Origin of the sequence: Mesorhizobium sp. M0019, from assembly GCF_040323975.1 — a bacterium.
In the GTDB taxonomy this organism is placed as follows: domain Bacteria; phylum Pseudomonadota; class Alphaproteobacteria; order Rhizobiales; family Rhizobiaceae; genus Mesorhizobium.
On sequence record NZ_JAMYVK010000008.1, the window covers coordinates 1 to 114029 of the forward strand.

108 protein-coding genes, 2 tRNA genes and 1 pseudogene (1 of these 111 running past the window's edge) are annotated in these 114029 nt (G+C 63.4%); 59 read left to right on the forward strand and 52 right to left on the reverse strand.

The window, feature by feature from the left end; translation table 11 throughout:
* Positions 1-225 precede the first annotated feature (225 nt).
* Positions 226-1119, reverse strand: coding sequence for a LysR family transcriptional regulator (locus NKK47_RS08265; protein WP_352576064.1), 894 nt, complete (start codon positions 1117-1119; stop codon positions 226-228).
* Positions 1120-1270: 151 nt separating this feature from the next.
* Here NKK47_RS08265 and NKK47_RS08270 point away from each other — a divergent pair.
* The 7 genes and pseudogenes from NKK47_RS08270 to NKK47_RS08300 all read left to right on the forward strand — a co-directional run bounded on the left by NKK47_RS08270 (position 1271) and on the right by NKK47_RS08300 (position 7008).
* Positions 1271-2459: pseudogene (locus tag NKK47_RS08270) on the forward strand (MFS transporter).
* Positions 2456-2938, forward strand: coding sequence for a cyclophilin-like fold protein (locus NKK47_RS08275; protein ID WP_502897339.1), 483 nt, complete (start codon positions 2456-2458; stop codon positions 2936-2938). Before NKK47_RS08270 ends, NKK47_RS08275 begins: the two are co-directional and overlap by 4 nt.
* A gap of 12 nt (positions 2939-2950) precedes the next feature.
* Positions 2951-3346 (forward strand): (R)-mandelonitrile lyase, encoded by a 396-nt coding sequence (locus NKK47_RS08280; RefSeq protein WP_352576066.1) that lies wholly within the window; start codon positions 2951-2953, stop codon positions 3344-3346.
* 26 nt (positions 3347-3372) lie between these two features.
* Positions 3373-4389 (forward strand): zinc-dependent alcohol dehydrogenase family protein, encoded by a 1017-nt coding sequence (locus NKK47_RS08285; protein WP_352576068.1) that lies wholly within the window; start codon positions 3373-3375, stop codon positions 4387-4389.
* A gap of 58 nt (positions 4390-4447) precedes the next feature.
* Positions 4448-4882, forward strand: coding sequence for a lipocalin-like domain-containing protein (locus NKK47_RS08290; RefSeq protein WP_352576070.1), 435 nt, complete (start codon positions 4448-4450; stop codon positions 4880-4882).
* A 40-nt stretch (positions 4883-4922) separates the two neighbouring features.
* Positions 4923-6104, forward strand: a complete 1182-nt coding sequence (locus NKK47_RS08295; RefSeq protein WP_352576072.1) for an arabinose transporter — start codon at positions 4923-4925, stop codon at positions 6102-6104.
* A 340-nt stretch (positions 6105-6444) separates the two neighbouring features.
* A complete protein-coding gene (locus NKK47_RS08300; protein WP_352576074.1) occupies positions 6445-7008 on the forward strand; it encodes a GNAT family N-acetyltransferase in 564 nt (187 codons plus the stop codon).
* 90 nt (positions 7009-7098) lie between these two features.
* Here NKK47_RS08300 and NKK47_RS08305 read toward each other — a convergent pair whose 3' ends face one another.
* Both NKK47_RS08305 and NKK47_RS08310 read right to left on the reverse strand, forming a co-directional pair.
* Entirely contained in the window at positions 7099-7497 is a 399-nt protein-coding gene (locus NKK47_RS08305) for a GFA family protein (protein ID WP_352576075.1), read from the reverse strand.
* 238 nt (positions 7498-7735) lie between these two features.
* Positions 7736-8188 carry an Lrp/AsnC family transcriptional regulator gene (locus NKK47_RS08310; protein ID WP_352576077.1) on the reverse strand — a complete coding sequence of 151 codons (453 nt, stop codon included), beginning with the start codon at positions 8186-8188 and terminating at the stop codon, positions 7736-7738.
* A 118-nt stretch (positions 8189-8306) separates the two neighbouring features.
* Between NKK47_RS08310 and NKK47_RS08315 the strand changes: the two genes are divergently transcribed.
* The gene (locus NKK47_RS08315; protein WP_352576243.1) at positions 8307-9317 is read left to right on the forward strand and encodes a nucleoside recognition domain-containing protein; all 1011 of its coding nucleotides are present in this window, start codon (positions 8307-8309) and stop codon (positions 9315-9317) included.
* A 57-nt stretch (positions 9318-9374) separates the two neighbouring features.
* Here the strand turns inward: NKK47_RS08315 and NKK47_RS08320 are convergent, their stop codons facing one another.
* Positions 9375-11108, reverse strand: a complete 1734-nt coding sequence (locus NKK47_RS08320) for a chloride channel protein (RefSeq protein WP_502904982.1) — start codon at positions 11106-11108, stop codon at positions 9375-9377.
* 318 nt (positions 11109-11426) lie between these two features.
* Here NKK47_RS08320 and NKK47_RS08325 point away from each other — a divergent pair, with 318 nt between their 5' ends.
* Positions 11427-11711, forward strand: a complete 285-nt coding sequence (locus tag NKK47_RS08325; RefSeq protein WP_352524570.1) for an SCP2 sterol-binding domain-containing protein — start codon at positions 11427-11429, stop codon at positions 11709-11711.
* A 54-nt stretch (positions 11712-11765) separates the two neighbouring features.
* On the opposite strand, the gene NKK47_RS08330 is transcribed toward NKK47_RS08325, so the two are convergent.
* Both NKK47_RS08330 and odc2 read right to left on the reverse strand, forming a co-directional pair.
* Positions 11766-12308 (reverse strand): GNAT family N-acetyltransferase, encoded by a 543-nt coding sequence (locus NKK47_RS08330; RefSeq protein WP_352576245.1) that lies wholly within the window; start codon positions 12306-12308, stop codon positions 11766-11768.
* A gap of 284 nt (positions 12309-12592) precedes the next feature.
* Complete coding sequence (odc2, locus tag NKK47_RS08335) at positions 12593-13726, reverse strand: ornithine/lysine decarboxylase (protein WP_352576081.1); 1134 nt, start codon at positions 13724-13726, stop codon at positions 12593-12595.
* A 563-nt stretch (positions 13727-14289) separates the two neighbouring features.
* On the opposite strand from odc2, the gene NKK47_RS08340 reads away from it, so the two are divergent.
* The 4 genes from NKK47_RS08340 to NKK47_RS08355 all read left to right on the forward strand — a co-directional run bounded on the left by NKK47_RS08340 (position 14290) and on the right by NKK47_RS08355 (position 18296).
* Positions 14290-15489, forward strand: coding sequence for an amidase (locus NKK47_RS08340; RefSeq protein WP_352568113.1), 1200 nt, complete (start codon positions 14290-14292; stop codon positions 15487-15489).
* A 1-nt stretch (position 15490) separates the two neighbouring features.
* The gene (locus NKK47_RS08345) at positions 15491-16390 is read left to right on the forward strand and encodes a LysR family transcriptional regulator (protein ID WP_352576083.1); all 900 of its coding nucleotides are present in this window, start codon (positions 15491-15493) and stop codon (positions 16388-16390) included.
* Positions 16391-16476: 86 nt separating this feature from the next.
* Complete coding sequence (locus NKK47_RS08350; RefSeq protein WP_352576085.1) at positions 16477-17145, forward strand: DUF1007 family protein; 669 nt, start codon at positions 16477-16479, stop codon at positions 17143-17145.
* Positions 17142-18296: a nickel/cobalt transporter gene (locus NKK47_RS08355; protein WP_352576247.1), complete on the forward strand. Its 1155-nt coding sequence runs from the start codon at positions 17142-17144 to the stop codon at positions 18294-18296. Before NKK47_RS08350 ends, NKK47_RS08355 begins: the two co-directional genes overlap by 4 nt.
* 25 nt (positions 18297-18321) lie before the next feature.
* Here NKK47_RS08355 and denD read toward each other — a convergent pair whose 3' ends face one another.
* From denD to NKK47_RS08375, 4 genes are all read right to left on the reverse strand, one after another.
* Positions 18322-19299: a D-erythronate dehydrogenase gene (denD, locus tag NKK47_RS08360; RefSeq protein ID WP_352576087.1), complete on the reverse strand. Its 978-nt coding sequence runs from the start codon at positions 19297-19299 to the stop codon at positions 18322-18324.
* 1 nt (position 19300) lies between these two features.
* Positions 19301-19507 carry a hypothetical protein gene (locus NKK47_RS08365; RefSeq protein ID WP_352448198.1) on the reverse strand — a complete coding sequence of 69 codons (207 nt, stop codon included), beginning with the start codon at positions 19505-19507 and terminating at the stop codon, positions 19301-19303.
* A 62-nt stretch (positions 19508-19569) separates the two neighbouring features.
* On the reverse strand, positions 19570-20553 hold the full coding sequence (locus NKK47_RS08370; RefSeq protein WP_352568118.1) for a cation diffusion facilitator family transporter: 984 nt from the start codon (positions 20551-20553) through the stop codon (positions 19570-19572).
* Positions 20554-20667: 114 nt separating this feature from the next.
* Complete coding sequence (locus NKK47_RS08375) at positions 20668-21354, reverse strand: GNAT family N-acetyltransferase (protein WP_352568119.1); 687 nt, start codon at positions 21352-21354, stop codon at positions 20668-20670.
* An 83-nt stretch (positions 21355-21437) separates the two neighbouring features.
* Between NKK47_RS08375 and NKK47_RS08380 the strand changes: the two genes are divergently transcribed.
* Positions 21438-22622, forward strand: coding sequence for a pyridoxal phosphate-dependent aminotransferase (locus NKK47_RS08380; RefSeq protein WP_352568120.1), 1185 nt, complete (start codon positions 21438-21440; stop codon positions 22620-22622).
* A 22-nt stretch (positions 22623-22644) separates the two neighbouring features.
* Positions 22645-23025: a YciI family protein gene (locus NKK47_RS08385; protein ID WP_352568121.1), complete on the forward strand. Its 381-nt coding sequence runs from the start codon at positions 22645-22647 to the stop codon at positions 23023-23025.
* 22 nt (positions 23026-23047) lie between these two features.
* Here the strand turns inward: NKK47_RS08385 and NKK47_RS08390 are convergent, their stop codons facing one another.
* Complete coding sequence (locus NKK47_RS08390) at positions 23048-23803, reverse strand: SDR family oxidoreductase (RefSeq protein ID WP_352576089.1); 756 nt, start codon at positions 23801-23803, stop codon at positions 23048-23050.
* Positions 23804-24026: 223 nt separating this feature from the next.
* Entirely contained in the window at positions 24027-24773 is a 747-nt protein-coding gene (locus tag NKK47_RS08395; RefSeq protein WP_352576091.1) for a tellurite resistance TerB family protein, read from the reverse strand.
* Between the two features lie 277 nt (positions 24774-25050).
* On the opposite strand from NKK47_RS08395, the gene NKK47_RS08400 reads away from it, so the two are divergent.
* On the forward strand, positions 25051-25410 hold the full coding sequence (locus NKK47_RS08400; protein WP_352539344.1) for a YybH family protein: 360 nt from the start codon (positions 25051-25053) through the stop codon (positions 25408-25410).
* 22 nt (positions 25411-25432) lie between these two features.
* Here the strand turns inward: NKK47_RS08400 and trhO are convergent, their stop codons facing one another.
* On the reverse strand, positions 25433-26353 hold the full coding sequence (gene trhO / locus NKK47_RS08405; RefSeq protein WP_352576093.1) for an oxygen-dependent tRNA uridine(34) hydroxylase TrhO: 921 nt from the start codon (positions 26351-26353) through the stop codon (positions 25433-25435).
* A 168-nt stretch (positions 26354-26521) separates the two neighbouring features.
* Between trhO and NKK47_RS08410 the strand changes: the two genes are divergently transcribed.
* On the forward strand, positions 26522-27160 hold the full coding sequence (locus tag NKK47_RS08410; RefSeq protein ID WP_352576095.1) for a 2-dehydro-3-deoxy-phosphogluconate aldolase: 639 nt from the start codon (positions 26522-26524) through the stop codon (positions 27158-27160).
* Between the two features lie 53 nt (positions 27161-27213).
* On the opposite strand, the gene NKK47_RS08415 is transcribed toward NKK47_RS08410, so the two are convergent.
* The 3 genes from NKK47_RS08415 to NKK47_RS08425 form a co-directional block, all read right to left on the reverse strand.
* Positions 27214-27287 (reverse strand) — tRNA-Gln (locus NKK47_RS08415).
* 84 nt (positions 27288-27371) lie between these two features.
* A complete protein-coding gene (gene mepK / locus NKK47_RS08420) occupies positions 27372-29240 on the reverse strand; it encodes a peptidoglycan L,D-endopeptidase MepK (RefSeq protein ID WP_352576097.1) in 1869 nt (622 codons plus the stop codon).
* Between the two features lie 359 nt (positions 29241-29599).
* On the reverse strand, positions 29600-31177 hold the full coding sequence (locus NKK47_RS08425) for a sigma-54-dependent transcriptional regulator (protein WP_352576099.1): 1578 nt from the start codon (positions 31175-31177) through the stop codon (positions 29600-29602).
* Between the two features lie 152 nt (positions 31178-31329).
* On the opposite strand from NKK47_RS08425, the gene NKK47_RS08430 reads away from it, so the two are divergent.
* The 6 genes from NKK47_RS08430 (at position 31330) to NKK47_RS08455 (ending at position 37526) form a co-directional block, all read left to right on the forward strand.
* The gene (locus NKK47_RS08430; RefSeq protein WP_352576101.1) at positions 31330-33165 is read left to right on the forward strand and encodes a M3 family oligoendopeptidase; all 1836 of its coding nucleotides are present in this window, start codon (positions 31330-31332) and stop codon (positions 33163-33165) included.
* A 391-nt stretch (positions 33166-33556) separates the two neighbouring features.
* Positions 33557-34366, forward strand: a complete 810-nt coding sequence (locus tag NKK47_RS08435; RefSeq protein WP_352576103.1) for a helix-hairpin-helix domain-containing protein — start codon at positions 33557-33559, stop codon at positions 34364-34366.
* Positions 34367-34523: 157 nt separating this feature from the next.
* Complete coding sequence (locus NKK47_RS08440; RefSeq protein ID WP_352576105.1) at positions 34524-35675, forward strand: aminodeoxychorismate synthase component I; 1152 nt, start codon at positions 34524-34526, stop codon at positions 35673-35675.
* On the forward strand, positions 35624-36286 hold the full coding sequence (locus tag NKK47_RS08445) for an aminotransferase class IV family protein (protein ID WP_352576107.1): 663 nt from the start codon (positions 35624-35626) through the stop codon (positions 36284-36286). Before NKK47_RS08440 ends, NKK47_RS08445 begins: the two co-directional genes overlap by 52 nt.
* Before the next feature lie 17 nt (positions 36287-36303).
* Positions 36304-36591 carry a YciI family protein gene (locus NKK47_RS08450; RefSeq protein ID WP_023675400.1) on the forward strand — a complete coding sequence of 96 codons (288 nt, stop codon included), beginning with the start codon at positions 36304-36306 and terminating at the stop codon, positions 36589-36591.
* Positions 36588-37526: a heme-dependent oxidative N-demethylase family protein gene (locus NKK47_RS08455; protein WP_352576109.1), complete on the forward strand. Its 939-nt coding sequence runs from the start codon at positions 36588-36590 to the stop codon at positions 37524-37526. The genes NKK47_RS08450 and NKK47_RS08455 overlap by 4 nt, the downstream gene beginning before the upstream one ends.
* Here NKK47_RS08455 and NKK47_RS08460 read toward each other — a convergent pair.
* Entirely contained in the window at positions 37523-37966 is a 444-nt protein-coding gene (locus tag NKK47_RS08460; RefSeq protein WP_031194347.1) for a DUF6640 family protein, read from the reverse strand. The genes NKK47_RS08455 and NKK47_RS08460 overlap by 4 nt on opposite strands.
* Positions 37967-37981: 15 nt before the next feature.
* On the reverse strand, positions 37982-38311 hold the full coding sequence (locus NKK47_RS08465) for a MoaF-related domain-containing protein (RefSeq protein ID WP_352576111.1): 330 nt from the start codon (positions 38309-38311) through the stop codon (positions 37982-37984).
* Between the two features lie 189 nt (positions 38312-38500).
* Here NKK47_RS08465 and NKK47_RS08470 point away from each other — a divergent pair, with 189 nt between their 5' ends.
* From NKK47_RS08470 to NKK47_RS08505, 8 genes are all read left to right on the forward strand, one after another.
* Positions 38501-39550, forward strand: a complete 1050-nt coding sequence (locus NKK47_RS08470) for a LacI family DNA-binding transcriptional regulator (RefSeq protein ID WP_352576113.1) — start codon at positions 38501-38503, stop codon at positions 39548-39550.
* A 158-nt stretch (positions 39551-39708) separates the two neighbouring features.
* Positions 39709-40947 carry a hypothetical protein gene (locus tag NKK47_RS08475; protein ID WP_352576115.1) on the forward strand — a complete coding sequence of 413 codons (1239 nt, stop codon included), beginning with the start codon at positions 39709-39711 and terminating at the stop codon, positions 40945-40947.
* A gap of 122 nt (positions 40948-41069) precedes the next feature.
* Positions 41070-42515, forward strand: a complete 1446-nt coding sequence (locus NKK47_RS08480; RefSeq protein ID WP_352576117.1) for a homospermidine synthase — start codon at positions 41070-41072, stop codon at positions 42513-42515.
* A gap of 186 nt (positions 42516-42701) precedes the next feature.
* The gene (gene omp10 / locus NKK47_RS08485; RefSeq protein WP_023720183.1) at positions 42702-43076 is read left to right on the forward strand and encodes an outer membrane lipoprotein Omp10; all 375 of its coding nucleotides are present in this window, start codon (positions 42702-42704) and stop codon (positions 43074-43076) included.
* A 188-nt stretch (positions 43077-43264) separates the two neighbouring features.
* A complete protein-coding gene (locus tag NKK47_RS08490; RefSeq protein WP_352576119.1) occupies positions 43265-45292 on the forward strand; it encodes a 5'-nucleotidase C-terminal domain-containing protein in 2028 nt (675 codons plus the stop codon).
* Positions 45293-45442: 150 nt separating this feature from the next.
* Positions 45443-46507 (forward strand): ferrochelatase, encoded by a 1065-nt coding sequence (gene hemH / locus NKK47_RS08495; protein ID WP_352576121.1) that lies wholly within the window; start codon positions 45443-45445, stop codon positions 46505-46507.
* 131 nt (positions 46508-46638) lie between these two features.
* Positions 46639-47589 carry an SPFH domain-containing protein gene (locus NKK47_RS08500; protein WP_352568140.1) on the forward strand — a complete coding sequence of 317 codons (951 nt, stop codon included), beginning with the start codon at positions 46639-46641 and terminating at the stop codon, positions 47587-47589.
* Positions 47590-47599: 10 nt separating this feature from the next.
* Complete coding sequence (locus tag NKK47_RS08505; protein WP_023675390.1) at positions 47600-48064, forward strand: NfeD family protein; 465 nt, start codon at positions 47600-47602, stop codon at positions 48062-48064.
* A 7-nt stretch (positions 48065-48071) separates the two neighbouring features.
* Here the strand turns inward: NKK47_RS08505 and NKK47_RS08510 are convergent, their stop codons facing one another.
* Entirely contained in the window at positions 48072-49073 is a 1002-nt protein-coding gene (locus NKK47_RS08510) for a KpsF/GutQ family sugar-phosphate isomerase (protein ID WP_023675389.1), read from the reverse strand.
* A 177-nt stretch (positions 49074-49250) separates the two neighbouring features.
* Between NKK47_RS08510 and NKK47_RS08515 the strand changes: the two genes are divergently transcribed.
* The gene (locus tag NKK47_RS08515; RefSeq protein ID WP_502896702.1) at positions 49251-50990 is read left to right on the forward strand and encodes an outer membrane beta-barrel protein; all 1740 of its coding nucleotides are present in this window, start codon (positions 49251-49253) and stop codon (positions 50988-50990) included.
* A gap of 132 nt (positions 50991-51122) precedes the next feature.
* On the opposite strand, the gene galU is transcribed toward NKK47_RS08515, so the two are convergent.
* Positions 51123-52028: a UTP--glucose-1-phosphate uridylyltransferase GalU gene (gene galU / locus NKK47_RS08520; RefSeq protein ID WP_023675387.1), complete on the reverse strand. Its 906-nt coding sequence runs from the start codon at positions 52026-52028 to the stop codon at positions 51123-51125.
* Positions 52029-52235: 207 nt separating this feature from the next.
* Here galU and NKK47_RS08525 point away from each other — a divergent pair, with 207 nt between their 5' ends.
* Positions 52236-53462 (forward strand): lytic murein transglycosylase, encoded by a 1227-nt coding sequence (locus tag NKK47_RS08525; protein ID WP_352576123.1) that lies wholly within the window; start codon positions 52236-52238, stop codon positions 53460-53462.
* A 26-nt stretch (positions 53463-53488) separates the two neighbouring features.
* A complete protein-coding gene (locus NKK47_RS08530; RefSeq protein ID WP_352576125.1) occupies positions 53489-54736 on the forward strand; it encodes an SGNH/GDSL hydrolase family protein in 1248 nt (415 codons plus the stop codon).
* A 22-nt stretch (positions 54737-54758) separates the two neighbouring features.
* Here NKK47_RS08530 and NKK47_RS08535 read toward each other — a convergent pair whose 3' ends face one another.
* The gene (locus NKK47_RS08535) at positions 54759-56213 is read right to left on the reverse strand and encodes a glutamate synthase subunit beta (protein ID WP_352576127.1); all 1455 of its coding nucleotides are present in this window, start codon (positions 56211-56213) and stop codon (positions 54759-54761) included.
* Between the two features lie 143 nt (positions 56214-56356).
* Entirely contained in the window at positions 56357-61087 is a 4731-nt protein-coding gene (gene gltB, locus NKK47_RS08540) for a glutamate synthase large subunit (RefSeq protein ID WP_352576129.1), read from the reverse strand.
* 475 nt (positions 61088-61562) lie between these two features.
* On the opposite strand from gltB, the gene NKK47_RS08545 reads away from it, so the two are divergent.
* Positions 61563-62615: a threonine aldolase family protein gene (locus NKK47_RS08545; protein WP_352576130.1), complete on the forward strand. Its 1053-nt coding sequence runs from the start codon at positions 61563-61565 to the stop codon at positions 62613-62615.
* 90 nt (positions 62616-62705) lie between these two features.
* Here NKK47_RS08545 and NKK47_RS08550 read toward each other — a convergent pair whose 3' ends face one another.
* Positions 62706-63170 carry an Hsp20 family protein gene (locus tag NKK47_RS08550; protein ID WP_023675381.1) on the reverse strand — a complete coding sequence of 155 codons (465 nt, stop codon included), beginning with the start codon at positions 63168-63170 and terminating at the stop codon, positions 62706-62708.
* A gap of 473 nt (positions 63171-63643) precedes the next feature.
* On the opposite strand from NKK47_RS08550, the gene NKK47_RS08555 reads away from it, so the two are divergent.
* Complete coding sequence (locus tag NKK47_RS08555) at positions 63644-64615, forward strand: alpha/beta fold hydrolase (RefSeq protein WP_352576132.1); 972 nt, start codon at positions 63644-63646, stop codon at positions 64613-64615.
* A gap of 20 nt (positions 64616-64635) precedes the next feature.
* Here NKK47_RS08555 and NKK47_RS08560 read toward each other — a convergent pair whose 3' ends face one another.
* From NKK47_RS08560 to NKK47_RS08570, 3 genes are all read right to left on the reverse strand, one after another.
* Complete coding sequence (locus NKK47_RS08560; RefSeq protein ID WP_352576134.1) at positions 64636-65145, reverse strand: DUF1579 domain-containing protein; 510 nt, start codon at positions 65143-65145, stop codon at positions 64636-64638.
* 101 nt (positions 65146-65246) lie between these two features.
* Complete coding sequence (gene hisN, locus NKK47_RS08565) at positions 65247-66020, reverse strand: histidinol-phosphatase (protein ID WP_352576136.1); 774 nt, start codon at positions 66018-66020, stop codon at positions 65247-65249.
* A gap of 328 nt (positions 66021-66348) precedes the next feature.
* On the reverse strand, positions 66349-67290 hold the full coding sequence (locus tag NKK47_RS08570) for an N-formylglutamate amidohydrolase (RefSeq protein ID WP_352488728.1): 942 nt from the start codon (positions 67288-67290) through the stop codon (positions 66349-66351).
* Positions 67291-67443: 153 nt separating this feature from the next.
* Between NKK47_RS08570 and cpdR the strand changes: the two genes are divergently transcribed.
* Together cpdR and NKK47_RS08580 are read left to right on the forward strand one after the other, a co-directional pair.
* A complete protein-coding gene (gene cpdR, locus NKK47_RS08575) occupies positions 67444-67806 on the forward strand; it encodes a cell cycle two-component system response regulator CpdR (protein WP_006199474.1) in 363 nt (120 codons plus the stop codon).
* A gap of 104 nt (positions 67807-67910) precedes the next feature.
* Positions 67911-67985 (forward strand) — tRNA-Val (locus NKK47_RS08580).
* Between the two features lie 66 nt (positions 67986-68051).
* Here the strand turns inward: NKK47_RS08580 and fcl are convergent.
* On the reverse strand, positions 68052-69014 hold the full coding sequence (fcl, locus tag NKK47_RS08585) for a GDP-L-fucose synthase (protein ID WP_352568153.1): 963 nt from the start codon (positions 69012-69014) through the stop codon (positions 68052-68054).
* Positions 69015-69177: 163 nt separating this feature from the next.
* A complete protein-coding gene (locus NKK47_RS08590) occupies positions 69178-70332 on the reverse strand; it encodes a dihydrodipicolinate synthase family protein (RefSeq protein ID WP_352568154.1) in 1155 nt (384 codons plus the stop codon).
* Positions 70333-70573: 241 nt separating this feature from the next.
* Here NKK47_RS08590 and NKK47_RS08595 point away from each other — a divergent pair, with 241 nt between their 5' ends.
* The 13 genes from NKK47_RS08595 to NKK47_RS08655 all read left to right on the forward strand — a co-directional run bounded on the left by NKK47_RS08595 (position 70574) and on the right by NKK47_RS08655 (position 85255).
* The gene (locus NKK47_RS08595) at positions 70574-71629 is read left to right on the forward strand and encodes a LacI family DNA-binding transcriptional regulator (RefSeq protein ID WP_352454053.1); all 1056 of its coding nucleotides are present in this window, start codon (positions 70574-70576) and stop codon (positions 71627-71629) included.
* Positions 71626-72642, forward strand: a complete 1017-nt coding sequence (locus tag NKK47_RS08600; protein WP_352568156.1) for a Gfo/Idh/MocA family protein — start codon at positions 71626-71628, stop codon at positions 72640-72642. The genes NKK47_RS08595 and NKK47_RS08600 overlap by 4 nt, the downstream gene beginning before the upstream one ends.
* Positions 72639-74240, forward strand: a complete 1602-nt coding sequence (locus NKK47_RS08605) for an acyl CoA:acetate/3-ketoacid CoA transferase (RefSeq protein WP_352576138.1) — start codon at positions 72639-72641, stop codon at positions 74238-74240. Before NKK47_RS08600 ends, NKK47_RS08605 begins: the two co-directional genes overlap by 4 nt.
* Positions 74233-75009, forward strand: a complete 777-nt coding sequence (locus tag NKK47_RS08610; RefSeq protein WP_352568158.1) for an enoyl-CoA hydratase/isomerase family protein — start codon at positions 74233-74235, stop codon at positions 75007-75009. Before NKK47_RS08605 ends, NKK47_RS08610 begins: the two co-directional genes overlap by 8 nt.
* Positions 75010-75024: 15 nt before the next feature.
* The gene (locus NKK47_RS08615; RefSeq protein ID WP_352576140.1) at positions 75025-76536 is read left to right on the forward strand and encodes an aldehyde dehydrogenase family protein; all 1512 of its coding nucleotides are present in this window, start codon (positions 75025-75027) and stop codon (positions 76534-76536) included.
* A 59-nt stretch (positions 76537-76595) separates the two neighbouring features.
* Positions 76596-77849 carry an ABC transporter substrate-binding protein gene (locus NKK47_RS08620; RefSeq protein WP_031194023.1) on the forward strand — a complete coding sequence of 418 codons (1254 nt, stop codon included), beginning with the start codon at positions 76596-76598 and terminating at the stop codon, positions 77847-77849.
* A gap of 144 nt (positions 77850-77993) precedes the next feature.
* Positions 77994-78953, forward strand: coding sequence for a carbohydrate ABC transporter permease (locus tag NKK47_RS08625; protein ID WP_352576142.1), 960 nt, complete (start codon positions 77994-77996; stop codon positions 78951-78953).
* Positions 78950-79894 carry a carbohydrate ABC transporter permease gene (locus tag NKK47_RS08630; RefSeq protein ID WP_023675367.1) on the forward strand — a complete coding sequence of 315 codons (945 nt, stop codon included), beginning with the start codon at positions 78950-78952 and terminating at the stop codon, positions 79892-79894. Before NKK47_RS08625 ends, NKK47_RS08630 begins: the two co-directional genes overlap by 4 nt.
* Before the next feature lie 4 nt (positions 79895-79898).
* Entirely contained in the window at positions 79899-81014 is a 1116-nt protein-coding gene (locus NKK47_RS08635) for an ABC transporter ATP-binding protein (protein WP_352576144.1), read from the forward strand.
* A 5-nt stretch (positions 81015-81019) separates the two neighbouring features.
* Entirely contained in the window at positions 81020-82534 is a 1515-nt protein-coding gene (locus NKK47_RS08640) for a GMC oxidoreductase (RefSeq protein ID WP_352576146.1), read from the forward strand.
* Positions 82531-83292, forward strand: a complete 762-nt coding sequence (locus NKK47_RS08645; RefSeq protein ID WP_352576148.1) for a 3-ketoacyl-ACP reductase — start codon at positions 82531-82533, stop codon at positions 83290-83292. Before NKK47_RS08640 ends, NKK47_RS08645 begins: the two co-directional genes overlap by 4 nt.
* 12 nt (positions 83293-83304) lie before the next feature.
* Positions 83305-84933: a GMC family oxidoreductase gene (locus tag NKK47_RS08650; protein ID WP_352576150.1), complete on the forward strand. Its 1629-nt coding sequence runs from the start codon at positions 83305-83307 to the stop codon at positions 84931-84933.
* Between the two features lie 10 nt (positions 84934-84943).
* Complete coding sequence (locus NKK47_RS08655; RefSeq protein WP_352576152.1) at positions 84944-85255, forward strand: Dabb family protein; 312 nt, start codon at positions 84944-84946, stop codon at positions 85253-85255.
* On the opposite strand, the gene NKK47_RS08660 is transcribed toward NKK47_RS08655, so the two are convergent.
* From NKK47_RS08660 to NKK47_RS08730, 15 genes are all read right to left on the reverse strand, one after another.
* Positions 85256-86101 carry an EamA family transporter gene (locus tag NKK47_RS08660; RefSeq protein WP_352576154.1) on the reverse strand — a complete coding sequence of 282 codons (846 nt, stop codon included), beginning with the start codon at positions 86099-86101 and terminating at the stop codon, positions 85256-85258.
* A gap of 7 nt (positions 86102-86108) precedes the next feature.
* The gene (locus tag NKK47_RS08665; protein WP_352576156.1) at positions 86109-87023 is read right to left on the reverse strand and encodes an endonuclease/exonuclease/phosphatase family protein; all 915 of its coding nucleotides are present in this window, start codon (positions 87021-87023) and stop codon (positions 86109-86111) included.
* A gap of 89 nt (positions 87024-87112) precedes the next feature.
* Entirely contained in the window at positions 87113-88663 is a 1551-nt protein-coding gene (locus NKK47_RS08670) for a cation:proton antiporter (protein WP_352576158.1), read from the reverse strand.
* Between the two features lie 103 nt (positions 88664-88766).
* Positions 88767-89831 (reverse strand): ABC transporter ATP-binding protein, encoded by a 1065-nt coding sequence (locus NKK47_RS08675; protein ID WP_352576160.1) that lies wholly within the window; start codon positions 89829-89831, stop codon positions 88767-88769.
* A 16-nt stretch (positions 89832-89847) separates the two neighbouring features.
* Complete coding sequence (locus NKK47_RS08680; protein ID WP_352568166.1) at positions 89848-90639, reverse strand: ABC transporter permease; 792 nt, start codon at positions 90637-90639, stop codon at positions 89848-89850.
* The gene (locus NKK47_RS08685; RefSeq protein ID WP_023675356.1) at positions 90636-91550 is read right to left on the reverse strand and encodes an ABC transporter permease; all 915 of its coding nucleotides are present in this window, start codon (positions 91548-91550) and stop codon (positions 90636-90638) included. Before NKK47_RS08685 ends, NKK47_RS08680 begins: the two co-directional genes overlap by 4 nt.
* A gap of 64 nt (positions 91551-91614) precedes the next feature.
* Positions 91615-92721 carry an ABC transporter substrate-binding protein gene (locus NKK47_RS08690; RefSeq protein WP_352576162.1) on the reverse strand — a complete coding sequence of 369 codons (1107 nt, stop codon included), beginning with the start codon at positions 92719-92721 and terminating at the stop codon, positions 91615-91617.
* Between the two features lie 242 nt (positions 92722-92963).
* The gene (locus NKK47_RS08695) at positions 92964-94136 is read right to left on the reverse strand and encodes an iron-containing alcohol dehydrogenase (RefSeq protein ID WP_352576164.1); all 1173 of its coding nucleotides are present in this window, start codon (positions 94134-94136) and stop codon (positions 92964-92966) included.
* A gap of 35 nt (positions 94137-94171) precedes the next feature.
* Entirely contained in the window at positions 94172-94666 is a 495-nt protein-coding gene (locus NKK47_RS08700) for a DUF2569 domain-containing protein (protein WP_352576166.1), read from the reverse strand.
* Positions 94667-94708: 42 nt separating this feature from the next.
* Positions 94709-96145, reverse strand: coding sequence for an aldehyde dehydrogenase family protein (locus NKK47_RS08705; protein WP_352576168.1), 1437 nt, complete (start codon positions 96143-96145; stop codon positions 94709-94711).
* Positions 96108-96533: a type II toxin-antitoxin system VapC family toxin gene (locus tag NKK47_RS08710; RefSeq protein WP_352506370.1), complete on the reverse strand. Its 426-nt coding sequence runs from the start codon at positions 96531-96533 to the stop codon at positions 96108-96110. Before NKK47_RS08710 ends, NKK47_RS08705 begins: the two co-directional genes overlap by 38 nt.
* Positions 96517-96915, reverse strand: coding sequence for a helix-turn-helix domain-containing protein (locus tag NKK47_RS08715; RefSeq protein ID WP_352576170.1), 399 nt, complete (start codon positions 96913-96915; stop codon positions 96517-96519). Before NKK47_RS08715 ends, NKK47_RS08710 begins: the two co-directional genes overlap by 17 nt.
* Before the next feature lie 111 nt (positions 96916-97026).
* The gene (locus NKK47_RS08720; RefSeq protein ID WP_352568172.1) at positions 97027-98397 is read right to left on the reverse strand and encodes a glutamine synthetase family protein; all 1371 of its coding nucleotides are present in this window, start codon (positions 98395-98397) and stop codon (positions 97027-97029) included.
* A 100-nt stretch (positions 98398-98497) separates the two neighbouring features.
* Entirely contained in the window at positions 98498-100060 is a 1563-nt protein-coding gene (locus NKK47_RS08725; RefSeq protein WP_352568173.1) for an amino acid permease, read from the reverse strand.
* Between the two features lie 22 nt (positions 100061-100082).
* Positions 100083-100907 (reverse strand): N-formylglutamate amidohydrolase, encoded by an 825-nt coding sequence (locus NKK47_RS08730; RefSeq protein WP_352448256.1) that lies wholly within the window; start codon positions 100905-100907, stop codon positions 100083-100085.
* Between the two features lie 146 nt (positions 100908-101053).
* Between NKK47_RS08730 and NKK47_RS08735 the strand changes: the two genes are divergently transcribed.
* The 3 genes from NKK47_RS08735 (at position 101054) to NKK47_RS08745 (ending at position 103736) form a co-directional block, all read left to right on the forward strand.
* Complete coding sequence (locus NKK47_RS08735) at positions 101054-101881, forward strand: MurR/RpiR family transcriptional regulator (RefSeq protein WP_352576172.1); 828 nt, start codon at positions 101054-101056, stop codon at positions 101879-101881.
* 505 nt (positions 101882-102386) lie between these two features.
* On the forward strand, positions 102387-103202 hold the full coding sequence (locus tag NKK47_RS08740; RefSeq protein ID WP_352576174.1) for an SDR family oxidoreductase: 816 nt from the start codon (positions 102387-102389) through the stop codon (positions 103200-103202).
* Between the two features lie 39 nt (positions 103203-103241).
* Entirely contained in the window at positions 103242-103736 is a 495-nt protein-coding gene (locus NKK47_RS08745) for a MaoC family dehydratase (protein WP_031211357.1), read from the forward strand.
* 41 nt (positions 103737-103777) lie between these two features.
* Here the strand turns inward: NKK47_RS08745 and NKK47_RS08750 are convergent, their stop codons facing one another.
* Positions 103778-104167 (reverse strand): hypothetical protein, encoded by a 390-nt coding sequence (locus tag NKK47_RS08750; RefSeq protein ID WP_352576176.1) that lies wholly within the window; start codon positions 104165-104167, stop codon positions 103778-103780.
* A 99-nt stretch (positions 104168-104266) separates the two neighbouring features.
* Complete coding sequence (locus tag NKK47_RS08755; protein WP_352576178.1) at positions 104267-104398, reverse strand: hypothetical protein; 132 nt, start codon at positions 104396-104398, stop codon at positions 104267-104269.
* Between the two features lie 83 nt (positions 104399-104481).
* On the opposite strand from NKK47_RS08755, the gene NKK47_RS08760 reads away from it, so the two are divergent.
* Together NKK47_RS08760 and NKK47_RS08765 are read left to right on the forward strand one after the other, a co-directional pair.
* Positions 104482-105123, forward strand: coding sequence for a TetR/AcrR family transcriptional regulator (locus NKK47_RS08760; RefSeq protein WP_023675343.1), 642 nt, complete (start codon positions 104482-104484; stop codon positions 105121-105123).
* Positions 105124-105313: 190 nt separating this feature from the next.
* A complete protein-coding gene (locus NKK47_RS08765) occupies positions 105314-105553 on the forward strand; it encodes a DUF680 domain-containing protein (protein ID WP_352448260.1) in 240 nt (79 codons plus the stop codon).
* A 103-nt stretch (positions 105554-105656) separates the two neighbouring features.
* Here NKK47_RS08765 and NKK47_RS08770 read toward each other — a convergent pair whose 3' ends face one another.
* The 6 genes from NKK47_RS08770 to NKK47_RS08795 are packed head-to-tail and all read right to left on the reverse strand — an operon-like array spanning position 105657 to position 111473.
* Positions 105657-105881 carry a hypothetical protein gene (locus NKK47_RS08770; protein WP_023675341.1) on the reverse strand — a complete coding sequence of 75 codons (225 nt, stop codon included), beginning with the start codon at positions 105879-105881 and terminating at the stop codon, positions 105657-105659.
* Between the two features lie 53 nt (positions 105882-105934).
* Positions 105935-106513 carry a sarcosine oxidase subunit gamma gene (locus tag NKK47_RS08775; RefSeq protein WP_352576180.1) on the reverse strand — a complete coding sequence of 193 codons (579 nt, stop codon included), beginning with the start codon at positions 106511-106513 and terminating at the stop codon, positions 105935-105937.
* Positions 106506-109496 carry a sarcosine oxidase subunit alpha gene (locus NKK47_RS08780; RefSeq protein WP_352576182.1) on the reverse strand — a complete coding sequence of 997 codons (2991 nt, stop codon included), beginning with the start codon at positions 109494-109496 and terminating at the stop codon, positions 106506-106508. The genes NKK47_RS08775 and NKK47_RS08780 overlap by 8 nt, the downstream gene beginning before the upstream one ends.
* Positions 109493-109789, reverse strand: a complete 297-nt coding sequence (locus tag NKK47_RS08785; RefSeq protein WP_292519105.1) for a sarcosine oxidase subunit delta — start codon at positions 109787-109789, stop codon at positions 109493-109495. The genes NKK47_RS08780 and NKK47_RS08785 overlap by 4 nt, the downstream gene beginning before the upstream one ends.
* An 8-nt stretch (positions 109790-109797) precedes the next feature.
* Entirely contained in the window at positions 109798-110220 is a 423-nt protein-coding gene (locus tag NKK47_RS08790) for a hypothetical protein (RefSeq protein WP_023675337.1), read from the reverse strand.
* A complete protein-coding gene (locus NKK47_RS08795; RefSeq protein WP_352568178.1) occupies positions 110220-111473 on the reverse strand; it encodes a sarcosine oxidase subunit beta in 1254 nt (417 codons plus the stop codon). The genes NKK47_RS08790 and NKK47_RS08795 overlap by 1 nt, the downstream gene beginning before the upstream one ends.
* 200 nt (positions 111474-111673) lie before the next feature.
* On the opposite strand from NKK47_RS08795, the gene NKK47_RS08800 reads away from it, so the two are divergent.
* Complete coding sequence (locus NKK47_RS08800; RefSeq protein WP_352576184.1) at positions 111674-112048, forward strand: YrdB family protein; 375 nt, start codon at positions 111674-111676, stop codon at positions 112046-112048.
* Positions 112049-112096: 48 nt separating this feature from the next.
* Here NKK47_RS08800 and NKK47_RS08805 read toward each other — a convergent pair whose 3' ends face one another.
* Entirely contained in the window at positions 112097-112837 is a 741-nt protein-coding gene (locus NKK47_RS08805) for a hypothetical protein (protein ID WP_352576186.1), read from the reverse strand.
* 197 nt (positions 112838-113034) lie between these two features.
* On the opposite strand from NKK47_RS08805, the gene NKK47_RS08810 reads away from it, so the two are divergent.
* Complete coding sequence (locus NKK47_RS08810; RefSeq protein WP_352576188.1) at positions 113035-113793, forward strand: SDR family oxidoreductase; 759 nt, start codon at positions 113035-113037, stop codon at positions 113791-113793.
* Between the two features lie 109 nt (positions 113794-113902).
* Positions 113903-114029: the 5' end (the start) of an SET domain-containing protein gene (locus NKK47_RS08815; RefSeq protein ID WP_352454023.1), read on the forward strand. It continues 260 nt past the right edge of the window; only the first 127 of its 387 coding nucleotides appear in the window; its start codon is at positions 113903-113905; the stop codon falls past the right edge of the window.

Consider the following 114029-nt stretch of genomic DNA (forward strand, 5'->3'; position numbering starts at 1 on the left):
AATCCCCATAGGCAATCGCCTGCGGCCCGCGGGTTCCTGCATCAGAGACTTTCGTACGCCTGACGGCACCCGAAACCCTTCAGCAATCACAGACATAGAGGCGAGCGAGCTACACGTCTGCTTTGAGGCGAAAGCAGCCGCCCGCAGCGTAGAAGTCAAATGGCTTGGGTCAGAACCTACCATTTCCCAATGTCAGCTTCATGATCCATAGGCGCAGTCTTGGGGTCAGATGCGATGGCGGAGCGCCTCAACGATTACCGCCATCGCAGGCGAGAGCTGTCGCCTGCTCGGGTAGTAGAGGTGATAGCCCGCAAATGGCGGACTCCAGTCGTCAAGCACGAGCCTAAGGCATCCCTTGGCGATATGGTGGCTGACGAGGTTTTCCGGGACATAGGCGATCCCGAAACCGCTTATCGCAGCCTCGATCATGGGAATGGACGAATTGAAGGTGAGTTGGCCTTCCACCCGCACACGAAGGTCGCGGCCATCCCTGGCGAATTCCCAGGCATATAATCCGCCGAACGTCGCCTGCCGCATATTAATGCAGTCATGATCGACCAGATCCTGCGGTGCGGTCGGAACCGGATGGCGGGAAAAGTACTCCGGCGAAGCCACGGCCACGAGCCTCCAATCCGGCCCGATGCGCACTGCGATCATATCCCTGTCGATGCTCTCACCAAGCCGCACGCCTGCGTCGAAGCGCTCCTCCACAATGTTCTTCATGCCGTTGTCGCTGTAGAGTTCGACGCACACGTCAGGATAGTCGCTGAGCAAGGGCTGCAACTTCGGCCAGACGGTCGTCTGGAGCGCATGGTCGGACAGCGTGATGCGGACCGTTCCGGAGGGCTTGTCGCGAAAGGCCACCAGACTTGCAAGGTCCGCTTCGATTTCCTCGAAGCGGGGAACAAGAGATTGGAAAAGTCGCTCGCCGGCCTCGGTCGGAGCGACGCTCCGCGTCGTACGCGTCAGCAGGCGGACGCCAAGACGAGCTTCAAGCTCCTTGATTGTCGAGCTCAGAGTCGACTGCGAGGTTCCGAGCTTGGCCGCCGCCTTGGTGAAGCTGCGCTCCCGGGTGACCGCCACGAACCAGAGCAGATCCTTCATCCCATCGCGCTGCATAGGGCACCTCCCGTCTAACATTTATATCATAAGCAGATAAGTCCATGCGAATTACTCAGTCTAATAGAATGGGTTCCTCTGCAATATCTTCCAGCATGGTGACGGGGATGGGCGGCTGATCCACCCCCGTCGCCTTGCAAGGATGCCAATTATGGAAACGACCTACGACACAAGGCTTGTCGAAGACCGCGCCGCATGGGGCGCGGTGCTGTCGATGGCGCTGTGTGTTTCCGTGCTCATCGCGTCGGAATTCATGCCGGTCAGCCTGCTGTCGCCGCTCGCGGCCGATCTCGGCATCACCGCGGGCCGCGTGGGACAGGCGATCTCGATTTCGGGCGCTTTCGCCGTCGTGACCAGCCTGCTGGTCACCGGCCTCACGCGCCGGATCGACCGCCGACTGGTCGTGACCGGCCACCCTTCTCCTGATCGTGTCCGGGCTCGCTGTCACCTTCGCGCCGAACTACGCGTTCCTCATGGTCGGCCGGGCGCTGCTCGGCATCGCGATCGGCGGGTTCTGGTCGATGTCGACCGCGATCGTCATGCGCCTCGTGCCGCAAGACATGGTTCCGAAGGGTCTCGCCATGCTAAACGCTGGCAATGCCATTGCGGCCACCATCGCCGCGCCGCTGGGCAGTTTTCTTGGCGCCTATGTCGGCTGGCGCGGCGCTTTCTTCCTCGTCGTGCCGCTTGGGCTCCTGGCGCTGGTCTGGCAGTGGACAAGCCTGCCGGCGCTGCCCCCGCGCCGGAGGAAGCGTCCAGGCAATCCGCTGGCGCTCCTCGGCCGTCTTCCTGTCGCCACCGGCATGGCGTCGATCATGATGCTGTTCATGGGCCAGTTCGCGCTCTTCACCTATCTGCGGCCCTTCCTCGAGAGCGTCACTCAGCTCGACATCGCTGCTCTCTCGGCGATCCTGCTGGCGATGGGGCTGGCCGGGGTGCTCGGCACCCTCTGCATAGGCCGGCTTTTGCGCACGCGCCTGTTTAGCATCCTCATCGTCATCCCGCTGGTCATGGCCGCGTTGGCCGTAGCGCTCATCGCCTTCGGTACGCTGCCGATTCCTACAGCGCCGCTGCTCGTTGCCTGGGGCTTCTTCGGCACGGCCGCGCCCGTTGGCTGGGGCACGTGGCTCTGCCGCACGTTGCCGGACGACGCGGAGGCCGGCGGCGGGTTGCAGGTAGCCGTCATCCAGCTCGCCATTACAGGCGGCGCCGCGATCGGCGGCACGCTCTTCGATACGGTCGGCTGGTGGGGAGCGTTCACTTTCGGCGCGGTGCTGCTCTGTGGATCGGCGCTCGCCGCCTTTGCAGCATCGCATTTGGCCCGGAGGTCGCAGCCATGACGGCAGCCATGACGATCGACCGTCCGGACCTCAGCCGCCGCGCGTTGCTCGGCGGCGCGCTCGCGGCAACGGTCCTGCCGCGGGCCGCCCGCAGCCAGCAGGGCAGCAACCCAGGCAGCCAGGAGCCCACCGACATGAGGATCAAGATGATTTTCAATGGCCGGACCATGACCGCCACGCTCTACGACAATCCGTCGGCGCGCGACTTCTTCACCATGCTGCCGCTCGATCTCACCATCGACGACTACGCGCATAACGAGAAGATTGCCTATCTGCCGCGCAAGCTGACGGAGGAGGGCAGCGGCCCCTTCGGCAACGAGCGGCCATACGACCTTTGCTACTTCATGCCCTGGGGCAATCTGGCCATGTTCTACGCCGACTACCGCCATCCCGGGCTGATCAGGCTCGGCCGCTTCGACGCGGGCGAAGAGGCCCTACACGTAAGCGGCAAGTTCCCGCTTCGCATCGAACGCATCTGACAGGAGATCACCATGGATATTCTTCGCGCAGGCACCAGGCCGTCTGGCGAGGGGCCTTCCGACTGGTTCACCGGCACGGTCCGCATCGATCCGCTGTTCAACCCGTTCGACGCCGCGCGCGTGCAGGGCGCGCAGGTGACGTTCGAGCCGGGCGCCCGCACCGCCTGGCACACGCATCCGCTTGGACAGACGTTGATCGTCGTCTCCGGCCTCGGCCTCGTTCAGAGCGAGGGCGGGCCGGTCGAGGAGATCCGTCTCGGTGACGTTGTCTGGTTCGCACCCGGCGAGAAGCATTGGCACGGTGCCTCACCCGAGACGGCCATGATCCACATTGCCCTCCAGGAGGTCAAAGACGGCAAGGTGGTGGACTGGCTGGAACACGTCAGCGACGCCGACTACGGCGCCTGACATCGATTGAACGAAAGGAAAGCAAAATGCTCGCAACCGTTCTTCATAAGCCCGGCGACATCCGCTGCGAGGAAGTCGAAGACCCAAGGATCCTTCGCCCGACGGATGCTATCATCAAGCTCTCGGCGAGCTGCATCTGCGGCTCGGACCTGTGGCCCTATCGCGGGCTGCAGCCGGTCAACGGCCCGATGCATATGGGCCACGAATATTGTGGCATCGTCGTCGAGGTCGGCGCAGAGGTGGGCACGGTCCGTCCCGGCCAGTTCGTCGTCGGCTCGTTCTGCCTCTCCGACAATACCTGCCCGCATTGCCGCTTCGGCTTCCAGTCGTCCTGTGTGCAGCGCGAGTTCATGTCGGGCGCGCAGGCGCCTTACGCCCGCGTGCCGTTGGCGGATGGCACACTGGTCGCCACCGCCGAGGTGCCGCCGGCCGAACTCATCCCTGACCTGCTGGCTGTGTCCGATGTGCTCGGCACCGGCTGGTATGCGGCCGACGCAGCCGAGGTCCGAGAAGGATCGACGGTGGTGGTGGTCGGCGACGGTGCGGTCGGCCTGATGGGCGTCCTCGCGGCCAAGGAGATGGGCGCTGAGCGCATCATCGCCATGAGCCGGCACGCCAGCCGCCAAAAACTCGCCCGCGAATTCGGCGCGACCGACATCGTCGCTGAGCGCGGCGAGGAAGGTGTGGCCCGGATCAAAGGGCTCACTAAGGACGTCGGCGCGGACTCGGTGCTGGAATGCGTTGGCACGGCGGAATCCTTCGACCAGGCGCTGGCCTGCTCTCGCCCCGGCGGCACCATCGGCTATGTCGGCGTGCCGCATGGCGTGAGCTTCGATGGCCAGAATCTCTTCTTCGGCCAGAAGCGCATGCTGGGCGGCCCCGCGCCGGTGCGCCGCTTCCTGCCCGACCTCATGGACCGTGTGCTCAAGGGCAGGATCAAGCCCGGCAAGGTCTTCGACCTCAAGCTGCCGTTGGCCGAGGTCGCTGAAGGCTACCGCGCCATGGACGAGCGGCGCGCCATCAAGGTCATGCTTTCGGTGTAAGCGAAGATTGGGCGGACGGCCTGTCCGCACCCACAAACCAGAAAAAGGACAACGACATATGACGATGAGATTGAAGATCGCTGCCCTTGCGCTTGCGCTTTCGGTCGCCACGCCGGCTTTCTCCCAAGAGTCCCCGATCATCGGCGCATGGCGCATGAGGTCGCTCGAGGCCGGTGCCGAGGGAAACCTCAAGCCCGTGCCATATTCCGGCCAGGTCATCTTCACCGAGGCCGGCACCCTCTCGGTGCAGGCCCAGAACCCCGACGCTAAGGCGCCGGACACGCCTTACACGGCGAATGGCTACGAAGCCTATTACGGGCCGGTCGCCATCAACGACCAGGACAAGACCTTCGTCATCACGATCGAGTCCTCCCTGGTCCGCAACCTTGTCGGGAAGAGCATGAAACGCAAATTCGAAGTCTCGGACAACAAACTGGTCCTGACGCCGGACAATCCGGCCGAAGGCTGGCGCGTGACCTACGAACGTTACTGATCGGAACAGCCCGGCTGTCAACGTGTTATCGGTGGCCACAATGGCGCGGACTTCTGACCGAAATGGCGCGATGGCGGAACTGGTGCCAATCATGGCGGCTGTCTTCGCCGGCTTCCTCCTGATCGGCTTGGCGCTACCCGTCCTGCCGCTGCATCTTCACCAGCAGCTCGGCTTCGGCCCCTTCGCAGTCGGGCTGGTGACGGGCAGCCAGTTCGTTGCCTCGATGCTGTCGCGCATTGGAGCCGGAAATTATGCCGATGGGCGCGGCGGCAAGCGGGCCGTCGTCGTCGGCCTCATTGCCGCTGCCCTGGCGGGGTTCATTTACCTCGGCTCGCTGGCATTGCTCGACCGGCCGGTAGCGTCCGCATCGGCGCTCTTCGCCGGCCGGGCGGTACTGGGCGCGTCTGAGAGCTTCATCATCACAGGCGGCGTCGCCTGGGGCCTCTCCCTTGCGGGCGGACAGAACTCCGGAAAGGTCATAGCCTGGGTGGGCACGGCGATGTTCGCAGCACTCGCGCTAGGCGCGCCGATCGGATCTGCGCTTTACGCGGCGAGCGGCTTCGCCGCGATCGCACTCGCGACGGTCGGCCTGCCGCTTGCGACGCTGCTTGCCATCCTGCCTATGCGTGGCACCAGCCTCGCCGCGAGCGCCGCGCGACAGTCATGGACGAGCGTGGCGCAAGCGGTCTGGCTTCCCGGCGTCGGAGCTGCTTTCAGCAGCCTTGGCTATGGCGCAATCCTGTCCTTTGGCGCGCTGCTCTTTGCCGAACGCGGCTGGCAGCCGGTCTGGCTTCCCTTCACCACTTATGCCGCGTCGCTGATCGCGGCAAGGCTGTGCTTCGGCCACCTGCCTGACAGGTTAAGGGGCGCGCGCGTCGCCGTGATCTTCGTGGCGGTCGAGGCGGCAGGGCTGATGCTGATCTGGCTTGCGCCCGGGCCCGTTCTCGCCGCCATCGGAGCGGGCCTGACTGGCCTCGGCTACTCGCTGGTCTATCCCGGTTTCGGTGCCGAGGCCGTAAGCCATCTTCCACCACGCAGCCGCGGCCTGGCCATGGGACTCTACACCGTCTTCCTCGACGTGGCGCTCGGCTTCGGCAGTCCGGCGCTCGGCTTGGTCGCTGGGTCGGCCGGGCTGCAATTCGTCTTCTTCGCCGTCGCGACGGCGACGCTTCCGGCGTTGGGCATCGCTCTGCTGCTGGGTCGCCGTAACGCTCCACTATAGAGCCGGATAGTCTGGGCTCGAGATGTCGCGCAACTACGATCGCTCCCGCTTCGCCAGAAGCTGAGGCATCAGCCGAACCTGCTTTTGGTGGCGATAGAGGGCGATCAGGTCGTCGGATCGATCATGGCCGGGTATGACGGCCATCGAGGGTGGATATCGCGCATCGTCGTCGCGGCTCGACGGCTAAGGTCCATTGGAATCTTGCTGCCGGTCATTATTGTGGCAGGCGAACCTCTCCGGGTGAATCGCGCTGCGGGATGCGGCCGACGGCCGAAGCCGGGCGAAGTCCAGCCAGCCGGAGGGAGCCCTACATACAATTACTGGAGCAGTGAGGACATGCATGCAGATCGCATCCAAGCCACGCGTCCGCCTGGCAAGCCATCAGGAACTGGATGGAATTGGGTTGCTCGTCTCAGAGGCTTTCGCATCGTTACGGCCCGTTCTGGCACCGCACATCTTCGAGCCCTACGTCAAGGATGCGCGGGATGTCGCGGGGCGATGGGCGAAAGCCAGCGTCGCGGTGCTCGAAGCCGAGGGACGCCTCGTCGGGACGGTCACCTACTATGCCGATGCCGTCTTTGACGGCATGGGCTGGCCGCCCGGGCTGGCAGGCCTCAGGACTCTCGCGGTTGTTCCCTCGGCACAGGGCCGCGGATATGGCCGCGCGCTCTGCGAATGGTGCGTCATGCAAGCGCGTCTGCAGGGCTCAGGCGGCCTTGCGCTTCACACTGCCTCGTCCATGACGTCTGCATACAAGTTGTATGAAAGCCTTGGCTTCGAGAGACGCCCCGCCCACGACCTTTTCGCATCCGACATTATTGGCTTTGATCCAGCACTCGGCGATCAGCAGATCATCGCCTACCTGCTGCCGCTCAAGCAGGTCGAGAGCAGCCGCGATCGATAATGTTCGACCGCCGTTTGAACGGACGGAGGCATCATCTCGCTTCCGGATGCTGTCCGCAGCTTCCACCGTTTGTCTCGATGCGAGCAGATCCTAGTCTTTCGTATAGTCAAGCCCAAAACGAGTCGGCAGGTTGTCGGCGAGTTTCAACCAAGGGAGCTTCTCCTCAAAAGCGACATGCAGCGTAGGTGCAAATTTTTCTGGCTCCTCCATCGCTGCCGCAAAAAAATGCATGACATCAGACATGTTTTTTGAGCGGAAGGACAGCGGCGTACCACAGTGATCGCAAAATGTTCTTTCCACACCGGGAGAAGAGTTGAATACCTTCGGTAGCTTGCCCAGCCATCGCCATTGGCCGTTCAAGACGCCAATATAAGGGGTCATCGGCGCAGAACATTGCCGCCGACAACTTTCACAATGACAGACCACGCAGGCCTGTGCCGGGCCATCGACTTCAAAGGCAATAGCGCCACATAAGCAATGACCACGCATGCAAATACTCCTCGAGTCAACAAGGACAGCTTCAAGCCTGGGCGTGAGGAAAGGCGCCACGAAATGCGCCGAGCTGGCGCCCAATTCCGACATTCGGCGCTGGCGATTGTCCTCGCGTGCGCGAGGCGTTGCCTCCAAGCTGCCTTCACTACCCCCTTTCGGCATATAGAAATGTTCGTAGAGTTTCTCCGCCGGGCCGCTGAATTCACGGCCCAGCAGGTCTATCGCAACCCGAACACTACAGTGGAATTGCGGTCACTTCCTTGGCCGTTCGGATCACGAACATCGTGTGGTATCGCGCGACGTTGCTTCGGTCTCGGAACAGTCGCTCGCACAGCGCATCGAACTCTTCCATATCCGTCAGGCGGAGCATGAGGACGGCATCGGTTTCGCCGCTCACACTGTAGGCCTGAGTGACGGCCGGTTCCTGAGCGGCCAACTCGAGAAAGTCCCGCATAAACTGCTCGCCATGACGCTCCAGTTCGACGGCGACGATCGCCTTCAAGCCCCGGCCAGCCTTTGCCGGTGCGAGAAGCGCGACAACGCGGTTGATGACACCGCTCTTCTTCAGTCGTCGTATGCGGCGCAGGCAGCTCGAAGGGGAAAGCCCGACTAACCCCGCCAGTTTGGCGTTAGTTCGCGAGGCATCATCCTGGAGCAGGTTGAGAAGCCTTCTGTCGATCTTGTCCATGTCGGTCGCGCTCATCGTCGGTGCGTTGCAATTTTATTGCACGGAATCGCAAACTTTGACCACAAATGCGAAGCGTCTCACGCTACTCAGATGGCTCCAGGGATGATGGAGCAGCATGATGGCAATTTGCGCCGCCTTCTATCGCAAGACATTGGAGACGCTTGAAATCTATTGGGAACTGGTTCGCGTCATCGTTCCGGTTGCGATTGCCACGCGGCTGCTGCAGGACCTTGGCGTCATCCAGGCGATTTCTCCGTTCTTCTCCCCGCTCATGTTGCAGGTGGGGTTGCCACCTGAACTCGCCTTTGCCTGGCTGACGGGATTGCTGGTCGGGATCTGGGGCGCGCTTGTGATCGTATTCACCTTGGTTCCGGTTTCGGCGCTCAGCACTGCCGACATGACGGTTCTTTCGGCTCTCTTGCTGTTTGCACATGCCATTCCGATCGAGCAACGGATCATTCAGAGGGCTGGGCCGAGCTTCCTGGTCACCGCGGCGCTTCGTATTGGCGGGGGTTTGGTCTTTGCTGTCCTTCTGCATCAGATATTCGCCGTGACCGGATGGCTGTCAGGACCGGTGAAGCCGGCGTGGATGCCGACGAATGAAAGCACCGACTGGGGCGGCTTTCTCCTGGGTACGCTCAAAACCCTGGGCATCATGCTCGTTGTTCTGCTTGCGCTGAGCTGGGTGATCGAGCTTCTCAAGATGTCGGGCATTTTGGAGTGGATGAACAGAGGGCTTGCACCGCTCTTTCGGCTCGCCGGCATCGAAAAGCAGACGGTACCTTTCGCCGCTGTTGGCCTGTTTCTCGGGATTTCCTATGGCGCAGGACTGCTGATCCGCGAGGCGCGCACGCCTAGCGCGGAGCCGCGTCAGATATTCCTTGCCTGCGTGTTCATGGGTTTTGCCCACAGCCTCATTGAGGATACGTTGGTCGTTGTCACACTTGGCGCTGATGTTACCAGCGTGCTTCTCGGTCGCCTAGCGTTTGCCGTGCTCGCGACCGCCGTGATCGCAAAACTAATCAAGGCGGTTCCCGACGCTCTTTTCTTCAAGACACTCTTCCACAAGGAAGAAGACAGTCCGCGCAATCAGATTTCGGAGCCGGCGATTAGCGGGCCGTTGACGTGAGCCCTCCTTACGCAGCAGCCGACATGTTTGTCGCATCGCTATCGCGAAAGGACGCGGCTACCCCTCGCCCGACAGATCGCGCCGCGCCTTGTCGAGTTCTTCGGCATAGCGCCGCATCAGGTGGCCTTCGGTCAGCAGACCGACCACCTTGCGATCGGTGAAATCCTCGACCACCGCCAATTCCTCGGCGCCGGCGCGCTGGAAGGTCTCGGCCGCCGATTGCACGTTCATGCTCGGCACCAGCACCGCATCCCTGAATTTGGCGAAGGACAGCACCGGCATCTCGTCATCCGACAAATGGCTGTGCAATTCGGCGACGATCAGCACGCCGACATAATGCAGGTCGGCGTCAACCGCGATGACGCGCTGCGAGGCACCGAGCGGCACCTGCTTGCGGAATTCCGCAAGCGTCGTCGAGGCGTCGATGGTGCGGACATCCTTTCGCATCATCGAGCCGACAGTCAGGCTCCGCATCCAGCCGACATCATGCGCGCTGCGGATCGTTTCGCCGCGCAGGTGAAAGCGCCATGTCGAGAAGGAATAGCCGAACGTTTCGCGCACCAGGATCGCCGCCATGAGCGAGGCAGCCAGCACCACGCCGGTCAGCGTCAGGTCGCGGGTCGATTCCAGCGCCAGGAAGGTCATCGTCAACGGGCCGCCGACGACGCCGACGGCGAGCGAGGTCATGCCGACGACGGCGGCGACGGCAGGGTCGATGCCGGTCGCCGGCGAGACGAATGCCATCGCGCCGGCAAACATCTTGCCGAGCAGCGCGCCGAGAAACAGCGAGGCAAAGAACAAGCCGCCGCGGAAGCCGGAGCCGAGCGAGATCGCCGAGGCCGCCAGCTTCAGCACGAAGACGCTGGCCACCACGGCCAGCCCGTAATTCATCGCGAATTCGCGGTGCACCGCGCCATGGCCGCTGGACAGGACTTGCGGCGTGACCAGCCCCAGCAGCCCGACCATCACGCCGCCGATGGCGGGGCGCAGCGAGGCGTCGATCGACAGCCGGGCAAAGAGGCGCTCGATCAGGCTCACCAGATGCATGATGGCGATGGAAGCACCGCCGCCCAGAAGCCCGAGCAGCATGAACGGCAAATACTGGCTGACGGTGAGCTGCGGCAGACCGGCGAGCTCCAGCGGAAACGGCACGCCGCCGAACACCTCTGCGGTCAGCGAGGCCGAGATCGCGGCGGCCATTACCGGCGCGACATTGGTGACCGAGTAGATGCCGATGACCAGCTCGAAACCGTAGAAGGCGCCGGTCAGCGGCGCGTCGAAGGCGGCGGCGATCGCGCCGGCGGCACCGCAGCCGACCAGGATGCGGACATCGTTGCGGCGCAGCCTGAACAAGCGCGCCAGCCGCGACGCCAGGCCCGAACCCACCTGCGTATAGCCGGCCTCGAGCCCGACCGAAGCGCCGAAGCCGCTCGAGATCATCGTCTGCCCGGCGATGATGAAGGTGTCGGTCAGCGACATGTGGCCGCCGTACAGCGCGTTGGCTTCGATCGGATCGACCGGCGTGCGGAACTTCCGCTTTCTCAGCCAGATCACCGTCAGCCCGAGCAGGATGCCGCCGATCGCCGGTATCAGCGCCTGCTCCGGCCTTTGCAGCGAAAACATCGCCGAAAGCCGACCGCCGGGCTGAACGCCGAACATAAGCCCATGCAGGACCTGCACCAGTCCGCTCATGCCGGTGACCAGCGCACCCGCCATCACCCCGACCAGGGCAGCCAGAATGACGACGGCAATACCGCGCGCCTCGAGCAGCGGGATCGATCTGATCAGCACCGCGCGCAACCGGCGGGCATAGACTTGCGGTTCGTTTCTGGGCGGTTCGTTTCTGGAAAGCACCGGGGTGGCTCGCCGATATTCGTGGGTGCCTGATACCCTCGGCAACATCGCATGGCAACATGCAGGCCGCCGAGGTGTCATGCCCGCGTGATGCTGCGGCGATAAAGCCCATCCTCAGCTCGGGGAACCGCGTTGACGTAAACGTCAACCCAAAGCTATATGCGCCAGCGACCGTGGCTGTAAAACCAGCCATGCGACTTCGGCCAGGTGGACGCGCCAAGGCGCGACAAACGCAACGAGACGAGGAGAACCGCCATGAGCGTTCAGGAGATTGCCGACAAGATCAGGTCGCGCGTGGCGAGTGCCGGGTTCGATCGCTCGGTGAAATTCGACACCGGCAGCGACGGCGTCATCGTCATCGACGGCGCCGATGTCTCGACCACCGATGCGCCGGCCGATTGCACCATAAAGCTGTCGCTCGACGATCTGGACTCGCTGATATCAGGCGACCTCAACCCGACCATGGCCTTCATGTCCGGCAAGATAAAGGTCGAAGGCGACATGAGCGTCGCCATGGCGCTCAGCCAGTTGATCGGCTGATCGCTTGAGGTGAAACAAGCCGCCGCACGATGGCGGGCGGCTTGCTTCGAACCATCAGGCAGCGAGCGGCAGCCGCTGCGCCTTCAGCTTGCGCCCGGCCGCCTTCAGCGTGCCTTGCGCGCCGTCGAGCGCGCCGACAACCAGTTCCCGCGCCAGCAGGCGGTGCCGCTCGTAAGGCCCCGGCATGGCCAGCGAGCCGGTCTTTGCGGCCGAAAACCCGAAGCGCTCGTAATAGGGCGCGTCGCCGACCAGCAGGATCGCCGCATGGCCAAGCCGCTCGGCCTCAGTGACCGCATGGCGCATCAGCGCCGAGCCGATGCCGGCATTTTTCAGCGCCGGGTCGACCGCAAGCGGGCCGAGCAGCAGCGCTGCCGTGCCGCCCTCGCCCAGGACCACGTCCCACAGCCGCACCGTGCCGGCAACAGTGCCCGACGCATCGCGCGCGACAAAGGCCAGGCCCTCCGCAGGCCGGCGGCCGCGCCGCAGCTTTTCCGACGACTTCTTCCGGCGCTTCGGCCCCATCGCGCGATCGAGCAAAGCCTCGCGCGCCGGGACGTCGGCGGCGGTTTCTGCAGTGATGACAAAGGCGCCAGCAATCTCCCCCCTCGAGGGGGAGACGGCCGCGAAGCGGCCAGAGGGGGTCGGTTCGGCTGCTGCGACCTCTCTTGGACCGTGGGAGGCCGGCGCTTCACGCGCGGCGACCCCCTCTGTCGCCTTTGGCGACATCTCCCCCTCAAGGGGGGAGATTCCTGCGGCGCCTTCAACAACGAAATCTACAATGTCCATTTCCGCGATCCTTCACGAGCGGATTGTTCCACAGGCGAGCCCGGGCGGGCGACAGGCGCCCATCTCCGGATGATCTGATCGGTTCTTTCGAACCGTCAGATCACGTAGGATCGGAGAGGCTCGAAGCCGTTGAAGGCGACCGAGGCGTAGGTCGTCGTGTAGGCGCCGGTGCCCTCGATCAGCACCTCGTCGCCGATGGTCAGCGACAGGGGCAGCGGGTACGGCGTCTTTTCATACATCACGTCGGCCGAATCGCAGGTCGGGCCGGCGAGCACGCAAGGCGCGGTCTCGCTGCCGTCATGCGCGGTGACGATCGGATAGCGGATCGCCTCGTCCATCGTCTCGGCAAGACCGCCGAACTTGCCGATGTCGAGGAACACCCAGCGCACATTGTCGTTGTCGGCTTTCTTCGAGATCAGCACGACTTCCGACTTGATGACGCCGGCATTGCCGACCATGCCGCGGCCCGGCTCGATGATCGTCTCGGGGATCGCGTTGCCGAAATGCTTCCTGAGCGCCGAGAAGATCGCCTGGCCGTAGGCCTGCGCCACCGGCACATCCCTGAGATAGCGGGTCGGGAAGCCGCCGCCCATATTGACCATCTTCAGCACGATGCCTTCGTCGGCCAGCGTCGCGAACACCTTCTTGGCGTCGGCCAGCGCGCGGTCCCAGGCGGTCAGGTCGGTCTGCTGCGAGCCGACATGGAACGACACGCCATAAGCGTCGAGCCCGAGCGCCTTGGCATGGCGCAGCACGTCGACCGCCATCGCCGGCACACAGCCGAACTTGCGCGACAGCGGCCATTCGGCGCCCTCGCCGTCTGTCAGGACGCGGCAGAACACGCGGGCGCCGGGAGCGACGCGGGCGATCTTCTCGACTTCCTCGACGCAGTCCACCGCAAACAGCTTGATGCCGAGCTGGTAGGCGCGCTGGATGTCACGCTCCTTCTTGATGGTGTTGCCGAAGGAGATGCGGTCCGCCGGCGCACCGGCGTCCATCGCCATCTCGACTTCGGCAACGGAAGCGGTGTCGAAGGACGAGCCCATCGCAGCAAGCAGGCGCAGGATTTCCGGCGCCGGATTTGCTTTCACCGCATAGTAGATCTTGGAATCGGGAAGCGCCTTCTCGAAGGCGCGGAAATTGTCGCGCACGACATCGAGGTCGACGACGAGGCACGGGCCGTTCGGACGTCGGGTGGCGAGAAAGTCAAGGATGCGCTGGGTAGCCATCGGGGTCTCTCCATCAGCGCCTTTCGGCGCGCACAAAGGCTTGCGGACGCGGGCTCTCGGCCTCGCGAACACGCGGTGGACAAAGGCGGGACGGAAATCCATGGAACCAGCCGGTGGAGACCCCGGAACCATGAAGCGCCGTCTCGCGGCGGTGAACCTTGGCCTTGCCCGGCCTCGGTTCGCTTTGTCTGCCTTGGCTTGGATGGGAGACCCGTCCGCACTGCCGGCAATGAAGGTGTGCCTCTTCAGTAACCCCGGTCTTTGGACGACCGGCAGAACACCAGAAAGGCCCGCACCGTCGTTGCTTCAAGGTGTCCTCGGTTGGCGGTTGGCCGCTAAACCGACTGGAGGGGTTGGCTCCAGTTACCTTACCGATTACCCTCACCATTCGAGGATCGGCGGACACCCACAGGCACGTGCGACTTTGGGCAAGCGCGATATAAGATCGAAAGATTTCACAATCAATAAAAATCGTATGGCAGATTGTAAAATTTGTGGCATCGAACAATGCTGCGGCAACCAGAAGAAAAATGCTGCGGCAAGCACATCCGGATATCGAACGCATGACAGGCACTCGCGGCCCGCTGAACGCTTTTCTCGACCTTGATCAAACCCCTGTAGCCAATGCGAAATCCGGCCCGCTTGCCGGCTTGCGGCTTGCCGTAAAGGACATCTTCGACGTCGCCGGCTACCGCACCGGCTGCGGCAATCCACAGAAATACCGGGACGCTTCACCGGCCATGGCGACCGCGCCGGCCGTCCAGGCGCTGCTTGATTCGGGCGCCCGCTTCGTCGGCAAGACGCAGACCGACGAACTCGCGTTTTCCCTGCTCGGGCTGAACGCGCATTTCCCGTCGCCCGTCAACCCGGCAGCACCCGACCGCGTCACCGGCGGCTCGTCCTCCGGTTCTGCCGCGGCAGTCGCCGGCGGGCTGGCCGACATTGCCACCGGATCGGACACCGGCGGCTCGATCCGAGCGCCGGCAAGCTTCTGCGGCCTGATCGGCCTCAGGACGACGCATGGCCGCATCCCGCTCGACGGCGCCATGCCGCTGGCGCCTTCGCTGGACACGTTCGGCTGGTTCGCAAGCGACATCGTCATCTACGAAAAGGTCGGCACGGTGCTGCTCGGCGACGATCCGCATTCCCACGAACTGAGACGCCCCGTCACTCTCGCTGCGCTGGACGGCCTCGTGCTCGGCCCGCACGAGGCCGACGAATATCGCGCCATGCTCCGCAGTGTCGCTTCGGTGCTGGGCGCACCGCGCAGCGTCGGGCCGCTGTCTCATTCGACCGACGATCTCTATTGGTGCTTCCGCAAGCTGCAAGGCTATGAAGCCTGGCAAAGTCACGGCGCCTGGATCGCCGGCGGCGACCGCATGCTGGGACCCGGTGTCAAGGAGCGTTTCGAGCACGGCGCGACCGTCGACGCGGCAACCGCGCAACGTGAAACGGAACGTCGCGTTTCGTTTCGCCTCGAACTGGCCGGCCTGCTTGGCGACGACGGCGTTCTTGTGCTTCCGACCGCTCCTGGTGCCGCGCCGCTCAAGGCCGCGTCATTCGACGATTTGCAGACCTATCGCGAGCGGGCGCTGAGACTGCTCTGCCTTTCCGGCCTGTCCGGTTTTCCGCAAATCACGCTGCCGCTCGGCAAGGTCGACGGGGCGCCGTTCGGTCTTTCGCTGCTCGGCCCGAAGAACCGCGACCGGCAGCTGATTGCGCTGGCCGCCCGCATCCTTTCGGCCCACCAAGGAGGCGCATGACATGGATACGCTGACCCGCATGCGCGCCTTCATCGACGTGGTCGAGGCCGAAGGATTTTCGGCGGCGGCGCGCAAGATCGGCCGCTCGAAGGCGCTATTGTCGAAATATGTGCGCGAATTGGAGGACGAGCTCGGCGCGCTGCTGCTCAACCGCACCACCAGGCAGTTTTCCCTGACCGAGGCCGGCCACACCTATTATCGGCGCGCCTCGGAGATCGTGCGCGAGGTCGACAGCCTTGCCGATGCGGTGCGCGAATCCTCCGGCGACGTGCGCGGCAGGATCAAGCTGTCGGCGCCGCGTACTTTCGCCGACGCGCCGATCGGCCAATCGCTGATCGACTTCGCCAAGCAGCATCCCGACATCGTCCTCGACATTCATCTCGACGACCGTTTCGTCGATCTGGTCGAGGAGGGCTTCGATCTGGCGGTGCGCATTTCGCGGCTGGAAAGTTCCTCGTTGATCGCCAGGCGCCTGGCGCCATTTTCGGTACGGCTTTGCGCGTCTCCCGAACTGATCGCCAAGCACGGCATGCCGGTCAGGGCGCAAGACCTTGCCCGCGTGCCCTGCATCATCGACACCAATGGGCGCTGGCTTACCAATTGGCCGTTCAAGGGCGACGGTGCCGATACGGTGAGTGTTTCGGTCTCTGGCCCGATCGAGGTCAACAGCCCGATGGCGGCAAGGGCGGCCGCCGTGGCTGGATTGGGATTTTCCATCCTGCCGGATTTCATCGCCGCGCCCGACATCGAAAGCGGCAAGCTGGTGACTGCGCTGGATGACCGCATACTGCCCGGCGGCGGCATCTTCGCCGTCTATCCGCACCGGCGCTATCTGCCTGCAAAAGTTCGGGTCTTTGTCGATTTCCTGGTGCAGTGGTTCAAGGCGCTGGACAACGCATGAGCTTTCAGCCGCCCTGCGGTCCCATTTTCGCCCCCTTTCTGGTAACTGTCGGCAATTCACCGAAGCCGATTGAATCGCGACCGAGAATGCACCTGAAACAGCAAGCCATCATGCTGGCCTCGGCCTTGACCGCGACGTTTGCGGCCGTCGGGCCGGCTGAGGTGCATCCCCACGTCTTCGCCGAAGCCCGCCTCGAAGTGGTCCTCGGCCCGGATCACCAAACCGTGAAGGCATTGCGCCATCTCTGGCGCTTCGACGATCTGTTTTCGAGCACGGTTATGATGGAGTTCGACAAGAATTCCGACCTGAAACTCGATGACAAGGAGTTGAAGGATGTTGCCGACACCGTCCATGCCTCGCTTGCCGAGTTCAATTACTTCCAGCTCGTCACTGTCGACGGCAAGGACGTGGCAATGACCCCGCCGCCGCATTTGATGGCCAATTTCGACAATGATCAGTTGATCATCCTGTTTGAATCTGAACCGAAGGTGCCGATCAAACTGAGCGGCAAGATAGATATCGGCGTCTACGACCCGACCTTCTACACCGCGATCGATTTCACCGAGGATGCTAATCTGCAGGTCGATGGGTTGCCGCCGACCTGCACCAGCAAGGTTGTCCGCCCAAACCCGGACGAGGCGATCGCCGAGAACCAGAAGACCCTGACCGATGCCTTCTTCAATGATCCGACGGGCACCGACATGAGCAAGATCTTCGCCACCAAGCTCGAACTGACCTGTCAGCCGGAAGGATAGATCCAGTGACCAAACCGTCCCTGCGTTTGGCCATCGGCCTTCTGGCCGTCGCCTTTGTGATGACGCACTTCCTCGGCTCCGCCCACGCCCAGAGTTCGCTCGGCATCGGCACCAATGACGGCATGGCTCCAACCGCCACCGGCCCGTTCGCCCACATCCTGATGTGGATCAATCTGCGCCAGCAGGAATTCTATCATGCGCTTGCCGGCGCGATGAAGGCGATGCGCCAGGACGGTAGCAAGTTGTGGCTGCTCATCGGCCTGTCCTTTGCCTATGGCATTTTCCACGCCGCCGGCCCCGGTCACGGCAAGGCGGTGATCTCTTCCTACATGGTGGCCAATGAAGTGGCGCTCCGGCGCGGCATCATGCTGTCCTTCGTCTCGGCCCTGCTGCAGGCGCTTACCGCGATCGTGGTGATGCTGGTCGCCTATTTCTTGCTGCGCGGCACTGCTGTCTCGATGACAGACGCCGCATGGTTCCTCGAAATCATGAGCTATGTCTTCGTCACTCTGTTCGGCGCCTGGCTGCTGTGGCGCAAGGCCGGCCCGGCCATGCTTCGCCTGTTCGGCGCAAATCCCGGCTACAGCCTCTCGGCCGCCCATGCCGGCCATTCACATGCCGGCCATGCGCATTCCGCGCATGCCCATGCGGCACATTCCCACGCGCTTCATGCACATGACGATCACGACCATGCGCATGACCATCATGACCACGGCGCACACGACCACGCCCATGCTGCGCACGATCACCACAGCCATGCGGCGGGCGAGGTCTGCGAGACCTGCGGACACTCGCATGCCCCCGACCCGGCGCTGCTTTCCGGTGATCGCTTCGATTGGCGCACGGCCTGGTCGGCGGTGGCTGCCGTCGGTATCCGCCCCTGTTCCGGCGCGCTGATCGTGCTGAGCTTCGCCTTGCTGAACGGGCTGTGGTTCGGCGGCATCCTTTCGGTGCTGGCCATGGCGCTCGGCACCGCAATCACCGTCTCGGCCCTGGCGACGCTTGCGGTGACCGCGAAGAACTGGGCGGTGTATTTCGCCGGCGACGGCCGCATGGGCAACCGCATCCATTCCTTCGTCGAGATCGGCGGCGCCGCCTTCGTCTTCCTGTTCGGCCTGCTGCTGCTCTCGGCCAGCCTGACTGGCGCCTGACCTCGTTGCGTCCGATCGGGGCGCTTTAACTAGGGATATTGCCGCCCAACTCGTCCTCCATATGGACGCGTATAATCTCATCAAAACTCGTCTCCGCCGCAAAGCCAAGCTCCCTCGAGCGCCGCGCCTCGAAGCGCGTCGGCCAGCCCTTGACGATCGCCCAGATCGTCTCGTCGGGCTCCTCGCGGATCAGTTTCACCGCCTTGGCGCCGGCGACACGTTCCAGCGCTTCGATCTGTTCGCCGACGGTGACGGCGACGCCCGGCATCGTCAGGTTGCGGCGCGGGCCGACGGCACTGCCGTCGATCTGAGCCGCATGGATCAGGAAATTCACCGCCGAACGCGGGCTGGCGTGTGTGTGGACGACCGAGCGCGGCACCGGCAGGATCGCTTCATGGCCGCTCAGCGGCTCGCGGATGATACCGGAGAAGAACCCTGAGGCCGCCTTGTTCGGCTTTCCCGGCCTGACGCAGATGGTCGGCAGCCTAATGCCGATGCCGTCGAAGAAACCGCGGCGCGTATAGTCGGCAAGCAGCGCCTCGCCGATCAGCTTCTGCGTGCCGTAGGAGGTCAGCGGCGTCGGGTGGAACTCGTCCGGAATGATGTCGGGAAACGGTGCGCCGAACACGGCGATCGACGAGGTGAAGACGACGCGCGGCGTATAGGCCGCCAAGCGGATGGCATCGAACAGCGCCCTTGTGCCGTCGAGATTGACGCGATAGCCGAGATCGAAATTGGCCTCCGCCTCGCCCGACACCACGCCGGCGAGATGGAAGATCACGTCGGGGCGCGGCGCGACCAGATTTGCCGTCGCGCCCGGCGCTGCAAGGTCGCCGGTGTGGACGCTAATGCCGACGCTGTCGAGGACCGGCGCCTGCGGCGGCACGATGTCGTGAAGGTCGAGCGCGGCGATCTTGCGGCCGCCGAGCGTCCCGTCCTTGGCCAACCTGGCGATGAGCTTGTGGCCGACCATGCCTGCCGCGCCGGTAATCAGAATGCGCATGTCACTTTCCCTTTTTGCGCTGGCTGCGGCTACGCAGCCAGAACACGACGAAGATTGCCACCATGAAGATCGCCGCGACGACGCCGGCAAGCACCGTCGAGACCTTGCCGACCGCCAGCATCACTGTTGGAAGATAATAGGCTGCGATGCCGAACAGCAGCAAAACCCAGGCGGCGCCGATCGCCGCATTGCGGGTGTCGCGGTCCATCACGCGGCGCCAGGGTGGCGAGAGTTCATGTCAATCGTTGCCAATGCCCAGAACTCCCGAAGTCAGTGATAATGGCCGCGGTGCGGTGCCGTATCATGCGCATGATCGTGCTCGTCATCATGCTCATGGCTGTCGGCACATCGGCCGAATTCCGGTTCGACCGTGGCATGGGCTATGCCATGTTCCGCCGCAAGCCGCTTCTTGATCGCGCTGACCGCCATATGCGCGTCGACGCCGTCATTGAGGCAGGCATGCAACGTCGCCATGTTGCTGGAACCGTCGATCGACCAGACATGCATGTGATGCACCTCGCGCACGCCCTTGATCGAGCCTTCGATGTCCCTGGCGATCAGGTCGCGGTCGAGGCTTGCCGGCACGCCTTCGAGCAGGACGTGGGCGGCCTCGCGCATCAGCGACCAGGCCGTGGACAGGATCAGCAGCGCGACAAGCACCGACAGGATCGGATCGATGGGCGTCCAGCCCGTCGCCAGGATCACCAGCGCCGCCACGATCGCCGCGGCCGAGCCTAGCAGGTCGCCGAGCACGTGCAGGATGGCGCCGCGCATGTTCAGGCTGCCGCGGTCGCCGCCATGCAGCACGTAGAACGAGCCGAGATTGACCAGCAGGCCGGCGATCGCGACGACCAGCATCGGCCCGCCGAGCACCGGAGCCGGCGCTTGCAAGCGGCCCCAAGCCTCGTAGACGATCCACAGCGCGATGGCGAAGATGGCGATGCCGTTGGTGTAGGCGACCAGCGTCTTGACCCGGCCGAAACCGTAGGTGAGGCGCACGGTCGCCGGCCGGCTCGCAAGGTGAAAGGCATACCAGGCAAGGCCGAGCGCGACGCAATCGGCAAGCATGTGGCCGGCATCCGCCAGCAGCGCCAGCGATCCCGTCAAGAGACCGCCAAGCGCTTCGACGACCATGAAGCCGGCGGTCAGGCAGGCAGCGATCAGCACGCGCTTCTTGTCGGTCGAGCCGTGCACATGACCTGCGCGATGGCTGTGGTCGTGGACCTGCGAAGCGTGGTCGTGGGTATGCGCCATCTATAGCCCCTGCTAGAGCCTGATCCATCCCGGCAGACTCGGGATGGAGGCTCTATCTTTCTATTTGACCATGATCTTACCCGAAAAACCGGATACCACTTTTCGGGAGCATGGTCAGGCGCCGAACTCGGCGCGGAAATCCTCGAGCCGCCGCTTCTGCTGGCCATCGCTGTCGAAATTAGCCGGATCGAGCCACGCCTCATAGGCTCTGCGCAGATCAGGCCATTCCCTGTCGATGATCGAATACCACGCGGTATCGCGGTTTTCGCCCTTGACCACAAGATGCTGACGGAAAATGCCCTCGAACTTGAAGCCGAAACGTTCCGCCGCGCGCTTCGACGGCTCGTTGCGATTGTTGCATTTCCATTCGTAGCGGCGATAGCCAAGCTCGTCGAAGACATACTTCATGAACAGGAACTGCGCTTCCGTCGCGGCCGGCTTACGCGAGATCAGCGGGCCCCAATAGATGTTGCCGATCTCAATGACGCCGTAGGTGGCGTCGATGCGCATCAGCGTCTGGCGCCCGGCGACCTTGCCGCTGGCCTTGTCGATGACCGTGAAGAACAGCGGGTCTTCGCTGGCTTCCGCCTTGTCCAGCCATGGCTGGAAGGCGGCGCGGCTCTCCGGCGGGTAGTCTGGCAGCCAGGCAAAGCGGCCGTCGACATCGGCCACCGACGAGGCCTCAAACAGGCCGTCGCCGTGCTTTTCGGCGTTGAGCGGCTCCAGCCTGACAGTTCGCCCCTCCAGCACCTTGCGTTCGGGCCGCGGGCGCGGTTGCCAATTCTTGAGATTTTCCGACACCGAAAACTCCAATCCGTTTGACTTTTGCGGGCGGACGCTCACAAAAACGCACGCTCGCTGAAAGAACCACACGGACAGGAAAAATGCTCCACACGATTTCGGCCTTCGACCGCCTCGGCGAGGAAAATGCGTTCGCAGTGCTGGCGCGTGCCACGGCACTTGCCCACCAGGGCCGCGACATTGTCAATCTCGGCATCGGCCAGCCCGACTTCAAGACGCCGCAGCACATCGTCGAGGCCGCGATCAAGGCGCTGCGCGACGGCCATCACGGCTATACGCCGGCCAACGGCCTGCTGGCGACGCGCGAAGCGGTGGTCCGCCGCACGCTGGCCACTACCGGCGTCGAAGTCTCGCCCGAAGCGGTGATGATCCTGCCCGGCGGCAAGCCGACCATGTTCGCGGCCATCCTGATGTTCGGCGAGCCGGGCGCCGAAATTCTCTATCCCGATCCCGGCTTTCCGATCTACCGCTCGATGATCGAGTTCACCGGTGCTGCCCCCATCCCGGTGCCGATGCGCGAGGAGAACGGCTTTGCCTTTTCGGCTGCGGAGACCTTGGCGCTGATCACGCCGAAGACCAGGCTGCTGATTCTCAACTCGCCGGCCAATCCGACCGGCGGCGTCACGCCGCGCGCCGAGATTGAGAAGCTGGTCAAGGGGCTGGAAGCGCACCCGGACGTCGCCATCCTCTCCGACGAGATCTACGACGTGATGACCTATGACGGCGAGACGCACTGCTCGCTGCTCGCCTTCCCCGAAATCCGCGACCGGCTGATCGTGCTCAACGGCTGGTCGAAGACCTGGGCGATGACCGGCTGGCGCATGGGCTGGTCGATCTGGCCGAATGGCGACAAGGGCGCGCATCTCTACGACAAGGTGCGCAAGCTGGCGGTCAATTGCTGGTCCTGCGTCAACGCGCCGAGCCAGTATGCCGGCATTGCCGCCATCGACGGCCCGCAGGACGATGTCGACAAGATGATGCGCGCCTTCGACCGCCGCAGGAAGGTCGTGGTCGAGGGGTTGAATGCCTTGCCCGGCGTTTCCTGCATTACGCCGAAAGGCGCCTTCTATGCCTTCCCCAATGTTTCCAAGACCGGCTGGAAGGCCAAGAAGCTCGCCTCGGCGCTGCTCGAGGATGCCGGCGTGGCGCTGATCGGCGGCCCCGATTTCGGCATTCTCGGCGAAGGCTATGTCAGGCTGTCCTACGCCAATTCCGAGGAGAACATCCTGCGCGCGCTGGAGCGGATCGAGGCGTTCCTGGCGAAGTGAGGACGGCGAAAGGAGAAGCCAGATGTTCTATGCCATTCTTGCCTATCACGAGGAAGAAGCGATTACGGCACTGACGCCTGAGCAGGATGCGGCGCTGATGACCGATCTTCTCCAGATCAACGATCGGCTCTACCAGCAAGGCACCCTTGGGCCGGCGGCCCGGCTCGGCGCGACACAAGACGCCTGCACCTTGCGCGGGCCAGGCACCGGAATGGTTATCGACGGCCCCTTCGCCGAGACCAAGGAACAATTGCTGGGGCTCTATGTCGTCGACTGCGCCAACCGTGACGCCGCCATCGACATTGCGCGCGACCTTCGCCGCGTCAATCCGACCGCCGTCTACGAAATCCGCCCGATTTCGCTATATTTACCCGGCGTGCCGCTTCCGGTCACCCGGCCCTGATTTAGACCGGGTTGAGACTAATTTAGCCTCGCCCGACAAATGGCATCTTCGTCGCCATCACGGTCATGAACAGGACGTTCGCGTCGAGCGGCAGGCTGGCCATATGGAGGACGGCATCGGCGACGCGCTCGACATCCATCACCGCTTCGGCGGCAATGGTGCCGTTGGCTTGCGGCACGCCGACCGTCATCGCTTGCGCCATGTCGGTCAGCGCGTTGCCGATGTCGATCTGGCCGCAAGCAATGTCGTAGGGCCTGCCGTCCAGCGCCAGCGTCTTGGTCAGCCCGGTGATGGCGTGCTTGGTCGCCGTATAGGGCACCGAGCCCGGCCGTGGCGCATAGGCCGATACCGAGCCGTTGTTGATGATGCGGCCGCCCATCGGCTGCTGCCTGCGCATGGCGCCGAACGCGGCGCGAGCACACAGGAACGAGCCGGTGAGATTGACCCCGACGATGTCGTTCCACACGTCGACCGGGATGTCGTCGATCAACGTCGATTTGTAGCTCGTGCCGGCATTGTTGAAGAGCAGGTCGACGCGCCCGAAAGCCGCAGCCACCGTCTCGAACAGATCGTCGACCTGATCGGCCTTGCTGATGTCGCAGGCGAAGGCCAATGCCTTGGCCTGCGTCGGCCCGGCCGCGGCGATCGCATCCTCCAGCACCGGCTTGCGGCGACCGCAGAAGACCGTGTTCCAGCCGGCCTTGAGCAGCGCCGTGGCGACGCTTTTGCCGATGCCCGTGCCGGCGCCGGTTACGATGGCGGTTTTAGAGTCGGTCATGGCTGTACTCCCTGAAAGGGACGAGGCATCGCAAATGACGGGAACCATGGCAAGCCGGCGCAAAGCCTGTGCTCACAAAAAGGGCGGTCATTGGCGACCGCCCCTGATCCGAACCGGGCTTGGGAGGAGGAAAGCCGATCCGACTGCCTGAAATCATGCGCCCACCGGATTAACGAGAAGCTAACGCGAATGCCGCCGAGCTCTCCGAGGCTCCTCCCCCAAGCTACCAGCGCGAACCGCTCACCGGCTTGGCCGTGCTGCCCGCTGCCGGCACCTTCGCCGCCGTCACCGTCGCCTCGACATGATCGACCAGCGCGTCCGGCAGGCCGAGACGGCCGGCAAGCAGGTCGAGATAGCCGCGTTCGGCCCGCGTGTCCGGATCGATGGCAAGACGCGAGGCGGTGTAGAGTTCCAGCTTTTGCGCATCGGTCTTGGCGCCGGCGATCAGCACATCCAGATCGAGCGGCGCCTCGAGTTCCGACATCAGGAATTTCTCCGCTTCGGCGCCGACGCCGGCGAGGCTGAGCTTGCCGGCGATCTTCTGCCGCTCTTCGTCATCGACGTGGCCGTCGGCCTTCGCCGCCGAGATCATCGCCCTGACCAGCGTCAGCGTGAATTCGTCTTCGCCCTGCGGCGCTTGCGACGGATGGAAGGCGGTATCGGCCGGCGGCGGCAGCAATTCCGGTTCGCCGGCGGCTTGCGTTTCGGCGGGCGCGTTGCCGTTCTTGTAGTTCTGGTAGGCCTTGTAGGCGAGGCCGCCGATCGCGGCCAGGCCGCCGAGCTTCACCGCCGCACCGGTGACCTGGCGGCCTGGGCCGGTTCCGAGCAGCACCGCAGCCAGCGCACCGGCGGCAAGCGGATTGTCCTTGGCCATCTGCACCGCCTGCCCGGCCTTGTCGCGGACGGTCGATCCGGTGCCGGGAATTTGCGAGCCGAGCAGATCGTCGAGGAGCTTCTTGGGATCGAACATCTATGCCTCCAGAATTGGCCCGGCCGAAGGTGCGCGGGCAGGTTTGCACGTCGAAGACCTAGGTCCCGCAGTTTGACATTACAATGACGCGGCGCATCCTTTCGCCCGCTGCCACGCATGACCTCGCACCGACATCTGCTGGGATTTCACGCGGAAATCACAGTGCTGCAGCCTCCTTCCGCGCCCAAAAAACACGCGACGCTCTGGACATTGGACGTGTCGAAACCGCCCCCGACTTCGACTAATGTCGCGGCATGTCGCTTGGGAGGAGCCTGGCATGACCGATGAGACAGACCGCCAGCCGGCACGCGATCCCCAGGAACTGGAGCGCCTGCTGATTTCACGGCAATGGGTCGGAGACATTGACGGCATGGCAGCGCTTTTCGAGCAGCATGCCGTCATCGACAGCGGTGGCGGACAACTGACGTTCGGCCGCGAAGCCATCCGGGGGCTGTTCGCGGAGATCACCGCAACCGGCCGAAAATTTCAGTCCGGAGATCAGCGCCCGGCTGTCGTCAATGGCGACCTGGCGCTCACCTCGACCCGGCTTCCCGACGGCACCATCACCACCGAGGTCGCGCGCCGGCAGAACGACGGGACATGGCTGTGGGTCATCGATCGCTTCTCTGTTGCTTGACGTGAAGTTGCTTAACGTGAAGCTAACTTCCGATGTGACGATCGCCGCGCGCTTGCGCCAGCTCGACTTGGCGCTGGCGCTCGGCGTAGCGGGCGCGATCTTCGTCCGAGCGGGCATCGAAGCAATGCGGGCATGAAACGCCGGTGGCATATTCCGGCGACAGCCGGTCTTCCGCAGCTAGCGGATGTCGGCAGGCGCGGCAGAGTTCGGCCTCGCCTTCGAGCAGCCCGTGCGATACCGAAACGCGCTCGTCGAAGACGAAGCATTCGCCTTGCCACAGGCTCTGTTCGGCGGGGACGTCCTCGAGATATTTCAGAATGCCGCCCTTGAGGTGGAACACATCCTCCAAACCGAGCGACTTCACATAGGCCGTCGCCTTCTCGCAGCGTATGCCGCCGGTGCAGAACATGGCGACCTTGCGCCCCTCGAGCTCATGCCGATGCTGCTCGACCCAGGCCGGGAATTCGCGGAAGCTGTTGGTGGCGGGATCGACAGCGCCCTTGAAGGTGCCGAGCGACACCTCGTAGGCGTTGCGCGTGTCGATGACGATGGTGCCCGTATCCGAGATCAGTGCATTCCAGTCGGCCGGCGCGACATAGGTGCCTGCACCTGCCGCCGGATCGATATTGTCCACGCCCATGGTGACGATCTCGCGCTTCAACCGCACCTTCATGCGGTGGAACGGCATCGTTGCGGCGCTGCTGTATTTGATCTCGAGGCCGGCGAGACCGTCGATGGATTCGAGATGATCGATGAGCGCGGCGATTGCCGTTTCACTGCCGGCGACCGTGCCGTTGATGCCCTCACGCGCCAACAGCAGCGTGCCTTTGATGCCGCGTGCGCAGCAGAAGGCGGCGAGCGGCGCGCGCAGCGCCTCGAAGGTTTCGAGCCGGGCGAAGCGGTAAAGCGCGGCAACGCGGAAGGCTTGGCTGGACGGTGTCATCACCAAGCCACTAAACGCTCACGACAGCCGGATCAAGGCAGAGCCGGGAGCGGTCAGACCGCGGAGGTTTCGAACACCACGCGTGACATCGCGACACGCCGCGTTTCGTGGACAGAAAAACCGCCTTCTGCTAACCGGTCGACTTGATCAACAGAGGAGAGACGACGAATGCCCAGCACGACCGAAAAGCTCCTGTCGCTCCTCAACGGCCAGCCGGTCATACCGGTGCTGAAGATCGCCAATCCCGCCGACGCGGTGCCGCTGGCCCGGGCGCTGGCCAGCGGTGGCCTGCCGGTGATCGAGATCACGCTGCGCACCGCCGACGCGCTGGAGGCGATCCGCCGGGTGGCAGGCGAGGTCGAAGACGCGGTCGTCGGCGCCGGCACCATCCTGGACGCCCGCCAGTTCGGCGAGGCGGCGGCCGCCGGTTCGAAGTTCATCGTCAGCCCCGGCATCACCCGCGAGCTTCTCGCGGCAGCCAAGGACAGCGACGTGCCGTTGCTGCCCGGCGCCATCACGCCGGGAGAGGTCATGGCCGCGCGCGAAGCCGGCCTGCGCTTTCTGAAATTCTTCCCGGCCGAACAGTCGGGCGGCATTGCCTCGCTCAAGGCTTTCGCCTCGCCGCTTGCCGACGTGAAATTCTGCCCGACCGGCGGTATCACCGGCAAGAACGCCGCCGACTACCTCAGCCTGCCCAACGTCATCTGCGTCGGCGGTTCCTGGGTGGCGCCGGACGATCTGGTCAAGGCCGGCAAATGGGACGAGATCGAAGCCTTGGCGCGCGCCGCGAGCAAGCTCGGGCGCTAGCACCTTCTGCATGAAGAAAACCGCCGCCGATCTGTCCGATCTGGTTCGCCGGCTGGTTCCCGCTCATGGGCTCGAACCACGATTCACGCCTTCAAAGGGCGCTGTCCTACCATTAGACGAAGCGGGAGAATGCCGACCGCTGGTTAGCATCCCTGGATGAAGGAAGCCAGTGCCGGCGGTGGAGGCAGCCGCGCGAGGTGCCCAGCGCGGCCTACTCGGTCTTGAAGCGGGCAACCGACATGAACTTGACGGCTTTGCCGGTGAACCGGTTTGCGTCGGCCATCTCGTTGCCCGGTTGGAAGCCTATCATATAGACCTCGCTCGGTGCCGTACGGACGAAGTCGTAGGCGTAGCGCGGCGCCGTTGTCGCATCTGAAACGGTTGCGACATACTCACCGCTGTGCAGCGCCCACCGGGCGGCCTGCGGCGCGGCGGCGACCACCACCGGCTTGGGGCCGGGTTTCAGGTCGCGGGCGGTGGCCCTGGGTTCCTTGCGTGTGGTCTTCACGCCCGCTCCGATGACGGCGGCCGGATCGGAGCCGGCCGGACGGGCAACGATGGCCTCGCGCGGCGATGCCCCGTCGCTCGATGCCCCGTCTTCGCTCGCCGGTTCCTCGAACACCGATGCTTGCTCGGAAAGCGACGCGACCTTGTATTCGTCGGTCGCGCTGACCCTTTCGAGAACGGCCTTGACCTCGTCGGGCTGGGAACTGTCGGGCCGCGCCGACGGCAACACCGAGAATGCGTCGGTGGCGGTGTTGCTCCGCTCGGCCGCACTCGCCAGCGCCAGCAACACTTGCTTGTCCTGCGGCGCAAGACCCGCCGGCGAAAGATCGGCCGGCAGCGAATGATCGGGCCGCCAGCTCGGCACGGGAATGTTGTTTGCAGCGACCTGCACCGGGCCGGCCGCAGCAGACGGGTCTGCTATGCCGAACGGAACATTTGCCGGTGCCACACTGGCCGGCGTCACGCTTGCCGGCGCTTGCGCGGTCGCCACCGCCTGTTCAGTCGATCCAGCCGCATCCGCCACGCCGAACGGAACGTTTTCAGGCGGCTGGGCGCCGACGTCGGTCTTCGGACGCGGAGCAAAATCCGGCAGCGGGATGCTGCGCGCCGGCAATGCCGCGATGATCGTCTCCGGCGTGTCGTTCTCCGGTTCAGGCGCAGGCGCCGGAGCATCGGCGACTTCCGGAATCTGAGCGCGCTTGGCATCCTGAGGCGCCACGATGGCAATGCCAGGCAGGTTGCTGCTCTTGGCGGACGGCGCCGGCTTCACGTTGCGGGGCTTTGGCGCCGGCTCGGCCATCGCCACGTCGGCGCTGTCGTCCGCCTCGTCGTCGCCACCGCCGAAGAAGGCTGCCAGGAACCCGCGGGATTTTTTGCCGCCGCCGCTTGCGCTGGCCAGTTCAATGGCCGGTGCGCCGGCGCCCTTGCGGGCTTTGTAGGAGGCGAGCGCCTGTTGATAACCAGGCAGCGGCTTGCCGTCGCTCGGCACATGCAGCGTCTTGCCGTTGGGGAACACGCGCGCCAGTTCCTGGCGGCTGATGCCGGGCCAGTGGCGCACATTGCCGACGTCCATATGCACGAAGGGCGAGCCGGAGCTGGGATAGTAGCCGACGCCGCCGCCCTGCATCCTGAGGCCGATGTCACGCAGCTTCTTCAATGGGACACCGGGAATGTAGAAATCCATCGCCCTGCCGAGCATGTGCTGGCTCTTCTCGGCGACGCCCCTGCTGCGGCTGCGCAGCATCGAATTCGTGGCCGGCGAACGATAGCCGCAGACGACCTGGATGTAATCGGTGGCGCCGCTCTCCCGATACGCTTCCCAGACCATGTCCAGCAGGCGCGGATCCATCTTGGTCGGCTCGTTGCGGCGCCAGTCGCGCAGGATGATGTTGATCTTTCGCAAGCCCGCCTGGTCGTAGCGGCCATTGCGCTTGTAGACGATCTCCGCCTTTTCATGCGTGTGGAGATGATAGAGCTTCAGCGAACGTGTCTCGGCGCTGGCGCCGGTTGCCGCCGCTGCAAGGAACCCGACGGCAACAATCACCGCTGCCAGCCATCTCGGCCAGACGCTCATGTGATAATGCCGCCCGTTTTTGTGTCGTTCGATTCTGTTCAAATCAAAAGGCCTTGCAGGCTGCCGTTTTGTCCCCGGATTTGACCAAACGGATGCGTGGTGTGTGCATCCGAATATCGATCCTAATGGTTAATCATCGCTTATTGAAGCCGAAATGCGGTAACACGGTGGCGATATCCCGCCAAAAATATTGCGCAGGATATCTTGGTAAACCGCTGGTTTAGATCATGTTTTGGCGCCAGCTCGAAACACGATCTGTTACCGTCCGCCTTAATACGTGAACACTGTGGCGAACACATCATTTCGAGGCGCAGTTGCGTGGAATGATGTCCGGATGAGAACCGGCTTGGCCCTGTGACTCAGGAAGCGAGCCGTTCGACGCGGCCGGTTTCCGGGTCGATGCCGTATTCCTTGAGCTTGCGGTAGAGCGTCGACCGGCCGATGCCGAGGCGGCGGGCGACTTCGCTCATCTGGCCGTTATAGTGATCGATGGCGAGCTTGATCATTTCGAGTTCGACGTCGGCCAGCGCACGCACATTGCCGCGCTCGTCGAGCGCCCGCAGCGTGCCGAAACGAGGCTTGGCTGGTGCATCGGCGTCGGCGGCTGCGATGCCGCCAGCGGCCGATATGTTGTCGCGCGGCTGGCTGCCCGAAGCCACTCCGGAAGCTGGCCACCCTGGAGTTGGCCCCCCTGAAGCCGGCCACCCTGGAGCTGGCAAGGCGATACCCGAATCGAGATTGACCGTGCCCTCGACTTGCGCCCGGATCTGCGGGAATTCTTCTTCGGTCAGCATGTCGCCGTCGGCGAGCACCGAAGCCCGGAAGACGGCGTTTTCGAGCTGCCTTATGTTGCCCGGCCAGTCATAGGCCTGCAGCATGGCAAGCGCCGCAGCCGAGATGCCTCGCAGGCGGTGGCGCGGATCGGCGGGCGCCACCTTCTCCATGAAGTGCTCCACCAGATAGGGGATGTCGTCGCGACGGTCGCGCAATGGCGGCACGAAGATTGGATAGACGTTCAGCCGATAGAACAGGTCCTCGCGGAACTTGCCGTCCTTGACCTGCTGCACCAGGTTGCGATGGGTTGCCGAGATCAGCCTGATGTCGACCCTGACGGCCGAGCGCCCGCCAACCGGATCGACCTCGCCGTCCTGTACGGCGCGCAACAGCTTGACCTGCACGTCGAGCGGCAGGTCGCCGATTTCGTCAAGGAACAGCGTGCCGGTGTGCGCTTCGACGAACTTGCCGGTATGTTTTTCGGTGGCGCCGGTGAACGAGCCCTTCTCGTGCCCGAACAGGATCGATTCGACCAGATTGTCGGGGATGGCGCCGCAATTGACGGTGACGAAGGGTTTCGAGCGGCGGTCGCCGCTGCCCTGGATGGCGCGCGCCACCAGTTCCTTGCCGACGCCGGATTCACCTTCGATCAGGATCGGAATGTTGGACGCCGCCGCCTTGCGGCCGAGCCGGATCACCCGATCCATCGCCGGACTGTGGGTGATCATGTCCTTGAACGTCAGATGGCCGCCGCGCTGCCGTGACGAGCGCTTCACTTCGCCTTCGAGCGCTTCGACCTTGAGGGCGTTGCCGATCGACGCCTGCAGCCTGTCGGGAGAGGCCGGCTTGACGACGAAGTCGAAGGCGCCGTGACGCATTGCCGAAACGACGGTTTCGATGCCGCCCTGCGCGGTCTGCACGATGACGGGAATGTGGATGCCACGCTCGCGCATCGCCTTCAGCACGCCGATGCCGTCGAGCCCGGGCATCATAAGGTCGAGGATGACCACCGACACGTCGCGCGCATTGGGTCCGTCGACAAACTCGAGACCCGCCTCGCCGCCATCGGCGACGATCGCGGTGTGGCCGAATTTCGTCACCGCCGCCTCGAGAAGCCTGCGCTGCACGGGATCGTCATCGACTATGAGTATGGAAGCTGCCATGACTGATCCGACCGTGCCCGCCCGAGAATGCGCCCTATGGATCATCTTGGCACAGGGTTCTAAATAAGCTTTCAAAAAACCCGGTGAATGAATTCCTTAGGATTTGACCGGCTTCTCGTTTCCTCGAATTTTTGTGTCTGGAAGGATCGGCAATGCGCATGGTTTTTGCTCGAAAGCTGGCGGCGGCGCCCGGTCAGGGCGTGGCGGAGCTTGGCGACCTGCCGGAATGGAATCTGGCCGATCTCTATTCGGGCATGGAAGCGCCCGAGTTGAAGCGCGACATCGCCAAGGCCGCCGTCGATGCCATCGCCTTCGAGAGCCGTTGGAAAGGCACGCTCGCCGCCGAGGCCGGGCGTGGCAGCGCCGGCAGGCTTGGCGAGACGCTTCAGGCCTATGAAACGCTGGAGGAGCTGATCGGCCGCATCGTCTCCTATGCCGGGCTTGTCTATGCCGGCAACACGTCGGATCCGCAGCGCGCCAAGCTCTATGGCGACATCCAGGAAAAGATGACCGATGCCAGCGCGCACCTGCTGTTTTTCGCGCTCGAGCTGAACCTCATCGACGATGGCGCGATCGAAAACGCACTCGCGGCCGATCCGGCCTTCGCCCATTACCGGCCCTGGGTGCTCGATCTGCGCAAGGACAAGCCCTATCAGCTCGAAGACCGCATCGAGCAGCTCTTCCATGAAAAATCGATCACCGGGCGCGGGGCCTGGAACCGCCTGTTCGACGAGACGATGACCGATTTGCGCTTCGACGTCGACGGCGAGGAGCTGACGCTGGAGCCGGCACTCAATCGCCTGCAGGACGCAGACAGCGAGGTGCGCCGCCGGGCGTCCGAGGCGCTGGCCACGACCTTCCGCAAGAATTTGCGCGTCTTTACGCTGGTCACCAACACGCTAGCCAAGGACAAGGAGATTTCTGACCGCTGGCGCGGCTTCGAGGACATTGCCGATTCCCGCCACCTCGCCAACCGCGTCGAACGCAGCGTGGTGGATGCACTCGCCGCCGCGGTTCGCGACGCCTATCCACGCCTGTCGCATCGCTATTACGCGATGAAGGCGCGCTGGCTCGGCATGGAGGTGATGAACCACTGGGACCGCAATGCGCCATTGCCCGATACCCCGCAGGCAGTCATCGGCTGGGACGAGGCCAAGAACACCGTGCTTTCCGCCTACCAGCGCTTTTCGCCCGACATGGCGGAGATCGCCAGAACTTTCTTCGACCGCAACTGGATCGATGCACCGGTGAGACCCGGCAAGTCGCCTGGCGCCTTCGCGCATCCGACCGTGCCTTCGGCGCATCCCTATGTGCTGCTCAACTACATGGGCAAGCCGCGCGACGTGATGACGCTGGCGCACGAGCTCGGCCACGGCGTGCACCAGGTGCTGGCCGGCGGCCAGGGCGCCCTGATGGCATCGACGCCGCTGACGCTGGCCGAAACCGCATCGGTGTTCGGCGAAATGCTGACCTTCCGCTCGCTGCTCGAGCAGACCACCGACAAGCGCGAACGCAAGGCCATGCTCGCCCAGAAGGTCGAGGACATGATCAACACGGTCGTGCGCCAGATCGCCTTCTACGAGTTCGAGCGCAAAGTGCATGCCGAGCGCAGGAGCGGCGAACTGACCTCCGACAAGCTCGGCCAGTTCTGGTTGGAAGTGCAGGCGGAAAGCCTCGGGCCGGCGATCAAGCTGCGCGAAGGGTACGAGATTTTCTGGACCTATATCCCGCATTTCATCCACTCGCCTTTCTACGTCTATGCCTATGCATTCGGCGATTGCCTGGTGAACTCGCTCTACGCGGTCTACCAGAACGCCGAGCGCGGCTTTCAGGAGAAATATTTTGCCATGCTGCGCGCCGGCGGCACCAAGCATCATTCCGAGCTTCTGGCACCGTTCGGCCTCGACGCGGCCGACCCTGCCTTCTGGCAGATCGGGCTTGGCGTGATCAGCGGACTGATCGACGAGCTGGAAGCACTGGACAATTGATGCGCAACACTGGGTGATGCGCAACACCGGATGACCGGGTTTTCCAGAACAGTTTAGCTGCAATGCATATTGGCGATGGTTCTATTCTTGTCTTGGATATTTGTTCTTAAATAACTTTCCATGGAAGTTTTCCGTTAGATTCCCGTAAGCTGTATGATAGCGTCCGCCCTCAAGCTCAGCCGGGCACGAATGGATCCGGTCGGAAAATCCCGACCGGTCATGGCGTGTCGGCGGATGCGACAACGGTTGTTGGCCAGGGGCAAACCGGTCGCCGACAGCTCGATCGAAGCCGGCTGTTCTGCAAATTGCGGAACCACCATCGAATGGTCCTTCGCCGAGGTCATGGCTCCACAGGCCAGGGCGGACGGATCGGACTGGAGAGAGAAAGACAATGGGCACTTTTTTCTACATGCTCCTGGCGTTCCTGGTAGGTGTGTTGGTTGGCTGGTTCATTTGGGGACGCCTGCGTGGCGAACTCGACAGTTTGCGCGGCGATCTAGACCGCACGCGCAGCGAACGCGACAGATTGCGGGCCGATAGCGACCGTCTGACCGGTGAGTTGGATGCATGCGGCCGCGCCCGCGCCGATCTCGAACGCCGGCTGGGCGAGGCGAAAACCACCCAGGCGCCAACCGCGAAGGCGGCAACAGCCAAGGCGCCAGCCGCCACGACCGGCGCGACCAAAGCCGCGATGCAGGCGCCGTCAACGCTGATGTCGACATCCGCACCGGCTAAACCGGCGCCGAAGAAATCTGCAACGGCGAAGGCCGCGACCGCGCCACGCGCAAGTGCCGCGAAAACGGCAACACCGAAACCGCCTGCATCGAAAGCGAGCGCCGCGCCGACGACCGCGCCAGCGGCAAGCAAGGCTGCGCCAGCGGCAAGCAAGGCCGCGCCAGCTGCAAAGAAAGCCGCCACCGGCAAGGCAACAGCCACTGCCCCAGGCAAAGCCAACGATCTGCGTCGCCTGATCGGCATCGGCCCGACCAACGAGCGGCTGCTCAAAGGGCTTGGGGTCACGACCTATGCCCAGATCGCCGCCTGGACGCCCGACGATGTCAAGCGGATCGAGGCGACGTTGAATTTCGACGGCCGCATCGAACGTGAACGCTGGATCGAGCAGGCGAAACTGCTTGCCGCCGGTGACGAGAAGGAATTTGCGCGCCGCTTCCCGACCGCGGGGGAAGCCAGCAACACCTGATCCATCGCAAGGTGGCATTTTGGAACAAGGCGGCGCCCACTGGCGCCGCATTTGTTTTTGCCGCCGCGCCTTTGCGTCTTGAGACGCCGCTCCCTCGATTGCGCACGGTCGAGCCCCCATATAGATCGATCGCTGGTGACCGCAGCATCCGAGCCTTATGTCCCTGCCCCTGCCCTTTGCAATTTTCAGGAACGACGAGACCGCGCGGCAGCTCGTTTTCGACCGGCCGGCCGAGATAATCGCAGCGCATGGCGAGGCGGATTTTTTGCCTGCCCTGGAAGCCGCGCAGGTAGCACATGACGGCGGCAAATGGCTGGCCGGTTATTTCTCCTACGAGGCCGGTTACCTGCTCGAACCCAAGCTCGTTCCGCTGCTGCCGGCCGGCCGCCGCGCCCCGCTTTTCTGCCTCGGCGTGTTCGACGCGCCAGTCGAGGAGACGATCGCGCCAGGCGATCTGCCGGCTAGCAACGGCCCAATCTTCGACGCCAAGGCAGCCTGGTCTTCGGACGACTACGCCAAACGCTTTGCCAGGCTGCATGACCATATCCGCAAGGGCGACTGCTACCAGGGCAATCTGACCTTTCCGGTCCACGCACAATGGTCGGGCGATCCACTGGTCGCCTTCGACGCGCTGACTGAACGCCAGCCGGTGAAGTATGGGGCGCTGGTCGCGCTCGGCGATCCGATCGTCTTGTCGCGTTCGCCCGAACTGTTCTTCGAGGTGGACGCGGAAGGCATGATCGAGACGCATCCGATGAAGGGCACCGCGCCGCGCGGCGCAACAAAAGCCGAGGACGATCGCCTGAAAGCGTTCTTGCGCAACGACGAGAAGAACCAGGCCGAGAACCGGATGATCGTCGATCTCCTGCGCAACGACATCTCACTGATCAGCGAGGTTGGCACGCTCGATGTGCCGGAGCTTTTTCGCATCGAGAGCTACCCGACGGTCCACCAGATGGTGAGCCGCGTGCGGGCAAAACTTTTGCCCGGCCTCGCCATCCGCCAGATTTTCGCCGCGCTGTTCCCCTGCGGTTCGATTACCGGCGCGCCGAAGATCCGCGCCATGGAGATCCTGCGCGAGCTGGAAGGTGGCCCGCGTGATGTCTACTGCGGCGCCATAGGCTGGATCGCGCCCGGCGGCCGGATGCGCTTTTCGGTGGCGATCCGCACCATCTCGCTCTTTGCCAATGGCGAGGCGGTCTACAATGTCGGCGGTGGCGTCGTCTTCGATTCGACAGCCGAAGAGGAGTACCAGGAGTGTCTGCTGAAAGCCCGTTTCGCGACGGGAACACTGCCGATTTCGAACTGATCGAAACAATGCGCTGGGAACCCGGCTCGGGTTTCGGCCGTTTCGACCGCCATCTCGCGCGGCTTTACGGTTCGGCAAGCGAACTCGGCTTCGCCTGCGACCCGCAAAGGGTCGGCGAAGCGCTGATGAATGCGGTCGGCCGCCAGCACATCGCATTGCGCACTCGCCTCGTCCTGTCGCGCAAGGGCGAAGTGGCGGTGTCGGTGCAGCCCTACGAGCCGCTCGCCGCAGACAAGGTCTGGACACTTCAACTGGCACGGGTGCGGCTTGATTCGAGCGACACGCTGCTGCGTCACAAGACCAGCCGCCGACAACCCTATACACGCGCCCGCGCCGAATATCTCGCCGGCCGCGCCGACGAGGTGCTGCTCGCCAATGAGCGGGGCGAAATCTGCGAGGGCACGATCACCAATGTCTTTGCCGATTTCGGTGACGGCGTGCTGGCCACGCCGCGGCTCGATTGCGGCCTGCTGCCTGGCGTCCTGCGCGGCGAACTGCTGGATCAAGGCCGCGCCGGTGAAGCGGTCTACACGTGGAACGAACTGCAATCGGCCAAGGCGCTGTTCGTCGGCAACTCGCTGCGCGGATTGATCCCGGCGCAGCTGGGCTGAAGCATCTGGAGACAACAATGTTCGTGGTTTCGCTGAACTACAAGGTGCCGCTGACCGAGATCGACCGCCTGCAGCAAGCGCATGTCGAGTGGCTGAAGGCCTGCTATGCGCAAGGTATCTTTGTCGCCTCCGGGCCAAAGCGGCCAAGGACCGGCGGCATCATCATCGCGCGCGGTCCACGCGAGGAGCTCGATGCCAGACTGGCGGACGATCCCTTCGCCAAGGCAGGTGCCGCCGATTACGAAATCACCGAATTCACGGCGAGAATGGCCGCTGCCGCACTGGAAGCCTACAAAGAAGCATGAGTTTCCGCACACCGACCCACACACCCTATGACGGCTCGTCGAAACTGTTCACCATCGGGCTGAAGCCGCTCAATCTCGATAGCTGGATCGAGGTCGACGAATATCTGCTGCCCTATCTTGCCGAGAAACGCCGGCTTTATGCGGAAATTCCCGGCAAGGTTTTTGTCGAGGAGCAAACAACGCGCGACGCTCAGCGCGAAGTGCTCGATCTGCTCGGTGCGCATCTGGCGGCGAACTTTCCTGAGACCCACAGGCGTACCGCCGACGGGATCGAGGTGATCGGCGGCACCGACGATCTCGAAGGCTCGGGCACCGCAGCTTCTTTCAGCGATGCGCCGCTTGCCGCGGCCTCGTTGCTCGTCCAGGAAGATTTGATCCTGATGCGCCGCGACGAGAGCGGCTGGCGTCTGGCGGCCGGCTCGCTCTGCTTCCCGTCGTCATGGTCGCTGACCGAAAAATTCGGCAAGCCGCTGCAGCAGATCCACGCGCCGGTACCGGGTTTCGGCCCGGGCACACGCCCGGCCGATCTCATCAACCGCATGTTCGACGGCCTCCAGGGCCAAGCCGTCGAGCGCTACAACTGGTCGATCCAGGCGGGCGACGCGCTCTACCATCCGCTCTCCAACCTCGAACGCATCGACCGCGCCAGCAGTCGCCCGTCGAGATTCCCGGATGGCGACATCGACGCCCATGCCTTTATCCGCGTCGAGCGGCAAACGCTGAGAAAGCTCCCCGTTTCGGGCAACGTACTCTTCACCATCCGCATCCATCTCGACCCGCTCGCCGTGCTGGAACGCCACCCCGACCGCGCGGCGCTCGCGGCGTCCTTGGCCGAACAACTTCTGGCGCTGGACGAGGCACAACTCGACTACAAGGGGATGACCGCCGACCGTGACCGGCTGGTCGCGTGGCTCAGGGCGCTAGTGCTGTCCTAAATCGCGGCCAGGCCCAGCAGCAGGATCGCGGACATTGCGGTAAAGACGGTGACGTTGACATCCCACCGCCAGCCCGCCGGTCCAAACGGCGGCCGGAACGGCGGATAGCCGTTCTCGTCATACAGCACGCCACCGTAGATCGGCCGCGAGAGCATGGCCGCGAAGAATGCTCCATACATAGCCGCGGCCAATCCCCCGGCGAGATAGAGCCGCTCGGCTTCGAGTTGTCCCTTGATCCAGATAAGTCCGAGCGCAATCAGCGCCACACCGGTGTAGCTCAGCACCTGCCAGACGACATGAAACCGGGCGTGTGGGGTCCACAACGGATTGGTTGCATGTGTGGCGTTCAAGTCGGCTTTGATCGTCGCTACACCGTAACCCACGGTCGCGACGCTCAGCAGAATTCGGGCAAGCAGATGACTGTCATAAGCGAGTTCCATCGCATTTTCCTCCCCTCACGCCGGAACGGCTTGAATGGCCCCCTGGGCACAGAAGAGCTGCCCATCGGCCAGCCGCGCATAATTATGGACGATCCCCTTCTCGTGATCCTGCAACTGCACGATGAAGTTGCCGCTCTGCTCCGTCCAACTCGCGAGCACGAGATTCGGGCGTACGCTGGTCAGGTCGACCTTGACCACCTCGTCGATTTCGGTGGTCCCGATCGACGCCTGGATATGCAATTCCCGCGGCGAGAAAAACGTCAGCCGTGGTACGAAGGGGCCGAAAACGCAGTCGAAAGTCTTGCCGACGAGCGAAGCTGGAAAAGCATCGGTTTCTGCCATCATCCTCTCCTTGGGCATGGCCGCTGCGGCCACACCATTGACGGTTCTCGGTGTCGCAGTCGCATAACATTCCGAATATATGCCCTTGGAGCGCTCCAAGGAATACGATCCGCCTATTTCGGTTTTGAGTCAATAAAATTCTTGGAGCGCTCCAAAAAATGGTCTACCTCAGGGAAAACGAGTGAATCGCCAATGCCAACCCTAGCCGATGTCGGCAAGGCTGCCGGAGTTTCCCGGGGGACTGTTTCCAACGTCTTCAACCGGCCGGAGCTGGTCAGGCCCGAATTGCGCGAGCGCGTCGAAGCGGCCGCGCGAGCGCTCGGGTTTGGCGGCCCCGATCCGAAAGGACGATTGCTGCGGCACGGCAAGTTCAATGCCATCGGGTTCATGCCGCCTGGCGCCTACGCCATCTCCGAAGTGATGAGAAGCCCCTATGGCCGCGAGTTGGTGCTCGGCGTTTCGCTCGCCTGCGACGAGGCTGGAACGACGCTCAGCCTTGTAAACGGCACCGATGACACGCGCTTCGCCAGCATCCGCGATGCGCTGGTTGACGGCTTTATCCTTGGTCACAGCGCCGATATTGGTCTCATAATTTCGGTCCAGAGACGGCGTCTGCCCTTCGTCATTCTCGAAAGCGACGCAGGTGCCGACATCAATTCGATAAAGATCGACGGCTGGAGCGGCGCGGTAGCTGCCGTCCGGCATTTGACCGGGCTGGGGCACCGGCATTTTGCCATCCTTTCGGTGCGACGGACTCCCGGCCCACCGATTGTCCACATGCCCGGACAGGCAACGCGCCCGCTTCTGGCCGGCTTCCCGCTCGACGATGAAAGGCTCGACGGTTTCAAACAGGGTTTGGCGGAGGCGAATTTGTCGATCGACGATGTCCCGATCATCGAGACGATCCCAGGCGAGCCATCTGCCGGAGCAGTGGTGTTCGACAGGGCGCCTGAAGCAACCGCGATCCTGACCATGTCGGATTGGCAGGCAATCACGGTACTGGACGAGGCGGTTCGCCGCGGCATAGACGTGCCGGGCCACGTATCGGTCGTCGGCTTTGACGGCACCGCTGAATCCGCACGCACCACGCCTCCGATGACCACTGTCGCGCAAGACGTGATCGGAAAAGGCAGGCTGGCCGCCCGAATGGTTCTTGACAATGAGGCCCCCCGCCAGGTCGTTCTGCCGGTAGAACTGGTGGTTCGAGCCTCCACGGCCGGGCCGAGGGCAAAAGTCCGCTGAAACGGGCGGATGCGCCATCCGCATCTGGGGCGGCGCTGGCAGCGTCTTTTCGCTGAGCAGCGTCTGGCACTGAACGGGGCACAACTTGACTGTAAGGGCCTGACAGCCGACCGTGACTGTCGGCGGAAGACAACTGTAACTTGTGGCTTGGGGGAACAATGATCCAGCATCTTGGCAGGCCGGTCACGTTCATGGCCGCGATCCTGGTACTGTCGACAGCAGCTGAGGCGGAGCCGGTGACTTATGCCGGCAAGCTTGGAAAAAGCGATATCGTCGTCGAATTCACCGGCGACCCCGCGACCGCCGACGGCCCGCTGGCCGGCCGCTACTTCTACCGCTCGAAGGGCGTCGATATCCCGCTGCAGGCCAGGTTGCAGAAGGGCAGCAAGTTCGAACTGGCCGAGGAGGAGGCATGCGGCGCCGATAATTGCGATGACGGAAAGGCCGCGCCGATCGCCGCTGTGTGGCGCCTGGCCTCATCCAGTAACGGCAAGACCCTTGAAGGCAGCTGGAACGGAAAGAAGGCGCTGCCGCTCAGATTGGAACGGGTCGTAAGCCGGCAAGTGACCGGGAACGAGCCCAGCACCCCGCTCGATCTCTACGATTTCAGCTTCATGAACTTCTTCGCCAATGACACGCCGCTCACCATGGAAACGTCCCCTTATGACTATCTGCGGATGGACACTCAGCTCGATAACGGCCAGACGACTGGTTGGCCGGACGCAACCTACCGCTATGTCGTCGACCCCCGCACCAGGTTTGCCACGCCGCGCATTGTCGAACTGTCCGGCGACGTTCCGATCGAGGCCGCGAATGCTCTGCTGCAAGACAGGCACTGGCGCGCAAACATCGGCGCACTGGGCTGCGTGGCGGCGCAATATGCCGGTTTCAACGAAGGCGGGCCGATTGACGGTATGAACGGCGGCACGCTCGGCGGCTATGAGGACAGCACATTCGAAGTGACCTCACTGACGTCGCGGCTGATGAGCTGGCGGGAGTCCGGCAGCATCTTCTGCGGCGGAGCGCATCCGACCAACTATTCGGACGCCTACATCATGGATGTGCGCCGCGGCATCCTGCTCGGTCTTCAGGACATTTTCCTGGATACGATAGATGGCAAGCCCGGACCTTCGCTCGTCTCCTTCGTCAAGCAGCGGCGCAAGAAACCGACCGATCAGACCGATATTGATCACGAAGCCGAATGCGGCATCGACGATCTCATCGGCGAATATCTAGCGGTCAGCCTCTGGCGTGAGGGCGACAAGCAGGTTCTGGTTTTCGGGCTCCAGACCCTGCCGCATGCCATCCAGGCCTGCGCCGACGATCTGCTGGAACTGCCGGTCTCCGAGGCACGTGACCTCTTCAAGCCTGAATTCGCAAGACTGGTCGAGCCGTAGCCGGGATGGCGCGGTGTAACGCCGGCCGTCCGCTTTTCGCTTTATTGTGACAATGATCTATGGTTTGTCGCGCCGCGGCCAAGCCGCTGTTCCGAAGCGTTTTTTGAGGGAGTAATCGATAAATGGCGAATGAAAACTGGCCCGTTTACGGTGAGATCACCGGCCCTGTCGTGATGATCGGCTTCGGCTCGATCGGACGGGGAACGCTGCCGCTGATCGAGCGCCATTTCAAATTCGACAAGTCGCGCATGACGGTCATCGACCCGCGCGACACCGACCGCAAATTGCTCGACGAGCGCGGCATCACTTTCATGCAGGATGCGGTGACCAAAAAGAACTACAAGAAGCTGCTGACACCGCTTTTGACCAATGGCGGCGGCCAGGGCTTTTGCGTCAACCTGTCGGTCGACACTTCCTCGCTCGAGTTGATGAAGCTCTGCCGCAAGCTTGGTGTCCTCTATATCGACACGGTGGTCGAGCCCTGGCTCGGCTTTTATTTCGACGAAAAGGCCGACAACGCCTCACGCACCAACTATGCGCTGCGCGAGACCGTACGTACTGAAATCGCGAAGAACCCTGGCGGCACCACGGCGATCTCGTGCTGCGGCGCCAATCCGGGAATGGTCTCGTGGTTCGTCAAGCAGGCACTGGTCAATCTCGCCACAGATCTTGGCCTCGACTTCTCGGAACCCGCGCAGCACGATCGCGAAGGCTGGGCCAGGCTGATGAAGAAGGCCGGCGTCAAGGGCATCCATATCGCCGAGCGCGACACCCAGCGCACCAAGAAGCCCAAGCCGATGAACGTGTTCTGGAACACCTGGTCGGTCGAAGGCTTCATTTCGGAAGGGCTGCAGCCGGCCGAGCTCGGCTGGGGCACGCATGAGGCGTGGATGCCGAAGAACGCCAAAAGCCACAAGAACGGTTCGAAGGCCGCGATCTATCTGGAGCAGCCCGGCGCCAATACACGCGTGCGCACATGGTGTCCGACGCCCGGCCCGCAATACGGTTTCCTGGTGACACACAACGAAGCGATCTCGATTGCCGATTTTTTCACGCTGCGCGGCAAGAAGGGCAAGGTGCAATACCGGCCGACCTGCCATTACGCCTATCATCCCTGCAACGACGCCGTGCTGTCGCTGCACGAGATGTTCGGTGTCGCCGGCAAGGCTCAGCCCGTGCATCACGTGCTCGACGAAAATGAACTGGTCGATGGCGTCGACGAACTCGGCGTGCTGCTCTACGGCCACGCCAAGAACGCCTACTGGTACGGCTCGCAGCTGTCGCTGGCCGAGGCGCGCAAGCTGGCGCCCTATCAGAACGCCACCGGCATGCAGGTCACGTCGGCGGTGCTGGCCGGCATGGTCTGGGCGCTGGAAAATCCCGAGGCCGGCATCGTCGAAGCCGACGAGATGGATTACAAGCGCTGCCTCGACGTGCAGAACCCATATCTCGGGCCGGTCAGGAGCTATTATACCGACTGGACGCCGCTCGACAATCGGCCTGGTCTGTTTCCCGAGGATCTCGACACCAAAGACCCGTGGCAATTCCGCAACATCCTCGTTCGATAGCAGCGTTGCCTCGACACTCCGCCAGCTTGCAATCGCCCGGAAATCGGGCGATTGAAGAGGGGCGGCCTAGAGCGACGTGCGTCCATTTGGACGCACAAAGTACGCTCTAGCACTTTGAATGTGCGCATCGTGCTTTCCGAAAATCGGATCGATTTTGGGCCGATGCGAGAGGAGAGGATCTTGAAGATGACGATTGCGCAAAGACTGCTTTCGGCTGGCATTGCCGCGGCCGCTACGGTCGCGTTGGCGGCCTGCACGACAACCGGCCCAGGCGAGCCGCCGGTGATCACGGCCAAGGGGGTTGAAGGCTCCTGGATCGACGCGCAGGGCACGGGCTTGTCGACCTTCAAGGGCGGCAGCTTCGCGACCGTCGCCACCGATACCGGCCAGAAGCTTGCCGATGGCAGCTACACCATGACCGGCGGCACCTCGGTCGAGATCCATGGCACTTCGCTGATCCGCCAGACGCCAATCAGCTTCAACTGCTTGATGGTCTCCACCAGCCAGCTCAATTGCACCAGCGCGAGCGGACAGAATTTTGTGCTGACCAGGCGCACCTGAAATCCGATTCCGAATTGACTTTGCACAAGGGCGGCGGCTTCAAGCCGCCGTCTTCTTGCGCCGGCAAAGCTGATGCCGATTTCAGCTTGCATCGACTGAAACGCGATGTGAACATGGCCTGAGAGGGCTGTTACATCCAGTCAAACAAGAGCGTTAACGCCACTGGTCAAGTCACCCGGGAGACGAGAATGAAGAAGATTGCTGCCATCGCCGCGCTGTCGGCATCGGCGCTTGGCCTGTCGGCTGGGGTATCTTTTGCCGACTACACGCTCAACATCCTGCACATCAACGACTGGCACAGCCGCATCGAGAGCAACAACAAGTACGAATCGACCTGCTCGGCCGAGGAGGAGACCAAGGGCGAATGCGTCGGCGGTGCCGCCCGCCTGGTCACCGCGATTGCGCAGGAGCGCAAGAAGCTGGAGGGCCAGAACGTGCTGCTGCTCAGCGCCGGCGACAATTTCCAGGGCTCGCTCTTCTACACGACCTACAAGGGCAAGACCGAGGGCGAATTCCTCAACCAGATGAAATTCGACGCCGAGGCGCTTGGCAACCATGAGTTCGACGATGGCGAGTCGGCGCTGGCGCCGTTCCTCGACATGATCAAGTTTCCGGTGCTCGGCGCCAATGTGAAGGCCAATGCGCAATCCAAGCTCGGCGACCGCGTCAAGCCGTCGATCGTGGTCGAGGTCGGCGGCCAGAAGATCGGCATTGTCGGCGCGGTCACCAACGACACGCCGGAGCTTGCCTCGCCTGGCCCGAACATCGCCATTGAAGATGACGTCAAGTCGATCACCGCCGAGGTCGAGAAACTGAAGCGAGAGGGCGTCAACAAGATCATCGCGGTCACCCATATCGGCTACAAGCGCGAGCGCGACGTGATCGCCAAGATCCCGGGCATCGACGTGGTGGTCGGCGGCCACAGCCATTCGCTGCTGTCCAACACCGACCCCAAGGCGGAAGGCCCATATCCGACGATGGTCGACAATCCGGACGGTTACAAAGTGCCGGTCGTGCAGGCGGCGTCCTATTCGAAATATCTCGGCGAGTTCAAGGTCGTGTTCGACGACAACGGCGTCGTCAAGGAGGCAAGCGGCGATCCCATCCATCTCGACAAATCGATCACGCCCGACCCCGCCGTGCTTGCCCGCATCAAGGAACTCGGCGCGCCGATCGAGGCCTTGAAGAACAAGGAAGTCGCCGAGACCACCAAGGCGATCGACGGCAGTCGCGAAAACTGCCGCGCCCGCGAATGCGAGATGGGCAATCTGGTCTCCGACGCCGTCCTCGACCGGGTCAAGGGCCAAGGTGTCGAGATCGTCATCTCGAATGGCGGCGGCTTGCGCGCCTCCATCGACCAGGGCACCGTCACCATGGGCGAGGTTCTCACCGTCCTGCCGTTTCAGAACACGCTGGCGACCTTCCAGATCTCCGGCAAGGATTTGGTTGCCGGCCTCGAAAGCGGCCTCAGCCAGGTCGAGGACGGCGCCGGGCGCTTCCCGCAGGTTGCCGGCCTGAAATATGCGTTCGACAAATCGGCGCCGCCTAACGGACGCGTCAAATCGGTCGAGGTCATGGAAGGCGGCGCCTGGACGCCGATTAAGCCGGACAAGGATTACCTGGTCGCCACCAACAACTATGTCCGCCAGGGCGGCGACGGCTACAAGGTGTTCGCCGAGAAGGCCAAGAACGCCTATGATTACGGCCCGGGGCTGGAACAGGTCGTCGCCGACTACCTAGGCGCGCACCGGCCCTATACGCCGAAGCTCGACGGCCGCATCACCGAGATCGCCGCGACCGTAGCCCCGGCCGCAGAACCTGCCAACCCTGCCGAACCGCCAAAACCTGCTGAGGCTGCGCCGGCAAAGCCCGTTGAGCCGGCAATGCCCGAAATGCCGGCCGGCTCCGGCGACATTTCCAAGACGCCGCCGGCCGTCCCGGCTGAAACAGCGCCGGCACCCGCACCCGCCGAGCCGGCCCAGCCGGCGGCACCTGCGGCTCCGGCCACACCGGCTCCGGCGACCCCTGCTCCGGCTGAGCCGGCACCGGCCGAAAGCAGCCATGTAATCGTCGCCGGCGATACCTATTGGGATCTCGCGGTGAAGGCTTATGGCGACGGCACCAAATGGAAAATAATCTCCGATGCCAACAAAGCCTACGAGCCACGCCGCCTTCCGGTCGGCGCAACCTTGACGATCCCGGCGGCCTCGAAGTAATCCGGCCGCAGGAACGCAATGCACCCGCCCGGCAGACCGGGCGGGTGTTGCATTTCTGGGATAAGGTGCGGCCAGACGCAGCATTTGAAAACCGGCGCGGCATCGCTACTTTCGCCGCGGCACCGTTGGTTCGCGGTGTTGGAGAACCTCATGACGCTTGCCAACCCTGCTGAAATCAAAGCCGAGAAGACTGCCGCCTCGCCGTCGGCAGGGCGCCCTCTGGTCAGGACCGGCAAGGTCGGTGTCATGCTGATCAATCTCGGCACCCCGGACGGCACCGGCTTCAAGCCGATGTGGCGCTATCTCCGGGAGTTCCTGTCCGATCCGCGCGTCATCGAGCTCAACAAGGCGATCTGGTATCCGATCCTCTACGGCGTGGTCCTCACCACCCGGCCGAAGAAATCAGGGGCCAACTATGCCAGGATATGGAACCGGGAGCGCAACGAGTCGCCGCTGCGAACCTACACCCGCGCCCAGGCCGAGAAGCTCGGGCTCGCGCTCGGCGAGCTACCCAATGTCGTCGTCGACTGGGCGATGCGCTACGGCAACCCTTCGACCGAGAGCGTGGCCGAGAGACTGGTCGAGCAAGGCTGCGACCGCATCCTGTCTTTCCCGCTCTATCCGCAATATTCGGCGACGACGACTGCGACTGCCAACGACCAGCTGTTTCGCGCGCTGATGAAGATGCGCCGCGCCCCGGCCATTCGCAGCGTGCCACCCTATTACAACGAGCCGGCCTATATCGAGGCGCTCGCCCGTTCGATCGAAAAGCATCTGGCGAGCCTCGACTTCGAACCGGAAATTGTCATCGCTTCCTATCACGGCATTCCGAAACCCTATTCCGACAAGGGCGACCCCTACCAGGCCCATTGCCTCGAGACGACCCGACTGCTGCGCGAAAAGCTCGGCTGGGATGAAAACAAGCTGATTACCACCTTCCAGTCGCGCTTCGGCGCGCAGGAGTGGCTGCAGCCCTACACCGACAAGACGGTCGAAAGACTAGGGCGCGAAGGCGTGAAATCGGTCGCCATCGTCAATCCAGGATTTTCCGTCGACTGCATCGAGACGCTGGACGAGATCGGCAGGGAAGCGTCCGAGACCTTCCATCATGCCGGCGGCGAAAAGTTCGCACACATCCCTTGCCTCAACGACAGTGCCGAGGGCATGGCGGTGATCGAGGCGATGGTGCGGCGCGAGCTGTCCGGCTGGGCCTGAACAGATCACCCGTCTATGCACCCGCAATCCGTGATCACCTGATTGTAACATTGCTGAAACACACTTAAGTGTTTGATGGGAATCGGTCGCGTGGAATATCCAACATGGCCGGCCTTTGAGGGGAGAGCCAAATGGGTTTCAGTGGTTTTGATATCGCGCTTCTTGTTCTTGTCGCCCTTGTCGTGCTGGTGCTTATCAAGGGCATCCGAACAATTCCGCAAGGCTATAATTATACCGTCGAACGTTTTGGCCGTTACACCAAGACATTGAACCCAGGCCTCAACCTGATCGTGCCTTTCGTCGACCGTGTCGGCGCCAAGATGAACATGATGGAGCAGGTGCTCGACGTTCCGACGCAGGAGATCATCACCCGCGACAATGCCACCGTTGCCGTCGATGGCATCGCCTTCTATCAGGTGCTCAACGCGGCGCAGGCCGCCTACCAGGTCTCCGGCCTGCAGAATGCGATTCTCAATCTCACGATGACCAACATCCGCACCGTGATGGGCTCGATGGACCTCGACGAACTTTTGTCGAACCGCGACGCCATCAACGAGCGCCTGCTGCGCGTCGTTGACGAGGCGGCGCATCCCTGGGGCATCAAGATCACTCGTGTCGAGATCAAGGACATCAACCCGCCGGCCAATCTCGTCGAATCGATGGGCCGACAGATGATGGCCGAGCGCAATAAGCGCGCGCAGATCCTCGCCGCCGAAGGCCTCAAGCAATCGCAGATCCTGGAGGCCGAAGGCCGCAAGGAAGCCGCCTTCCGCGATGCCGAGGCGCGCGAGCGCTCGGCCGAGGCTGAAGCACGCGCCACGCAGGTGGTGTCGGAGGCGATTTCCAAAGGCGACGTGCAGGCGCTCAACTACTTCGTCGCGCTGAAATACACCGAAGCGCTGACCAAGATCGGCTCAGCGACAAATAGCAAGCTCGTGCTGATGCCGATGGAGGCCTCATCGCTGATCGGCACGCTCGGCGGTATTGGCGAAATCGCCAAGGAAGTTTTCCGAAGCGAAGGCACCGCCGGTGCCGCACGACAGGCCGCCCGCCCGCCGGTCGTTCGTCCGAGCGAAACCTGAGGCCACAGCCATGCTCGACCGCATTGTTTCCGAACTCGGCCCGTGGAGCTGGATGGTCCTCGGCTTCGTCCTGCTGGTAATGGAGGTCATCGCGCCGGGCATTTTCATGCTGTGGATCGGCATTGCCGCGCTGTTGATCGGCGTCGTCTCACTGCTCATCTGGGATGCCGGTTTCTGGACCTGGCAAGTCCAGGTCCTCGCCTTCCTCGCGCTGTCGCTGGTCTCGGCCTATGTCGGCAAGCGGCTGGTGGGCGGGCGCCATGATGAAACCGACCAGCCCCTTCTCAACCGTCGCGGCGCACAGATGGTCGGCCGGACCGCGACCCTTGCCGAGCCGATCAAGGACGGGCGCGGCCGCGTAAAGCTGGGCGACACGTTGTGGCGCGTCTCCGGCCCTGACCTGCCGGCCGGAACGCAAGTGCGCGTGACGGGCGCCGCTGATACCGACCTGGAACTGACGGTCGAGGCGGTCTAGAAGCCCGCTAGGCAGCACCGATGCGCAGCAGGTCGTGCAGATGGACGAGCCCGATCGGCCGCCTGCCTTCGACCACCATCAGGCTGGTGATAGCCGAGTCGTTGATCGTCTGCAGCGCCGTCGCAACAAGCGTGTCGGGCGCGGCCATTTTCGGCTCTCTGGTCATCACCTGATCGACGCTCATTGCCAGGAGATCGCTGCCGATATGGCGCCTGATGTCGCCATCGGTGATGATGCCGATCAGCTTGCCGTCCGCGGCAGTCACGGCCACGCAGCCAAACCCCTTGCGCGACAATTCGAGGATTGCCTCGCGCATGCCGGTACCTGACGACACCAGCGGCAGCCTGTCGCCGACATGCATGATCTCGCGGATCTGCGTCAGGTTGGCTCCGAGCTGGCCGCCGGGATGGAACGTGCGGAAATGGTCCGGGGTGAAGCCGCGTGCCTCGAGGAGCGCGATGGCCAGCGCATCGCCCATCACCATTTGCAATAGTGTCGAGGTCGTCGGCGCAAGCCCGTGCGGGCAGGCTTCCGGTGCTCGCGGCAGCAGAAGCACAACGTCGGCCGCGCGCGCCAGAGCCGATTTTTCACCCGCGGTGACCGCGACCAGCGGGATCGAGAAGCGCCTCGAATAGGCGATGATGCCCTTGAGCTCAAGGCTTTCGCCCGACCACGAAAGCGCGATTATGGCGTCGTTTCTGGCGATCATGCCAAGGTCGCCGTGATTGGCTTCGGCAGGGTGGACGAAGAAGGCCGGCGTGCCGGTCGAGGCGAGCGTTGCGGCGATCTTCGAGCCGATATGGCCGCTTTTGCCGACCCCGGTGACGATGACGCGGCCATCGATCTGCGACACCATGCCGACGGCTCGTGCGAACGGCTCGGCCAGCCCGTTTTCGAGAGCGTCTGCCAGTGCCGCGACGCCGGCCTGCTCCGTCGCCACGGTTCTCAGCGCCGAGGCAATCGCGGCCTGCCCGTCATGCCGCTTCCTGTCTGGGGATTTCACGTCCATGGACGATGCGATTAGCGCTTCGGCGCGCGCCTGTCCAACGGAATTGCCGTCCCGAACCTCCTGACGGGCCATGCCTCAACGCTCCGTTAACCATCCCCATTTACGGTTTCGTAAGTATGGCGCGCGTGCGCCGCGCAAGCAGTGGTGCCGATGTCCGGGTTTCAGCCTCAAAACAAAATGGGACGAAAGGGCAAGGCGGTCTGCGCTTTGCTGCTGGCAACCAGTGTCTTTGCGTTGTCGCGGCCGGCACTGCTTTGCGCCCAGGAAACCGAGCTGCGCGGCGAGGTTTCGGAATCGACAATCCTGGACGACCAGCAGTACAAGATCAGGCAATCGAGCATAGCCGGAACCCAAGCCGCGCAGGCTGCTGCAACCGCCAACGACAATACGCCGCTGCCTACCTATCGCCCGGCCAGCCAAGGGGCGTTGCCTGACGACGGCACGGGCGAGGCGGCCAAAACCGGCGGCACTTTCGATCAACCAGCGGCCATCGGCGATCCATTTCCCGACAACCCTGCTCCGCCCCCCCGACGGCGGCCAAGCGCGACGCAACGCGCCGCCAATGCGGCCAACGCCGAAGACGAGACCGCTGACAGCCAGAAGCGCAAGAGAACCGCGACTGCAGCCGCGGCGGCGACCGACGACACCGATACCGCCGCCATAGACGAGCAGGATACGGTCAACCGCCGTGCCGTCACCATCGATTCCGCCGAGAGGCTCAAGCTCGACCCTGGCGCCGAGCGCACCGAAGCCATCGAAGGCCAGGACAACAAGAACGAGGACGACCCGTTCGCCGCCACCGGCATCAAGCTCGGCTCCTTCGTGATCCGGCCGACGCTCGAGCAAGGCCTGACGTCTTCGACAAACGCCGATTCGAGCAGCCTCGGCAAGCCGGCCTTGCTGTCGGAAACGACGCTGCGCTTCAACGCCGTCTCCGACTGGCGGGAGAATTCGGCGACGGTTGAGGGCTATGGCATCTTCCGCGAAACCTTGTCCGGCTATGACATTCACGAGGCGCAAGGCCGCGTCGACGGCACACTCAACATCGATCTCGACAATGATCTGCGCGCCATCGCCAAGCTGGGCTATGAGGCCTTGCCCGAATCGGCCTCGGCGCCGGACGCGGTCGTCGGCGCCGTTGGCCAGCCGGTGCGCCAGACCGTGAACGGCAGTCTCGCCGTCGAGAAGGATGCCGGCAAAATGCGCTTCGCGCTGACTGGCGCGGTCGAGCACGACATCTTTGGCGACGCCAAGCTTTCGTCGGGCGGATCGCTGTCGCAGAAGGGCCGCGACTCGACGCTCTACACGGCCATTTTGCGTACCGGTTACGAGATCTCGCCTGCCATCACCCCGTTCACCGAAATCGAGATCGGCCGGCGCGCTTATGATTTGCGCGTCGATCCAAACGGCTTCCAGCGCTCCTCGACCAGGCTTGGCGCACGGGCCGGCGTCGAGCTCGATCTCCGCGAGAAGCTTAGCGGCGAGTTCTCGGTCGGCTGGCTGCGCGAAGCTATCGACGACGATGCCCTGCCGGCTATTTCGGGCGCGACGGTCAATGCCGATCTCAAATGGTCGCCGGAACGCGGCACCACGATCGGGCTCACCGCACAGACGACCGCCGAGAACACGACGAATGCGGGCGAAAGCGGCGACATGCTCTATTCCGGCAGCCTCACCGGCGAGCGGCAGATCCGCGCCAACCTGACCGGAAATGCCGCTCTCGGCCTTGAATGGCGCGACTATACCGGCTCCGACGATCATGATTTGACGCTGAGCGCCGAGGCTGGGCTGACGTGGTGGCTGAACCGCTACACCGGGCTCACCACCCGCGCCAGGACTGAAAAACTGACCAGCAACCTGGTTGGGCGCGACTACACGGCCAACAGTATCTTCGTCGGCTTGAAGTTGCAGCGCTAAATGCATGTCGCGCAAAAGTGTGCAGCGGTTTTGCGATAACGACTTGCGTAAAACAAGAACCTAAAGCGCGTCGCATGAGGTCGGTCGAACGCGGCGCGCTTTAGCCGATCAGCGCGGCAACCGGTGTTGAAACTACAAGGCTACGCCGCGGCGTTCTGACGGCGCGAGTTCGTCGAGAAGCGTGCGAATGACACCGGCCATGCTGGCATTCATGTCTCTGCGCCACAGTGCGAAGGCAACGTTGGCCTCGACGAAGCCTTCGGGCGAGCCGCAGTCGAACGTCCGCCCGCGGTAGTGGTAGCCGTAGAAGGACTGTTGCTTCTGCAGCTTCAGCATTGCATCGGTGAGCTGGATCTCGTTGCCGGCGCCTTTTTCCTGACCTTCGAGTATCTTGAATATCTCCGGCTGCAGGATATAGCGCCCGTTGATGTAGAGGTTCGACGGCGCCGTGCCGGTCTTCGGCTTTTCCACCATGCCGGTGATGCGGAAACCGTGATGCGCGTCCTCGCCGCGGCCGACAATGCCGTATTTGTGCGCCTCGGCCGGATCGCATTCCTGCACGGCGACGATGTTGTTGCCGGTCTCGGCGTAAAGCTCGACCATGTCCTTCATGCAGCTTTTTTCCGACTGCATGATCATGTCGGGCAACAGCAGCGCAAAGGGCTCGTCGCCGACGAGCTCGCGCGCGCACCAGACGGCGTGACCAAGGCCGAGCGGTACCTGCTGGCGGGTGAAGCTGGTCTGCCCCGGCGCCGGCTGCAGCCGCTGCAGGCGGGCGAGCTGGTCGTCCTTGCCGCGCTGCGCAAGCGTGTCGTAGAGCTCGAACTGGACATCGAAGTGATCCTCGATGACCGCCTTGTTGCGGCCGGTCACAAAGATGAAATGCTCGATCCCGGCTTCGCGCGCCTCATCGACCACATACTGGATGACCGGCCTGTCGACGACCGTCAGCATTTCCTTGGGAATGGCCTTGGTGGCAGGGAGAAAGCGCGTGCCGAGACCGGCAACCGGGAACACTGCCTTGCGAACTCTCTTCATGTGCCAATTATCCATTTGCATGACTGTTCGGCAATCCCGATTCGAGACATTTTCATGCCGAAATCGAGGATTACTGAACGGCGGGTCAGAAATCTCAGCTGGTAAAGCATTGACGCATCTTTTCACCCCGGACGACACCTATGGTAAACCAAATGCTAACCGGGTTCGGCGATGAATAGTCTTCCTGAGATGAAGAAGGAGGAAAAGATGTCCGTTCGCAACGCCGCAAGGCGCTTCACCAGCGTCCTGACGGCCGCCAGCCTCTCGTTTGCCTTGCTCATGCCCAGCGGGCCGGCTTTTGCCGATGCCGGCTTCCGCCAATGGGTCGCCAGCTTCCGTGCTACCGCCGTGGCGAGCGGCGTTTCCGGCTCCGTCTACGACCAGGCATTCAAGGGCATCAACGATGCTGACCCGGTGGTGCTGGAAAAGGCCCGTACTCAACCCGAATTCACCGCACCCGCTTGGGATTATTTCGACAACCGCGTCCATGACCAGTCGGTCGCCGTCGGCCAGCATATGGCAAGGAAATGGAAGCCTTGGCTGGACAGGATCGAGGCAAGATACGGCGTCGACCGCTACATCCTGCTGGCCATCTGGTCTATGGAATCGAACTACGGCGAAACCCTCAAGCGCGATGATATCATGCGCAATGTGGTGCGCTCGCTGGCGACGCTTGGTTATGCCGACCCGAAGCGAGCGAAATTTGCCCGCACCCAGCTGATCGCGGCGCTGAAGATCCTGCAGACCGGCGACATCGACGAAAGCCATCTCAGCGGCTCATGGGCCGGCGCGATGGGCCATACCCAGTTCATCCCCACCAGCTACCAGTCCTATGCGGTCGATATGGACGGCAACGGCAAGCGCGACATCTGGAATTCGATTCCCGACGCACTGGCGACAGCCGCCAATTTGCTGAGGAAGAACGGCTGGCAAGCAGGCAAGACCTGGGGTTATGAGGTCAGCCTTCCGGACGGCAAGAAGCTGCCCGGAGGCTCGAAGTCGCTGTCGCAATGGCAGGCGCTGGGGGTCAGCCGTGCCAACGGCAAGCCGTTCAAGAACGGTGCGGACAAGGCGACGTTGAAGCTGCCCGGCGGCCGCGGCGGGCCGGCTTTCCTGATGATCAAGAATTTCTCGGTCATCAAGCGTTACAACAATGCCGACAAATATGCGCTCGCCGTGGGCCTTCTTGCCGACGAAATTGCCGGCTATGGCGGGCTTGTGCAGGACTGGAAGCGACCGTTTACCAAGCTCTCCTTCGAGGAAAGGCAGGAGCTTCAGAAGCGACTTTCCGAGCACGGCTATTACGACGGCAAGTTCGACGGCAAGATCGGTGACGGATCGAAAACCGCCATCATGGCCTTCCAGGCAAAGGCCGGCTTGACCCAGGACGGGTATCCGAGCAAGGAAGTGCTCAAATGGCTCAGGCAGAACTAGAGCCGGTTGCGGGATGGAGAGGGTGATTGGTTTCGGCTGCGCGCATCCGGTTAATCGTTCGTCGCGTGCCGATCCTGGTTCTGGCGATCGCCGTTCTGGCAGTCGGCGCCGCCAGTGCCTTTCATACCTCGGCCATGGCGCAGGAGCCGGAAAGTCGTGGCTGGTCGTTGCGCGAGCTGTTGTTTCCGCGCAGAAGCGAGCGGTTTGAGCAGCCGCCGCCCGAATTCCAGAGAGAATTCCAGAGAACAAAGCCCAGGCCCAAGCTGAGAAAGCCCCGGTCAGTTCGCCGGCCGCCGCCGGCCGAGCCGACAACCCCGGTGGCCGAGAAGGCGCCGGATGCACGCGTCGTTCTGGTGGTCGGCGATTTCATGGCGTCTGGGCTGGCTGAGGGGCTCGACGCCGCCTTTGCCGAGAACACCGGCGTCAGGATCGTCGTCCGTGCCAACGGATCGTCCGGCTTCGTGCGTGACGATGTCTACAACTGGCCAGACCAGGTCAAGTCGCTGATCGCTGCCGAAAAACCGGCAGCCGTCGTCGTCATGCTCGGATCCAACGACCGGCAGCAGATGCGCGTCGGCGATGTGCGCGAGCAGCCGCGATCCGAAAACTGGACCAAGGAATACGAGCGCCGGACCGAAGCGTTCGGCAAGGCCATCGCAGCAACCAAGGTGCCGTATCTGTGGGTTGGCATGCCGGCCTTCCGGGTCTCGAAAATGACCTCCGACATGCTGGCCTTCAACGACATCTTCCGCTCGTCCGCCGAAAGCCACGGCGGCGAATTCGTCGACGTCTGGGACGGGTTCGTCGACGAGAACGGCGCCTTCATCACCAGCGGACCGGACATCAACGGCCAATCGGTGCGCCTGCGCTCCGACGACGGCATCAACATGTCGAAGGCCGGCAAGCGCAAGCTCGCCTTCTATACCGAAAAGCCGCTGATGAAGATCCTTGGGCTGGCCGCGCCGGGAAGCGTGGTGACAGCGTCTGCCCCGGCCGGCGCTCCCGTCGAGGCGCCGTCACCTGCTGCCGCACCGATAGCTGTCGATCGCACCGTGCCGATGCTGCTCAGCGATCCGGCGCTGGACGGCGGCTCGGAACTTCTCGGCGCCGCCCCGCCGGCAAAAGCGGACAAGCATTTGCCGGGCGAAAGGCTTGTCATCGAGGGCAAGGCGCCCGACGCCTCACCGGGCCGTGCCGACGATTTCTCGTGGCCACCCAAGACACAGCCTGCGACGGCGGCCGCATCCGATACGACGACGGCGATCCGCCAGTAAACAGAACCTCTTCGGAACGGGCTCAGCGCGGCAGCACGCTCGATCCCATCAGCGCCTCGTCGATGGCGCGCGCCGCCTGGCGGCCCTCGCGGATCGCCCAGACGACCAGCGACTGGCCGCGCCGCACGTCGCCCGCCGTATAGAGCCTTTCGACGCTGGTCCTGTAGTCCCGGTCATTGGCCTCGACATTCTTCGAACGGCGGCTGTCGGTGACGATCTTCATCTGCCCGTCGAGTTCCGAGACCGGCCCGCGAGCGGCTGGCCCGGCAAAGCCGATGGCGATGAACGCGAGATCGGCGCGGATGACGAATTCGGTGCCGGCGATTGGCTTGCGCTTTTCGTCGACCTCGCAGCATTTGACCCCGGTCAGCTGGCCGTCCTCGCCGATGAATTCAAGCGTCGCCACCTGGAATTCGCGCTCGGCGCCTTCGGCCTGCGACGATGACGTGCGCATCTTGGTCGCCCAGTAGGGCCAGACCGACAGCTTGTCTTCCTTTTCCGGCGGCTGCGGCCGGATGTCGAGCTGGGTGACGCGCACCGCGCCCTGGCGGAAGGCGGTGCCGACGCAGTCTGAGGCAGTGTCGCCGCCGCCGACGACGACGACATGCTGGCCGCCGGCGACGATCGGGCGCGACGGCCATGCGACCGACTGGATCGGCTCGCCGCCGATACGCTTGTTCTGCTGCACCAGATAGGGCATGGCGTCGTGCACGCCGTCGAGATCGTCGCCCGGGATGTTGGCCGGGCGCGGCGTTTCGGAACCGCCGCAATAGAGCACGGCATCATATTCGGCGAGCAGTTCGGCGACCGGCTTGTCGACGCCGACATTGACGCCGCAATGGAAGCTGACACCTTCGCCCTGCATCTGCTCGATGCGCCGGTCGATATAATGCTTCTCGATCTTGAAATCGGGGATGCCGTAGCGCATCAGCCCGCCCGGCCGGCTCTCGCGCTCATAGACGTGAACGTCATGGCCTGCGCGGCCGAGTTGCTGGGCAGCCGCCATGCCTGCCGGCCCCGAGCCGATGATCGCGACGCGCTTGCCGGTCTTCCGTTCCGGCGGATAGGGCCGGATATGGCCGGTTTCATAGGCTTTGTCGGCAATCGCCTGCTCGATCGTCTTGATGGCGACCGGAATATCCTCGAGGTTCAGCGTGCAGGCTTCCTCGCAAGGTGCGGGGCAGATGCGGCCGGTAAATTCCGGAAAATTGTTGGTCGAATGCAGGTTGCGGATCGCGTTTTCCCAGTCGCCATTGTAGACGAGGTCGTTCCAGTCCGGGATCTGGTTGTGGATCGGGCAGCCGGTCGGTCCATGGCAATACGGAATGCCGCAATCCATGCACCGCGCGGCCTGTTTCTCGACCTCCCTGTCCGACATCGGCAGCGTGAACTCGCGGAAATGCCGGATGCGGTCGGAAGCCGGCTGGTACTTGTGCACCTGCCGGTCGATCTCGAGAAACCCTGTTACCTTGCCCATAGTCCAGTCCCTACTGTCCGGAAGGCACGCCTGGCGACGCACCCGTTAACCTCATAAGGCAGCTGTGGCAACCTTCAGTCCGAGGTCAGGATTGTTGATGAAGAGGGTTGCCGGGACGCACGGCCTCCCGGCAATTTCCAAATCTATTCCGCCGCCACGTTCATGCGCATCCGCTCCATCTCGATCAGCGCGCGGCGGTATTCGACCGGCATGATCTTCCGGAATTTCGGCCGGAAAGTCGCCCAGTCGTCGAGGATTTCGCGACCTCGTACCGAGCCGGTGTAGTGGACGTGGTTGGAGATCAGCTGGTAGAGCCGCTCCTCGTCATGGCTGGTCATATCGCCGGATACGTCGACACGGCCCTTATGGTCGAGATCGCCGCCATGGTGGAGCAGCTTTTCCATCAGGTCGTCCTCTTCCGGAACCGGCTCCAGCTCGACCATCGCCATGTTGCAGCGTTCGGCGAAATCACCCGCCTCGTCGAGCACATAGGCGACGCCCCCCGACATGCCGGCGGCGAAGTTGCGGCCGGTCTGGCCGATGACGACGACGATACCGCCGGTCATGTATTCGCAACCATGGTCGCCGACGCCTTCAACGACGGCGGCGACACCCGAATTGCGCACGGCAAAACGCTCGCCGGCAACGCCGCAGAAATAGGCCTCGCCCTCGGTTGCGCCGTAGAGCACGGTATTGCCGACAATAATGGACTCGGCAGCAACGATTTTCGTGTTCTCCGGCGGGCGGATGACAATGCGGCCACCCGACAGGCCCTTGCCGACATAGTCGTTGGCAGCGCCCACCAGTTCGAACGAGACACCGCGCGCCAGGAAGGCGCCAAAGGACTGGCCGGCCGTGCCGGTGAGCTTGACCGAGATCGTGTCCTCGCGCAGGCCCTTGTGCTTGAAGCGCTTTGCCACCTCGCCCGACAGCATGGCGCCGGTCGAACGGTCGACGTTGCGAATCGGCAGTTCGATACTGACCGGCTGCCTGGCTTCGAGCGCCGGCTTTGCGAGTTCGATCAGCTTGCGGTCGAGCACGTCGTCGATCGGATGCTTCTGCCGCTCGGTCCAGTGCACCGCCTCGTGCGGCGCATCGGGCTTGTAGAACATCTTGCTGAAGTCGAGCCCGCGTGCCTTCCAGTGCTGGATCAGCTCGCGCTTTTCCAGAAGGTCGGTGTCGCCGATGATCTGGTCGAGATGGGTGTAGCCCATCTCGGCAAGCAGCGCCCGCACCTCTTCCGCCACATAGAAGAAGAAGTTGATGACGTGCTCGGGCGTGCCCTTGAAGCGCTTGCGCAGCACCGGGTCCTGTGTCGCGACGCCGACGGGGCAGGTGTTGAGATGGCACTTGCGCATCATGATGCAGCCGGCCGCGATCAACGGCGCGGTCGAAAAGCCGAACTCGTCGGCGCCGAGCAGTGCGCCGATAATGACGTCACGCCCGGTGCGCAGGCCGCCATCGACCTGCAGCGCGACGCGCGACCTGAGGCCGTTGAGCACCAGCGTCTGGTGCGTCTCGGCAAGGCCCATCTCCCATGGGCTGCCGGCATGCTTGAGCGAGGTCAGCGGCGAGGCACCGGTGCCGCCGTCATAGCCTGATATGGTGATGTGGTCGGCACGCGCCTTGGCGACGCCGGCCGCAACCGTGCCGACGCCGACTTCCGAGACCAACTTGACCGATACGTCGGCCGCCGGATTGACGTTCTTCAGGTCGTAGATGAGCTGCGCCAGATCCTCGATCGAATAGATGTCATGATGCGGCGGCGGCGAGATCAGGCCGACGCCCGGCGTCGAATGCCTGACCTTGGCGATGGTCGCATCGACCTTGTGGCCCGGCAGCTGGCCGCCCTCGCCGGGCTTCGCCCCTTGCGCGACCTTGATCTGCATCATGTCGGAATTGACCAGATACTCCGCCGTGACGCCAAAGCGTCCCGAAGCGACCTGCTTGATTGCCGAGCGTTCGGGGTTCTTGCCGCCGCCCGGCAGTGGCAGATAGCGGTCGGCCTCTTCGCCGCCCTCGCCGGTGTTCGACTTGCCGCCGATGGCGTTCATGGCGCGCGCCAGTGTCGTGTGCGCTTCCCTGGAGATCGAGCCGAAGGACATCGCCCCGGTCGAGAAGCGCTTGACGATATCGGCCGCCGGCATCACCTCGTCGAGCTTGACCTTCTTACGCCCGGTCTCTTGCGCAAGCTTGATCTTGAACAGGCCGCGAATGGTCTGCGCCTGCGCCGTCTCGCTGTCGATCTGGGCGGAATAGTCCTTGAACGTCTCCCACGAGCCTTGGCGCACGGCGTGCTGCAAGGTCGCCACTGCGTCGGGCGACCAGATATGGGCCTCGCCGCGCATGCGGAACATGTATTCGCCGCCGACCTCGAGGCTGTTGCGCAGCACCGGGTCGTTGCCGAAGCCGTCGGTGTGGCGGCTGACCGTTTCGGCGGCGATCTCGTCCAGCCCGACGCCTTCGATCAGCGTCGCCGTGCCGGTGAAGTACTTCTGCACGAAGTCCGACTTGAGCCCGATGGCGTCGAATATCTGCGCGCCGCAATAGGACTGGTAAGTGGAGATGCCCATCTTGGACATCACCTTCAGGATGCCCTTGCCGATCGACTTGATGTAACGGGAGACGACTTCGTAGGCATCGACCTCCGCCGGCAATTCGCCACGCTTGTGCATGTCGAGCAGCGTGTCGAAAGCGAGATAGGGATTGATCGCCTCGGCGCCGTAGCCGGCGAGACAGCAGAAATGATGCACCTCGCGCGGCTCGCCGGATTCCACGACGAGCCCAACCGACGTGCGCAATCCCTTGCGGATCAAATGATGGTGCACGGCCGCAGTCGCCAGCAGTGCCGGAATGGCGATGCGGTCCGGGCCGAGCTGACGGTCCGACAGGATGATGATATTGTAGCCGCCGGCGACCGCCGCCTCGGCGCGCTCGCATAGCCGGTCGATGGCGCCCTGCATGCCGGCCGCGCCTTCATTCGAACCGTAAGTGATGTCGATCGTCTTGGTGTCGAAACGGTCTTCGGTGTGGCCGACGGAGCGCAGCTTCTCCAGATCGCCATTGGTCAGGATCGGTTGGCGCACTTCGAGCCGCTTGCGGCGCGAATTGCCGACAAGATCGAAGATGTTGGGCCGCGGCCCGATGAAGGACACCAGGCTCATCACCAGCTCCTCGCGGATCGGGTCGATCGGCGGATTGGTGACCTGTGCGAAATTCTGCTTGAAATAGGTGTAGAGCAGCTTTGATCTGTCCGACATTGCCGAAATCGGCGTGTCGGTACCCATCGAGCCGACCGCTTCCTGGCCGGTGGTCGCCATCGGCGACATCAACAGCTTGGTGTCCTCCTGGGTGTAGCCAAACGCCTGCTGGCGGTCGAGCAGTGAGACATCCCTGCGCAGGGCGCGCGGCTCGACCGGGTTCAGATCCTCGAGGATGAGCTGTGTGTTGGCGAGCCAGCTCTTGTAGGGGTGCCTGGTCGCGATCTCCGACTTGATCTCCTCGTCGGAAACGATGCGGCCCTTGTCCAGGTCGATCAGCAGCATGCGGCCGGGCTGCAGCCGCCACTTCTTGACGATCCTTTCCTCCGGCACCGGCAGCACGCCGGCTTCCGAGGCCATGATGACGCGGTCGTCGTCGGTGACGATGTAGCGCGCTGGCCGCAGCCCGTTGCGGTCGAGCGTGGCACCGATCTGGCGGCCGTCGGTGAAGGCAACCGCCGCTGGCCCGTCCCACGGCTCCATCAGGGCTGCGTGATACTCGTAGAAGGCCTTGCGGTCCTGACCCATCAGCTTGTTGCCGGCCCAGGCTTCCGGGATCAGCATCATCATGGCGTGGGCGAGCGAATAGCCGCCCTGCGTCAGGAATTCGAGTGCATTGTCGAAGCAGGCGGTGTCGGACTGCCCTTCATAGGAGATCGGCCACAGCTTCGAGATGTCGTTGCCGAACAGTTCGGAATCGACCGAGGCCTGCCGCGCCGCCATCCAGTTGACGTTGCCGCGCAGCGTATTGATCTCGCCATTGTGGGCGACCATGCGGTAGGGATGCGCCAGCTTCCACGACGGGAACGTGTTGGTCGAGAAGCGCTGGTGGACCAGGATCAGCGCCGTCTCGAAACGCGGGTCGGTGAGGTCCTTGTAGTAGGCGCCGACCTGATAGGCCAGGAACATGCCCTTGTAGACGATGGTCCGCGACGACATCGAGACGACATAGAAGCCGTTGTCGACGCCTTTGGTCTCTTCGTGGATACGGCCGGAAATGACCTTGCGCAGGATGTAGAGCCGCCGCTCGTAATCGTCGTCGTTCTCGATCTCGGCGCCGCGGCCCAGGAATACCTGTCGGTGCACCGGCTCGGAAGCGGCGATGTCGGGCGCCTTGGACAGCGACGAATTATCGACCGGCACGTCGCGAAAGCCGAGCAGCGGCTGGCCCTCGAGTTGCGCCACCTCGGCGATGATGCCTTCGATATGCGCCTGCAGCTCCGGGTCGCGCGGCATGAACACATGGCCGACGGCATAGTGGCCGGGCTTCGGCAGTTCGACCCCTTGCTTGGCCATCTCCTCGCGGAAGAAGCGGTCCGGCAGCTGCACCAGCACGCCGGCGCCGTCGCCCATCAGCGGATCCGCGCCGACGGCGCCGCGATGCGTCAGGTTTTCGAGCACGGCAAGGCCGTCCTCGACGATTTGATGCGACTTGCCGCCCTTCATGTTGACGATGAAGCCAACGCCGCAGGCATCATGCTCGTTGCGCGGATCATAGAGGCCGTGCGCGGCATAGCCGGTGCTGGTTCGCCCAATATTGGTCAGGGACGGATTTTTGACGGCTGCCGCTTTCGTCTGCGCGGCCTTCGTCGCAGATGGCGTCATGTCCGTCATCGTCCTGTCCTCCGTTCCGTCCCCTTCGGGCGCTGGTTTCCGTCGGGAAGCGCGTGGCTCCCCTTTCAATCTTGCGGCACGTCTTGCGAAGTTCTTGCCGACCGTGCGGCTTTCCGCATGGTTCGCATATGGTATTCGTACAGGCCGGAGCCAGGCTGTCTAGCTGTCGCTCGCGGCAATGCCGCAGAGGCGCAATCATATGCCAATGCGGCCAGTTTTGTGCGACAAAATAAGACAGCACTACTGTCCTAAATTTTTATGACAGAAATTTTGGATGCACACAAGACCGATTCACAAAATTCTTGAGGCTTTCGCGACAGAAAATTGCGCGGAACGCCGTGTCAGCGTAGCCTTCAGTCGCCGCATCTACGCTCATGCGTTTCGCTGGCTTTAGCGGATTTTCGGCATCTGCCACTTGCGGCCGACATGCGAAAGCGGCCAAGCTCGCATCGATTTCCCCAGCATAGGCAGACGCATGATTTTCGCTTCCGACAATTGGGCAGGCGCCCATCCCCGTATCGCTGCCGGCCTGTCGGGCCATGCCGACGGCTTCTCCACCGCCTATGGCGACGGTGCCCTCGACAAGGCCGTTTACCAGCGCTTCAATGAAATCTTCGAATGCGAGGTCGCGGTGTTTTTCGTCGCCACCGGCACCGCTGCCAATTCGCTGTCGCTGACTACCTATAACAAGCCAGGCGGCATTTCCTTCTGCCATCGCGAATCGCACGTCATCGAGGACGAATGCGGTGCACCGGAATATTTCACCGGCGGTTCGCGGCTTTATACAGTCGAAGGCGCACTCGGCAGGATCGATGCCGGCAATCTGGAACGGGCGGTGGACCGTTTCGCACCCGAAAACGTCCATTCCGGGCGGCCGGTTGCCGTTTCGATCACCCAGTCGACCGAAGTCGGCACCGTCTACACGCTGAACGAAATCGCCAGGATTTCGGCGATCGCAAAGCAGCATGGACTGCCGCTGCACATGGATGGGGCCCGCTTTGCCAATGCGCTCGTCGCGCTGGAAACGACGCCGGCCGAAATGACCTGGAAGCACGGTGTCGACATCCTCTCCTTTGGCGGCACCAAGAATGGCTGTTGGTGCGCCGAGGCGATCGTGCTGTTCGACCTCGAGCGAGCCAAGGAATTGGCCTTTTTGCGCAAGCGCGCGGCCCAGCTGTTCTCGAAATCGCGCTTCATCGCCGCGCAATTCGATGCTTATTTCAGGGGTGGGCTATGGCTCGACACAGCACGGCACGCCAATGCGATGGCGGCACGGCTTGCCGCGGCGATAGAAGATTCCCCTTCGGCCCGGCTGGCCTGGCTGCCGCAGGCGAACGAGGTCTTCGCAGTCATGAAAAAGGCCGAGGCCGAAAGAATGCAAGCGGCAGGGGCGGCCTTCCACGACTGGCACAGGCCGCTCGGCTACGACAGCTACATTGGCGAAGACGAAGCGCTCTATCGCTTTGTCACCAGCTTCGCGACCACGCCCGACGAGGTCGACCGTTTCGGCTACCTGCTCGCCGGATAGCAAGCCTTGCCCACCAGCAAAAAGAGCGGCGCATTGCTGCACCGCCCTTTCTTCCCGGGGAGTTGGCGTCCCGGAGTTTAGCTGCCTGGCTTAGGCGGCAGTCTTGGCCTCGATCTGCTTGGCCTTGGCCGGAGCCGAGGTGATCGCGATCTTGCGCGGCTTCAGCTCTTCGGGGATGTTGCGCTTGAGGTCGACGAAGAGCAGGCCGTTCTTCAGCGCGGCGCCGACAACCTCGACGTGATCGGCAAGCTGGAAGCGGCGCTCGAAGGCTCGGCTGGCGATACCGCGATAGAGCAGTTCGGAGCCTTCGCCATTGCCTTCCTCCTTGCGCTCACCCTTGACGGTCAGCACATTGCGGTGAGCTTCGATCGAAATCTCATCTTCCGAGAAGCCGGCCACAGCCATCGAGATGCGATAGGCATCCTCGCCCGTGCGCTCGATGTTGTAAGGCGGATACGTCTGGCCTTCCGGCTGCGCAAGCGAATCGAGCATGGTGAACAGCCGGTCAAAACCGACGGTCGAACGGTAGAGCGGGGAAAAATCAACGTGACGCATGGTGTGTTCTCCTGTTGAGCAACAAGGTTGCGTATGGCCGGTGCGAAACCCGTAACGGCGTTCCGGATGGGCCAGCGGCCCCGACATTGGCGACCGCATGACAAATTTGGGAAGCCGGCGACGGCATTTCAAGATTTTCCCGCGTCCGAACGGGACCGGTCCCGGCCCACGTCCCGATGCCGATGAACGGCAGATGAACCGTGGCTTCGGCGAGCGTTCAGCCAGGCGGCACTAAAACTGTTCTCGAGATCACGAACAGGTCGCCGGAAAAGGCGACATGACGAGGCCGAACCGGGTGTAACGTCCCTTCCTCCCGGTCGACAGAGGCCGGAAGCACGCCAAGGCTGCTTCCGGCCTTACTTGTTCGCTGCCTGGGTCGACCTCCCCGGCGTCCCGAATTCCTTTGCTTTTGGCGCATGGGCGTTTATGCCTGATTTGCGCCCATGCCGGCACCGACACCAACCAAACACCGTATGACCGATCTTCTCCACCAGCCCCCTCTCTTCCACGAAACTCCGGGAAATCCGCTGCCGGAAAACACGGCCGGCGGCTTCTTCACCACGCGCGACGGCAAGAAGATCCGCTATGGTCTGTTTGCCGCGGTTAGCCGTCCGATGAAGGGCACCGTGGTCGTCCTGACCGGCCGCAACGAATGCATCGAGAAGTATTTCGAGACCATTCGCAACCTTGCCGACCGGGGTTTTGGCGTGGCAACCCTCGACTGGCGCGGCCAGGGCGCTTCCGACCGGATGATCGGCGACCGACAGCGCGGCTACGTCCAGAGCTTCTTCGACTATACCGGCGATCTGGAGCAGTTCTTCGAAGAGATCGTGCTGCCCGATTGCCGAGGACCCTACTACATACTGGCCCATTCGGCCGGCGCGGTGATCGCGCTGCTCGCCGCGCCCTCGATGGCGAACCGCGTGCGCCGCATGGTGCTGATCGCACCGTTCTTCACCGTGCCGGACCTGCCGGTTTCGGTAAAAACCGTCCGCCGCATCTGTTCGCTGTTCTGCCTTCTCGGCCTTGGCCGACTCTATGCCGCATGGGGGCCGCGGCCCAAGGAATCGGTGCCCTTCGCCATAAACAAGCTGACCAGCGACCCGGAACGCTATCGGCGCAATACGCTGATCTACGAAACCTATCCGCAGCTGGCGCTCGGCGGACCGACGATCTGCTGGCTGAAGGCGGCCACGGAGGCATCCTTGATCGTCAGCGACCCGGATTTCATGGCCAAGATCCAGGTGCCCTTGCTGATGATCGCCGCCGGCGCCGACCAGGTCGTCTCGACCAGGGCAGTCGAAGCCTATGCGAGACGTCTGCGCGTCGGCTCGCTAGTGATGATCGACGGCGCCCGCCATGAGATCCTGCAGGAAGCCGACCTCTATCGCGAGCAGTTGCTTGCGGCATTCGATGCCTTCATCCCCGGAACCGGTGACGTCTGAGCCACATACCTCGTCCGGCTTCAGCTCGTGCGGGCGAAATCCATGATCCAGTTGGTCTCCCATGCCTTGCCGCCGTCCGGCGAAAAGGCCTGCTCCCAGCGCGCCGACCCGTCCGTGATCCGCGACCACAGGAAGCGGACCTGGATCGGCTGGCCGTCGAAGACGTCTTCGCACAGGAACGTGCCGACGCCCGCCACGAAAGTGCCGCGCATCGGAACATCGATGGTCGACGGATTGCGGCCGTCGATCCACCAGATCGACCATTGCCTCGCCGCCGGGTCGAAGGTCCGCAAGGTGGCGGCGCGATAGGGCCCGCCGGGCAATTCAATCCAATTGTCGTCGACATTGCCGAGGCCGCCAAGGATCGGCCGCACGTCGCACGTGCCGCCAAACACATCCCAGTTGCCGTCGCCCTGCAGCCGCTTCTGCAATCTTCGATGGCCGACGGTCCAGCGCCCGAAAAAGAAATCGAAATCGCTCCGCCCGTCCGCCGGAGCATCAGAATGGCTGGCTGCTGGCTGCGTCGACATCTATGGTCCTCCCGGCTGACAGCGTTTCATAGCGCATGCCAACTGACATCAGCCTGTCAGGAGGTATGGCAACGATCTTGCCTGGGCAGCAATGGCCAATCTCAGCCGCGCAGCGCCGCCATCGCGGCTGCGTGCAGCTCTGGTGTCGCCGCTGCCAGAATGTCGCCGCCCTTTTCCGCCGGTCCGCCTTCGAAAGTGGTGATGACGCCGCCCGCCTTCTCGATGATCGGGATCAGCGCGACGATGTCGTAGGGCTTCAATCCGGGATCGGCGACGATATCGACGCTGCCCGCCGCCACCATGGCGAAGGCATAGCAGTCGGTGCCGTAGCGGGCGAGTTGGACCTGTTGCTCGAACAGGTCGTAGCGCAGGCGCGCGTCTCCCTTGAACAGCGCCGGCGTGGTGGTGAACAGCGTCGCCTCGGCGAGATTCGTCGTCTTGCGCGTCGCGAGTCTTCGCGGGCCACCGGGACCTTCATAATGCGAGCCGGAGGCATTGGCGTAGAACAGCTCTCCGGTGAAGGGCTGCGACATCATGCCGGCGACGGCATCGCCGTCGACCGTCAGTCCGACCAGCGTGCCCCATACCGGCAGGCCGGAAATGAAGGCGCGCGTGCCGTCGATCGGATCGATCACCCAGACATGCCGGCTGGAGATGTTTTCGCCGCCATGTTCCTCGCCGAGAATGCCGTGATCGGGGTACTGCGCTGATATCAGCGCCCGGATGGCGCGCTCGGCCTCGCGGTCGGCCTCGGTGACCGGGTCGAAGCTGCCGCGCTCCTTGTTGGTGACCGCGCCCTGGTTGCGGAAGCGCGGCAAGGTCTCGGCTGCGGCGGCACGCGCAATGCGCCGCATGAACTCGATGCTGATGTCCAACTGATTCTCCCGCTCCAGCATGTTTGGAGATACCCGTTTGCCTACGGATTTATGCCGAAACAAAGGCGTTCGGAGCCTTTCGCATGGTGCCAACTGTTGCTCGAATGCAACGCCGCCGTCATGGAAATGCAATTTCCACTTCACAGTGAATTAAAAAAGCCGGAACGCGCCTTGACATTTGTGCAGCGCACAATACGTTTGTTCTCGGACAGGGGTTCCTGTCCATGCCCTCCTTGGGCGTTTCCTCCCTAGACTTCGACCGTGTCGTGCAAACGATGCGGTCTTTTTTTACGCTGCCGCATGAGCGGCGAGTACCGCGATTCCGCGGCTATTCGGCGGCCAGCGGCAGATCCATGAAATTGTGATCGGGCATCGCCATCAGTTCGGCCGAAAACCGCGCCAGATCGTCGGCCAGGGCGTCGAAACCAGCCGATCTCTGGAACGTCCGCTCATTCATGTAGAGCCCGCGATTGACCTCGATCTGCAGCGCATGCAGATGGCGCACGGGGCGGCCATAGTGCTCGGTAATGAAGCCTCCGGCATAGGGCTTGTTGTGGGCGACGCTGTAGCCCATGCCGGTGAGCAGGCCGATCGCCGTCTCGGTCAACGCCGCCGCGGCGGAAATGCCAAAGCGGTCGCCGACGATGAAGTCCGGCCGCAATCCGCTGTCGCCGACCCTTATGCTTGCCGGCATCGAGTGGCAGTCAATCAGCACGGCGTAGCCGAAGCGCGCATGGGTTCTGGTCAAAAGCCGTTTCAGCGTCTCGTGATAGGGCTTGTAGACCGCTTCGATGCGCGCCACGGCTTCCGCCAGCGGCAAGCGGCCGGAATAGATGTCGAGCCCCTCGCCGACCAGCTTGGGCACGGTGCCGAGCCCGCCGGCCACCCGCGCCGAGCGGATGTTGCAGAATGACGGCACCGGTTCGGCGAACATGCGCGGGTCGAGTTCCCACGGCTCCCGGTTGACGTCGAGATAGGCGCGCGGGAAGTTTGCCGCCAGCATCGGCGCCCCGAGCGCGACGGCGCCGCCGAACAATTCCTCGACATAGCAGTCCTCTGAGCGGCGGATGGCGTTGCGGTCCAGCTTGGCCATAGCCATGAACCGGTCCGGATAGTAGCGGCCGCTATGCGGCGAGTTGAAGAGGAAGGGAACGCGCTGTTCGGCGCCCGATCGGATTTCGAAGGGAGGAACGACCGAAAAATCCTCGGCTGCCGTTTTCAATTTGAACGAACCCGGGAATACCAATGCATCATGATAGGAAAGTGCCACCTCGCCGCCCGCATGTCCAGCCGCCGAAGCGCAAGCCAAAACAGGATTGTGCGCCCAACGTTCACTTGATGTTTACCGTCGCCTCCTCATATACAGCATGGTTAACGGGCTTGCCGCACGGCATTGTCGGTTGGGTGATTCGGACGGGACAAGATGGCACGCATTCTGCTGGCGGAAGACGACGACGACATGCGCCGGTTCCTCGTCAAGGCGCTGGAGCGCGCCGGTTATCAGGTCAGCGATTTCGACAATGGCGCCAGTGCCTATGAGCGGCTGCGCGAGGAACCTTTTTCGCTGCTTTTGACCGACATCGTCATGCCCGAGATGGATGGCATCGAGCTCGCCCGTCGCGCCACGGAGATCGATCCCGACCTCAAGGTGATGTTCATCACCGGCTTCGCCGCCGTCGCGCTGAACCCTGATTCCAAGGCGCCGAAAGACGCCAAGGTGCTATCGAAGCCGTTCCACCTGCGCGACCTCGTCAACGAAGTCGAAAAGATGCTGCAGGCCGCCTGACGCGCTTTTTGTCGCGTCTTGACCGACGCCGCAAGCCAGCCATTCTTTCCCCTTTCCCGCTATTGACGTGCAGAACCAAAAATGGTGTATGCGCGGCTTCGGATGGGCGTGTAGCTCAGCGGGAGAGCACTGCATTGACATTGCAGGGGTCACAGGTTCAATCCCTGTCACGCCCACCATCCAGACAATCCCTCAATTGGCCGTCGGTATTTTTCGTCGACTGACGTTCCCGGCCTATACCGGCCTCAGGCGGCGCCGAGGCGGAGATCGCCGCTCTCGACGTGCTCCAGAAACCACGCATAGGTCTGTTCCAATCCGCTGCGCAGCGAATAGCGCGGGCGCCAGCCGGTGGCGAACAGACGCGACACGTCCATCAGCTTGCGCGGCGTGCCGTCCGGCTTCGTCGCATCGAACGTTATCGCGGCATCGGCGCCGGCGACCGACACGATGGTGCGGGCAAGGTCGGCAATGGTGATGTCTTCCCCAGAGCCGACATTGATGTGGCTGTCGCCCGAATAATTCTTCAGCAGCCAGACCAGCGCGTCGGCGGCGTCGTCGACATGCAGGAATTCACGCATCGGCGTGCCCGATCCCCACACCTCCAGGCTCTTGCGGCCGGCGCGCCTGGCCTCGTGCGCCTTGCGCATCAGAGCGGGCACGACATGGCTGGAATTGAGGTCGAAATTGTCGCCCGGACCGTAGAGATTGGTCGGCATCGCCGAGATGTAGTCGACGCCGTACTGGCGCCGATAGGCCTGGCACAGTTTCAGCCCGGCGATCTTGGCGATCGCATACCATTCGTTGGTGGGCTCGAGCGGCCCGGTCAGCAAGGCGTCCTCGGAGATCGGCTGCGCCGCGAATTTGGGATAGATGCAGGATGAACCGAGAAACAGCAGCTTCTGCACCTCGTTGCGGAAGGCGCTGTCGATGACATTGTTCTGCATGACGAGATTGTCCTGCAGGAAATCGACGGGAAGCCTGTTGTTGGCCAGGATACCGCCGACCTTGGCCGCCGCCATCACCACTGCATCCGGCTTGCGGTCGGCCATCCAGCGCCGCACGCCGGCCTGGTCGAGAAGATCGAGCTCGGCGCGCGAGGCGGTCATAACCTCGCAATCCTCGTCGGCCAATCGGCGCAGGATGGCCGAGCCGACCATGCCGCGATGTCCGGCCACGAAAACGCGCTTGCCCTGAAGGTCGAAGGTCATCAGCTTACCCCAATGCAGAACGGCAGCTTTTTGCCAGTTGGCCGGCGGAGCGCCGGATCGGCTTCTCTGTTGCCGGACGCATACCGCATACAGATTTGCCCAGACAAGGCAAATCGCAAAGCCACCCGAAGCAACCTTTGATCGGATGCTGTAGCGCTCGCGATCAGACGCCCGCTACCGCGCAGAGGCTTGTCATTCTGGCAATGGCAAGCTCGGGGTCGGCCAGCAACCCTGCCTGGTCGGCAAGGCGAAAGACATCGGAATAGTGACGGATGCCGCGCGCCGATTGCATGCCGCCGATCATCGAAAAATGCTCCTGGTGGCCGTTCAGCCATGCCATGAAGACGATGCCGGCCTTGTAATATTCGGTCGGCACCTCGAAGATTTTGCGCGACAGCGGCACTGTCGGCGCCATCAGCGCGTCATAGCCGGCGCGGTCGCCGTCGGCCAGCTTTGCCAGCGCTGCATTGGCGACCGGCGCGATCGCATCGAAAATGCCGAGCAGCGCGTGCGAATGTCTGTCGCCGTCGCCGGCGATCAGCTCGGGGTAATTGAAATCGTCGCCGGTGAACATCAGCACGCCCTCGGGCAGCCGGTCCCTGAGCGCAATCTCCTTGCCGACATCGAGCAGCGATATCTTTATGCCTTCGACCTTGCCGGCATGGCGTTCGATGATCGCGACCACCGTCTCCAGCGCAGTTTCGAAGTCGCTGCTGCCCCAGTAGCCTTTCAGCGCCGGGTCGAACATGTCGCCCAGCCAGTGCAGGATGACCTTGCCGGAGGCCTGGGACAGGATGCGGTCGTAGACGCCGATATAGTCGTCGGGGCCTTTGGCGACCGCCGCAAGCGCCCGGCTGGCCATCATGATCGCCTTGCCGCCAAGCCCTTCGATGAAGCCGAGCTGTTCTTCATAGGCCGCGATGACATCGTCTAGCCTGCTGGCGCCCCCCGGCGCCAGATGGTCGGTGCCGGCGCCCGACGCAAGATCGGCGCCTTCGACGCTGCGCGCCTCGGCGATCGAGCGGCGGATCAATTCCTTGGCATTCGCCCAGTCGAAACCCATGCCGCGCTGAGAGGTGTCCATCGCTTCGGCGACACGGAAGCCAAGCCGCCAGAGGTGATGGCGAAACGCCATCGTCTTGTCCCAGTCGACCGCGGGCCTCGACCACGGATCGGTCATGGCGCGGGGATCGGCAACGACATGGGCGGCGGCGTAGGCGATGCGCGAGAAGCGAGCGCCGGCCACAGGCTGCACCGGCTGGCCGACAAGCCGGTAGCGGACACGGCCGGCGCCTTCCCCGGGCAAGGTGATGTCCATGGCTCTCTCCCTTACCAACGCCTATTAACTGGAACGTTCCAACAAATCAAGATATTTTGCCGCCCTGCCTCGTGCAGCAAAAATTGCTGCATCGCAGCAGCCGCAAGCCTGCTTGCCGGAGGATTGCGCCACCGAGCCGCATTTTTCGGGGTTCGCAAAAACGCGATTGACTCAAATGCGCCCCAGGGATTAGATCGTTCCAATAAAATCGCACAAGAAACCACCGGGAGGACAGATCTGGATGGCCAGCCGGGCCAAGGCAACGATACTCGACATAGCCCGTGAGGCGGGCGTGTCCAAATCGACGGTATCGCTGGTGCTGCAAGGCAGCGGGCTGATCCGGCCCGAAACCGCGCTCAAGGTGCGCAAGGCGATCGAGGACGTCGGCTATGTCTACAATCGCGGCGCCGCCAATCTGCGCAAGGCCCATTCCAACGTCATCGGCATGGTCATCAACGATCTCACCAATCCGTTTTTCGCCGAGCTCGCGGTCGGCATGGAGCGCGTCTTCCAGTCGGCCGGCGTCGTGCCTTTCATCGCCAATACGGCTGAAAACCCGGTGCGCCAGGAAGAGGTTCTGAAATCGTTGATGGAGCAGGGTGTCGCCGGGCTCGTCGTGTCGCCGGCGCGCGGCACCACGCCTGGCGCGTTCCGTCGCCTTGAGACCGCAGGCGTTCCGGTCGTCTTCGTCATGCGCCGGCTTCCCGAAAGCCGTATCCCGGTGATCACGCCCGACAATCATCGCGGCGCCTATCTCGCCACCGCCCATCTGATCGGCAAGGGCCATCGCCGGCTGGCCTTCTTCGGCGGCTCGTCCGACCTTGTCGTCTATCACGAGCGCCTGGGCGGCTTTCGCGAGGCCTGTGAAGCGCTCGGCATCGAACCGGCCGACAGGCTGGTCTTCGAGGGCGAAACCAGCCGCAAGGGCGGTATTGCCTGCCTGGAAACCGCACTTGCCATGGCCGCGCCGCCGACCGCGGCCCTTTGCTTCAACGATGCGGTCGCCTTCGGCGTCTTGCTGGCGCTGCGCAAGCGCGGCCTGGAACCCGGCGCGGACTTTGCCGTCGTCGGCTTCGACGACGTCGCCGAGGCCGAGCACTATATGCCGGCGCTGACCAGCGTCGCGGTGAACACCGCCGGCCTCGGCGAGCGCGCCGCCCATGTCGTGCTGAAGATGATCCAATCGCGCACCACGCGCGCCGAGGATCATATCGGCGCCGTCAACCTCGTGGTCAGGGAAAGCTGCGGCCCCGATCGCAACGAGCATGGCTGTGCAGGAATGGGAGACGCGGCATGACCGTCAGTTGGGGGCTGATCGGCGCCAGCACGATCGCAAGACAGTTCATGATCGGCGCCATCCGCGCGCAGAAGGACGGCGAGATCGCCGCGGTGATGAGCTCCAGCCCGGAGCGCGCCGCCACTTACGCCAGTGAAAACCGCATTCCGGCGGCGGTCTCGACGCTCGACGCCCTGCTCAAATCCGATATCGACGCCGTCTACATCTCGACCACTAACGAATTGCATCTCGAACAGGCACTCGCCGCCATCGAGGCGGGAAAGCATGTGCTGTGCGAAAAGCCGCTGGCGCTGACCAGCGCCGACGCGCGCAAGATGGTCGCGGCGGCCAGGGCCGCCGGCGTCGTGCTCGGCACCAATCACCATCTGCGCAATGCCGGCTCGCATCGGGCGATGCGCGAAGCGATCGCTGCCGGCCGCATCGGCAGGCTGATCGCCGCGCGCGTCTTCCACTCCGTCTATCTGCCGGAAAACCTGCAGGGCTGGCGCATCACCAGGCCGGACGCCGGCGGCGGCGTGGTGCTCGACATCACCGTCCACGATGCCGACACGCTGCGCTTCGTGCTCGGCGACGATCCCGTCGAGATCTCGGCATTCACGCAGTCGGCCGGCATGGCCGCCGGCGGACTGGAAGACGGCGCCATGTGCCTCTGGCGCTTCGCATCGGGCGTCATCGCCCAATCGCATGAGGGCTTCACGACAAAATTCGCCGGCACCGGCTTCGAGGTGCATGGCAGCGAAGGCTCGCTGATCGCCAAAAATGTGATGACGCAGAAGCCGGTCGGCTCGGTCTTGCTTCGCACGGCACAGGGCGAGGAGGAATTGAGCTTCGACCGCGAAGACCTCTATGCCCGTTCGCTGCGCGAATTCCACGCAGCGATCCGTGGCGACGGCCAGCCGTCCGCCACCGGCGAGGACGGCGTCTGGTCGCTGACATCAGCCGAGGCGGCATTGCAATCGGCCAGGTCCGGAAACGCCGTTGCCATCGACCCGAAGCTCGGGAGCGCCGCGTGAGCAAGCTCGTTTCAGCGGCTGAAGCTGCCGGCCTGATCAGGGATGGCATGGTCGTTTCCGTGTCATCGTCGAGCGGCCTCGGCTGTCCGGATGCGGTGCTGGCTGCCGTCGGCGAGCGCTTCGACGCGGAAGGCCATCCCAGGGACATCACGACGCTGCATCCGATCGCCGCCGGTGACATGTACGGCATCAAGGGCATCGACCATCTAGCCAAGCCCGGCCTGTTGAAGCGCACTTTGTGCGGCTCCTATCCGTCCGGGCCGTCATCGTCGGAACCGCCGCAGATCTGGAAGATGATCGGCGACAATTCGGTCGCCGCCTATAACGTGCCGTCCGGCATCCTGTTCGACATGCATCGCGAGGCCGCGGCCAAGCGCCCCGGCGTGCTGACCAAGGTCGGGCTCGATACCTTTGCCGACCCGCGCCATCAGGGTTGCGCCATGAATGCTGCCGCCAGCGAGCCGATCGTTTCGGTGCAGCAGTTCGACGGCGAGGAATGGCTCTATTTCCGCTCGATCGTACCGCAGGTCGCGATCATCCGCGCCACCACGGCGGACGAGCGCGGCAACCTTACCTATGAGCATGAGGGTGCCTATCTCGGCGGCCTCGAACAGGCGCTGGCCGCCCGCAACAATGGCGGCATCGTCATCGCGCAGGTCAAGCACGTCGTCGCGAACGGCACGCTGAAGCCGCACGATGTGCGCGTGCCCGGCGTGCTGGTCGACCATATCGTGGTGGCGCCCGACCAGTTGCAGACGACGCTGACGCCTTACGATCCGGCCATCTCCGGCGAGATCTTCCGGCCACTGTCGAGCTTTCGCAACGCCGAGATGAACGTCCAGAAGGTCATTGCGCGCCGCGTCGCCATGGAGCTTGCCGACGGCATGGCGGTCAATATCGGCTTCGGCATCTCGGCCAATGTGCCGCGCATCCTGCTCGAGGAAGGCCAGCACGGCAAGGTCACCTGGGTCATCGAACAGGGCGCGGTCGGCGGCGTGCCGCTGCTCGATTTCAAGTTCGGCTGCTCGTCGAATGCCGACGCCTTCATGCCTTCGCCGCACCAGTTCATCTATTTCCAGGCCGGCGGCTTCGACGCCTCGCTGCTGTCCTTCCTGCAGATCGACCGCCACGGCTCTGTCAATGTCTCGAAGCTTTCGGCGCGGCCGCATGTCACCGCCGGCGCCGGCGGCTTCGTCGACATCACCGCGCGGGCGAAGAAGATCGTCTTTTCCGGTTTCTTCAATGCCGGCGCCAAGTTGTCGCTTGCCGGTGGCGGCATCCGCATCGACCAGGAGGGCAAGGTCAAGAAAGTCGTCGGCGAGGTCGAGCATATCTCCTTCTCGGGCAAGCGTGCCGTCGCGCAGGGACAGGATATCACCTATGTCACCGAGCGCTGCGTGATGAAGCTGACGCCTGCGGGGCTGATGGTGACCGAGTTGGCGCCGGGCATCGACCTCGAGCGCGATGTGCTGGCGCAGGCCGAGATCCCGCTCGCCGTCGCCAACGACCTGAAAGTGACGCCGGATGCGCTCTACCGGGACCGGCCGATCGGCCTATCGCTCAATGGCGGCGCGTCGCTTGGAGGCGCACATGGCTGAGCGTCTGGTAACCTTTGAAACCGACGGCGCCATCGGCATTGTCACGCTGCGCCGGCCGGAGAAATTCAACGCGCTCGATATTCCGATGCTGCGGGCGCTGGAAGCGGCACTCGACGAGGCCGAGACAGCAACCGGCGTCCGCGTCGTGCTGGTCTGCGGCGAAGGCAAGGGCTTTTGCGCCGGCGGCGACGTCGAGGCTTGGGCAGAAATGAGCGCTGCCGATTTCCAGGTGCAATGGGTGCGCTACGGCCACCGCGTCTTCGACCGGCTGGCGCGGCTGCGGCAGCCGACGATCGCCGTTCTTGCCGGCCATGCGCTGGGCGGCGGGCTGGAACTGGCGGCGGCTTGCGACTTTCGCGTGGCGGAAACGCAGGTGAAGTTGGGGTTCCCCGAAACCTCGATCGGCGTCGTTCCCGGCTGGTCCGGCACCCAGCGCGCCGTGCGCCGCTTCGGCGCGCAGGCAGTGCGGCGGATGGCGCTCGGCGGCGAGGTGTTTCTGGCTACCGAGGCTCTTGCTCTGGGGATTGTCGACCGGGTGGTCGAGACCGGCAAGGCGTTCGCCGAAGCCAAGGCCTGGGCCGGCAAGATCGCCGAGCGCGGCCCGCTCGCGACCGAAGCCGCCAAGCTGATGATTACAATCGCCGAGGGCGAAGAGAGTGCTGCCGCGACCGAAGCGCTGGCCAGCGGCTTCATCGCGCTGACAAGCGATCTCAGGACCGGCGTCGAGGCTTTCAAGACCAAGCAGAAGCCGGCGTTCTCAAGATCTTAGGAACCTGGAAATCACATGAACGCACCCCTCAACATCGCCATGCCCGCCGAGGCAGCCGCAGCGCCGAAAAGGTACCGGCTGCTGATCGGCGGCAGGTTCATCGACGCCCAGGACGGCCGCACGCTGGAGCGCAGCAGCCCCGGCCACGGCTTCACCGTCTCGCGCTATGCACAGGCCGGCGCGGCGGACGTAGAGGCGGCGGTTCAGGCCGCGCACAAGGCCTTCGAGACCGGCCCGTGGCCGCGCATGAAGGCAGCCGAACGCGCCGCGATCCTGCTCAAAGCTGCTGACCTGATCGAGGCGCGGCTGGACGAGATTGCCCGGCTCGACGCACTGGAATCCGGCAAGCCGATTGCGCAGGCGCGCGGCGAGATCGGCGGCGCCGTCGATATCTGGCGCTATGCCGCGGCACTTGCCCGCACGCTTCACGGCGAAAGCTACGCCAATCTCGGCGACGCCATGCTCGGCGTCGTGCTGCGCGAACCGATCGGCGTCGTTTCCATCATCACGCCGTGGAATTTCCCGTTCCTTATCGTCAGCCAGAAACTACCCTTCGCGCTCGCCGCCGGCTGCACGGCGGTGGTCAAGCCGAGCGAGATGACCTCGGCCTCGACTTTCGTGCTCGGCGAGATACTGATGCAGGCCGGCTTGCCGGACGGCGTCGTCAACATCCTTGCCGGGTTGGGCGCCGATGTCGGCGCACCGATGGTCAGCCATCCGCTGGTCGAGATGGTGTCGTTCACCGGCTCCACCCGCGTCGGCAAGATGACCATGGCGTCTGCCGCCAACTCGCTGAAGAAAGTCGCGATGGAGCTCGGCGGCAAGAACGGCCAGATCGTCTTTCCCGATGCCGACCTCGAGGCCGCCGCCGACGCGGCGGTGTTCGGCGGCTTCTTCAATGCCGGCGAATGCTGCAATGCCGGCAGCCGGCTGATCGTCCATGAGGCGATCGCCGACGAGTTCCTCGGCGCCGTCAAAGCCCTCACCGCCAAGGTGGTTGTCGGCGACCCGCTCGACGACCGCACCAAGGTCGGCGCGATGATCTCCGCCGACCATATGGCCAAGGTCACCGGCTACGTGACGGCAGCGGAAAACGGCGGCGGCCGGATCTGTAGCGGCGGCAATCAGCTTGCTTCGAGCGCCGGCCAGTATCTTGATCCGACCATCGTTCGCGATGTCACCGAAGACATGGCCATTGCACGCGAGGAAGTGTTCGGTCCGGTGCTCTCGGTGCTGACTTTTGAATCGATTGAAAGGGCGTTGCACATCGCCAACAACACGCCCTATGGTCTGTCGGCGGGCGTGTGGAGCGCCAGCATCGATACCTGCATGTCGGTGGCGCGGAATGTGCGTTCGGGAACCGTTTGGGTGAACACGTTCATGGAGGGTTACCCCGAGCTGCCTTTCGGCGGCTACAAGCAGTCCGGTCTCGGACGCGAACTCGGCAAGCGCGCCGTCGAGGATTATACCGAGGAAAAGACAATCCAGTTTCATCGCGGCCAGCGCACCGGATGGTGGGTCGGCTGAGTTGGGAAGAACCCGGTGGGCATCCGCCGGTCGTGTAAGTTCAACAAGGGAGGAAGTACATGTTGCGCAAACTGCTTATCGGGACGGCTCTCGCATCGGGCGTTGCGTTCGCGGCCCATGCCGAGGACGTCAAGGAAGTCCAGATGCTGCATTGGTGGACGTCGGGCGGCGAAGCTGCCGCTCTGAACGTGCTCAAGCAGGATCTGGCCAAGGAAGGCTTTGCCTGGAAGGACGTGCCGGTGGCCGGCGGCGGCGGCGACGCTGCCATGACCGCGCTGAAGGCGATGGTGGCAGCGGGCAACTACCCGACCGCCTCGCAGATGCTTGGCTATACCGTGCTCGATTACGCCGCAGCCGGCGTTATGGGCGACCTGACCGAGACGGCGATAAAGGAAGGCTGGGACAAGTCCGTTCCCGCGGCCCTGCAGAAATTCTCCGTCTATGATGGCAAGTGGGTCGCGGCTCCGGTCAACGTCCACTCGGTCAACTGGCTATGGATCAACAAGGCGGTGATGGACAAGATCGGCGGCACCGAGCCCAAGACCTTCGACGACTTCATTGCGTTGCTGGACAAAGCCAAGGCGGCGGGCGTCATCCCGCTCGCGCTGGGCGGCCAGAACTGGCAGGAAGCGACAATGTTCGACTCAGTCGTGCTGTCGACCGGCGGGCCTGAGTTCTACAAGAAGGCCTTCAACGACCTCGACGAGGAGTCGCTGAAGTCCGACACGATGAAGAAGTCGTTCGACAATCTCGCCAAGCTCGTCACCTATGTCGACCCGAACTTCTCGGGCCGGGACTGGAACCTCGCCACCGCCATGGTCATCAAGGGCGATGCGCTGGTGCAGGTGATGGGTGACTGGGCCAAGGGCGAATTCAACGCCGCCAAGAAGGTCCCGGGCACCGACTTCCTGTGCTACCGCTTCCCGGGCACCGACGGCAGCGTCGTCTACAACTCCGACATGTTCGGCATGTTCAACGTTCCGGAGGACCGCAAGGCCGCCCAGATCGCCCTGGCCACCGCCACGCTGTCGAAGAGCTTCCAGTCGGCCTTCAACGTCGTCAAGGGCTCTGTTCCGGCCCGCACCGACGTGCCGGACACCGATTTCGACGCTTGCGGCAAGAAGGGCATGGCCGACCTGAAGGCCGCCAATGAAGGCGGCACGCTGTTCGGTTCGCTGGCGCAGGGCTATGGCGCGCCTCCCGCGGTTGCCAACGCCTACAAGGATGTCGTCTCGAAATTCGTGCACGGCCAGATCAAGACCTCAGACGAGGCCGTGACCCAACTGGTCAGCGCGATCGAAGACGCCAAGTAAGGCACCCGCCCATGTGAATGATCTCCCCGGCGCAAGCCGGGGAGATCCCCTGCGGCGAGGTTTTGCGGTTGCGCCGACCGGCACGCTTTCGTGCCGCAGAGCCCGAGACAGCAGAATTCCGGACCCGCCATACGGAATGGACAGATGAGCACAGTTGCTGAAACCAGTATCACGCTGACGCCGGAGCACGATGCCCGTCCGGGCGCCACGGTGCGCTCGCGCCTTCAGGACGCGCTGCCGAAGCTCGTGCTGGCGCCGAGCTTCGCCGCCACTATCGTCTTCGTCTACGGCTTCATCCTGTGGACGATCTATCTGTCCTTCACCAATTCCAAGACCTTTCCCTCCTATGCGATCACCGGGCCACGCGCCTATCAGCGGCTATGGCGCTGGACTTTCGAAAGCGATCCGCCGTCCTCCTGGTACACGTCGATCACCAATATGGGGATTTTCGGCTTCCTCTATATTTCCATCTGCCTGGCGCTCGGCCTGTTCCTAGCGATCCTGCTCGACCAGAAGATCCGCGGCGAAGGTGTGCTGCGGCCGATCTACCTCTACCCGATGGCACTGTCGTTCATCGTCACTGGCGTTGCCTGGAAATGGTTTCTGGACCCCGGCCTCGGCCTCGAGCAGACGCTGCACCAATGGGGCTGGACGAGCTTCCATTTCGACTGGATCAAGAACAAGGATTTCGTCATCTACACGGTGGTCATCGCCGGCGTCTGGCAGGCGTCGGGCTTCATCATGGCGATGTTCCTGGCCGGCCTGCGCGGCATCGACGGCGAGATCCTGAAGGCGGCGCAGATCGACGGCGCCACCACCTTCCAGCTCTACCGTCGCATCGTCATCCCGCTGCTGCGGCCGATCTTCCTGTCCGCCTTGATCGTCCTCGCGCATCTCGCCATCAAATCCTACGATCTGGTGGTCGCGCTGACCAGCGGCGGGCCGGGCGGTTCGGCCTGGCTGCCGTCCAACTTCATGTATGAGTACACCTTCAAGCGCAACGAGATGGCCGTCGGCTCGGCCAGCGCCGTGATCATGCTGATGGCCATCACCGCGATCATCGTTCCCTATCTCTATTCCGAGCTTCGGGAGAAGCCGCGATGAGCGCCGTGGCCACGCCTGCTCGCCAGAGCACTGGCGGTATCAGCGCCAGGACGGTCAACCGTATTGTCATCTACGGGCTGCTGGCGCTGTTCGCGCTGTTCTATCTGATGCCGCTGTTCGTCATGCTGGTGACCTCGTTCAAGACCATGGACGAAATCCAGAACGGCAACATGCTGGCGCTGCCGCAGGAGCCGACCTTCGCACCTTGGATAAGGGCGTGGAGCGAGGTTTGCTCGGGTCTCACCTGCGTCGGCATGAAGGGTTATTTCTGGAACTCGATCAAGATGGTGGTTCCGGCCGTCATCATCTCGACCCTGCTCGGCGCGCTCAACGGCTATGTGCTGACGAAGTGGCGCTTTCGCGGGGCGACGCTGGTGTTCGGGCTGATGCTGTTTGCCTGCTTCATTCCGTTCCAGTCCGTCCTCTTGCCGATGGCAACGATCCTCGGCAGCCTCGGCCGGTTCGGCGTCAAGCTGCAGAACGCGACCGGCCTCACCTTCGGCTTCGGCAATCCGACCGTGAACCTGGTGTTCGTTCATGTCGTCTACGGCATCGGCTTCACCACCCTGTTCTTCCGCAATTATTACGAAGCGTTTCCGAACGAGCTGGTGAAGGCGGCGCAGATCGACGGCGCCAGCTTCTTCCAGATCTTCCGGCGCATCATGCTGCCCAACTCGCTGCCGATCATCGTGGTGACGGTGATCTACCAGTTCACCAACATCTGGAACGACTTCCTCTTCGCTTCCGCCTATGCCGGCTCAGGCGACGTGATGCCGATGACGGTGGCGCTGAACAATGTCGTCAACACCTCGACCGGCGTCGTCGAATACAACGTCAACATGGCGGCGGCGATGATCGCCGCGCTGCCGACGCTCCTCGTCTACGTGCTCGCCGGCCGCTATTTCGTGCGCGGCCTGATGGCCGGCGCCGTCAAAGGATAATCGCATGGCTTTTCTGGAAATTGACGGGCTGAAGAAGCGTTTCGGAGCGGTCGAGATCCTGAAAGGCATCGACCTCGACCTGGAAAAGGGCGGCTTCCTCGTGCTGGTCGGGCCTTCCGGTTGCGGCAAGTCCACGCTGCTCAACACTATTGCCGGCCTGGAAACCATCACCGAAGGGGAAATCCGCGTCGACGGACGCACGATCAACGATCTCCACCCCTCCAAGCGCGACATCGCCATGGTCTTCCAGAGCTACGCGCTCTATCCGAACATGACGGTTGCCGGCAATATCGCCTTCGGCATGGAGATGCGCGGCGTGCCGGCCGGCGAGCGCCAGAAGGCGATCGACAAGGTGGCGAAGGTCCTGCAGATCGGCCATTTGCTGAAGCGCAAGCCAAGCCAGCTCTCCGGCGGCCAGCGCCAGCGCGTCGCCATGGGCCGGGCGCTGGTGCGCGATCCAAAGCTGTTCCTGTTCGACGAGCCTTTGTCCAATCTCGATGCCAAGCTGCGTGTCGACATGCGCATCGAGATCAAGCGCCTGCACGCCACCACCGGCACCACCATCGTCTACGTCACCCACGACCAGATCGAGGCGATGACGCTGGCCACCAAGATCGCGGTGATGCGCGACGGCGAGGTGCAGCAGTTCGGCACGCCAGCCGAAATCTATAACAATCCGGTCAACCTGTTTGTTGCCGACTTCATGGGCTCGCCGGCGATGAACCTGATCCCGGCGACGATCGGCAGCAACGGCAGCGGCTTCTCCGTCGTCATGGAGCGCGAGGCGCGCCAGCCGATCTCGCTGCCGCTGGGCAATGCGCCGGCCGGCCTGTCGGCATTCCAGGGAAAACCGATCATCTTCGGCGTTCGCCCGGAAGCACTGACCGATCCCGAGGGTGCCGAACGCAACGCCTCGAACATCGCCCGCGCCGACTGTCACATCGAGGTCATCGAGCCGGCCGGCTCGGATACGTTCGCGGTCACCAATCTCGGCGGCAAGGCGGTGGTGGCACGGCTGCGCGCCGATGCCAAAATCCAGCCCGGCACGATCACGCCGCTCGCCTTCAACCTGACCAAGGCGGTGTTCTTCGATCCGGCGACCGAGAAACGCATCGTCTAACGGCCATGACAAATCCCGACATCGTCATCATCGGCTCCGGCATAGGCGGCGCCACGATCGCCTCCGGCCTTGCCGGCGGTGGCGCCTCGATCCTGATGCTGGAGCGCGGCGAACCACTGCCAGCAACGCCGCACACACGCGACACCCGAGCCATCTTCGTCGATGGTCACTATCGGCCGAAGGAGATGTGGCTTGAGGCCGGCGGAGCGCCGTTCAACCCGGGCAATTACTACTATGTCGGCGGCAATTCGAAATTCTACGGCGCGGTGCTGATCCGCTACCGCAGGGAAGACTTTTCGGAGATGGAGCATTATGGCGGCGTCTCGCCGGCCTGGCCGTTTTCCTACGAGGAATTCGAGCCCTGGTATTCCAGGGCCGAGCAGCTTTTCCGCGTGCGCGGTGCGCTGGGTGATGACCCGACCGAGCCGTTCCACTCGATGCCCTACCCTTTCGGGCCGGTGCCCGACGAGCCGCCGATCGCGCGTGCCCGCGCCGAGCTCAGGAGCCTCGGTCTGCACCCGGCATCGCTGCCGCTCGGCGTCGACATCGAAGCCTGGCTGAAAGACGGCAGCACGCCGTGGGACGCGTTTCCCAACACCGGGCCCGGCAAGGTCGACGCCCAAACGGGACCGCTGGCCGCTGCCCTTGCCGACCAGAAGATCAAGCTCGAGACCGGCGCCCATGTCGAATATCTCGAGGCATCGCCGGATGCGAGGACGATCATCACCGTCCATTATCGACAGAACGGTACGCTGAAGAAAGTCGCGCCGAAGCTGGTCATCCTATCGGCCGGCGCAGTCAATTCCGCCGCCATCCTGCTGCGCTCGCCCACCCCTCAGGGCAGAGGCGGTGGCAAAGGCCTGGCCAACCGCTCCGACCAGGTCGGCCGCAACTTCATGAACCACAATTCGAGCGCCATGCTGGCGATCGATCCGCGCCGCAGGAACAAATCCGTCTACCAGAAGACGCTGATGCTGAACGACTATTATCTATCCGACGGCAAGGGCGGCAAACCGCTCGGCAACGTCCAGCTTCTAGGCAAGATCGACGGCAACATCCTCAAGGCCAATGTCAGGCGCGCGCCCAAATTCGCGCTGGATTTCATGGCCGGCCACGCCGTCGACTGGTATTTGATGTGCGAGGACCTGCCCGATGCCGAGAGCCGCATCATGGTCGATGGCAAGGACATCGTCATGCAGTGGCGGCGCTCCAACATGCAGTTGCTCGACGGACTGACCAAGGTGATGCGCGAGAATTTCCGCGCCTGCGGCTATCCGATCGTCCTATCGCGGCCGTTTGACAAGCGCACGCCCTCACATCAGTGCGGCACGGTGAAGATGGGCAACGATCCAGCGACCTCGCCGCTGGATCCGTTCTGCCGCTCCTTCGACCACAGCAATTTGTTCGTCGTCGATGCCGGCTTCCTGCCGAATTCGGCCGCCGTCAATCCGGCGCTGTCGATCGCCGCGCAGGCGCTGCGCGTCGCCGATCATATCCGCAAGACGGAGCTTGCAACATGAGCCGCCCGGCAGCGATCGTCACCGGCGGCGCGCGCGGCATCGGCCTTGCCTGCGCCGAGGCGCTGGCCGACGCAGGCTTCGACATCCTCCTCTCAGACCTTGCCGACGAAGCCGCCGACGGGCTCGCCGCCGACATCACCGGGCGCGGCGCGAAGTTCGCCTATGTCAGTTGCGACATCGCCGACCTCGACGGCCATGCAGCGCTGATCGATGCCGCGACAAGCGCCTTCGGTCGCATCGACTGCCTGGTCAACAATGCCGGCATCGGTGCCGTCCTGCGCGGCGATCTGCTCGAGCTCAAGCCCGAAAATTTCGACCGGGTGCTCGGCATCAATCTGCGCGGCACCGTATTCCTCAGCCAGGCCGTCGCCAAAGCGATGCTCGGCCTGCCAAGCGATGGTGCGAGATCGATCATCACCATCACCTCGGTCAGCGCCGCCATGGCCTCGCCGGAACGTTCCGATTACTGCATCTCCAAGGCTGGGCTTTCGATGTGGGTGAAGAACCTGGCGCTGCGGCTTGCCACCGAAAACATCGCCGTGTTCGAGGTGCGGCCAGGCATCATCCGCACCGACATGACCGCGGGTGTGACCGCCAAATATGACGGGCTGATCGACGGCGGGCTGGTGCCGGCGATGCGCTGGGGCGAGAGCGAAGATATCGGTGCCGCCGTGGCAGCACTCGCCGGTGGCAAGTTCGGCTTTTCGACCGGCTCGGTCATCAATGTCGATGGCGCGCTGTCGGTGCCGAGGCTATGAACAGGTGACGCCATGACGGACTACATAATCGTCGGCGCCGGCCCGGCCGGCTGCGTACTCGCCAACCGGCTGAGCGAAGGTCCGTCGCATCAGGTGCTGCTGCTCGAAGCCGGCGGCAAGGACTGGCATCCGCTGATCCACATGCCGGCCGGTTTTGCCAAGATGACCAAGGGCATCGCCGCCTGGGGCTGGTCGACGGTGCCGCAAAAGCACATGCAGGACCGTGTCTTCCGATACACGCAGGCCAAGGTGATCGGTGGCGGCTCTTCGATCAATGCCCAGATCTACACGCGCGGCAACGCCCGCGACTACGACGCCTGGGAGAAGGAAGAAGGCCTTGCCGGCTGGGGCTATCGCGATGTGTTGCCCTACTTCAAGCGCGCCGAGAACAACCAGCGTTACGCCAACGATTTTCACGGCGACCAGGGCCCGCTCGGCGTGTCGAACCCGATTGCACCATTGCCGATCTGCGAGGCCTATTTCCGTGCCGGACAAGAGATGGGCATCCCCTTCAATCCCGACTTCAACGGGGTAGCCCAGGAGGGCGTCGGTTACTATCAGCTGACGCAGAAGGACGCGAAGCGCTCCTCCGCCTCGGTCGCCTATCTCAGGCCGATCCGCGAGCGCAAGAATCTCACCATCAGGACCGGCGTTCTGGTGACACGCATCGTCGTCGACAAGGGCCGCGCCGTCGGCGTCGAGATCGTCGACAGGCCGAGCGGCCAGCCAACGATCCTGCGCGCCGAGCGCGAGGTGATCGTCTCGTCCGGCGCTATCGGCTCGCCGAAGCTTCTGATGCAGTCGGGCATCGGCCCGGCCGACCATCTGAAGGCGGTCGGCGTGACACCGGTGCACGATCTGCCCGGCGTCGGCTCCAACCTGCAGGATCATCTCGACCTGTTCGTCATCGCCGAATGCACCGGCGATCACACCTACGACAACTACGCCAAGCTGCACTGGACGGCTTGGGCCGGCCTGCAGTATCTGCTCCTGAAGAAAGGCCCAGTAGCCTCCAGCCTGTTCGAGACCGGCGGCTTCTGGTACGCCGATCCGACCGCCGCCTCTCCCGACATCCAGCTGCATCTCGGCCTCGGCTCCGGCATCGAGGCCGGCGTCGAGAAGCTGAACAATCCGGGCGTGACACTGAACTCGGCCTTCCTGCGTCCGCACTCGCGCGGCACGGTGCGGCTGAACAGCGCCGATCCGGCCGACCGCCCGCTGATCGATCCGAACTATTGGTCCGATCCCTATGACCGCGACATGTCGATCAAGGGGCTGAGGCTGGCGCGCGAGATCATGCGGCAGAAGGCGCTGCAGCCCTATGTGCTGCGCGAGGTATTGCCGGGACCCGACCTGCAGAGCGGCGACGAGCTGTTCGACTACGCCTGCCGCAGTTCCAAGACCGACCACCACCCGGTCGGCACCTGCCGCATGGGCTACGATGCAATGAGCGTGGTGACGCCCGATCTCAAGCTGCGCGGTATCGAGGGCCTGCGCGTCTGCGACGCCTCGGTGATGCCGCGCATCCCCTCCTCCAACACCAATGCCCCGACGATCATGGTTGGCGAAAAAGGCGCGGATCTGATCCTTGGCCGCGAGCCGCTGCCGCCGGCGGTGTTTTCCACCAACCGAGCGGCATGAGGGACAAAGAATGATCAGGCACTGTGTCTTCGTCAGATTTCGCAACGATGTCGCCGACGCCGAGCGCGCGGCAATCCATGCCGATCTCGAAGCGTTGCGGGCGGTGATCGACGGCATGGGCAAGGTCGAATTCAGCGCCAATACCAGCCCGGAACCCTTCGCCTGCGGCTTCACGCACGGCTTCACCATCGACTTTCGCGACGCTGCGGCACGCGATGCCTATCTGGAGCATGAAGCGCATCAGCGAGCCGGCGCAAAACTGGTCGCGGCGCTCGAAGGCGGCACCGACGGGCTGATGGTGTTTGATCTGAAGATCGCGTGACTATCCCATTCTCAGCGCAACGACGCCGGCAACGATGCTAAGCACCGCGGCACCTCGCCATGCCGTCATCTTCTCGCCGAGCGCGAACACCGAGATCATCATGGCGAACAGGATCGATGTTTCGCGCAGCGACGCCACCGAGGCGATCGGCGCCTTGGTCATCGCCCACATCACGATCCAGTAGGCGCCGCCGCTGAGCACGCCGGTATAGATTCCGGCCTTCCAGTCGCGCGCCAGCACCGGCAGCGCCTGTGGGCCGCGAAAGACGACGCATAGCACCAGCGCCCACAGCGCATCGCAGACGAACAGCCAGGCGGCATAACTCGACGCGGTGGCGGCCAGCCGCGCGCCGCTGCCGTCCGACAGCGTGTAGCTGGCGATGAAGATCGATGTGCCCAGCGCGAAGCCGACGGCGCGCAGGTTCAATTTCTCCAGATGCGCGCCGCCGCGAAACGACAGCACCAGCGTGCCCGCCGACAACAAGAGGATGCCGAGAATGGCGAGCGGCGCCGGCATCTCGGCAACCACCACAACGCCCCCCAAAGCGGCCAGCAATGGCGCGGTGCCGCGCGCCAGCGGATAGGTCTGGGCGAAATCGCCGGCCTTGTAGGCGCCGATCAGGAACGTCCTGTAGCCCATGTGGAAGACAACCGAGGCGAGGATGTATGGCCACACTTCCGGCTTCGGCACCTCGACGAAAGGCAACGTCACCAGCGCGGCGACACCCATGCCGAGCGTCATCAGTGTGATCGACAGGAAACGGTCGAGATGGACCTTGACCAGCGCGTTCCAGATCGCATGCATGGAAGCGGCGGCGAGCACCGCGAAAAAGACAAACAGGCTCATCGGCGGTTCATCCGCCGCCCGTCCCGATGACGATCGGCGTCTCCAGGTCGATATCGACCCAGAGCGGAAAATGGTCGGAAGCGATTTGGCCGATATCGGCGCTGACCGAGCGCACGCGCCCGGCAAACATGCCGCCGACGAAGCAATGGTCGAGCCGGCGCTTTGCCAGCCTGCCATCGATAGTCTTCACATGGGTGTGGAAATCCGCTGTCGGTTCCATTGCGACGGCGGCGGCATCGACAAAACCGTCGAGATAGGCGGCACCGCGATGATAGGGCGCGCTGCCGACAATGCGCCGGTACTCGGCGCTATCCGGCTCCATGTTGAAGTCGCCCAACCAGATCGCCGCTACCGGGTTTTCTGGCTCCTGTTCGCCATTGCTCCAGTTGCGCGCCGGCTCGTCGTCGGCGCCGCTCCATGGGCCGCCCTCGGACGGCACGCGGCGATGCTCGGCGAGCAAATAGTCGATCTGCTCCAGCCGCTCCTCGGCCGCGATATGCGCCAGATGCAACGACAGCACCCGCACCGGACCGGCAGGGGTGCGGATCATGCATTCGAGTGCGGCATTGCGGGTGTTGAGCGGCCGCAGCGTGCGCCTGAGCGGCAGGGTATGCAGCCGCGACCAGACGATCGGCAGCTTCGACAGAACCATGGTGCCGAATTGCCGCCGCCGGTTGACGATGCGGCCTTCACGCCGGTGGCTGGCATCCATGTCGAAGGCCGGCCCGTAGACCCAATGATAGTCGGGCAGCAATTGCGAAAGAAGTTCCGGCTGGTCGTCCTCGTTGCTGCGCAACCAGTGCCGTTCCACCTCCTGCAAGGCGACGATGTCGGCGCCGGCCACGACCTTGGCACAACGCGCCAGGTCGTAGCGGCCATCGCTGCCGAAGCCGTACTGGATGTTATAGCTGACCAGCTTCATTGCTTATCCGGCTCAGTTTCCTGCTGGCAGTAGCCGTTCGCTGACAGCCTTGCAATGTGCAGCCGGGCGGAGGGAGCTTGGGCCAGATGCTAAGTGGTCAGCGGCTGGAACCGACCGGGCGGGGATGCTGCCAGTTCCGACCAGTCGATTTCTTCCTCAAGGCGGTGATAGGCTTCGTCGCCGATCGTTCCGTCGATGCGCAAACGCTCCAGCGCATCGCGCTGGCTCTTGATGGCGTAAAGACGCAATCTGTCATACTCGGTCGCCGCCTGGGCATCCTCCGGGTTTTCGGCGATGGCGCGCTGGGCGGCATATTGCTCTCGCACCGCCCCGGCCGCGCTCGATGTCTTGCCGCTGAGCACGTCCAGCGCCGCCTGCATGATGGCGACGCGCGCCTGCGCCACCTCCCGGTCGACCGTCCGGTCGAGGTCGAGATTGAGCAGAAGCAGCAACGGTTTCAGGCTGACGCCTTGCAGCACCAATGTGCCGAGCACGACCGTGAAAGCGGCGAGCACGATCGGATCACGGCCCGAAAAGTCGGCCGGCAAGGCGAAGGCTGCCGCAAGCGTCACCAGGCCACGCATGCCGCACCAGCCGATGAGCACGCCGCCGCGGAATGTCGGTGCGTCCTTCCGCCTGTCCTCGTCGCCCAGACGTGCCAGCGCTCTCAGGATCGCGCCGCAGCCCAGAACCCAGACGAGCCGCGATACGATGACGACGGCCAGCACAGCCAGGGCAAAGACGAACGCCTCGCTTTGTCCTTGCTCGGCAAGTCGGCCGACGATGGACCGCGCTTGCAGGCCCATCAGAACGAAGGCCAGCACGTTGAGCACGAACACCGCCGTCTCCCAGACCGAGTAGGAGCTGACACGATTCCTTGCCGGCATGCGGCGCGGCGATGTACGTGCGATCGTCATGGCATAGACGACGATCGTGATGATGGCGGAAAGCCCTATCCTGTCGGCCAGGATCCAGACGCCGAAGGTTGAGGCGAATTGCACCACGGTGCCGCTCGCCGGGTCGTCGATGCGGCCGAGTATGGCGAGAGACAACCGGCCGAGCACATAGCCTGCGGCAAGGCTGCCGACCGTCGACAGCAGGATCATTGGAACGGCACTGCTCAACAGGATGGAGCCGGCGGCTGCGGAAACCGACATCCTGTAGATCAGCAGCGCCGTGGCGTCGTTGAGCAGGCTCTCGCCTTCCAGGATGGCGGTGATGCGGTGCGGCACCTTAAACTGTCCGAGCACGGCCGCCGCCGCCACCGCATCGGGCGGCGCTACGATCGCGCCGAGCGCTATGGCCGCGGCAATGGGCAGGCCTGCCATCGTCCAGCCGACCAGCGCGACCGTCACGGTGGTGAAGATGACGGCGCCAAGCGCCAGCAGGATGAGCGAAACCTTGTAGCGGTTGAGATCGCGCAGCGACGTGTCATAGGCCGCGTCGAGCAGAACCGGCGCGATGAACAGAGCGAGCGCCAGCTCCGGGTCGATCTCGATGGTCGGGGCAAACGGCAGGAAGGCGATGCCGGCGCCGGCCAGCGCCAGCAATGACGGATAGGGAATCTGCAGGCGCCGCGACAGCGCGGTCAGGGCGACCGCGATGAGAAGCAGGACAAGGGTGAGTTCAAAAAGCGCCATGCCTTATCGTAGCGGTGAAGCCGGGCGATTGGCACTGCAAAAACGACGACGGCTTTGGCTGCTCGTGAATGGTGAATGGCTGCGTGCAGAGGAATTTCGGCGCCTAATGCAGCACCAGCAGGTCGCCCGACGAGAACGAAATCTCGGCCTTTTCGCCGACGGCCGGCGGCGGTGTGGCCGGACTGTTGAACGTGTCGAGCGAGACCGTGCTGCCGCCGATGCCGACGCGAACCCGGATGACCGAGCCGAGGAAATGCACCTCGGCGATTTCGCCCGAAAGGCTGGAATCGCGGCCGGGGTGTCGGCCGAGCGAGATCGCCTCGGGCCGCAACGCCAGCGACAGCGTGTCGCCGGATTTCGAGCCGTTGAGCTTGCCCTTGAGCGAGACCTCTTGCGAGTTGACGCGCACCTTGCCCGAAGCGGCGTCGGTGACCGTGCCTTCGAGCACGTTCAGCGTGCCGACGAAATTGGCGACGAATTTGGTTGCCGGCCGGTTGTAGATCTCGAACGGCGTGCCGACCTGCTCGGCCTTGCCGCCATACATGACGGCGATGCGGTCGGAGATCGACAGCGCTTCTTCCTGGTCGTGGGTAACGAAGATGGTGGTGATGCCGAGCTTCTTCTGGATCGAGCGGATTTCCTCACGCAGCGACACGCGCACCTTGGCGTCGAGCGCCGACAGCGGCTCGTCGAGCAGCAGCAGTTTCGGCTTGGGCGCAATCGCCCGCGCCAGCGCGATGCGCTGCTGCTGACCGCCGGAAAGCTGGTAGGGATAGCGGTCGCCCATCTGCGGCAGCTTGATGATATCGAGCATCTCGGCAACGCGCCTGTCGGCATCGGCCTTTGGCATACCGGCGACCTTCAGCCCGAAGCCGATATTCTGCGCCACGGTGAGGTTCGGAAACAGCGCATAGGCCTGGAACACCATGCCGACATTGCGCTGGTTGGGCTTGAGCCGGGTGATGTCCTTGCCGGCCACGACGATCTTGCCGGCGGATGGCTCTTCGAAACCGGCGACCATGCGCAGCACCGTCGTCTTGCCGCAGCCCGACGGGCCAAGGAAGGAGACGAATTCGCCCGGCTCGACGTCGAGGTTGAAATCCTGCACCACGGTGATGGGGCCGAAGGATTTTCGCACATGCTGGATTGAGAGGAATGGCTCGGTCATGGCTTTTTCCTTCGGGTCAGTTCGGACGGTTCGCCGATCGCGGCGCGAAGCGCGATAGGATCTGGATCAGCGACATGCAGCCCCAGGTGATGGCGAAGGCGATGATGGCAAGCGCCGCCGGCTCGTAGGCGCGGTTGGCGCCGACGTTCTGCAGATAGGGTCCGAAAGCAGGCCGGTTGAGCAGGCTGGCCATGGTGAATTCACCAATGACGATGGCGAAGGTCAGGAAGGCGCCCGACAGCACCGCGATCAGCACGTTGGGCAGGATGACCCGAGTGATGATCGTGCCCCAGCCGGCGCCGAGGATCTGCGCCGCCTCAGTCAGTGTCCGCACGTCGATTGTGCGAAGCCCGGTGTCGACGGCGCGATACATATAGGGCAGCGCCAGTGTCGCATAACCGATGACCAGCAAGGCATTGGCTCCTGTGTCGCTGGCCAGGAACGGCAGCGGTGAATTCGACCCGTACATTCTGATGTAGCCGAAGACGATAACGATGGCCGGGATGACCAGCGGCAACAGCGTGATGAACTCGACGACGGGCCTTAGCTGCGGCAGCCGCAGACGAATCCAGTACGCCGCCGGCACCACCACCAGCACGCCAAGGACAATGGTGAAGATGGCGGCGACCACCGAATAGATGAAGGTCGCCTGGAAGCGGGGATCGCCGAGCACGACCTGATAGGCATCGAAGGAATAGGCGCCGCGCCGCATGCGCATGGAGAATTCCACGGTCGCGATCAGCGGAATGAAGAAATAGGCCGCGCCCAGCGCGAAGACGATCCAGGCCCAGAATCTGCCGGACTTCATTTGAGCCACCTCTCAGAGCGCGTCCGGAACCAGATGTAGAAGACATTGGCCAGCCCAGTGATGACGATCATGCCGAAGGCGATGGCGTAGCCGAGATGGGCATTGTGCAGCACGTCACCGCGGATCTGCGCGTAGAGCAGGATAGGGACGATGTTAAGCGAGGAGCCGGTCAGAGCGTAAGCGGTGGCGATGGCACCGAAGGCGTTGGCGAACAAGAGGATGACGGTGCCGAGGAAACTTGGCCAGATCACCGGAATGACGACCATGCGCCAGAACTGCGCCTGGGTCGCGCCAAGCGTTGCCGCCGCTTCGCCCCATTCCTTCTTCAGCCCATCGATCGCCGGCACGATGATCACCACCATCAGCGGGATCTGGAAATAGACATAGGTCAGCGTCAGGCCCCAGAACGACAGGATGTTGAAACCATGGGCATAAATGTTGAAGCCGACCAAGACGTTGAGCAGCACCGTGGCGAGCCCGAGCCGGCCAAGCGTCGCGAGAAAGGCGAAGGCCAGCGGCACGCCGGCAAAATTGGAGGCCACGCCGGAAAAGGTCAGTGTCGCCGAGCGTATCCACTCCGGCAGCCCGCCGCGCACGATGGCGATGGCAATGGCAAGTCCCGCGAAAGCACCGATCAGCGACGAGGCAAGGCTGACCTTGATTGAGATCCAGTAGGCGGCAACGATCGACGGCTGCGCCAAGGCCGCTATGTTTTCGAAAGTGAATTCGCCGGCATCGTTCCGGAATGCGCCCAGCATCAGATAGAGCGTGGGCAGGATCAGGAACATGATGGCGAAGATGAAGAAAGGCGCAACGCCAAGCCATTGCGTCGGCAGCCTCATGCTGCGGGCGTCGGCAGGAGGCGCGGTCTTCCCGGCAACAGCGTGATCGGACAACGAGATATCGGTCATGCGCCGGCTACCGTCCTGGAGGTATGCCGGGCGGCGATCTAAGCCGCCCGGCTGATCTCAAGTCTTACTTGACGTTGGCGCCGACGACGGCATCCCAGTTCTTGGTGATGGCTTCCTTGGCCTTGCCCTGCTCGTCGAGCGTCGGGAACACCGCGGCTGCATAGGACTCGGCCGGCGGCAGCTTGGCCATCACGTCAGCCGGGAGCTTGCCATTCTTGGCGAGGTCGTTGAAGCGGATCGGGTGACAATAGCCCTTCAGCCAGCCGATCTGGCCTTCGTCGGAATAGAGATATTCCAGCCATAGCTTGGCAGCATTCGGGTGCGGCGCGTAGGCACTAATCGCCTGAACATAGACGCCGGCGACGACACCGGTCTTCGGCACGACGACGTCGACCGGCGGATTGCCCTTCAGCGTATCACGGCCGGCAAGCGCGTTATAATCCCAGGTCACCAGGATTGGCGTCTGGCCTTGGGCAAGCGTCGCGGGCTTGCCGATGACCGGCACGAAATTGCCGGCGGCGTTGAGCTTCTTGAAGAAGTCGAGACCAGCCGTGCCGGCGGCTTCGCCGGCAGCCGCACCGCCGGAAAGGCCGGCGGCATAGACTGCCTGGATGGCCTGGTTCGAAGCACGCGGGTCACCGGCGAGCGCCACGGTATTGGCCAATTCCGGCTTCAGCAAGTCGGCCCAGTCGGCCGGCGCTTCCTTGACCAGGTCCTTGTTCACCAGAAACGAAAGCACGCCGTAGTAGTCGCCGGTCCAAAAGCCTTCGGCATCCTTGGCGCTGTCCGGGATCGAGTCCCAGGTTGACACTTTATAAGCCTGGATCAGGCCATCCTTCTTTGCGGTCGGGCCGAAGCTCAGGCCGACGTCGATGACGTCGGGCGCTTGCGGGCCCTTGTTGTCCTTGTTGGCCTTGATCGCCTCGACCTCGTCGCCGGAGCCGGCATCGGGGTTGAGTTCGTTGATGGTGATTTCCGGATATTTCGCCTTGAAGCCGTCGATGACCGCGCCGTAGCCGCACCAGTCATGGGGCAGCGCGATGGTGGTGAGCTGGCCTTCAGCCTTGGCTGCGGCGACCAGTTCATCCATGGACTGGGCCGACGAGATGGCAGAAGTCGCCATCAGGGCGACGGCCGAAAGGGAAAGCAGTTTTCCCGTGAATTTGAACATGTGTTCTCTCCGTTGAACTGACGCCGTTGGACGCCTGCGATGCGGTATCGTTTTCGTGTGACAGCCAGATGAAAGCTTTGTGAAAGCGATGCCCCGCAGTACGAAAAAGTAAACTCTTTTTAACCGGCTGTAGCAATCGCTTCGCGATTCTTTTTCCGGCTAACTAGTTTCGATCTTGCCTTTCATCTTTCCCCCTTTCCTTTGCCTCTTTTCCTAACTCGATTTCCGATGCGAAAATTGTCTCAGACGGCGCCGGCGATGGCGTTTTCGAGCAGCGTCAGCGCCGCCTTCTTGGTCAGCTTGACGGGGTTGCCGCCGGCGGTCGGGTCGACCACCGCCATGTCGGCAATCAGGCCCTTGCGCTTCTTGTCCATGTCGAGGCCCTTGATCAGGCCGGGCAGCGCGTGCGGCACCTTGAGCTCCTTGCGCAGCTTGACAACAGCCTTGGCAAAACCGTCGAAGCCGCCCTTGATGCCGCAATAGGCGGCGAGCCGGGCTATGCGCGGCTCGATCGCCTCTCGGTTGAAGGCCAGCACGTAGGGCATGAACACGGCGTTGGTCATGCCATGGTGGGTGTCGTAGAGCGCGCCGATCGGATGCGACAGCGAATGAATCGCTCCAAGCCCTTTCTGGAAGGCGGCCGCTCCCATGGCGGCGGCGCTCATCATGTTGGCGCGGGCGACCAGATCCTTGCCGTTGGCATAGGCTTTCGGCAGGTTTTCGAAGACCAGCCTTATGCCTTCCACGGCGATGCCGTCGGCCATCGGGTGATAGCCCGGCGCGCAATAGGCTTCGAGACAGTGAGCGAGCGCATCCATGCCGGTGCCGGCGGTGATGAAGCCAGGCATGCCGACCGACAGCTCCGGATCGGCGATGACGATCGCCGGCAAGAGTTTGGGATGGAAGATAACCTTTTTGGTGTGGGTCGCCTCATTGGTGATGACGCCGGCGCGACCGACCTCCGAGCCGGTGCCGGCCGTGGTCGGCACGGCGATGATCGGCGCGATCGCATCGGCATCGGCGCGTGTCCACCAGTCGCCGACGTCCTCGAAATCCCAGACCGGCCGTGTCTGCCCGGCCTGGAAGGCGATGAGCTTGCCGAGATCGAGCGCCGAGCCGCCGCCAAAGGCAATGACGCCGTCATGCTTGCCCTTCTTGAACACGGCAATGCCGGCGGTCAGGTTGGAATCCACCGGGTTCGGCTTGACCTCGGAAAACACGCCATACGGCACCTTGGCGTCGTCGAGGATCTTCAGCGTCGAGGCCACCACCGGCAGCCTGGCCAGTCCCGGATCGGTGACGAACAGCGGCCGCTTGATGCCGGTCGCCGCCAGCACCTCCGGCAGCTCCTTGATGCGTCCGGCGCCGAAGCGGACGGTCGTCGGGTAATTCCATTTGGAAACGAGTTTTGTCATTTCGACCTTCTTGACTGCTTTCGTGCTCTTGGATGTCATTCGTTCACAAAGGTGTTGGCCACACGTTCCGACCGCATCATGTACGGAACCCAGATGACTGCGGCCCATATCGAGCGCGAAATTCCGCCCACGGTGTCTGCGTCGTACGCGTCGGCCAATTCTGGAACGGCGGTGGAAAAAGCCAGATGCACAGCCCATGGATCGAGAACGGCATATACCGGCATCGCGAATGCCCAAATCATGTACCAGCCGGGGAATATCTGCCAGCGCTTGAACATGAAGAACAATAATAGGGCCGGGGCCGATAGGTTTAGTATGCCGAATATCAACAATTCGGCAAGAATCCGCACACCTTGGGACAAACTGAAGGCCTGCCAGTTCTGTAACATGCCGAGATAGTCGGTATTGTGCAGTTGTACCAACCCCAGTATCGGCGTGAGCATCAACCCGAGCATCGGCAGGACAAGCCATCCGCCGATACCCTCGGGACCCTCACGATCTGGCAAAGCCGATTGTTGTGTATCCGCCATTACTCCCCCTCAACAGCGATCGCATGCTTGTCGATCGCCACCTTAGATCACCTCGCGCAGATGGTATGATCTCGGCCTGGTCAGATTATCGTAGCCGATGGCCGACAGTGCCGCGCCCTTGCCGGTGTCCTTGACGCCGGTCCAGACCAGCGCCGGATCGAGATAGTCGCAGCGGTTCATGAACACCGTGCCGGTCTCGACACGATCGCCGATCGCCGCCGCATGCTCAATGTCGCGCGTCCAGATCGAGGCCGTCAGCCCATAGGGGCTGTCGTTCATCAGCGCGATCGCTTCCTCGTCGTTGCGCACCTTCACGATGCCGACGATCGGGCCAAAGCTTTCCTCTCGCATGACGCTCATCTGGTGGTCGACCTGGGTCAGCACTTCCGGCGCCAGATAAGGCGAACCCTGCCTGTCGTTGGCCACCTTCATATTGATGTGCGCCCTGGCGCCCTTGCGCAACGCCTCGGCCTTCTGCTCGCGGATCAGGTCGGCGAAGCGCGCCTGCGCCATCGGCCCCATGGTGGTCGCCTGGTCGAGCGGATTGCCGACGACGTAGTTCCTGGTCTCGGCAATGAAGCCCTCGACGAATTCATCGTAGACCTTCTCGTGGACATAGACGCGTTCGATGCCGCAGCAGCACTGGCCGGAATTGTAGAAGGCGCCGTCGACCAGATTGGCAACGGCATGGTCCATCTTTGCGTCCGGCAGCACATAGGCCGGATCCTTGCCGCCGAGTTCGAGGCCGAGCGTCATGAAGGTGCCCGCCGCCGCCTTCTCGATGGCGCGGCCGCCGGCGACCGAGCCGGTGAAGTTGACATGGTCGATCTTGCCGGAGCCGAGCAGCCTTTCAGTCTGCGCGTGGTTCAGGACGAGGTTCTGGAACAGGCCCTTGGGCAGGCCGGCCTTATCAAACGCCTGCTGAAACCGCTCGCCGACCAACAATGTCTGTGCCGCATGCTTGAGGATGACGGCGCTGCCCGCCATCAGCGCCGGGACTATGGTGTTGACCGCAGTGAGATAGGGATAGTTCCACGGCGCGATCACCATGACCACGCCGAGCGGCACCTTCTTCACATAACGGCGAAAGCCGTCCTTCGGGTTGGAGGCCATCACCGGCTTCAGGGCCGCCTCGGCGATCTCGACCATGTAGCTGACGCGTTCCCTGACGCCGCCGAACTCGCCGCCATAGCGCACCGGCCGGCCCATCTGCCAGGCGATCTCCGGCACGATCTCGCCGGTCATGGCGACCAGCGCTTCCAGCATGGCAGGCATGTATTTGCCGCGCTCGACGACCGGCGTCTCAGCCCACTTCTCCTGCGCCGCCTTGGCACGTTCGACCGCGGCACCGATCGCCTGGTCGGTGGCAAGAGGCCGTTCGGCATAGATCGAACCGTCGACGGGGGATTTTATCTTCACGGTTTCCAAAGAGGTCTCCAAATCAACAAGGCACTGTTTTGACGAAGCCGGCCGCGCCATAGGCAAGGATTGCGCGATCGCGGGTGATGATCTCGAGGTTTTTCGAGCGCGCCGTGGCTATGATGATCCGATCCGTTGGATCGTTGTGAACGACGCCGGGCAGGAACGAAGACTCGACCAAAAGCTCACTGTCGATCCCCTCGACGCTCGCTGCCCCGGTCTGCACGAACCGTTCGAACCATGCGAGCGGTGACTTGATGAATGGCAACCGGCCCTTGGCTACAAGCATGCCGATTTCCCAGGCGGACATCACGGAAACGGCGATCACGCTGCCATTTTTGCGTGCGCTGGTCACCTTCTCGACCGCAGCCCTCGTGACCGGCTGCTCCGTTGACAGCCACAGCATGAAGCATGTGTCGAGCAGAACCCCCTCACTCGTCATAGACATTGCCCCAATCCGGATCGGCGGGCGCGGTATAGTCGACGTCCGGAAGCAGGGTGAGCGTCCCGGCCATGCATCCAAACAACGGATCGGCACCCCGAGGCGGCACGATGTACTCTTCCTTCTTGTTGCCGTTCATGTCGTCCACGAAATCCACTTGCCCCTCCTTGAAACCAGACCGGCGATCAGGCTCCGGTGGCCTCGCCGCATCATTGGAACTTCCGAGGTGCACCAATATCTCGCTTTCCTGCCGGTCGAGAATTTCAGCAATCTTGCGTATCTCGTCGACCTGCATACGCCGCTCACCGTTCAGTGTCCGCGACAAGGCGCTGTAGTGTATGTTCATGCGGCCGGCCATGCTGCGTACCGTGAGCTTGCGCTCCTTCATTCGACTCATGAACCACGCCTTGTCGACATGGGCTCTACCTTTGGGCAAACGCTGCCTCCTGCGTGTTGCTGGTGCGATAACCGCAACAATATTGCGTAAAGCGCAACGCCGTCAATACCGCTCGAACCCCCTGTGCAGTTCCCAGTCCGTAATCCGGCGGTCGTACTCGAACTGTTCCCAGTGTGCCGTGTGGACATAATGTTCCAGCACATCGTCGCCGAGCGCCTGCCTCAGCATTTTCGATTCCGCCAGCGTCGCGGTGGCGTCGCGCAATGTCTTTGGAATTTCAGGCAGCTGCGAGGCCTGGTAGGCATCACCGACGAAGGGCTTCTGCAGTTCAAGCTTTTCATCGATGCCGGCAAGCCCGGCCGCGATCAGCGCGGCGAAAGCCAGATAGGGGTTCAAATCGGCGCCGCCGACGCGGCATTCCATGCGGATGCCCTTGGTGCCCTCGCCGCAAAGACGGAAGCCGGCAGTGCGGTTGTCTTCGCTCCACATGATCTTGGTCGGCGCGAAGGTGCCGGCCTGGAAGCGCTTGTAGGAGTTGATGTAGGGCGCCAGGAACCAGGTGAATTCCTTGGCATATTTGAGCTGGCCGGCCGCCCATTGCTGGCCGAGCGTCGACAGCGTCCACTCGGCATTCTTATCGTAGAACAGCGGCGTCTTGCCGTCGGCGCTCCACAGCGAATTATGGATGTGGCTGGAATTGCCGGCCAGCCCGTAATTGTACTTGGCCATGAACGAGATCGCCTTGCCTTCGGACTCGGCGATTTCCTTGGCGCCGTTCTTCAGGATGACGTGGCGGTCGGCCATGTCGAGCGCCTCGGCGTAGCGGACATTGATCTCTTCCTGGCCTGGCCCCCACTCGCCCTTCGAATTCTCGATCGGGATGCCGGCCGCCTCCATCTCGTTGCGCAGCCGGCGCATGACGCCTTCTTCCTTGGTGGTGATGCCGATCTGGTAGTCGCCGATGTAGGGCGATGCCGTCTCGAGGCCCTGCCAGTGCTTCTTGCGGGCGGAATCGTAGGTCTCGCTGAACAGATAGAATTCGAGCTCGGAAGCGAAATAGCCGATATAGCCGCGTTCCTGCAGCCGCTTGACCTGCTTCTTCAGCATGGCGCGCGGCGAATGCGCCAGATCGTCATGGGTATGGTGGTCGAGCACGTCGCAGATCACCAGCGCCGTCTTCTCCAGCCACGGAACGCGCCGCAGCGTCGCAAGGTCCGGCTTCATGACGAAATCGCCGTAGCCTTTCGACCAGCTCGCCGCCTTGTAGCCGGGCACCGGTTCCATATCGATGTCTGCGGCCAACAGATAGTTGCAGCCATGCGTCTCGTCATGCGCGGAATCGACGAAATACCGGGCCAGGAACCGCTTTCCCGCGAGCCGCCCCTGCATATCGACGATGCAGGCCAGCACCGTGTCGACCTCGCCGCTGGAGACCGCTTGCTTCAACTGATCGAACGAGAAATTTCCGGCCATTCCTTTGGCACTCCAGCGCTTGTCGTTTCGGGCTTGTCACTTTGAAAAGGAAACGAAAACCACGGCCGGCGCGAATACCGGCCATGGTCATGAGAGGGCGTCAGGCGCCGGCTTCGCCTATGGCTACCTCGGCTGCCTTGATTGCCGCCTGGCGCTTTGCGATCTGGTCGCCAATGGGCGGACCCTGGAAGCGGCGGTTCTCGAAACCGAACCAAAGCACCGCGGTCAGCACAATGAAGCCCAGGGTGATATAGAGCACTTTGTCGTTCGGCGGCTGGATGGCGATGTAGAAGATGATCGCCATGCCGATGACCGACAGGATGCAAAACAGCTTGAACAGGCCGGCGCCGAGGTTCCATGGGCCGGGGTTCGGCCATTTTTCCGTTCCGAAAGCCATCATGCCGAGCACGATCGGAATGATGAAGGACAGAAACAGGAACACCAATGTCGAATTGACGACGATGGTATAGATGTTCGTGCCGCCGACCGAGATGAACTGGGCAAGAAAGACATAGATGACCTCGAGCACAGCAGCCGTCCAAATCGCATTGACCGGCGTGCGCCAGGTCGGGCTGACCTTGGCTAGCGAGGCCGAGCCGACCGGCATGCCGCCGTCACGCGAGAAGGCGAAAAGCATGCGCGAGGCAGAGGTGACCGTTGCCAGACCGCAGAGGAACTGCGCGATCAGGATGCCCAGATAGAGCAGTGTCTTCAGCCACGCCGGCAAGATCGCGTCCATCGTGGCGAAGAACACGCTCCAGCCCTGCTTGGCGCCGGCCGCCAGATCCGGAATCGCCAGTACGATCGCGCACAGCATCACCCAGCCGATCAGCGACGACCAGACTACGGACGAAACGATTGCCCGCGGAACCGAGTGCGCCGCCCTCAACGTTTCTTCCGAAGTATGCGCCGACGCGTCATAGCCAGTGATGGTGTAAACCGGCAGTAGCAGGCAGAGCAGGAAGAGATACGTCATGGAATCGGACTGCGGGAAAACACCGCCGCCCGCGTCGCCCGAATAGTTCGTGAACGTCCACAGCCGCGTAATGTCGATCGCTGGAGCAAACATCAGGCAGGCGACGATCAGCACGGCTGTCGTTGCCAGGATCAGGAAGCCGGAGGCGTCCGTCAACATAGCCGTCAATTTGATGCCGAAATGATTGAGCAGCGCCTGCAACACGGTGATGAACGCGACAAACCCGACGATCTCACCAGGCGTGCCGGTCATGCCGAAGGCTCCGCCGAAAGTGCCGACGAAGAAGAAAGCAGTACCGATGTTGATGGCGCCGAGCACGGTGATCAGGCCGAGCAGATTGAGCCATGCGGTGAGCCAGCCAGTGAAACGGTTCCCTAGGATGGATGCCCAGTGATAGAGGCCGCCGGCGGTCGGAAATGCAGAGGCGATCTGGGCCATGGCGAGCGCGAAAAATCCCGAAACCATGCACCCGACGATCCAGCCGATGCCAGCGCCGGCGCCACCGATGGACGACGTCGCTTGCGCGAAGGAATTGATGCCGCCTGAGAGGATGCAGATGATCGAGAACGAGATCGCGAAATTCGAGAAGCGGCTCATGCTTCGCGACAGTTCCTGAGCATAGCCCATTCCGTGGAGAACTTTCAGGTCCTCCTTCTTGTCAACTTCGCTGTAACCCGGTGCTACCATTTTAAAGTCCCCTTTTGGTTTCTTAGCTGGCCGATTGAACTGACTTTCCGACTGCGCTTGGTCTGGAGGCCTTGGCCGCTTCGGGCTCCAGATTGAGAAAAATACCGGTGAGCAGATCCGCCCATTTCCGCTGCCCGGCCGCGCCGGCGATCTCGTCGTTGCGGATTTCAATCATTGCGCAGGGCAGCCCGCGCGAGCGCGCATGGCGTTCCAGCGTGAAATAGACCCGGTCGGCCGGCGAATAGGGTTCGTTGACGCCGACGCTGACGCCGGCAAGCCGCTTCAGTGTCGCGATCAGCGGCGCCGCCAGCCGGCGATCCTCGTCGTGGATGATGCCGATGTGCCAGGGCCGGCTTTTGCCTTTGTAGAGCGGCGTGAAGGAATGGATCGAGACCAGCCTGGTCTCCCGCCCGGCCGCCAGGCGCTCGTCGATGACCGTTGCGATCCGCTCGTGAAACGGTCGCCACGCCAGCGCGATGCGCGCCTCCCGCTGGTCGGCCGAAAGTCCCTGGTTGGCCGGGACCACGGTTTTTTCGCTGGCGCTGACCGTCACTATCAGGTCCGGCGCGTCGAGCGGGCGGTTGCAGTCGATGATGAGCCGCGAGATGCAGGTCTCGACCAGCGTCGCATCGAGCGCCTCGGCCATGCGGCGCGCCACCGGCAAGGCGCCGGGATCCCAGGCGATGTGGCGGGAAAGATCCTCGGCGGCAAGGCCGAGCGTTCCGAATTCCGGTGGCAGGAAATTGGAGGCGTGGTCGCAGGTCAGCACGAAGGGGCTCGATCCGCCGGGGTTCGTCACCCTTACGGTTTCAGGCGATGCAAGGCTGGCGGGCCGTGCTGTCTCCATTGTCTGCTGTCCCCGGGGAGCGCTGTATCGTATGTTACGTATTTTGCCTCATTGCGTCCCTGCGGATGATTTCATACAGTTTGGCCGGCTTTGTCAAACGCGATTTCGATAATGCGCTAACGGCACGGCCAGGGTGGGGAAAAAGCATGGTTTCGAGCATTGCCGAACTGATCTCCGACCGCATCGGCACCATGCCGGCCGGCGAGCGGCGCGCAGCGCAAGCGCTGATCGCCAGCTATCCGCTGATCGGGCTGAAGACGGTCGCCGAATTCTCGGCTACGGCCGGCGTATCATCGCCGACGATCCTGCGTTTCGTCGCCCGGCTCGGCTTTCAGAACTATCCGGAATTCCAGTCGGCGCTGCAAGACGAACTGGCGGCGCAATTGCAGTCGCCGGCGTCACGGACACTCAATTCCCCGTCGCCGGGCAGCAGCGCCGTGTCGCCGATGCTGGAGGCGACGCTCGACAATATGCGCGAGACATTCCGGCATCTCTCTGACAAGCAGCTTGCCGACATCGTCGCCAAGCTGGCCGACCGGCGCGGCAAGACATTCCTGATCGGTGGCCGCTTCACCGACCCGCTGGCGCGCTACATGGCGGCCCACCTTGCTATCATCAAACCCAACGTCTTCCATCTCGCCGGCCAGGAAAGCGTCTGGCGCGACCGGCTGATCGACATGGGCAAGCGCGACGTGCTGGTGATCTTCGACATCAGGCGCTACCAGGATAGCCTGGTCCGTTTCGCCGAGACCGCCAACCAGCGCGGCGTGCAGATCGTGCTGTTTACCGACCAGTGGCTGTCGCCGATCGCCCGCTTCGCCCGCCACGTCATTGCCGGGCGCACCGCCGTGCCTTCGGCCTGGGACTCATCCGCCGCACTTTTCGTCGTTGCCGAAGCGCTGATCGGCGCGGTCACAAGGCAGCTCGAAGCCGACGGCGCCAAACGCATCCGCGAACTGGAAAGCCTGCGGTAGAGCCCCTCCGGAAAGGGACGCATTTCGCTTCGGTCTAGTCCACTAAAAAACTGATCATCTGCAGAATCAGGATCAGCAAAAAGACGCCAAATACAGTCGCAAAAACCGCTGCCAGCAGGACGGTGCGTTGCTTCTTACCCATGGCTTTCCCCCCGAAAGCATAGTCCCCGTCCACGAATACGAATGTCAGTCCCGCCCCACTGCTCGGCCACCTCCCAACTCCTCAAGACCCGCCTGCGGCTGGGGCGGAGGAGTAACGACGACTGGTTCACGCACGAAATGAACAGCTTACCAAGGTGCTCGCTAACGGGCACGGCCGCATCATTCATCCGACCCATGTCACGGCCGAATGACCACCTTGCATTTCGGGCTTAACCATTCAGCCGCTAAGCGTGCCCCACCCCAGCTACTTTACCCATGGCAAGCATGATCGAAGTTCGGCTAGCCTTGTCGACGTGAAGCCGCTTCCTTGAACCAAAGCGCGGTGAACTGCACGGAGGGTACGATGAGCTATCTGGACGAGCTGTTCTCAGTCGCCGGCAAGACGGCGCTGGTCACCGGCGCCGCGACCGGCATCGGCCGCATGGCGGCGACCGCTCTGGTCATGGCCGGCGCCTCGGTGATGATCGCCTCGCGCAAGAGCGAGGATTGCGTCAGGGTAGCGGGCGAGTTGAACGGCCTTGGCGCATCCGGCCGGGCGGAAGGTTTTGCCGGCGACGTCTCCAGCGAGGCCGGCATTGCGGCGCTTGTGGCCGAGGTCAGGGCGCGGACCGAGCGGCTGCATATTCTGGTCAACAATGCCGGCATCTCCTGGGGCGCGCCGCTGGAAAGCTTTCCCTACCATGCCTGGGCCAAGGTGTTCGGCGTCAACGTCACCGCGGTCTTCCACCTGACGCGCGAATTGCTGCCTCTGCTCGAGGCCGCCGCCAGCGATGCCGACCCGACCCGGGTGATCAACCTCGGATCGGTGATGGGCACGCAGCCTTTGGCCGAAGATGCCTACTCCTACTCGGCCTCGAAGGCCGCGGTTCACCACCTGACGCGCATCCTGGCAATCGAGTTCGCCGCCCGCCGCATCACCGTCAACGCCTTTGCGCCTGGCCCTTTCCAGAGCCGGATGACCGCCTTCGCCACCGGCACCGAGGACCAGGCAAGACATATCGGCAACCACGTTCCGATCGGCCGCATCGGCGCACCGGATGACATTGCCGGCGCAACGCTCTATTTGTGCAGCCGGGCCGGCAGCTATGTCACCGGCGCCATCCTGCCGATCGATGGCGGGCAGTCGGTGCAACACGGGCTGACATTGTTCAAGGAATGAGACGCACGCCATCCGGCGAGTGAAATGCCGGGGGTGAAGATGGAGGACATCAGCGTGGAACCGATCAGTCTCGATGTGCTTCTGGCCAACGTCGGCAAGGAAGTCGGCGTGTCGCCATGGCGGGTCGTCACCCAGCGCATGATCGACCAGTTCGCCGATGCCACCGACGACCATCAGTTCATCCATTGCGATCCGGAACGCGCCAGCCGCGAAACGCCGTTCGGCGGCACCATCGCGCATGGCTTCCTGTCGCTTTCGCTGTTGTCGGCGATGACCTTCGAAACCATGCCGCCGCTGGAAAACAGCAAGATGGGCGTCAATCACGGCTTCGATTCGCTGCGCTTCCTGGCGCCGGTGAAGACCGGCTCGCGCATCCGCACCCGTTTCGTGCTGGCCGACGTCAAGGTCAGGCCGTCGGGGTGGGTGCAGACGGCGCACGACGTGACGATCGAGATCGAGGGCTCGAAAAAACCGGCGCTGACCGCGCGCTGGCTGACGCTGACCCTGATCGAACGCCAGCCGGAAGCGGTCTGACTCTCGTCAGGCGGAGAAGCCCAAATCTATCTGTGCCAAATCTATTTAGCTTCGGCCGCGACGTACTTCATGTGGCGGCTGACCTGCAGCGCAATGTAGACGACCAGTGAACAACCGATTGGGAACACGATCTCGTTGAGGCCGGTTGCGATCGCCTGTGGCATTGCGAGAGCAGCGTCATTTGCCGCGGCCGTCTCGATGGTCAGCACCGTGGTGCCGCCGCCGAATACCGCGCCTATCAGGGCGCCTGCCAGCGCGAAATGGAGCGGACGCGGTTCTTCCTTCGATGCCAGCGACGCCAGTGCCCAGCCGAGCAGCCCGTATTCGATCGCCCGCAGCACACCGAGCGTCGTGAGCGACAGGATGGCCGGCTTTGCCGCCGCGTCCAGCGCGCTGACCATAACCTTTTGCGTCCCTTTGGCGATGCCCATCGCCAGTGGCTCCGAAATCGCACCGATCAGGCCACCGAGCGAGCCTCGCACCTTGGTGAGCGCCGTGCCGAGGCTGACGCCGGCGCAGACGAAGAACGACTAGGTCACGCCTTGCGCCAGTTCGATCAGAAACTGCGTCGTCGCGGGGTTGGCACCTGCCGCAAATCTGACGGTCAGAATGAGAGCTTCCATGGCGAAGCCGAGCGCGATCGCCAGCCATGCGACAGTCAAGCTTCTGCTTCGTGCCACCCTTGCCCGACGCCGTACAGCGTATATATGCTGCATCCAGCCATCAGTCATAAGGCAGTAGAAAGTTGCAGCTAAGCGTCCAGGAGCGCCGCGAAAAACAAAAGGCTGAACTGCGTTCCGAACTTGTCGACGCCGCGCACAAGCTTGTCCAGGAAGAAGGCTATGACGGCCTCACCATCCGCAAGCTCGCCAAGCGCGTTGGCTATGCGCCGATGTCGGTCTATTCCTATTTCGCCGACAAGCAGGACATCCTGTTCGCGCTGGCCGAGGATGCCTTCGAGACCTTGGCCAGGCGCATCGCAAATCATACGGCCGACGACCCGATCGAGGCGCTCAAGGCGGTGCTTGTCGAATACGCCGCCTTTGGACTGGAAAATCCCAACGAATACCGCACCGTCTTCATGACCGAAAAAGTCAGGCCGCCAGCCGGAAAGACCTTCGCCGAAATGGAGAGCGGCAACCCGGCGATGAAAGTGCTGATCGCGAGGGTCGAAGCCTGCGTTGCCGCCGGCAGGCTCAAAGGCGATCCACGCGCCATCGCCACCATGCTGTGGGCGGTCGGCCACGGCGCCATCTCGCTGCTGATCACCTTCCCGTTCTACCCGTTCGGCGACCAGACGACGTTCATCACACGGATCGGCGACATCATGCTCGAAGCCATCGCCGCGCATGAGATTGCGCCGCTCACGCCGCCGGTCAACTGCTGAAGAGCGGCGCTCCTCCCGATCTGCAGGATCTTCTCCGAACGATCCGCGCCCCGGCGCCGAGCGTTCTGCAATTCCTGCGCTCAATTTCTCCGTACATGTACGATTTTGCTTGAACTCCATAAGTCTTGGGCGTATCTGTACGCAATGCCGTACATGTACGAATCCAATAACTGGAAACCGGAGACCGACGATGAAGAAGGCAATCCTCACGCTCGCCGCCCTGCTGGCGCTCTCTGGCGCCGCATTTGCCGGCAGCAATCAGTCAGGCAAGCAAGAAGTGACCTGCATCGATACCAAGACCGGTGCGAAGCTTGATTGCGCGCCGACCGGATCGCTTGAAAAGGCGGACGCCGCGGCCCACAAGGCCGGCAGCAAGGGCCCGAGGCTCGGCATCGGCATCGACCCGTGGATCGTGCCAAGCAGCTTCTGAGCCGATCGGGCGACAATACGCGGTGAGGAAACGAAAGGGCGGCAGCAATTTCCGGCCGCCCATCGTGCCGGCCTCAGCCCTGCTTTTTGTCACCCCGCGCAGATCACTTCTTGCGCTTCTGTCCCACCACGCTTTTGGGCTTGCCGGGTCTTGCCGGTGCGCCGGGAATGGCCGTTCCGGTGATCGACACCGGATCGCTGGCCGGGAATGTATCCTCGAGGCCTTCCTCGAGTTCCTCTTCGATATCCGTCCCAGTGCGCTGCTCGTCTTCGAAAGAGCGCACGGCCGGCGTCTTGACCGGCGACTTCGGCGCGGAGTTCGGCGGCATTTGCATTCTCCCTCGGCTCGCTGTCGCAGAACGGTCGGGCGCGGCGAACATGCCTATGCTGCCGCGTCGCGCGCTGCCTCCGACAGAAAAGTAAAGACATAATCGGAAAAGGAACGCCAGCATTCGACGCGGAACGCGTCGACCGCCGTGCGCAACAGCACGATTTCGACCTTGCCGAGAATGGTACGCGACGCCGCCCCGACCGGAAAGGCGTCGAGCGACAGATCCTGCGGGCAGCCGGCATTGATCGTCGCCGCGGCAGCCGGACCGGTAACCGATATGGCGACGTTGCGGTGCGAGATGCCGACCGCCGAATGCAGTACGGAAATGCTGGCGCAGTCGGCGAGCGGATCTTTTCCGCTCTCGTCGATGACCAGCCATTCGTCCGGCCCGAGCCACAAGGCCGTGCGTCCGGCCTTTGCCGCCGAGGTTTTCGGCCTTTGCGGCAGGACGACGCCGAGCGCTTTCGAAAGAGCCGCAATCGAGGCTTCCGGCGCGCGCAGCGATATGCGCTCGGCCGGCGGCAGCACGGCAAGTGTAACGCCGGCGGCGGAAAGCGACTGGCCGGCGAGAGCCGGACGGCGTTCGACTGAGGGTCCGGCGGCGTCGGTTTTCAAAGCGGCCTTAGCCATTGAGGCGCTCCCCCTTCTCGTCGAAGAACACCATGCCGGTGACCTCCACCTCGATCACCCCGTTCGGCATCGGCACATAGAGCGTCTCGCCCGTGTGATCGCGGCCGCCGGCGACCAGCCCCAGCGCGATCGAGCGGCCGCAATTTTGCGACCAATAGCTCGAGGTGACATGGCCAATCTTCATCGGGATTGCCTGCTTCGGGTCCGCGACGATCTGCGCGCCCTCCTCCAGCACCACCTTGGGATCCCTGGTCTTCAGGCCGACAAGCTGCTTGCGGCCCTTGGCGACCAGATCCGGCCGCGCCATGCCGCGAATGCCGACGAAGTCGGTCTTCTTCTTGCCGACCGCCCAGTCGAGCCCGGCGTCGTCCGGCGTCACCGTGCCGTCGGTATCCTGGCCGACGATGATGTAGCCCTTTTCAGCGCGCAGCACATGCATGGACTCGGTGCCGTAGGCACAGGCTCCGTGCTTCTGGCCCTCGGCCCATAGCGCTTCCCAGACCGCCTCGCCATAATCGGCCGGCACGTTGACCTCGAAGCCGCGCTCACCGCTGAACGACATGCGAAACAGCCTTGTCGGCACGCCGCAGATCCGGCCTTCGCGCACCGACATGTGCGGCAGCGCCTCATCCGACATGTCGATGCCCTCGACCAGCGGCGCAATGATGTCGCGAGACTTGGGTCCCTGCACGGCAATCACCGCCCACTGCTCGGTGATCGAGGTCAGCCAGACGTGGAGATGCGGGAACTCGGTCTGGAGATAGTCTTCCATATGGTTCATGACGCGCGGCGCGCCGCCGGTCGTCGTCGTCACATGGAAACGGTCGGGTGCAAGCCTGCCGACGACACCGTCGTCATAGATGAAGCCGTCCTCGCGCAGCATGATGCCGTAACGGCAGCGGCCGGGCTCGAGCTTCTCCCATGGATTGGTGTAGAGCAGTTCCATGAATTTGGCCGCATCCGGCCCGACCACCTCGATCTTGCCCAGCGTCGAGGCGTCGAACAGGCCGGCTGTCTTGCGCACCGTGACGCACTCACGATCGACGGCGGCATGTATGTCCTCGCCCGGCTTCGGGAAATACCAGGCGCGCTTCCATTGGCCGACATCCTCGAATACAGCGCCCTGGCGCTCGGCCCAGGGATGGATCGCCGTCTTGCGGGTCGGGTCGAACAGCGGACCTCGCGCGTGCCCGACGATCGAGCCGAATGTCACCGGCGTATAGGGCGCGCGGAACGTCGTCAGCCCGACCTGCGGGATCGGCTTGCCCAACGTCTCGGCGGCAATCGCCAGGCCGTGCATGTTGGAGGTCTTGCCCTGGTCGGTCGCCATGCCATTGGTGGTGAAGCGCTTGACGTGCTCGATCGAGCGCATGCCCTCATGCACTGCCTGGCGGATGTCCTTGGCGGTGACGTCGTTCTGGAAGTCGACAAAGGCCTTGACCGTCGTATCCGATCCGGCACCGGGTGCTGCACCCAGCATGCCGCGCGACCAGCTCTCGCCGGCGTCGACCTTCGGCTTGGTGCCCTTGGCCGGTCTGCTGCCGGCGTCCTTGGCCGCCTTGGCGCCCGCTGCATAGGCCTCGTCGATCGTCGCCGACAGCCCGTCGGTACCGTTGCAGGCGCCGACCGAGACGCAGTCCTGCGCATAAATTCCGGGCACGAAGCGCTTGGTCTCGTCATTGAAGGCGACCTTGCCGCGCGATTGCGAGAACAGATGCACCGATGGCGTCCAGCCGGCCGACATCAGAATCGCGTCAACCGGGATGGTGCGCTCGCCGCCGCCATTCTTCGGCTGCACAGTCATCGACGACACCCGCAATTTGCCGCCGGCGCGGATCACCGCGCGGCCGAAATTGACCTCGATGCCGAGCGCCCTCGCCTCGTCGATCGCCGGCCCGGTCGGGTTGTCGCGCAGGTCGACGATCGCCGCTATGTTGATGCCGGCCTTTTTCAGGTCGATCGCCGCCGCATAGGCGGAATCGTTCGCCGTATAGACGCCGACATTCCTGCCGACGGCGACGCCGTAATGGTTGAGATAGGTGCGCGCCGCCGACGCCAGCATGATGCCCGGCCGGTCGTTGTCGGCAAACACCATGTGGCGCTCGATGGCGCCGGTCGCCAGCACCACGCGTTTGGCGCGAATCTGCCACAGCCGCTCGCGCGGCAGGTCGCGGCCGGGGTTCTGCAGATGGTCGCTGACGCGCTCGACCAGGCCGACGAAATTCTGCGCGTAATAGCCGAAGGCCGTGGTACGCGGCAGCACGCGGACATTGTCCATCGCGCTCAACTTGGCGAGAGCCGATTGCGCCCAGGCAAAACCGTCCTGGCCGTCGATCCGGGCACCGCTCTCGAAGCGCAGACTGCCGCCGAATTCCGCCTGCTCGTCGGCAAGGATAACGCGCGCGCCGGTCTCGGCCGCGGCCAATGCCGCGGCGATGCCCGCGGCACCGCCGCCAAGCACCAGCACCTCGCAATGGGCGAAGCGCGCCGAATAGTGGTCGGGATCCGGCTGGTCAGGAGCGACGCCGAGACCGGCGGCGGCGCGGATCTTGGGCTCGTAGAGGTTTTTCCACGCGGCCTTCGGCCACATGAAGGTCTTGTAGTAGAAGCCGGCCGAAAGCATCGGCGAGGCAATACTGCTGACGGCACCGATGTCGAAAGCGAGCGACGGCCAGCGGTTCTGCGACTGTGCGGTCAATCCGTCATAGAGTTCCTGCACCGGGGCACGCACGTTCGGCGTCTTGCGTGCCGCGTCGCGCTTGATCTCGACCAGCGCGTTCGGCTCTTCGGCGCCGGCCGACAGAAAACCGCGCGGCCGGTGGTACTTGAACGAGCGGCCGACGAGATGGACGCCGTTTGCAAGCAGCGCCGAGGCCAACGTATCGCCCTCGATGCCGGTATAGGGGCGGCCGTCGAAGCTGAAGCCAGCTATCTTTGCCTGTTTGAGCCGCCCGGCGCCGGCAATGCGGAACGTGGCGCTCATTTGGCGGCTCCCGGCAGCTTGGTGGGCTTCGGTTCGCCGGCCTTGTAAGTCATCAGGAACCTGTCGCTGACGGTGTCGCGCACGGCATTGAAGAACCGCGCACAGCCATGCATGTGCCGCCAGCGCTCATAGATGATCCCCTTGGGATTGGAGCGGATGAAAAAGAACTTTTCAAAATCGTCGTCGCTCTCGCCGGCGATGTTTGGGGATCGCGCGATATGCGCCTCGCCGGCGTTGCGGAATTCGAGCTCCGGACGCTCTTCCTCGCAATAGGGGCAGCGGATGAGAAGCATGGTTGGTCCTACAGTTCGCCGTGGCCGACGCGAGCGCCGGCAGGTTGGTCGCAAAGCCTCTGGCCCATCGTCACGAAGGGCGCCACCAGCCGGATGCGCTCCTCGATGCTGGCTACCGGGCGGAAAAGGTCGCGATACGCCATATTGCCGACCGAAAGCGTCATCGGTTCGGTCGTCACGATGACGTAGCGCCGCTCGAATTTTTCGCCTTCCTCGAGATCGGCTGGCCGGTTCTCCATAAAGGTGACCACTCTCTGACCGGCGCTCCAGGCGCAGGCGAGTACACCCTCGTCGACGGAAAACGGCCAATCCGCTTCATTGCCGGCGCGGCTGATGGGCTGCAGGCGCACCTCCTCTGGCGTGGGGATATGGAACAGGCCTTGCTCGCCGGCGAGCATCAGCGGCATGGCGACGGCCATCTCGGTCATCATCAGTGCGCCACCGCCGCCGCCGCCGCCTCGTCGATGAGGCGGCCGGTGCGGAAGCGCTCGATGGTGAAGGGCGCGTTGATCGGGTGCGGATCGTCCCTGGCGATCGTATGGGCAAAGACATGGCCCGAACCCGGCGTCGCCTTGAAGCCGCCTGTGCCCCAGCCGCAATTGACATAGAGGCCGGGCACCGGCGTCTTGGCCAGGATCGGCGAACGGTCCGGCGTCACATCGACGATGCCGCCCCATGAGCGCAGCATCTTCATGCGCGTGAAGATCGGGAACATCTCGCAGATGGCGTCCAGCGTATGCTGCAAAATGTGCAGCCCGCCGGTCTGCGAATAGGAGACATACTGGTCGGTGCCGGCGCCGATGACGAGCTCGCCCTTGTCGGATTGCGAGATATAGGCATGCACGGTGTTCGACATCACCACGCAAGGCACCACCGGCTTGACCGGCTCCGACACCAGCGCCTGCAGCGGATAGCTTTCCAGCGGCATGCGCACGCCGGCCATGTTCATGATCACCGATGAGTGCCCGGCGGCAACCACGCCGACCTTCCTGGCGCCGATGAAGCCGCGCGTCGTCTCGACGCCGGTGACCGCGCCGTTCGGCGCCCGTTTGACGCCGGTGACCTCGCAATTCTGGATGATGTGGACGCCGCGCGCCGAGGCGCCGCGCGCATAGCCCCAGGCAACCGCATCGTGACGCGCCGTGCCGCCGCGGCGCTGCAGGGAGGCGCCCATCACCGGATAGCGCGCACCGGGCGAAATGTTGAGCGGCGGGCAGAATTCCTTGGCCTGCTCCGGCGTCAGCCATTCATTGTCGATGCCGTTCAGCCGGTTGGCATGGACGTGGCGTTTCAGCACCTGGATGTCGTGGATGTTGTGGGCGAGCATCATGACGCCGCGCGGCGAATACATGACGTTGTAGTTGAGCTCCTGGCTGAGCCCGTCCCACAGCTTCAGCGCATGGTCGTAGATGCCGGCGCTCTCGTCGTAGAGATAGTTCGAGCGGATGATGGTGGTGTTGCGCCCGGTATTGCCGCCGCCGAGCCAGCCTTTTTCCAATACCGCAACATTGGTGATGCCGTGCACGGTGGCGAGATAATAGGCGGTGGCCAGGCCGTGGCCGCCGGCGCCGACGATGATGACGTCGTACTCCTTCTTCGGCTCCGGCGAGGACCACTGTTCCTCCCAACCCTTATGGCCGCGCATGGCCTCGCGGGCGATGGCGAATACCGAGTATTTCTTCAACGTCGCAGGCCTCGCAAATGGCGGCCGGGCAGATCAGCCAGCCCCGGCGCGCGAGCTTGTATCACTAGCGAAACCGTGCTGCCAGCCTTGCACTGTTTGCGACGGCGCTTGCCGTTTTGCGCCGTGGCGAAAAAGCCGCATCCGGGCAGGTTGATGCAATTGCCTTCCACCGCTATCCGTCGCCTGACGATCGGAGGATTATGGCGGTGGGTAACGTCTGGTGGAATCTGACATTGCGCTTCTTGCTGGAGCTCGCCGCTTTGCTCGGCCTCGGCATGGCGGGCTGGAGCCTCTCAGCGGGCATGTGGCGCTGGATCCTTGCCGTGGCATTGCCGTTCGTTGCCGCCGCGCTCTGGGGAATCTTCGCGGTGCCGAACGATCCGAGCCGCTCGGGGCGGGCGCCGGTTCCGGTGCCGGGCGGTTTGCGGCTGGTGCTCGAACTCGTCATCCTGTTCGGCGGCGCTGCCGGATTCCACCTGGCCGGTTACACGACAGCCGGCATAGCCGTCGCCATGCTGATCGCCGTCAGCTACGCATTTTCGCTCGATCGGCTCGGCTGGCTACTTAGGCAATAGTCGCCTTGCCCCTGTTTGCGACGGCGCTTGCCGGTTTGCGCCGTGCTTTCAACGGTCGCTGTTCTGAGCTCCGCCTTTTGACGGGTCAGCCGGAGCACGCTTCAGGATGGACGGCCCAATCGCATAGGTCGCCCGCAAATAACCTTTGCGGCAATCGGCAGCGATTTGACGAATTTCCGCATCGTCCGACTGCTCCGCCATGGCCACGAAGCGCTCGACGATCACCTCGCGCGGCCTGATAGCCACTGCCGCAGCAAAGCGCCGCAACACCGCATCCGGATTCGCGAGCAACCGTGGCAGGTCCTTGGCACTCGGCATGATATAGTGACCATAAGCATTGACCAGTGTCGTGAAAGCCGAGTCCGGGCGAAGCGCGGCAGCATTTTCCACCGCAAGCCTTAGCTGCCAGCGCTCTGCAAAGCAGATGAACTGGACGACTCTCCACCGAACGCCGGCATGTCCGTCATCCAGCCGCAGCATCACGCGGCCGAGGATGGCGCCGTCCGCAGGGGTCGTGCACCCTAGAAGCGCCTCGATCGCGTCGAACCGGATGCCCGAAGATTCGCTGTCGAGCAGATCGGCGATCTCCGCGACGACGCAATTCATCTTGTAGCTAATTTTGGAACCGGCTTCCGCCGTCAAAAAGACGGCGGCGGGCTGTGTATGAAGGTTGCCGGACGTCAGCAGCGGCCGGAGGTTTTCTAACGGAAAGCCTTTGCCAAATGCCGATTGAAGAGCGAACGTCAACTCGCTGTCGCCCTCGAAGCCGGGGGCCAACAACTTGCTCATTATGTCTTGGGGGTCATTGGAATGGGTGGCGCGTCCACCCGCGAGTTTTGGATGACGGTCCGTAGCCTGGTGGCAAGCGGACGTCAAGAAGCGCTGTCGAGGGCAGCGCGTGTATCGGGTGGTTCACGCCGCCCCGATTTGCGACCAAGCATCCCGATTGCCGGCCAGAGCCGGCGCGAAAAAAGGATGCAGAAAAAATGCTCGCACTTGCCAACAAAGTTGCCATCGTCACCGGCGCCAGTTCCGGCATCGGCCGCGCCACGGCAAAGCTCTTTGCCGAGCAAGGCGCCAGGCTCGTCGTCGCCGCCCGCCGCCAGGCGGAACTCGATGCGCTGGTTGCCGAAATCGAAGACGCCGACGGCACGGCCGTCGCCCTTGCCGGCGATGTCCGTGACGAAGCCTACGCAAAAGCCCTGGTCGACCTGGCGGTCGAGAAATTCGGCGGGCTCGACATCGCCTTCAACAATGCCGGCTCGGTCGGTAGGATGGGGCCGGTTTCGGAGCTGTCGCTGGAGGGCTGGCGCGAGACGCTCGATACCAATCTGACCAGCGCCTTTCTCGGCGCGAAATACCAGGTGCCGGCGATGGTCGAACGCGGCGGCGGCTCGTTGATCTTCACCTCCACCTTCGTCGGCTACACGGTCGGCATGCCCGGCATGACCAGCTATGCCGCGAGCAAGGCCGGACTGATCGGATTGACGCAGGTGCTGGCCGCCGAATTTGGCGCCAAGGGGATTCGAGTCAACGCGCTGCTGCCGGGCGGCACCGACACGCCTTCGGCGACATTCAAGACACCTGAATCGCGGGCCTTCGTCGAAAACCTGCATGCCTTGAAGCGCGTCGCCGAGCCTGACGAGATCGCCCGCTCGGCGCTTTACCTGGCTTCCGATGCATCGAGCTTCACCACCGGCACGGCACTGTTCGCCGACGGCGGTGTCTCGATCACCCGGACGTGAAGCGTTTCGCGGTTGGCGTGGGCCCGCCAGCCGCAATGCCGGAAAAACCGGTCTTGCTTTTTCCGGCGATTTGACGATTCCGTCTTCGCCTCGAAAACGGGTTGGAAACATGCTGCTGATCAGGACCTATATCGCTGCAAGCGCAATCGAAGGCGTCGGCGTGTTCGCCGCCGAGCCGATCCGGAAAGGGGCGCAGATCTGGCGGCTCGATCCGGACTTCGACCGGCTGATCCCGA

Coding starts and splice junctions, on each gene's coding strand:
- NKK47_RS08290 (WP_352576070.1), top strand. CDS start 4,448: ATGACGATGAGATTGAAGATCGCTGCCCTTGCGCTTGCGCTTTCGGTC.
- NKK47_RS08775 (WP_352576180.1), bottom strand. CDS start 106,513: ATGGCTAAGGCCGCTTTGAAAACCGACGCCGCCGGACCCTCAGTCGAA.
- NKK47_RS08595 (WP_352454053.1), top strand. CDS start 70,574: ATGGCCAGCCGGGCCAAGGCAACGATACTCGACATAGCCCGTGAGGCG.
- NKK47_RS08310 (WP_352576077.1), bottom strand. CDS start 8,188: ATGGACAAGATCGACAGAAGGCTTCTCAACCTGCTCCAGGATGATGCC.
- fcl (WP_352568153.1), bottom strand. CDS start 69,014: ATGACCTTCGACCTTCAGGGCAAGCGCGTTTTCGTGGCCGGACATCGC.
- NKK47_RS08720 (WP_352568172.1), bottom strand. CDS start 98,397: ATGGCCGGAAATTTCTCGTTCGATCAGTTGAAGCAAGCGGTCTCCAGC.
- NKK47_RS08650 (WP_352576150.1), top strand. CDS start 83,305: ATGACGGACTACATAATCGTCGGCGCCGGCCCGGCCGGCTGCGTACTC.
- NKK47_RS08435 (WP_352576103.1), top strand. CDS start 33,557: ATGGGCACTTTTTTCTACATGCTCCTGGCGTTCCTGGTAGGTGTGTTG.
- NKK47_RS08655 (WP_352576152.1), top strand. CDS start 84,944: ATGATCAGGCACTGTGTCTTCGTCAGATTTCGCAACGATGTCGCCGAC.
- NKK47_RS08640 (WP_352576146.1), top strand. CDS start 81,020: ATGACAAATCCCGACATCGTCATCATCGGCTCCGGCATAGGCGGCGCC.
- NKK47_RS08735 (WP_352576172.1), top strand. CDS start 101,054: ATGGTTTCGAGCATTGCCGAACTGATCTCCGACCGCATCGGCACCATG.
- NKK47_RS08400 (WP_352539344.1), top strand. CDS start 25,051: ATGACCGATGAGACAGACCGCCAGCCGGCACGCGATCCCCAGGAACTG.
- NKK47_RS08490 (WP_352576119.1), top strand. CDS start 43,265: ATGAAGAAGATTGCTGCCATCGCCGCGCTGTCGGCATCGGCGCTTGGC.
- NKK47_RS08660 (WP_352576154.1), bottom strand. CDS start 86,101: ATGAGCCTGTTTGTCTTTTTCGCGGTGCTCGCCGCCGCTTCCATGCAT.
- odc2 (WP_352576081.1), bottom strand. CDS start 13,726: ATGGCTACCCAGCGCATCCTTGACTTTCTCGCCACCCGACGTCCGAAC.
- cpdR (WP_006199474.1), top strand. CDS start 67,444: ATGGCACGCATTCTGCTGGCGGAAGACGACGACGACATGCGCCGGTTC.
- NKK47_RS08525 (WP_352576123.1), top strand. CDS start 52,236: ATGTCCGTTCGCAACGCCGCAAGGCGCTTCACCAGCGTCCTGACGGCC.
- NKK47_RS08365 (WP_352448198.1), bottom strand. CDS start 19,507: ATGGACCGCGACACCCGCAATGCGGCGATCGGCGCCGCCTGGGTTTTG.
- NKK47_RS08590 (WP_352568154.1), bottom strand. CDS start 70,332: ATGGACATCACCTTGCCCGGGGAAGGCGCCGGCCGTGTCCGCTACCGG.
- NKK47_RS08500 (WP_352568140.1), top strand. CDS start 46,639: ATGGGTTTCAGTGGTTTTGATATCGCGCTTCTTGTTCTTGTCGCCCTT.
- gltB (WP_352576129.1), bottom strand. CDS start 61,087: ATGACGGACATGACGCCATCTGCGACGAAGGCCGCGCAGACGAAAGCG.
- NKK47_RS08700 (WP_352576166.1), bottom strand. CDS start 94,666: ATGGCGGATACACAACAATCGGCTTTGCCAGATCGTGAGGGTCCCGAG.
- NKK47_RS08765 (WP_352448260.1), top strand. CDS start 105,314: ATGAAGAAGGCAATCCTCACGCTCGCCGCCCTGCTGGCGCTCTCTGGC.
- NKK47_RS08395 (WP_352576091.1), bottom strand. CDS start 24,773: ATGTTCGATCCCAAGAAGCTCCTCGACGATCTGCTCGGCTCGCAAATT.
- NKK47_RS08685 (WP_023675356.1), bottom strand. CDS start 91,550: ATGACCGATATCTCGTTGTCCGATCACGCTGTTGCCGGGAAGACCGCG.
- NKK47_RS08625 (WP_352576142.1), top strand. CDS start 77,994: ATGAGCACAGTTGCTGAAACCAGTATCACGCTGACGCCGGAGCACGAT.
- NKK47_RS08780 (WP_352576182.1), bottom strand. CDS start 109,496: ATGAGCGCCACGTTCCGCATTGCCGGCGCCGGGCGGCTCAAACAGGCA.
- NKK47_RS08315 (WP_352576243.1), top strand. CDS start 8,307: ATGGCAATTTGCGCCGCCTTCTATCGCAAGACATTGGAGACGCTTGAA.
- NKK47_RS08740 (WP_352576174.1), top strand. CDS start 102,387: ATGAGCTATCTGGACGAGCTGTTCTCAGTCGCCGGCAAGACGGCGCTG.
- NKK47_RS08545 (WP_352576130.1), top strand. CDS start 61,563: ATGATTTTCGCTTCCGACAATTGGGCAGGCGCCCATCCCCGTATCGCT.
- NKK47_RS08800 (WP_352576184.1), top strand. CDS start 111,674: ATGGCGGTGGGTAACGTCTGGTGGAATCTGACATTGCGCTTCTTGCTG.
- NKK47_RS08715 (WP_352576170.1), bottom strand. CDS start 96,915: ATGAAGGAGCGCAAGCTCACGGTACGCAGCATGGCCGGCCGCATGAAC.
- NKK47_RS08790 (WP_023675337.1), bottom strand. CDS start 110,220: ATGATGACCGAGATGGCCGTCGCCATGCCGCTGATGCTCGCCGGCGAG.
- NKK47_RS08675 (WP_352576160.1), bottom strand. CDS start 89,831: ATGACCGAGCCATTCCTCTCAATCCAGCATGTGCGAAAATCCTTCGGC.
- NKK47_RS08550 (WP_023675381.1), bottom strand. CDS start 63,170: ATGCGTCACGTTGATTTTTCCCCGCTCTACCGTTCGACCGTCGGTTTT.
- NKK47_RS08785 (WP_292519105.1), bottom strand. CDS start 109,789: ATGCTTCTCATCCGCTGCCCCTATTGCGAGGAAGAGCGTCCGGAGCTC.
- NKK47_RS08350 (WP_352576085.1), top strand. CDS start 16,477: ATGCACCTGAAACAGCAAGCCATCATGCTGGCCTCGGCCTTGACCGCG.
- NKK47_RS08280 (WP_352576066.1), top strand. CDS start 2,951: ATGGATATTCTTCGCGCAGGCACCAGGCCGTCTGGCGAGGGGCCTTCC.
- NKK47_RS08510 (WP_023675389.1), bottom strand. CDS start 49,073: ATGGACGTGAAATCCCCAGACAGGAAGCGGCATGACGGGCAGGCCGCG.
- NKK47_RS08805 (WP_352576186.1), bottom strand. CDS start 112,837: ATGAGCAAGTTGTTGGCCCCCGGCTTCGAGGGCGACAGCGAGTTGACG.
- NKK47_RS08450 (WP_023675400.1), top strand. CDS start 36,304: ATGTTCGTGGTTTCGCTGAACTACAAGGTGCCGCTGACCGAGATCGAC.
- NKK47_RS08295 (WP_352576072.1), top strand. CDS start 4,923: ATGGCGCGGACTTCTGACCGAAATGGCGCGATGGCGGAACTGGTGCCA.
- denD (WP_352576087.1), bottom strand. CDS start 19,299: ATGCGCATTCTGATTACCGGCGCGGCAGGCATGGTCGGCCACAAGCTC.
- NKK47_RS08440 (WP_352576105.1), top strand. CDS start 34,524: ATGTCCCTGCCCCTGCCCTTTGCAATTTTCAGGAACGACGAGACCGCG.
- NKK47_RS08515 (WP_502896702.1), top strand. CDS start 49,251: ATGGGACGAAAGGGCAAGGCGGTCTGCGCTTTGCTGCTGGCAACCAGT.
- NKK47_RS08265 (WP_352576064.1), bottom strand. CDS start 1,119: ATGCAGCGCGATGGGATGAAGGATCTGCTCTGGTTCGTGGCGGTCACC.
- hemH (WP_352576121.1), top strand. CDS start 45,443: ATGACGCTTGCCAACCCTGCTGAAATCAAAGCCGAGAAGACTGCCGCC.
- NKK47_RS08380 (WP_352568120.1), top strand. CDS start 21,438: ATGCTCCACACGATTTCGGCCTTCGACCGCCTCGGCGAGGAAAATGCG.
- NKK47_RS08680 (WP_352568166.1), bottom strand. CDS start 90,639: ATGAAGTCCGGCAGATTCTGGGCCTGGATCGTCTTCGCGCTGGGCGCG.
- NKK47_RS08615 (WP_352576140.1), top strand. CDS start 75,025: ATGAACGCACCCCTCAACATCGCCATGCCCGCCGAGGCAGCCGCAGCG.
- NKK47_RS08810 (WP_352576188.1), top strand. CDS start 113,035: ATGCTCGCACTTGCCAACAAAGTTGCCATCGTCACCGGCGCCAGTTCC.
- NKK47_RS08645 (WP_352576148.1), top strand. CDS start 82,531: ATGAGCCGCCCGGCAGCGATCGTCACCGGCGGCGCGCGCGGCATCGGC.
- NKK47_RS08460 (WP_031194347.1), bottom strand. CDS start 37,966: ATGGAACTCGCTTATGACAGTCATCTGCTTGCCCGAATTCTGCTGAGC.
- NKK47_RS08305 (WP_352576075.1), bottom strand. CDS start 7,497: ATGCGTGGTCATTGCTTATGTGGCGCTATTGCCTTTGAAGTCGATGGC.
- omp10 (WP_023720183.1), top strand. CDS start 42,702: ATGACGATTGCGCAAAGACTGCTTTCGGCTGGCATTGCCGCGGCCGCT.
- NKK47_RS08710 (WP_352506370.1), bottom strand. CDS start 96,533: ATGTCTATGACGAGTGAGGGGGTTCTGCTCGACACATGCTTCATGCTG.
- NKK47_RS08535 (WP_352576127.1), bottom strand. CDS start 56,213: ATGGGCAAGGTAACAGGGTTTCTCGAGATCGACCGGCAGGTGCACAAG.
- NKK47_RS08690 (WP_352576162.1), bottom strand. CDS start 92,721: ATGTTCAAATTCACGGGAAAACTGCTTTCCCTTTCGGCCGTCGCCCTG.
- NKK47_RS08340 (WP_352568113.1), top strand. CDS start 14,290: ATGACAGGCACTCGCGGCCCGCTGAACGCTTTTCTCGACCTTGATCAA.
- NKK47_RS08480 (WP_352576117.1), top strand. CDS start 41,070: ATGGCGAATGAAAACTGGCCCGTTTACGGTGAGATCACCGGCCCTGTC.
- NKK47_RS08630 (WP_023675367.1), top strand. CDS start 78,950: ATGAGCGCCGTGGCCACGCCTGCTCGCCAGAGCACTGGCGGTATCAGC.
- NKK47_RS08345 (WP_352576083.1), top strand. CDS start 15,491: ATGGATACGCTGACCCGCATGCGCGCCTTCATCGACGTGGTCGAGGCC.
- NKK47_RS08370 (WP_352568118.1), bottom strand. CDS start 20,553: ATGGCGCATACCCACGACCACGCTTCGCAGGTCCACGACCACAGCCAT.
- NKK47_RS08300 (WP_352576074.1), top strand. CDS start 6,445: ATGCAGATCGCATCCAAGCCACGCGTCCGCCTGGCAAGCCATCAGGAA.
- NKK47_RS08325 (WP_352524570.1), top strand. CDS start 11,427: ATGAGCGTTCAGGAGATTGCCGACAAGATCAGGTCGCGCGTGGCGAGT.
- NKK47_RS08505 (WP_023675390.1), top strand. CDS start 47,600: ATGCTCGACCGCATTGTTTCCGAACTCGGCCCGTGGAGCTGGATGGTC.
- NKK47_RS08425 (WP_352576099.1), bottom strand. CDS start 31,177: ATGGCAGCTTCCATACTCATAGTCGATGACGATCCCGTGCAGCGCAGG.
- NKK47_RS08620 (WP_031194023.1), top strand. CDS start 76,596: ATGTTGCGCAAACTGCTTATCGGGACGGCTCTCGCATCGGGCGTTGCG.
- trhO (WP_352576093.1), bottom strand. CDS start 26,353: ATGACACCGTCCAGCCAAGCCTTCCGCGTTGCCGCGCTTTACCGCTTC.
- NKK47_RS08470 (WP_352576113.1), top strand. CDS start 38,501: ATGCCAACCCTAGCCGATGTCGGCAAGGCTGCCGGAGTTTCCCGGGGG.
- NKK47_RS08665 (WP_352576156.1), bottom strand. CDS start 87,023: ATGAAGCTGGTCAGCTATAACATCCAGTACGGCTTCGGCAGCGATGGC.
- NKK47_RS08695 (WP_352576164.1), bottom strand. CDS start 94,136: ATGACAAAACTCGTTTCCAAATGGAATTACCCGACGACCGTCCGCTTC.
- NKK47_RS08560 (WP_352576134.1), bottom strand. CDS start 65,145: ATGTCGACGCAGCCAGCAGCCAGCCATTCTGATGCTCCGGCGGACGGG.
- NKK47_RS08455 (WP_352576109.1), top strand. CDS start 36,588: ATGAGTTTCCGCACACCGACCCACACACCCTATGACGGCTCGTCGAAA.
- galU (WP_023675387.1), bottom strand. CDS start 52,028: ATGAAGAGAGTTCGCAAGGCAGTGTTCCCGGTTGCCGGTCTCGGCACG.
- NKK47_RS08745 (WP_031211357.1), top strand. CDS start 103,242: ATGGAGGACATCAGCGTGGAACCGATCAGTCTCGATGTGCTTCTGGCC.
- mepK (WP_352576097.1), bottom strand. CDS start 29,240: ATGAGCGTCTGGCCGAGATGGCTGGCAGCGGTGATTGTTGCCGTCGGG.
- NKK47_RS08610 (WP_352568158.1), top strand. CDS start 74,233: ATGGCTGAGCGTCTGGTAACCTTTGAAACCGACGGCGCCATCGGCATT.
- NKK47_RS08670 (WP_352576158.1), bottom strand. CDS start 88,663: ATGGCGCTTTTTGAACTCACCCTTGTCCTGCTTCTCATCGCGGTCGCC.
- NKK47_RS08475 (WP_352576115.1), top strand. CDS start 39,709: ATGATCCAGCATCTTGGCAGGCCGGTCACGTTCATGGCCGCGATCCTG.
- NKK47_RS08770 (WP_023675341.1), bottom strand. CDS start 105,881: ATGCCGCCGAACTCCGCGCCGAAGTCGCCGGTCAAGACGCCGGCCGTG.
- NKK47_RS08725 (WP_352568173.1), bottom strand. CDS start 100,060: ATGGTAGCACCGGGTTACAGCGAAGTTGACAAGAAGGAGGACCTGAAA.
- NKK47_RS08410 (WP_352576095.1), top strand. CDS start 26,522: ATGCCCAGCACGACCGAAAAGCTCCTGTCGCTCCTCAACGGCCAGCCG.
- NKK47_RS08390 (WP_352576089.1), bottom strand. CDS start 23,803: ATGACCGACTCTAAAACCGCCATCGTAACCGGCGCCGGCACGGGCATC.
- NKK47_RS08430 (WP_352576101.1), top strand. CDS start 31,330: ATGCGCATGGTTTTTGCTCGAAAGCTGGCGGCGGCGCCCGGTCAGGGC.
- NKK47_RS08600 (WP_352568156.1), top strand. CDS start 71,626: ATGACCGTCAGTTGGGGGCTGATCGGCGCCAGCACGATCGCAAGACAG.
- NKK47_RS08730 (WP_352448256.1), bottom strand. CDS start 100,907: ATGGAGACAGCACGGCCCGCCAGCCTTGCATCGCCTGAAACCGTAAGG.
- NKK47_RS08705 (WP_352576168.1), bottom strand. CDS start 96,145: ATGGCGCGGCCGGCTTCGTCAAAACAGTGCCTTGTTGATTTGGAGACC.
- NKK47_RS08275 (WP_502897339.1), top strand. CDS start 2,456: ATGACGGCAGCCATGACGATCGACCGTCCGGACCTCAGCCGCCGCGCG.
- NKK47_RS08555 (WP_352576132.1), top strand. CDS start 63,644: ATGACCGATCTTCTCCACCAGCCCCCTCTCTTCCACGAAACTCCGGGA.
- NKK47_RS08285 (WP_352576068.1), top strand. CDS start 3,373: ATGCTCGCAACCGTTCTTCATAAGCCCGGCGACATCCGCTGCGAGGAA.
- NKK47_RS08750 (WP_352576176.1), bottom strand. CDS start 104,167: ATGGGCATCGCCAAAGGGACGCAAAAGGTTATGGTCAGCGCGCTGGAC.
- NKK47_RS08465 (WP_352576111.1), bottom strand. CDS start 38,311: ATGATGGCAGAAACCGATGCTTTTCCAGCTTCGCTCGTCGGCAAGACT.
- NKK47_RS08385 (WP_352568121.1), top strand. CDS start 22,645: ATGTTCTATGCCATTCTTGCCTATCACGAGGAAGAAGCGATTACGGCA.
- NKK47_RS08635 (WP_352576144.1), top strand. CDS start 79,899: ATGGCTTTTCTGGAAATTGACGGGCTGAAGAAGCGTTTCGGAGCGGTC.